This window comes from Prolixibacter sp. NT017 (assembly GCF_009617875.1).
Classification (GTDB): Bacteria; Bacteroidota; Bacteroidia; order Bacteroidales; family Prolixibacteraceae; genus Prolixibacter.
In genome coordinates this window covers 3,575,637-3,690,979 of record NZ_BLAV01000001.1, presented here as the reverse complement: position 1 = coordinate 3,690,979, position 115,343 = coordinate 3,575,637, and the positions used below count along the sequence as shown (strand labels likewise).

104 protein-coding genes, 3 tRNA genes and 1 riboswitch (2 of these 108 cut by a window edge) are annotated in these 115,343 nt (G+C 45.6%); of the genes, 51 read left to right on the top strand and 56 right to left on the bottom strand.

Going from position 1 to position 115,343, the window contains the following annotated elements:
* Nucleotides 1–102, top strand: partial view of a glucosaminidase domain-containing protein gene (locus GJU87_RS15415; protein ID WP_228492015.1) — the 3' end only. 897 nt of this gene lie to the left of the window's left edge; only the last 102 of its 999 coding nucleotides appear in the window; its start codon lies beyond the left edge, outside the window; the stop codon is at nucleotides 100–102.
* 9 nt (nucleotides 103–111) lie between these two features.
* Here the strand turns inward: GJU87_RS15415 and fmt are convergent, their stop codons facing one another.
* The 7 genes from fmt to GJU87_RS15380 all read right to left on the bottom strand — a co-directional run bounded on the left by fmt (nucleotide 112) and on the right by GJU87_RS15380 (nucleotide 7,268).
* Nucleotides 112–1,086 carry a methionyl-tRNA formyltransferase gene (fmt, locus tag GJU87_RS15410; protein WP_153640306.1) on the bottom strand — a complete coding sequence of 325 codons (975 nt, stop codon included), beginning with the start codon at nucleotides 1,084–1,086 and terminating at the stop codon, nucleotides 112–114.
* Between the two features lie 62 nt (nucleotides 1,087–1,148).
* On the bottom strand, nucleotides 1,149–1,337 hold the full coding sequence (locus GJU87_RS15405; RefSeq protein WP_228492014.1) for a DUF5522 domain-containing protein: 189 nt from the start codon (nucleotides 1,335–1,337) through the stop codon (nucleotides 1,149–1,151).
* A 298-nt stretch (nucleotides 1,338–1,635) separates the two neighbouring features.
* Nucleotides 1,636–2,874: a bifunctional 3,4-dihydroxy-2-butanone-4-phosphate synthase/GTP cyclohydrolase II gene (locus GJU87_RS15400; RefSeq protein ID WP_153640305.1), complete on the bottom strand. Its 1,239-nt coding sequence runs from the start codon at nucleotides 2,872–2,874 to the stop codon at nucleotides 1,636–1,638.
* A 43-nt stretch (nucleotides 2,875–2,917) separates the two neighbouring features.
* The gene (locus GJU87_RS15395) at nucleotides 2,918–4,138 is read right to left on the bottom strand and encodes a glycosyltransferase family 2 protein (protein ID WP_153640304.1); all 1,221 of its coding nucleotides are present in this window, start codon (nucleotides 4,136–4,138) and stop codon (nucleotides 2,918–2,920) included.
* A complete protein-coding gene (locus GJU87_RS15390; RefSeq protein WP_153640303.1) occupies nucleotides 4,131–5,366 on the bottom strand; it encodes a glycosyltransferase family 4 protein in 1,236 nt (411 codons plus the stop codon). The genes GJU87_RS15395 and GJU87_RS15390 overlap by 8 nt, the downstream gene beginning before the upstream one ends.
* Nucleotides 5,317–6,828, bottom strand: a complete 1,512-nt coding sequence (locus GJU87_RS15385; protein WP_153640302.1) for an LptF/LptG family permease — start codon at nucleotides 6,826–6,828, stop codon at nucleotides 5,317–5,319. The genes GJU87_RS15390 and GJU87_RS15385 overlap by 50 nt, the downstream gene beginning before the upstream one ends.
* A 68-nt stretch (nucleotides 6,829–6,896) precedes the next feature.
* Nucleotides 6,897–7,268: an START-like domain-containing protein gene (locus tag GJU87_RS15380; RefSeq protein WP_106540413.1), complete on the bottom strand. Its 372-nt coding sequence runs from the start codon at nucleotides 7,266–7,268 to the stop codon at nucleotides 6,897–6,899.
* Nucleotides 7,269–7,453: 185 nt separating this feature from the next.
* Here GJU87_RS15380 and GJU87_RS15375 point away from each other — a divergent pair.
* Together GJU87_RS15375 and GJU87_RS15370 are read left to right on the top strand one after the other, a co-directional pair.
* Nucleotides 7,454–7,527: transfer RNA gene (locus GJU87_RS15375), tRNA-Met, on the top strand.
* Nucleotides 7,528–7,667: 140 nt separating this feature from the next.
* Nucleotides 7,668–9,125 (top strand): carbon starvation protein A, encoded by a 1,458-nt coding sequence (locus GJU87_RS15370; protein ID WP_153640301.1) that lies wholly within the window; start codon nucleotides 7,668–7,670, stop codon nucleotides 9,123–9,125.
* A 54-nt stretch (nucleotides 9,126–9,179) separates the two neighbouring features.
* Here GJU87_RS15370 and GJU87_RS15365 read toward each other — a convergent pair whose 3' ends face one another.
* Nucleotides 9,180–9,551, bottom strand: coding sequence for a hypothetical protein (locus GJU87_RS15365; RefSeq protein WP_153640300.1), 372 nt, complete (start codon nucleotides 9,549–9,551; stop codon nucleotides 9,180–9,182).
* A gap of 246 nt (nucleotides 9,552–9,797) precedes the next feature.
* Between GJU87_RS15365 and GJU87_RS15360 the strand changes: the two genes are divergently transcribed.
* From GJU87_RS15360 to GJU87_RS15345, 4 genes are all read left to right on the top strand, one after another.
* Nucleotides 9,798–12,011, top strand: coding sequence for a pyruvate formate lyase family protein (locus tag GJU87_RS15360; protein ID WP_153640299.1), 2,214 nt, complete (start codon nucleotides 9,798–9,800; stop codon nucleotides 12,009–12,011).
* Nucleotides 12,012–12,089: 78 nt separating this feature from the next.
* Nucleotides 12,090–12,716, top strand: a complete 627-nt coding sequence (gene recR / locus GJU87_RS15355) for a recombination mediator RecR (RefSeq protein ID WP_106540409.1) — start codon at nucleotides 12,090–12,092, stop codon at nucleotides 12,714–12,716.
* 58 nt (nucleotides 12,717–12,774) lie between these two features.
* Nucleotides 12,775–14,796 (top strand): glycosyltransferase, encoded by a 2,022-nt coding sequence (locus tag GJU87_RS15350; protein WP_153640298.1) that lies wholly within the window; start codon nucleotides 12,775–12,777, stop codon nucleotides 14,794–14,796.
* Entirely contained in the window at nucleotides 14,735–15,268 is a 534-nt protein-coding gene (locus tag GJU87_RS15345; protein WP_153640297.1) for a GNAT family N-acetyltransferase, read from the top strand. Before GJU87_RS15350 ends, GJU87_RS15345 begins: the two co-directional genes overlap by 62 nt.
* Here the strand turns inward: GJU87_RS15345 and GJU87_RS15340 are convergent.
* Nucleotides 15,265–15,711 (bottom strand): type I restriction enzyme HsdR N-terminal domain-containing protein, encoded by a 447-nt coding sequence (locus tag GJU87_RS15340; protein WP_228492013.1) that lies wholly within the window; start codon nucleotides 15,709–15,711, stop codon nucleotides 15,265–15,267. The genes GJU87_RS15345 and GJU87_RS15340 overlap by 4 nt on opposite strands.
* Nucleotides 15,712–15,808: 97 nt before the next feature.
* On the opposite strand from GJU87_RS15340, the gene GJU87_RS15335 reads away from it, so the two are divergent.
* From GJU87_RS15335 to GJU87_RS15315, 5 genes are read left to right on the top strand one after another with little or no spacing between them, the layout of a single operon-like run.
* Entirely contained in the window at nucleotides 15,809–16,582 is a 774-nt protein-coding gene (locus GJU87_RS15335) for an AMP nucleosidase (RefSeq protein ID WP_106540405.1), read from the top strand.
* 2 nt (nucleotides 16,583–16,584) lie between these two features.
* Nucleotides 16,585–17,586, top strand: a complete 1,002-nt coding sequence (holA, locus tag GJU87_RS15330) for a DNA polymerase III subunit delta (protein WP_153640295.1) — start codon at nucleotides 16,585–16,587, stop codon at nucleotides 17,584–17,586.
* A 10-nt stretch (nucleotides 17,587–17,596) separates the two neighbouring features.
* Nucleotides 17,597–18,196 (top strand): rhomboid family intramembrane serine protease, encoded by a 600-nt coding sequence (locus tag GJU87_RS15325; RefSeq protein WP_153640294.1) that lies wholly within the window; start codon nucleotides 17,597–17,599, stop codon nucleotides 18,194–18,196.
* Nucleotides 18,197–18,706, top strand: coding sequence for an HAD-IIIA family hydrolase (locus GJU87_RS15320; protein WP_106540402.1), 510 nt, complete (start codon nucleotides 18,197–18,199; stop codon nucleotides 18,704–18,706).
* Nucleotides 18,707–18,730: 24 nt separating this feature from the next.
* Nucleotides 18,731–19,588, top strand: coding sequence for an aminotransferase class IV (locus tag GJU87_RS15315; protein WP_153640293.1), 858 nt, complete (start codon nucleotides 18,731–18,733; stop codon nucleotides 19,586–19,588).
* A gap of 18 nt (nucleotides 19,589–19,606) precedes the next feature.
* Here GJU87_RS15315 and GJU87_RS15310 read toward each other — a convergent pair whose 3' ends face one another.
* The 3 genes from GJU87_RS15310 to pruA all read right to left on the bottom strand — a co-directional run bounded on the left by GJU87_RS15310 (nucleotide 19,607) and on the right by pruA (nucleotide 22,367).
* A complete protein-coding gene (locus GJU87_RS15310) occupies nucleotides 19,607–20,185 on the bottom strand; it encodes a YqgE/AlgH family protein (protein WP_106540400.1) in 579 nt (192 codons plus the stop codon).
* 139 nt (nucleotides 20,186–20,324) lie between these two features.
* Nucleotides 20,325–20,624: a septum formation initiator family protein gene (locus tag GJU87_RS15305; protein WP_211297715.1), complete on the bottom strand. Its 300-nt coding sequence runs from the start codon at nucleotides 20,622–20,624 to the stop codon at nucleotides 20,325–20,327.
* A gap of 105 nt (nucleotides 20,625–20,729) precedes the next feature.
* Complete coding sequence (pruA, locus tag GJU87_RS15300; protein ID WP_153640292.1) at nucleotides 20,730–22,367, bottom strand: L-glutamate gamma-semialdehyde dehydrogenase; 1,638 nt, start codon at nucleotides 22,365–22,367, stop codon at nucleotides 20,730–20,732.
* A 230-nt stretch (nucleotides 22,368–22,597) separates the two neighbouring features.
* On the opposite strand from pruA, the gene GJU87_RS15295 reads away from it, so the two are divergent.
* Nucleotides 22,598–24,691, top strand: coding sequence for a PAS domain-containing protein (locus GJU87_RS15295; protein ID WP_153640291.1), 2,094 nt, complete (start codon nucleotides 22,598–22,600; stop codon nucleotides 24,689–24,691).
* Between the two features lie 32 nt (nucleotides 24,692–24,723).
* On the opposite strand, the gene GJU87_RS15290 is transcribed toward GJU87_RS15295, so the two are convergent.
* The gene (locus GJU87_RS15290) at nucleotides 24,724–26,553 is read right to left on the bottom strand and encodes an LTA synthase family protein (RefSeq protein ID WP_153640290.1); all 1,830 of its coding nucleotides are present in this window, start codon (nucleotides 26,551–26,553) and stop codon (nucleotides 24,724–24,726) included.
* A 125-nt stretch (nucleotides 26,554–26,678) separates the two neighbouring features.
* On the bottom strand, nucleotides 26,679–27,992 hold the full coding sequence (locus tag GJU87_RS15285) for a DUF5103 domain-containing protein (protein WP_153640289.1): 1,314 nt from the start codon (nucleotides 27,990–27,992) through the stop codon (nucleotides 26,679–26,681).
* 203 nt (nucleotides 27,993–28,195) lie between these two features.
* Here GJU87_RS15285 and GJU87_RS15280 point away from each other — a divergent pair, with 203 nt between their 5' ends.
* From GJU87_RS15280 to GJU87_RS15250, 7 genes are all read left to right on the top strand, one after another.
* Entirely contained in the window at nucleotides 28,196–29,548 is a 1,353-nt protein-coding gene (locus GJU87_RS15280) for a Na(+)-translocating NADH-quinone reductase subunit A (protein WP_153640288.1), read from the top strand.
* Nucleotides 29,549–29,587: 39 nt separating this feature from the next.
* Nucleotides 29,588–30,742 (top strand): NADH:ubiquinone reductase (Na(+)-transporting) subunit B, encoded by a 1,155-nt coding sequence (locus GJU87_RS15275; protein ID WP_106540394.1) that lies wholly within the window; start codon nucleotides 29,588–29,590, stop codon nucleotides 30,740–30,742.
* Between the two features lie 11 nt (nucleotides 30,743–30,753).
* The gene (gene nqrC / locus GJU87_RS15270) at nucleotides 30,754–31,458 is read left to right on the top strand and encodes an NADH:ubiquinone reductase (Na(+)-transporting) subunit C (protein WP_153640287.1); all 705 of its coding nucleotides are present in this window, start codon (nucleotides 30,754–30,756) and stop codon (nucleotides 31,456–31,458) included.
* Between the two features lies 1 nt (nucleotide 31,459).
* Nucleotides 31,460–32,110, top strand: coding sequence for an NADH:ubiquinone reductase (Na(+)-transporting) subunit D (locus tag GJU87_RS15265; protein WP_106540392.1), 651 nt, complete (start codon nucleotides 31,460–31,462; stop codon nucleotides 32,108–32,110).
* Between the two features lie 28 nt (nucleotides 32,111–32,138).
* Entirely contained in the window at nucleotides 32,139–32,756 is a 618-nt protein-coding gene (gene nqrE, locus GJU87_RS15260) for an NADH:ubiquinone reductase (Na(+)-transporting) subunit E (protein WP_106540391.1), read from the top strand.
* Nucleotides 32,757–32,800: 44 nt separating this feature from the next.
* Nucleotides 32,801–34,063, top strand: coding sequence for an NADH:ubiquinone reductase (Na(+)-transporting) subunit F (gene nqrF / locus GJU87_RS15255; protein WP_153640286.1), 1,263 nt, complete (start codon nucleotides 32,801–32,803; stop codon nucleotides 34,061–34,063).
* Between the two features lie 151 nt (nucleotides 34,064–34,214).
* Nucleotides 34,215–35,012, top strand: coding sequence for a toxin-antitoxin system YwqK family antitoxin (locus tag GJU87_RS15250; RefSeq protein WP_153640285.1), 798 nt, complete (start codon nucleotides 34,215–34,217; stop codon nucleotides 35,010–35,012).
* On the opposite strand, the gene GJU87_RS15245 is transcribed toward GJU87_RS15250, so the two are convergent.
* The gene (locus tag GJU87_RS15245; protein ID WP_228492012.1) at nucleotides 35,009–36,097 is read right to left on the bottom strand and encodes a DUF3810 domain-containing protein; all 1,089 of its coding nucleotides are present in this window, start codon (nucleotides 36,095–36,097) and stop codon (nucleotides 35,009–35,011) included. The genes GJU87_RS15250 and GJU87_RS15245 overlap by 4 nt on opposite strands.
* A 123-nt stretch (nucleotides 36,098–36,220) precedes the next feature.
* On the opposite strand from GJU87_RS15245, the gene GJU87_RS15240 reads away from it, so the two are divergent.
* From GJU87_RS15240 to GJU87_RS15225, 4 genes are all read left to right on the top strand, one after another.
* Nucleotides 36,221–37,864: a S8 family serine peptidase gene (locus tag GJU87_RS15240; protein ID WP_153640283.1), complete on the top strand. Its 1,644-nt coding sequence runs from the start codon at nucleotides 36,221–36,223 to the stop codon at nucleotides 37,862–37,864.
* A 7-nt stretch (nucleotides 37,865–37,871) separates the two neighbouring features.
* Complete coding sequence (gene xseA, locus GJU87_RS15235) at nucleotides 37,872–39,341, top strand: exodeoxyribonuclease VII large subunit (protein ID WP_153640282.1); 1,470 nt, start codon at nucleotides 37,872–37,874, stop codon at nucleotides 39,339–39,341.
* 7 nt (nucleotides 39,342–39,348) lie between these two features.
* On the top strand, nucleotides 39,349–39,552 hold the full coding sequence (gene xseB / locus GJU87_RS15230) for an exodeoxyribonuclease VII small subunit (protein ID WP_153640281.1): 204 nt from the start codon (nucleotides 39,349–39,351) through the stop codon (nucleotides 39,550–39,552).
* A gap of 268 nt (nucleotides 39,553–39,820) precedes the next feature.
* Nucleotides 39,821–40,348, top strand: a complete 528-nt coding sequence (locus tag GJU87_RS15225) for a hypothetical protein (RefSeq protein ID WP_153640280.1) — start codon at nucleotides 39,821–39,823, stop codon at nucleotides 40,346–40,348.
* A gap of 54 nt (nucleotides 40,349–40,402) precedes the next feature.
* On the opposite strand, the gene GJU87_RS15220 is transcribed toward GJU87_RS15225, so the two are convergent.
* From GJU87_RS15220 to GJU87_RS15150, 15 genes are all read right to left on the bottom strand, one after another.
* Entirely contained in the window at nucleotides 40,403–42,805 is a 2,403-nt protein-coding gene (locus GJU87_RS15220) for a TonB-dependent receptor (RefSeq protein WP_153640279.1), read from the bottom strand.
* 34 nt (nucleotides 42,806–42,839) lie between these two features.
* A riboswitch (TPP riboswitch) is annotated at nucleotides 42,840–42,935 on the bottom strand.
* Nucleotides 42,936–43,345: 410 nt separating this feature from the next.
* Nucleotides 43,346–44,980, bottom strand: coding sequence for a lytic transglycosylase domain-containing protein (locus GJU87_RS15215; RefSeq protein ID WP_153640278.1), 1,635 nt, complete (start codon nucleotides 44,978–44,980; stop codon nucleotides 43,346–43,348).
* 8 nt (nucleotides 44,981–44,988) lie between these two features.
* Nucleotides 44,989–45,624 (bottom strand): DUF5683 domain-containing protein, encoded by a 636-nt coding sequence (locus GJU87_RS15210; protein WP_153640277.1) that lies wholly within the window; start codon nucleotides 45,622–45,624, stop codon nucleotides 44,989–44,991.
* 29 nt (nucleotides 45,625–45,653) lie between these two features.
* Nucleotides 45,654–46,529: a ParB/RepB/Spo0J family partition protein gene (locus GJU87_RS15205; RefSeq protein ID WP_106540380.1), complete on the bottom strand. Its 876-nt coding sequence runs from the start codon at nucleotides 46,527–46,529 to the stop codon at nucleotides 45,654–45,656.
* A gap of 33 nt (nucleotides 46,530–46,562) precedes the next feature.
* Nucleotides 46,563–47,363, bottom strand: coding sequence for a ParA family protein (locus GJU87_RS15200; protein WP_153640276.1), 801 nt, complete (start codon nucleotides 47,361–47,363; stop codon nucleotides 46,563–46,565).
* Between the two features lie 268 nt (nucleotides 47,364–47,631).
* Nucleotides 47,632–50,124: a primosomal protein N' gene (gene priA / locus GJU87_RS15195; protein ID WP_153640275.1), complete on the bottom strand. Its 2,493-nt coding sequence runs from the start codon at nucleotides 50,122–50,124 to the stop codon at nucleotides 47,632–47,634.
* A gap of 104 nt (nucleotides 50,125–50,228) precedes the next feature.
* Nucleotides 50,229–51,254 carry a 6-phosphofructokinase gene (gene pfkA / locus GJU87_RS15190; RefSeq protein ID WP_228492011.1) on the bottom strand — a complete coding sequence of 342 codons (1,026 nt, stop codon included), beginning with the start codon at nucleotides 51,252–51,254 and terminating at the stop codon, nucleotides 50,229–50,231.
* An 89-nt stretch (nucleotides 51,255–51,343) separates the two neighbouring features.
* Entirely contained in the window at nucleotides 51,344–52,198 is an 855-nt protein-coding gene (locus tag GJU87_RS15185; RefSeq protein WP_153640274.1) for a 4-hydroxy-3-methylbut-2-enyl diphosphate reductase, read from the bottom strand.
* Nucleotides 52,188–52,895, bottom strand: a complete 708-nt coding sequence (gene cmk / locus GJU87_RS15180) for a (d)CMP kinase (RefSeq protein WP_153640273.1) — start codon at nucleotides 52,893–52,895, stop codon at nucleotides 52,188–52,190. Before cmk ends, GJU87_RS15185 begins: the two co-directional genes overlap by 11 nt.
* A gap of 67 nt (nucleotides 52,896–52,962) precedes the next feature.
* Entirely contained in the window at nucleotides 52,963–53,991 is a 1,029-nt protein-coding gene (gene porQ, locus GJU87_RS15175) for a type IX secretion system protein PorQ (protein ID WP_153640272.1), read from the bottom strand.
* A gap of 95 nt (nucleotides 53,992–54,086) precedes the next feature.
* A complete protein-coding gene (locus GJU87_RS15170; protein ID WP_106540374.1) occupies nucleotides 54,087–54,587 on the bottom strand; it encodes a YkgJ family cysteine cluster protein in 501 nt (166 codons plus the stop codon).
* A complete protein-coding gene (locus tag GJU87_RS15165; RefSeq protein WP_194831549.1) occupies nucleotides 54,532–55,488 on the bottom strand; it encodes a DMT family transporter in 957 nt (318 codons plus the stop codon). Before GJU87_RS15165 ends, GJU87_RS15170 begins: the two co-directional genes overlap by 56 nt.
* Nucleotides 55,489–55,600: 112 nt before the next feature.
* On the bottom strand, nucleotides 55,601–56,245 hold the full coding sequence (locus GJU87_RS15160) for a hypothetical protein (RefSeq protein WP_153640270.1): 645 nt from the start codon (nucleotides 56,243–56,245) through the stop codon (nucleotides 55,601–55,603).
* Between the two features lie 160 nt (nucleotides 56,246–56,405).
* A complete protein-coding gene (locus GJU87_RS21855; RefSeq protein ID WP_153640269.1) occupies nucleotides 56,406–56,588 on the bottom strand; it encodes a T9SS type A sorting domain-containing protein in 183 nt (60 codons plus the stop codon).
* Between the two features lie 288 nt (nucleotides 56,589–56,876).
* Nucleotides 56,877–56,952, bottom strand: a tRNA-His gene (locus GJU87_RS15150).
* Nucleotides 56,953–57,180: 228 nt separating this feature from the next.
* Here GJU87_RS15150 and GJU87_RS15145 point away from each other — a divergent pair.
* The 9 genes from GJU87_RS15145 to GJU87_RS15105 all read left to right on the top strand — a co-directional run bounded on the left by GJU87_RS15145 (nucleotide 57,181) and on the right by GJU87_RS15105 (nucleotide 68,230).
* Complete coding sequence (locus tag GJU87_RS15145) at nucleotides 57,181–58,494, top strand: polysaccharide biosynthesis C-terminal domain-containing protein (protein ID WP_153640268.1); 1,314 nt, start codon at nucleotides 57,181–57,183, stop codon at nucleotides 58,492–58,494.
* A 4-nt stretch (nucleotides 58,495–58,498) separates the two neighbouring features.
* Nucleotides 58,499–59,209: a DNA alkylation repair protein gene (locus GJU87_RS15140; protein WP_153640267.1), complete on the top strand. Its 711-nt coding sequence runs from the start codon at nucleotides 58,499–58,501 to the stop codon at nucleotides 59,207–59,209.
* Nucleotides 59,210–59,303: 94 nt separating this feature from the next.
* Nucleotides 59,304–60,539 (top strand): GNAT family N-acetyltransferase, encoded by a 1,236-nt coding sequence (locus GJU87_RS15135; protein ID WP_153640266.1) that lies wholly within the window; start codon nucleotides 59,304–59,306, stop codon nucleotides 60,537–60,539.
* Between the two features lie 134 nt (nucleotides 60,540–60,673).
* Nucleotides 60,674–60,937 carry a type B 50S ribosomal protein L31 gene (locus tag GJU87_RS15130; RefSeq protein ID WP_153640265.1) on the top strand — a complete coding sequence of 88 codons (264 nt, stop codon included), beginning with the start codon at nucleotides 60,674–60,676 and terminating at the stop codon, nucleotides 60,935–60,937.
* 177 nt (nucleotides 60,938–61,114) lie between these two features.
* Nucleotides 61,115–63,586, top strand: a complete 2,472-nt coding sequence (gene lon, locus GJU87_RS15125; RefSeq protein WP_228492010.1) for an endopeptidase La — start codon at nucleotides 61,115–61,117, stop codon at nucleotides 63,584–63,586.
* 204 nt (nucleotides 63,587–63,790) lie between these two features.
* Nucleotides 63,791–64,903 carry an AI-2E family transporter gene (locus GJU87_RS15120; protein WP_153640264.1) on the top strand — a complete coding sequence of 371 codons (1,113 nt, stop codon included), beginning with the start codon at nucleotides 63,791–63,793 and terminating at the stop codon, nucleotides 64,901–64,903.
* A 384-nt stretch (nucleotides 64,904–65,287) separates the two neighbouring features.
* Nucleotides 65,288–65,500, top strand: a complete 213-nt coding sequence (locus GJU87_RS15115) for a DUF4492 domain-containing protein (protein ID WP_153640263.1) — start codon at nucleotides 65,288–65,290, stop codon at nucleotides 65,498–65,500.
* A 25-nt stretch (nucleotides 65,501–65,525) separates the two neighbouring features.
* On the top strand, nucleotides 65,526–67,091 hold the full coding sequence (locus GJU87_RS15110; RefSeq protein WP_153640262.1) for a cytochrome ubiquinol oxidase subunit I: 1,566 nt from the start codon (nucleotides 65,526–65,528) through the stop codon (nucleotides 67,089–67,091).
* Nucleotides 67,092–67,105: 14 nt separating this feature from the next.
* Nucleotides 67,106–68,230, top strand: coding sequence for a cytochrome d ubiquinol oxidase subunit II (locus GJU87_RS15105; protein WP_228492009.1), 1,125 nt, complete (start codon nucleotides 67,106–67,108; stop codon nucleotides 68,228–68,230).
* Between the two features lie 315 nt (nucleotides 68,231–68,545).
* On the opposite strand, the gene pssA is transcribed toward GJU87_RS15105, so the two are convergent.
* The 7 genes from pssA to rsfS are packed head-to-tail and all read right to left on the bottom strand — an operon-like array spanning nucleotide 68,546 to nucleotide 74,184.
* Entirely contained in the window at nucleotides 68,546–69,280 is a 735-nt protein-coding gene (pssA, locus tag GJU87_RS15100; protein WP_153640260.1) for a CDP-diacylglycerol--serine O-phosphatidyltransferase, read from the bottom strand.
* 23 nt (nucleotides 69,281–69,303) lie between these two features.
* Nucleotides 69,304–69,957, bottom strand: a complete 654-nt coding sequence (locus GJU87_RS15095; protein ID WP_153640259.1) for a phosphatidylserine decarboxylase family protein — start codon at nucleotides 69,955–69,957, stop codon at nucleotides 69,304–69,306.
* A 42-nt stretch (nucleotides 69,958–69,999) separates the two neighbouring features.
* A complete protein-coding gene (locus GJU87_RS15090) occupies nucleotides 70,000–70,824 on the bottom strand; it encodes a phosphatidate cytidylyltransferase (RefSeq protein WP_194831548.1) in 825 nt (274 codons plus the stop codon).
* Nucleotides 70,821–71,036 carry a putative signal transducing protein gene (locus GJU87_RS15085; protein WP_153640257.1) on the bottom strand — a complete coding sequence of 72 codons (216 nt, stop codon included), beginning with the start codon at nucleotides 71,034–71,036 and terminating at the stop codon, nucleotides 70,821–70,823. Before GJU87_RS15085 ends, GJU87_RS15090 begins: the two co-directional genes overlap by 4 nt.
* Nucleotides 71,037–71,053: 17 nt before the next feature.
* Entirely contained in the window at nucleotides 71,054–71,707 is a 654-nt protein-coding gene (locus GJU87_RS15080) for a lactate utilization protein (protein ID WP_153640256.1), read from the bottom strand.
* Nucleotide 71,708: 1 nt separating this feature from the next.
* Nucleotides 71,709–73,823, bottom strand: a complete 2,115-nt coding sequence (gene ftsH, locus GJU87_RS15075; RefSeq protein ID WP_228492008.1) for an ATP-dependent zinc metalloprotease FtsH — start codon at nucleotides 73,821–73,823, stop codon at nucleotides 71,709–71,711.
* Nucleotides 73,807–74,184, bottom strand: coding sequence for a ribosome silencing factor (gene rsfS, locus GJU87_RS15070; protein ID WP_153640254.1), 378 nt, complete (start codon nucleotides 74,182–74,184; stop codon nucleotides 73,807–73,809). The genes ftsH and rsfS overlap by 17 nt, the downstream gene beginning before the upstream one ends.
* Before the next feature lie 116 nt (nucleotides 74,185–74,300).
* On the opposite strand from rsfS, the gene GJU87_RS15065 reads away from it, so the two are divergent.
* Nucleotides 74,301–75,047 carry a biotin--[acetyl-CoA-carboxylase] ligase gene (locus GJU87_RS15065; protein WP_153640253.1) on the top strand — a complete coding sequence of 249 codons (747 nt, stop codon included), beginning with the start codon at nucleotides 74,301–74,303 and terminating at the stop codon, nucleotides 75,045–75,047.
* Here GJU87_RS15065 and GJU87_RS15060 read toward each other — a convergent pair whose 3' ends face one another.
* The 4 genes from GJU87_RS15060 to coaD all read right to left on the bottom strand — a co-directional run bounded on the left by GJU87_RS15060 (nucleotide 75,048) and on the right by coaD (nucleotide 78,300).
* Complete coding sequence (locus tag GJU87_RS15060; protein ID WP_153640252.1) at nucleotides 75,048–75,539, bottom strand: SRPBCC domain-containing protein; 492 nt, start codon at nucleotides 75,537–75,539, stop codon at nucleotides 75,048–75,050.
* Between the two features lie 78 nt (nucleotides 75,540–75,617).
* On the bottom strand, nucleotides 75,618–76,250 hold the full coding sequence (gene pyrE, locus GJU87_RS15055; protein ID WP_106540353.1) for an orotate phosphoribosyltransferase: 633 nt from the start codon (nucleotides 76,248–76,250) through the stop codon (nucleotides 75,618–75,620).
* A gap of 120 nt (nucleotides 76,251–76,370) precedes the next feature.
* A complete protein-coding gene (locus GJU87_RS15050; RefSeq protein ID WP_194831547.1) occupies nucleotides 76,371–77,807 on the bottom strand; it encodes a TlpA disulfide reductase family protein in 1,437 nt (478 codons plus the stop codon).
* A 4-nt stretch (nucleotides 77,808–77,811) separates the two neighbouring features.
* Nucleotides 77,812–78,300: a pantetheine-phosphate adenylyltransferase gene (coaD, locus tag GJU87_RS15045; protein ID WP_153640250.1), complete on the bottom strand. Its 489-nt coding sequence runs from the start codon at nucleotides 78,298–78,300 to the stop codon at nucleotides 77,812–77,814.
* A 170-nt stretch (nucleotides 78,301–78,470) separates the two neighbouring features.
* Between coaD and GJU87_RS15040 the strand changes: the two genes are divergently transcribed.
* The gene (locus GJU87_RS15040; protein WP_153640249.1) at nucleotides 78,471–79,715 is read left to right on the top strand and encodes a GTPase; all 1,245 of its coding nucleotides are present in this window, start codon (nucleotides 78,471–78,473) and stop codon (nucleotides 79,713–79,715) included.
* 53 nt (nucleotides 79,716–79,768) lie between these two features.
* Here the strand turns inward: GJU87_RS15040 and GJU87_RS15035 are convergent, their stop codons facing one another.
* Nucleotides 79,769–81,991, bottom strand: coding sequence for an amino acid permease (locus GJU87_RS15035; protein WP_153640248.1), 2,223 nt, complete (start codon nucleotides 81,989–81,991; stop codon nucleotides 79,769–79,771).
* 153 nt (nucleotides 81,992–82,144) lie between these two features.
* Between GJU87_RS15035 and GJU87_RS15030 the strand changes: the two genes are divergently transcribed.
* Nucleotides 82,145–83,080, top strand: coding sequence for a diacylglycerol kinase family protein (locus GJU87_RS15030; protein ID WP_153640247.1), 936 nt, complete (start codon nucleotides 82,145–82,147; stop codon nucleotides 83,078–83,080).
* Nucleotides 83,081–83,089: 9 nt separating this feature from the next.
* On the opposite strand, the gene GJU87_RS15025 is transcribed toward GJU87_RS15030, so the two are convergent.
* The 9 genes from GJU87_RS15025 to GJU87_RS14985 form a co-directional block, all read right to left on the bottom strand.
* Nucleotides 83,090–83,728 carry a SagB/ThcOx family dehydrogenase gene (locus GJU87_RS15025; protein WP_153640246.1) on the bottom strand — a complete coding sequence of 213 codons (639 nt, stop codon included), beginning with the start codon at nucleotides 83,726–83,728 and terminating at the stop codon, nucleotides 83,090–83,092.
* A 59-nt stretch (nucleotides 83,729–83,787) separates the two neighbouring features.
* Nucleotides 83,788–84,945 (bottom strand): sigma-54 dependent transcriptional regulator, encoded by a 1,158-nt coding sequence (locus GJU87_RS15020; RefSeq protein ID WP_153640245.1) that lies wholly within the window; start codon nucleotides 84,943–84,945, stop codon nucleotides 83,788–83,790.
* 7 nt (nucleotides 84,946–84,952) lie between these two features.
* Entirely contained in the window at nucleotides 84,953–85,885 is a 933-nt protein-coding gene (locus GJU87_RS15015) for a phosphatase (RefSeq protein ID WP_153640244.1), read from the bottom strand.
* Between the two features lie 209 nt (nucleotides 85,886–86,094).
* Complete coding sequence (gene cysK / locus GJU87_RS15010; protein WP_153640243.1) at nucleotides 86,095–87,006, bottom strand: cysteine synthase A; 912 nt, start codon at nucleotides 87,004–87,006, stop codon at nucleotides 86,095–86,097.
* A gap of 270 nt (nucleotides 87,007–87,276) precedes the next feature.
* Nucleotides 87,277–88,611, bottom strand: a complete 1,335-nt coding sequence (locus tag GJU87_RS15005) for an ABC transporter permease (RefSeq protein WP_153640242.1) — start codon at nucleotides 88,609–88,611, stop codon at nucleotides 87,277–87,279.
* A gap of 53 nt (nucleotides 88,612–88,664) precedes the next feature.
* Nucleotides 88,665–89,588 carry an ABC transporter ATP-binding protein gene (locus GJU87_RS15000; protein ID WP_153640241.1) on the bottom strand — a complete coding sequence of 308 codons (924 nt, stop codon included), beginning with the start codon at nucleotides 89,586–89,588 and terminating at the stop codon, nucleotides 88,665–88,667.
* 10 nt (nucleotides 89,589–89,598) lie between these two features.
* Nucleotides 89,599–90,636 carry a CPBP family intramembrane glutamic endopeptidase gene (locus GJU87_RS14995; RefSeq protein ID WP_153640240.1) on the bottom strand — a complete coding sequence of 346 codons (1,038 nt, stop codon included), beginning with the start codon at nucleotides 90,634–90,636 and terminating at the stop codon, nucleotides 89,599–89,601.
* Nucleotides 90,637–90,732: 96 nt separating this feature from the next.
* Nucleotides 90,733–91,761, bottom strand: a complete 1,029-nt coding sequence (locus tag GJU87_RS14990; protein WP_153640239.1) for a metallophosphoesterase — start codon at nucleotides 91,759–91,761, stop codon at nucleotides 90,733–90,735.
* 103 nt (nucleotides 91,762–91,864) lie between these two features.
* On the bottom strand, nucleotides 91,865–92,863 hold the full coding sequence (locus tag GJU87_RS14985; RefSeq protein WP_153640238.1) for a hypothetical protein: 999 nt from the start codon (nucleotides 92,861–92,863) through the stop codon (nucleotides 91,865–91,867).
* Nucleotides 92,864–93,394: 531 nt separating this feature from the next.
* On the opposite strand from GJU87_RS14985, the gene GJU87_RS14980 reads away from it, so the two are divergent.
* Nucleotides 93,395–94,402 carry a polysaccharide deacetylase gene (locus GJU87_RS14980; protein WP_153640237.1) on the top strand — a complete coding sequence of 336 codons (1,008 nt, stop codon included), beginning with the start codon at nucleotides 93,395–93,397 and terminating at the stop codon, nucleotides 94,400–94,402.
* 59 nt (nucleotides 94,403–94,461) lie between these two features.
* Here GJU87_RS14980 and GJU87_RS14975 read toward each other — a convergent pair whose 3' ends face one another.
* Nucleotides 94,462–94,695 carry a hypothetical protein gene (locus tag GJU87_RS14975; RefSeq protein ID WP_153640236.1) on the bottom strand — a complete coding sequence of 78 codons (234 nt, stop codon included), beginning with the start codon at nucleotides 94,693–94,695 and terminating at the stop codon, nucleotides 94,462–94,464.
* 421 nt (nucleotides 94,696–95,116) lie between these two features.
* Here GJU87_RS14975 and tnpA point away from each other — a divergent pair, with 421 nt between their 5' ends.
* Nucleotides 95,117–95,584, top strand: coding sequence for an IS200/IS605 family transposase (tnpA, locus tag GJU87_RS14970; protein WP_153640235.1), 468 nt, complete (start codon nucleotides 95,117–95,119; stop codon nucleotides 95,582–95,584).
* A 157-nt stretch (nucleotides 95,585–95,741) separates the two neighbouring features.
* On the opposite strand, the gene carB is transcribed toward tnpA, so the two are convergent.
* Together carB and carA are read right to left on the bottom strand one after the other, a co-directional pair.
* The gene (gene carB / locus GJU87_RS14965; RefSeq protein ID WP_153640234.1) at nucleotides 95,742–98,972 is read right to left on the bottom strand and encodes a carbamoyl-phosphate synthase (glutamine-hydrolyzing) large subunit; all 3,231 of its coding nucleotides are present in this window, start codon (nucleotides 98,970–98,972) and stop codon (nucleotides 95,742–95,744) included.
* 59 nt (nucleotides 98,973–99,031) lie between these two features.
* Entirely contained in the window at nucleotides 99,032–100,117 is a 1,086-nt protein-coding gene (gene carA / locus GJU87_RS14960; RefSeq protein WP_153640233.1) for a glutamine-hydrolyzing carbamoyl-phosphate synthase small subunit, read from the bottom strand.
* Between the two features lie 313 nt (nucleotides 100,118–100,430).
* On the opposite strand from carA, the gene GJU87_RS14955 reads away from it, so the two are divergent.
* From GJU87_RS14955 to GJU87_RS14900, 12 genes are all read left to right on the top strand, one after another.
* Nucleotides 100,431–100,919: an arginine repressor gene (locus GJU87_RS14955; protein ID WP_153640232.1), complete on the top strand. Its 489-nt coding sequence runs from the start codon at nucleotides 100,431–100,433 to the stop codon at nucleotides 100,917–100,919.
* Nucleotides 100,920–100,930: 11 nt separating this feature from the next.
* Nucleotides 100,931–101,614 (top strand): GNAT family N-acetyltransferase, encoded by a 684-nt coding sequence (locus GJU87_RS14950; RefSeq protein ID WP_153640231.1) that lies wholly within the window; start codon nucleotides 100,931–100,933, stop codon nucleotides 101,612–101,614.
* Between the two features lie 38 nt (nucleotides 101,615–101,652).
* Nucleotides 101,653–102,843 (top strand): argininosuccinate synthase, encoded by a 1,191-nt coding sequence (locus GJU87_RS14945; RefSeq protein ID WP_153640230.1) that lies wholly within the window; start codon nucleotides 101,653–101,655, stop codon nucleotides 102,841–102,843.
* A gap of 9 nt (nucleotides 102,844–102,852) precedes the next feature.
* Complete coding sequence (gene argC, locus GJU87_RS14940; RefSeq protein WP_153640229.1) at nucleotides 102,853–103,824, top strand: N-acetyl-gamma-glutamyl-phosphate reductase; 972 nt, start codon at nucleotides 102,853–102,855, stop codon at nucleotides 103,822–103,824.
* A gap of 24 nt (nucleotides 103,825–103,848) precedes the next feature.
* Nucleotides 103,849–104,973, top strand: a complete 1,125-nt coding sequence (locus GJU87_RS14935; protein WP_153640228.1) for an aspartate aminotransferase family protein — start codon at nucleotides 103,849–103,851, stop codon at nucleotides 104,971–104,973.
* Between the two features lie 103 nt (nucleotides 104,974–105,076).
* Complete coding sequence (proC, locus tag GJU87_RS14930) at nucleotides 105,077–105,871, top strand: pyrroline-5-carboxylate reductase (RefSeq protein ID WP_153640227.1); 795 nt, start codon at nucleotides 105,077–105,079, stop codon at nucleotides 105,869–105,871.
* Between the two features lie 72 nt (nucleotides 105,872–105,943).
* Nucleotides 105,944–107,029, top strand: coding sequence for a glutamate 5-kinase (proB, locus tag GJU87_RS14925; protein WP_153640226.1), 1,086 nt, complete (start codon nucleotides 105,944–105,946; stop codon nucleotides 107,027–107,029).
* 495 nt (nucleotides 107,030–107,524) lie between these two features.
* The gene (locus GJU87_RS14920) at nucleotides 107,525–108,775 is read left to right on the top strand and encodes a glutamate-5-semialdehyde dehydrogenase (protein ID WP_153640225.1); all 1,251 of its coding nucleotides are present in this window, start codon (nucleotides 107,525–107,527) and stop codon (nucleotides 108,773–108,775) included.
* Between the two features lie 46 nt (nucleotides 108,776–108,821).
* Nucleotides 108,822–109,772: an N-acetylornithine carbamoyltransferase gene (locus GJU87_RS14915; protein ID WP_153640224.1), complete on the top strand. Its 951-nt coding sequence runs from the start codon at nucleotides 108,822–108,824 to the stop codon at nucleotides 109,770–109,772.
* A complete protein-coding gene (gene argB / locus GJU87_RS14910) occupies nucleotides 109,769–110,566 on the top strand; it encodes an acetylglutamate kinase (protein WP_153640223.1) in 798 nt (265 codons plus the stop codon). The genes GJU87_RS14915 and argB overlap by 4 nt, the downstream gene beginning before the upstream one ends.
* Nucleotides 110,567–110,623: 57 nt before the next feature.
* The gene (locus GJU87_RS14905; protein ID WP_153640222.1) at nucleotides 110,624–111,697 is read left to right on the top strand and encodes a M20 family metallo-hydrolase; all 1,074 of its coding nucleotides are present in this window, start codon (nucleotides 110,624–110,626) and stop codon (nucleotides 111,695–111,697) included.
* A 78-nt stretch (nucleotides 111,698–111,775) separates the two neighbouring features.
* The gene (locus GJU87_RS14900) at nucleotides 111,776–112,360 is read left to right on the top strand and encodes a thioredoxin family protein (protein ID WP_153640221.1); all 585 of its coding nucleotides are present in this window, start codon (nucleotides 111,776–111,778) and stop codon (nucleotides 112,358–112,360) included.
* 5 nt (nucleotides 112,361–112,365) lie between these two features.
* On the opposite strand, the gene GJU87_RS14895 is transcribed toward GJU87_RS14900, so the two are convergent.
* Entirely contained in the window at nucleotides 112,366–113,463 is a 1,098-nt protein-coding gene (locus GJU87_RS14895) for an FAD-binding oxidoreductase (RefSeq protein WP_153640220.1), read from the bottom strand.
* Nucleotides 113,464–113,582: 119 nt separating this feature from the next.
* On the opposite strand from GJU87_RS14895, the gene GJU87_RS14890 reads away from it, so the two are divergent.
* Nucleotides 113,583–113,655, top strand: a tRNA-Lys gene (locus GJU87_RS14890).
* Between the two features lie 95 nt (nucleotides 113,656–113,750).
* On the opposite strand, the gene GJU87_RS14885 is transcribed toward GJU87_RS14890, so the two are convergent.
* Nucleotides 113,751–115,343: the 3' portion of a glycoside hydrolase family 3 N-terminal domain-containing protein gene (locus tag GJU87_RS14885; RefSeq protein ID WP_153640219.1), read on the bottom strand. The gene runs 729 nt beyond the window's last position; only the last 1,593 of its 2,322 coding nucleotides appear in the window; its start codon lies off the right edge, out of view; its stop codon occupies nucleotides 113,751–113,753.

Sequence of the window (115,343 nt, the reverse complement as noted above, 5' to 3'; positions counted from 1 at the left end):
CGCCTGAAATCGTTGTATCGCAAAAACAGGATGAAACAGGGTGATGAGCCGCGTCCCGGACAGCAAATCTGGCTGAGGAAGAAGAAACCCCGCAGGCGTTAAGTGTCTGCGTTAAATGGCCCGAAATTGTTCAACATTCTGAAAACCGCGGAGAAAATCTTCCACGTTCATGCGTTTTTTCCCAGCCATTTGCAGCTCATAAATACTGACAAATCCATCGGGGCAAGCAATTTTTAGTTCCTTTTTGTTGGGCGAAATCACTGTTCCCGGAGTTGTGTCATGATTTTCTTTCCCGAAATGGGCACGGTAAATTTTGACAGAAATTTCCTTATTCCCTTCTTTTTCCTGGAAAACGGTCCACGATGCAGGATAAGGACTGAGTCCACGGATAAGATTATGAATCTGTGCTCCCGGTTGTTTCCAATCGATCCGACAATCGTCTTTAAAGATTTTGGGTGCGGGTTTTACATTGACACCGCGAGCAATCAACACATCCTGCGAAATGCCTTTGGCAGTTCCTTCTGCTAATGCATCAACGGTTGTCAAAACCAACTTTGCACCAACACTCATTAGTTTGTCATGCAATTCGCCAACGGCTTCGTCGGGACCGATTGAAACTTTTTCCTGGAAAAGAATATTACCGGTGTCAATTTCATGTTTAAGTAAGAAGGTTGAAACGCCACTTTCGGTCTCCCCATTAATAACAGCCCAGTTCAACGGAGCAGCTCCGCGGTATTGGGGCAGGAGAGAGGCATGCAGATTGAAGGTGCCCATCGGTGGCATGCTCCAGACAATTTCGGGGAGCATCCGGAAGGCAACCACGACTTGTAAATCTGCCTTCCAGGTTGCAAGCTCTTCAATAAACGTCGGATCTTTTAGTTTTTCGGGTTGTAGCACGGGTAAATTCTGCGACATGGCGTATTGCTTTACAGCGGACGTATGCACTTTCTGCCCGCGGCCGGCGGGTTTGTCAGGCGTAGTAATAACGCCAACCACGTTGTAACCGTTTTCCACGAGTGCTTTTAAACTCTCAACAGCAAAATCGGGTGTGCCCATAAAAACAATACGGATGTCTTTGCCTTGCATAATTCTTCAGTTTATATGTTTTATTTTCTTCTTCGGTTCTTTTTGGGGAAACAGGAACAGAGCTATTCCCGTAAGTTACGGTTCCCTTTTTGTGCTTTCGGGAAATAAGGACAATGCCTGCAGCCATTGCCGCAACAGTAGCCGCGTTCCCGCAGGTATTTCTCCGTCATAACCCGGTACCCCTCTTTCGTCAGGTAAAAGTCTTCGCCCTCTTCTAAATTATCGCTGTATTCTATATCATCCCACATCATGTCACTATATCAAAAAAAGGTTTCCCTGAAAGATGGAAGAAAATTTTCAGGGAAACCTTAAAAACAGAAAAATTAGGTCTAAACCAAAACTAAACCTAAACCAACCTAAATCCTCGTTAATAAAGTTACCCCAATATTTTCCCTTGTCAAATATTATATCGGACAAACAATTGTCAAAAGATACGTTGGGTATCCCATTCGTCCCTGTTTTGGCTAATTTCAACAATATGTTTATTGAAATCCAAAAGAACGGACAAAAGATAAAAAAAGGAGGATGAACCTCCTTTTTTACATATCATTATTCTTTGGTGCGGTCACCGTAATTGAATTGTTCAAGCGAATGCCCCATGCGGTCTCGTTTGGTCTTCATGTAAAACTCGTTGAACTGATTCGGTTTTACTTCAATCGGGACTGTTCCCACGACTTTCAAACCATATCCTTCCAGTCCGACGCGCTTTACAGGATTGTTGGTCATCAGCTTCATTTTTTCGATTCCCAGGCTGCGAATAATTTGCGCGCCAACGCCGTAATCACGTTCGTCCGGATCAAAACCTAAATGAACGTTGGCATCAACGGTATCGAGGCCTTCCTCCTGCAGCTTGTAAGCTTTGATTTTGTTCATCAAACCAATGCCACGGCCTTCCTGCTGGATGTAAACAATCGCTCCCTGACCTTCCTTTTCGATTAGCTCCATCGATTTGTGCAGCTGGTCACCGCATTCACAACGAAGCGAACCAAAAATATCGCCGGTGGCACAGGAAGAGTGAACCCTTACCAAAACAGGTTCTCCGGGTTTCCATTTTCCTTTGATCAGCGCCATATGCTCTACTCCGTTCGATTTCTGCCGGAAAGGAATGAGTCGAAAATCACCGTAAGAAGTCGGCAAATGTACTTCTTCGCCCCGCTCAATAAGACTTTCGGTCTGTAAGCGATATGCAATCAAATCGGCTATACTGATGATTTTCAATTCGAATTTGGCTGCGATTTCCACCAGTTGAGGCATGCGCGCCATGGTACCGTCTTCGTTCATGATTTCAACCAGCACTCCGGCAGGTTGCAGACCTGACATACGGGCCAAGTCAACAGCCGCTTCGGTGTGTCCGGAACGGCGCAATACACCACGGTTTTTCGCTTTTAGCGGGAAGATGTGTCCCGGACGGCCCAAATCTTCGGGACGAGCCTTCGGATCAGCCAGCAAGCGAATCGTCGCAGCGCGGTCGTGAGCAGAAATTCCGGTTGTAATACCTGGGCCTACCGCATCGACTGAAACGGTAAAGGGAGTTTCGTGCAGTGAGGTATTTTTCCCAACCATCATCTCCAGTTCCAACTCATTGCACCGCTCTTCGGTGATAGGTGCACAAATCAGTCCTCGCCCTTCTTTGGCCATGAAGTTGACCATTTCGGGGGTTATTTTCTCGGCGGCTGCAATAAAGTCACCTTCATTTTCACGGTCCTCATCGTCTACCACAATCACGAATTTCCCGTTACGGATATCATGTATTGCTTCGTCGATGGTATTGAGTTTAAAGTCTGTCATTTTTTTATTTTTTCGAAAGCCAGAAATACTTTCGAGCGCAAAATTAAGAAAATCCTTCGTGGAATGAGTCTGAACGTTGAGCCTTTTCCCACAATACCGTCTGCTTACCCAGTGAATACCTGATAAAACCGGGAAAACTGGCGTAATTCATCAGCGTGAAATAGTAGGGAGCGAAGAACCAGCCTGACCGTACGTTTTTTCGTTGCAACAGAAATCCAGCCAGTGCGATAAGGTAAAATAGTACTTGCAAAGCGGTGATTGACTGAAAAATGATTACACCGGGAATAGCTGTCTGAAATGAAAGGTATATTCCTGAAATCAGCAGAATAAGCAATGAGAGCGGAGCGAGTGTCCAGCGAAGAACTTTGTGCGAAACATATTGGAAAGTGAGTTTTCCGTATTGGAATGGATTCAGAAGTTCCGATAGTCGGACCATTGACTGGAAAGCTCCGGCGGCAATTCTGACTTTGCGTTTCATCTCCTCGCTCGGATTGGAAGAGGCAAATTCTGTGGCCCACGCGTCTTTTGCGTAAGCAATCCTGTATCCCTTCTTGGCAATTCGCATGGAGAGAATGAAATCATCCAGCAAGGTATCTTCTTCCAGTTCGGAATACAGCTCTGTCCGTATGGCGAAAATTTCGCCAGCTGCGCCGATGGTGCTGTAGAATCGGCTGTCGATTTTTTTCAACCATGATTCAATTCGCCAGTAGAATCCTTCTCCGGAAGCGACGGGCCCGGAAGAATTATTTTCGGCAATTCGTTTTTCTCCTGCCACGCAACCGATTTTGGGGTCTTCGAATTCCCGAATGATGGCTCGGAGCGTCCCTTTCGACAAAAGCGTGTTACTATCAGTGAAGACAACCAAAGGCGCCTTAACGAATGCCATTCCCCGGTTGAGGGCGTGAGCTTTCCCCCTGCGTTCGGGTTCGTGAAATACCTGAACCTGTGGATAGGTGGATGCGATGTCCGGTGTGTCATCGGTAGAACCGTCGGTCACCCAAATTAACTGAAGTTTCTCCTTCGGATAATCGAGCGCTAACGAATTTTCGATTTTTTGGCGCACATGAGCGCTTTCGTTATAAGCAGTGACGAAAAGACAAATGTTAGGTTCGGTAGCTATTTTCCCTTTCGGGGAAGAGGAAGCTTCTTTTTTGAAAAGGCCTCGTAATTTCAGCATGATCCAGAGAAAGAGTCCGTATCCTCCGAAAGAATAAAAGATGATGAAAACGCAGAGCCAAAACACAAAAACAGCCGCATCAAGCATGGCGCACCTCCTCTTCTTTTTCGAGAAATTGGAGGAACGGAATGACGGCTTTATCGTAACGGTAGTGTTCTGAAGCTAACCGAAAAGCTTCGTGACCCAATTGCTGAATGCGATCGGGATTGTTGATTAGTTGAATTACAGCTTTCGCAAATGCTTCCGGCGCATCGGCGACAATCAGCTCTTTGCCTGACTGTACCGGGATACCTTCTGCTCCGATGCTGGTGGTTACGATGGCTTTTCCCATTGTCAGACCTTCCAGAATTTTCACCCGGACACCACTTCCCGAAAGAAGCGGAACAATGAGAATGCTTCGGGAGGAGATGAAATCGTGCGCATCTTCAATTTCGCCTAAGAAAACTATTCCAGGCTTTTTCAGGAATTCAACAAGATCTTCGGGAGCATTTCTTCCGGCTACCAAAAATTGGATATCCGGATGTGCCGAATGGATTTGAGGCCAGCAATTTTCCACAAACCATTTTAAGCCGATTTGATTGGGAATCCAATCGAGCGCACCCAGAAAACCAATTGACAAAGGACCTGTGAGCTCACTTGCCGGTTTCGTTTCGATGGCAAAGCCAGGTTGCATAACGATTGCCGGTTGCCGGTTGCCTAACCGATTGAGCTTTTCCTTGTCTCTGTCGGTTACGGTAGAAAGAATGTCGTACTGGTTCAGAAAACCAATTTCGGCTTTCCGCAACCGCTTCGCCATATTTTTCAGGTAAAACCGCTTAAAACCTTTTTCAACCTCCGCCGTTCGCTCCCAAATTTCGTGTTCCACATTGTGTTCGCGAAGGATTATCCGGGCATCCGAATTTTGGCGGATACTGGGAATATACGGGCAGAGATAGAGTCCCTCCAATTGCACAAAATCGAAAGATTCTCCCTGTAAAAGTTTAATCAACTGTTTTTCAAAAGGTGGCGAAACGAAGCGCTCGAGGATGTATGCTTTTAACGAAAAAGCCCAGTTAACAAGTAAGGAAAGTACTTTGATATTGGTATTCACATCAACCAGCAGGAACCTGATTTTCGACGTGAGATCAGTTGGCAGCTCATTCTCCCGGATATGATGTTTGGGCGTATTCATGGCCAGCAGGGTAACCTGATGCCCATTGTCGGCATAGCCTTCCAGAATATTTAATATGCCGATGGCGCCGCCATCTTTTCTAGGAAAAGGTACTTTATTCGCCAGTGAAAGGATTTTCATTTTGTTTAGGCTGTTCCTCTTCATTCCTCTTTTTTTTCTTTTTGAAAGGATTCAGCTTACGGAAAAATTCGGCGTATGCGTCCATATTGAGAATGACAGAGTCGTTGGCTGCTTTGTAGGTTAGGAAAATACCGGCCGGCAAAAACAACAGGGATGAGAACCACATCCCTTCCCAGATATGCCCAACACCTTCACGCGACATTTTTTCGCCGGTCATGGAAATAATGTAATAGAAGATGAAAAGCACAATGGAAATGACAAGTGGCATTCCCAGTCCACCTTTCCGGATAATTGCTCCCAAAGGTGCTCCAATGAAGAAAAAGATGAGACATGCCAGCGAAAGCGTGAATTTTCGGTGCCACTCGACCCAAAATTTATTTAGCCATTTGGTTCGAAGCTCCAAATCGTCTTTTGCCTGCTGAAGCGAACGCTTATTGGAACGGGCATTCCGGAGTGCCTGGTTAATGATGTCCATTTTTACATTTTGGTTCATATTGCTCAGCATGCTATCGACATTGACATACTCATCCATCTTTAATTTGGACTTGGCGGCACTGTCAGTCCTGGCATATGAAACAACTTCGCGCGTAAGCGGTGACAAATAATTGAGTTTGACAGCAAAATCGGTCCTTCGTTTGTCCAGTTCTTTTGCCATGGAATCGGCGCTGGATGACAGCTGCTTCAGACTAAGGGCTTTGTAAAAGTTGCCAACAGTGCTTTCATCCTTCCGCTTGAAGTCCATCCCTTTTATCGGGGTTATCAAAACTTCTTTGTCAAATTTATCGTTGCGGAAAGGATATTCTTTATTATTGCGCCTACGCGGATTGGATTCGACGTCAGTGTAAGCCTGACCGGCAAAAAGCGTCAGGACCATATATTTTTTGTCCTCACTCATTTTCATGGTCCCGGAATCAGCCACGGTAACAGAGACGTTTCCCTCATTCTTCGTGTGATCGTAGATCATGATGTTGTAAAGCTTATCGGACTTTTTAGACTTTCTACCTACTTTGATGGAGTATCCGTCCACTTCGTTTGAGAAAACGCCCTCTTTTACTATCAACTCGGGTTTCTGGTATCGAATACTGAGCAAAAGGGCAGCAAATTTCCGGTTGGTAACCGGCATAACATCGTTAGCGAAATAGAAGGCAAACACACTAACGAAAACACTCAGGAAAATCAGCGGTCTCATGATGCGCGTCAGTGATATTCCGGCAGCTTTCATGGCGAGCAACTCGTTGTTTTCACCCAAATCCCCGAAGGTCATAATTGAAGCGAGGAGCATGGAGAGAGGTAAAGCCAGCGGAATGAGGCTGGAGATGGCATAGAGCATCAACTCGGCAATAACCTCTCCATCCAAACCTTTACCCACAAATTCGTCCAGATACTTCCACAAAAACTGCATCAGAAGGACGAAAACCGTGATGAAAAAAGTCATGAAAAACGGTCCAATGAACCGGTTAATCATATATTTATATAGTTGCTTCATGAAAGTTGTAAGTCAAATCTCAAACCTCCACAAAGCTAATGTATTTTTGGGATTTTGAACAAACGGGATTAGGAGCCTAGGGTGTGTTTCAGCTCTGCGATTTGGGAGTCCCAAAGATCCGTGGCATCGTCAATTTCGTCTTCTTCAACAAAATCAGTAATTACCAACGAAACATCACCGGTTAGTTCATCACGGGCCACTTTGAATTCAAAATAGCAATCTTCATCACAATCTGTCCAGCGGAAACGCACCATATCATTTGGGCGACTCCCTAGCATTTCGGCTTCTTGTTCTGTGCTGTCCCAGATAAATGTGTAATTCTTTCCCCGAACAATCACATTATCGGCAAACCATTCTGATAATCCGGAGGCAGTACTTAATCGGCTAAATAATACGGAAGGAGATGATTTGAAATTATATTCGAGCTGAAGTTTCTTCATCGCGGTCTTATTGAACGTAAGTTAAGTTAAAATGAGGGTTAACATTTTACTGCAAAATAGTAAATTATTCCAGTTTGGCAAGCATGAGCATTATCAGAAGGCTGAAAAAAACTCCAAAAATTTGAGCAAAGCTGTTGACAGGTGACGGAAACATATTATATTTGCACCCGCAATCGCGAAAAAATGGCGAGGTAGCTCAGCTGGTTAGAGCGCATGATTCATAATCATGAGGTCGCCGGTTCAAGCCCGGCTCTCGCTACAGAAGGTCTGCAAGGTTTTACCTGCAGGCCTTTTTTCTTTTTAGGCATGTTGGTTGGCGTGTTGAATAATAGCTTCACGGATTGGTTTTAAAACCAGAATATTTTGCATTTTTCGCTGCTGAAACCAACCGTCAAACCGATGATTACATTTCTTGCCTCACTGACCTTTCTTCTGTTAGGATACCATTTTTACGGTCGTTTTGTGGAGCGAATGGCCGGAGCCGATCCCAGGCGGAAAACGCCGGCCGTAACAATGAACGATGGAGTGGATTACCTTCCGCTTCCTTGGTGGAAAATTTTCCTGATTCAGTTTCTGAATATCGCCGGACTGGGACCTATTTTCGGTGCAGTTGCCGGCGCGATGTGGGGACCTGTGGCCTTTCTGTGGATTGTGTTGGGAGCTGTTTTCGGTGGAGCTGTGCACGACTATTTCTCGGGAATGCTGTCCATTCGGCACAATGGTTTGAGTATTTCCGAAATAACCGGAATTTATCTTGGGAACGGTATGAAGCAGTTTATGCGGGCTTTCACGGTTTTCCTGATGGTGATTGTTGGAGCGGTTTTCATTATGGGACCCGCCAAAATTCTGAGCGACATGACTTCCGGTTTTGGAGGTGTTGCGTTTTGGGTGACACTCGTGTTTGTGTACTATCTGGCAGCCACTATGTTGCCTATCGATAAGCTGATTGGCAAACTGTATCCGATTTTCGGATTCTCTCTGTTGTTCATGGCCGTTGGATTGATGGTTGCCATTCTGGTAAAAGGAATTCCAATACCGGAACTAACGTTCGATTCATTCAGGAATCTGCATCACGCCTCCGAACAGTTTCCGGTTTTCCCAATGTTGTTTATCACCATTGCCTGTGGAGCCATTTCCGGCTTTCATGCTACACAATCTCCACTGATGGCCCGTTGTATTACCAATGAAAAATATGGTCGCCGGGTGTTTTACGGTGCCATGATTTCGGAAGCTGTTGTTGCCATGATTTGGGCGGCGATTAGTATGAGTTTCTTCGGAGGAGTGGGTAAGTTGAACGACGTAATGATTGCTCAGCAGGGAAACGCCGCATTTGTCGTAAATGAGATATCTAATTCACTATTGGGTAAAGTTGGTGGCCTGCTTGCTTTGTTGGGCGTTGTTGCTGCCCCTATCACGTCCGGTGATACCGCTTTTCGTAGTGCGCGGTTAATTGTGTCCGACTTTTTGAAATTCCCGCAAGGCCCTATCCGGAATCGATTGTTAGTGAGTATCCCCATTTTTACTGTCGGGTTTTTATTGACTCAAATCAATTTCGGTGTGATCTGGCGTTATTTTGCGTGGTCGAATCAGACATTGGCAACTATTGTGTTATGGGCTGTGACGGTTTATTTTATGCAGGAAAATAAGATGTATCAGATAACTCTGTTGCCTGCACTGTTCATGACGACAGTAATTACCACTTATCTTTTCTTTGCCCCCGAAGGCTTCAGTATGCCATGGGTAGCATCATTGACCATCGGTCTGACAGCGTCAATGTTGTTGTATATTTTGTTTGAGCGCTACCGGCGAAAATACCGCAAGCTGGAAGTGAACTTACAATATGAAGCGGGGGATTGAGATTAACTACCTGTAATAGAAAAATAAAACCCCGGAAGTTATCCGGGGACTATTTTATCTTCTCATGCCTCTTCGTTGCTGCATCATTTCCTGCTGGTGTTTCTGGTATTTCTCGAACTGCTCCTTGGTAAAAAGTTGCTTGAGTTCTTTATTTTTTTGTTCCCTTATCGACATCATTTCATCGCGCATGGCTTCGCGATCGGAGCTTCGGTCGGCGAAAGCCTCTTTCATTTTTTCAGCATATTTCAGATTAATCTGGTATAACTTTTCTGAGGTCGCCTTATTCAGGTTCAGTGCTTCAGTTGTTTGAGAAGTCTGACGTTTGGCGATGTCTTCTGCAGACATATTGCCGCGACGTGGCTGCGCATTTACCATGGTGATTCCCATGAACATACTTAGCAGGACAAATAAGAGTTTTGTTTTCATCTGAGAAAGATTAATGATTACTTCCGTAAGATAAGAATGATAAACGAAGGTTTAATTGAAATTCTCAATATGTAATTAATTAACATATTTTAACGTGTTGTTTGGCAGTCGTTTTCGAAAATGGTGAAGCATCGCTTGTATTTTTAATTAAATTGGCATGAAGTTGTCGTTAGCAGACAGATAACGTAACGGATATAATTTGGAAACGGAAAGCTACATTTATCAGGTAAACGAAACTAGTTTGATATGAAAAGTCTCCGCAGGAAGATTTGCATAATGGAGAAGTTTACCCGGGTTTACCAGGAATTTCAAACAGCGGAACCCTCGGTTAGAGAGTTGAATTGTTTGGAGGTATTATTTCCGGCTACAATGCAACCTGTCGGTAAAAGAGATCGGTTCGTCGGAAGGGTAGAACCATTGCCGATAGGAATTTCCATTTACGAAGGTTATTTGGGCTACTTCTATGATGAGGGAAGGATGCAAAAAATGTTAGAGCATCCGCAGTTGACCTTTAAACAAGAGCTACGCCTGCGAACGCTGGAAGCTTTTTGGCGGGGCGAAAATTCGGTTGCTAAAATCAGATCGGCTCAGCGACAGGCCGAGGAAAAATTCACTCCTGATAAGATGAGGCGTTTCAGAAACCATGGTGTTTTTGAGCCTTATTATCGTATTTCCGGAATCAATCCCGATTACGCTAAGCTGGTGCAAGTAGGAATACCCGGACTTCGTGCCGAACTACAATCTATTGCTCAGGAAGATGAAGACGATAAAAAACGGGCCATGATAACTTCCATGCTGGGAGTGTTGGATATTCTGGTTCGTGTGATTAATCAATATGCAGTTTATGCCCGCGATTTAAGTGACGAATGCGTCCATGAAGAAAGCAAAGCGGAATTGCTGCACATGGCTTCGGCCCTGGAGACCATTTCCGATTCGAAACCGACAACTTTCCGGGAAGCGGTTCAGTTGATTCATCTGTTTTCACTTCTTTCGGGAACCGGGAATTACGGTCGCCTCGATGTTGCACTCGGTGATTTTTTGAAAAACGATATCGAAAGTGAAGAGCTCACCGAAGAGCTGGCACTTCAGTTGATGGAATCGTTCTGGCGCCTGATCAATGCGCGGCAGTTAGGTGTTGAAGGACGATTGGTTATTGGTGGAAAAGGACGGTCCAACGAGGAAGCGGCGGACCAATTTGCTCAATTTGCATTGCGGACCAGTGCATCGGTAAAAGAGGCTTTGCCACAAATTTGTCTGCGGTATTACGACGGGCAGGATGAATCACTTTTTACCCAGGCGGCGGGCTTGCTGTCGGCGGGAAATATCAATCCCTTACTTTTCAATGATTCTGTGCTCATTCCGTACATCAATCAAATTTACGGTGTATCGGAAGAAGAAGCTGAACAATATATTCCGAACGGAAATGGCGGCTTTGTCATTTGGCATCGAAGCATTGGTGGTCCGGCTGGTGCGGTGAACCTTCTAAAGATACTTGAGTTATCGATGAACGGCGGACGTGATTTTATTTCAGGAGTGGAAGTCGGTCCCGACTTTGGAAAATTCGCCAAATTTCATAACTTGGATGGCATATGGGATGCCTTTTCCCGGGAGGTAGAATATTTCGTAGAAGCCCTGGCCATCCAGGAGGAAATACTTTATACCGTTATGAACCGGGAGGCATCCTTTATTTTTGCGTCCCTCCTCCACGACCAATGTATTTCTGACGGACATTCCATTTTAGATGATGATATTCCATTTTTGGGAAGTGGAGTGGAAGTGGCCGGTATCAAAAATGTTGGCGATAGTCTGGCTGCGATTGAGTCGGTTGTTTTTCAGGATAAACTGCTCTACCCGGTTAAACTAAGTTACATTATTGGTGAAGATTACGAAGGGTTTGAAAACGAGAGGGAGTTGCTGTCCAAATCGCTTTACCGAAGAAATATAAAGAATCGTTCCGACGGTTTTATTCACAGAATTGAGCAACTATTATCCTATGTCGGCGTCAGAGATGCCAAAAAATCAGGCATGCACCATTTTGCTCATTGTCCGGCAAACGGAAAAATAAATATGGCTTTTGGCCGAAAAACAGCTGCCAGTGCAGACGGGCGAAAAGCGAAGACGTTATTGGATTGCTCCCTGAATCATCGAATTATTTTACAACAATATCCCGAAAAAATAGTTTTTCCGGATACTGAAATCCTGCAGCGAAACGGGATGCATCTTTTTCAGGTAAGTAAAAATCTCAACGAAGGACAACAAATCACCATTCTCGAGGCGCTAAGGCAACTGGGAGTCGGGCAGATGGTGATCAGTGTGTTGGACCGGAATACGTTGGAAGCTGCCCGTCGCGACCCGGAAAATTATCGCGATGTGATGGTGCGCCTGGGTTCCGGTACTGTACGTTTTGTCGAATTGGATCCCGATACACAGGAACAGATTATCATTCAGCTCGATGATTGAGGCCATTCCGGGTTTCCTGCAAACGCTTTTCTTTTTCAGGCATGCTTCTTACCTTTGGGCACACTGAATTCGTGAAACATGACCCAGGATACTTTCCCATCAAAATTATTGGAAAATGCTGTAACCGAATTTGCCAAGCTTCCGGGAATTGGAAAAAAAACTGCGTTACGGCTGGTGCTGCATTTGTTGAAGCAGGACAAAGAGGATGTGCATCGTTTCAGTAATTCCATTACCCGCTTACGCGATGAAATCCGTCACTGCAAAGTTTGTCGCAATATCTCGGATACCGAGGTTTGCAACATCTGCAGTAACGAATCCCGCGACCATGGCACGATTTGCGTTGTCGAGAACATAAGGGACGTGATGTCGATTGAAAATACGCAGCAGTATCACGGCGTTTTTCATGTGTTGGGCGGAATTATTTCGCCGATGGACGGAATCGGGCCGGCTGATCTCGAAATTGATTCGTTGATTAAGCGCGTCGGAGAAGGCGATGTGAAGGAAATAATTCTGGCACTGAGTACCACGATGGAAGGAGATAGTACGAACTTCTATATATTTAAGAAATTAAAAGAATCCGGGGTGAAAGTTTCCATGCTGGCACGCGGCGTGTCCATTGGTGATGAATTGGAATACATTGACGAAGTAACGTTAGGACGTTCCATCATCAACCGGCAGTTGTTCGAACAATCGCTCGGGCAATAAGGAACCGACGGTTCCCGGACTTTTAGTAACCTGACTAAAACGAATAAACCGTTCATCCATGAAATTATCAGTCGTTATTGTTAATTATAACGTCAGATTCTTCCTATCCCAATGTTTGGCTTCAGTGCAAAAAGCGGCCAAAGGATTGGATGTGGAAGTATTTGTTGTGGATAATAATTCGACTGATGGTTCGTACGCGATGCTGAGGGATTCCTTCCCGTGGGTGAAACTAATCGTCAATCATGAGAACGTAGGTTTTTCCAAAGCGAACAACCAGGCTATCCGGCAGGCAGAAGGAGAATATATTCTGCTGCTGAATCCTGATACAATTGTCCAGGAAGATAGCTTCCGGAAGGTAATTGCTTTCATGGATGAGCATCCCAAAGCCGGTGGACTTGGTGTTCGAATGATTGACGGAAGCGGTAAGTTTTTGCCGGAATCGAAACGGGGATTTCCCACGCCGATGGCTTCGTTTTACAAAATTTTCGGATTTACGCGCCTTTTCCCGCGTTCTTCGGTTTTCGCTCGTTATTATTTGGGGCATCTTCCGGAAGATAAAACCAATCGAATCGATGTGCTAGCCGGTGCTTTCATGTTACTTCGGAAGGAAACTCTGGATCAAATTGGTTTGCTGGATGAAACCTTTTTTATGTACGGCGAAGACATCGATCTTTCCTATCGGATTCAGCAAGCCGGATACGAGAATTACTACTTCCCGGAAACAACCATTATCCATTACAAAGGAGAAAGTACACGTAAGGGAAGTTTCAATTATGTGCGGCTGTTCTACAAGGCCATGCTCATTTTCGTGCGGAAGCATTATGCGACTTCCGGTGCCTGGCTATTCAGCCTAATGATTCGTCTGGCTATTTTTTTTAGGGCTTCTCTTAGTTTGCTGAAGCGAAGTTTGCAATGGCTGTGGAAGCCTTTAGTCGACGCTGTCTTGATGTTTGCCGGGTTTAGCTGGCTGGTTCCTGCCTGGGAGCAAATTGCACACGAGCCGGGTTACTATCCCCGGGATTTATTGCATACGGTTATCCCGATATATGTGCTGTTATTTGTCGTCACCCTCTTGCTTTCGGGGGCATATAACCGGCATTGGCGCATTCGCGGATTTTTGCGAAGCTGGTTCACGGCCGCCTTGGTTTTACTGGTTACCTACTCACTGATGGGGGAAACGTTTCGATTTTCGCGGGCCATAATGATTCTTGCTGCTGGTTGGGGTTTGATTTCGTTGTTACCGGCGAGGCTGGTTATGGCAAAGCTGGGTTGGCTCAATTATCCTGTCGGGAAGGGAAAAAACAACCGCATTGTTTCGGTCGGAGCACACGCGCAAATTCAAAAAGTGAAAGAGGTTTTAGTTTCGCAGGGCAACCGCTTTCAATGGTTGGGTGGGGTTGTGTTGGACGAGAAGGATGAAACCGGAGACACGCTTGGAACATTAGCTCAGCTTCAGGAAATTGTCCGCATTAACCATGTTGACGAGATTGTCTACTGTGCGGAAGATGTTTCGGCGGGCGAAATGATTCGCTCGATGGTTCAGGCAAGCAGTCAGTCGGTCCGTTTCAGGATATTTAATTCCGAAGGAGGTTTTTTCATTGCCAGTCATTCGGCTAACGATGTCGGCGATTTGATCTTGTTTGATATCAATGCCATCAGTTTGCCTGAAAACAGAAGGCGGAAGCGGGCGCTGGATGTGATAGTTTCCCTTCTTGGATTTATTCTGTCTCCATTTATTGTGCCTTTTGTTCACTCAAAAAAATTCTACTTTTCTAACATATTTAAAGTGTTGAAGGGAAATAAAACTTGGGTAGGTTATTCGTCGGAAGAGACTGAAACTGATATTGAACTGCCAGATTTGCTCCCTGGCGTGTTATCATGCGCCGATGCTCCGACACAATGGAAGAGCCACGTGGATGTGAAAAAAATTAATACATTGTATGCTAAAGATTACCGGATTTTAAACGATCTGGAAATAATTCGACGAAATATATCCAAACTGGGAAATACTAAATCGTATGACACAATACCTGAAGAGCGAGAAAATCACGTTGAGGGCGATAGAGCCCGAAGATATTGAGTTGCTGTACCGCTGGGAAAACAACAGCGAAGTTTGGGAAGTCAGCGACACATTGGCGCCTTTTTCGAAGTATTTAATTGCGCTTTATATCAAGAATTCAGATAAAGATATTTACGAGAGTAAACAGCTTCGCCTGATGATCGAGAACGCAGAAGGAAGAGCTGTTGGCTCGATTGATCTTTTCGATTTTGAGCCACACCATTCCCGTGCGGGTATTGGGATTCTGATTGCTGAAAAGGAAGACCGCCAAAACGGTTACGCATCTGAAGCACTGAAACTTGTTTTGGAATACTGCTTCAGCCGTTTGAACCTTCATGCGGTTTATGCCAATATCGATGCGAACAATGAAGCCAGTATCGGGTTATTTAAAAAATTCGGATTTGAGTTGGCGGGAACCCGGAAAGATTGGATTCGCGATGCCAGAGGCTGGAAGGATGAGCATCTCTTTCAGTTGATCAATCCGGAAGATTAGAGAGATTGAAAATCCGGAATAGCCGGCAAAAACTCGTAGCTGTTGGTGTCGGGTAAAAAACGGCAGCAGTAATGCTCCATTCCGTTGGTCACCACCAGGTATTTTACCTGAAGCTGCATGTTGTAACGGGCAATCTGATCGAATGCCTGTTGAGTAATTTTCACCTGGGGCGCCTTGCACTCCACCGCGAGTAGCGGTGCTGCCTGTGAACCGAAAACAACAATGTCGCTGCGGAATGCATTGCGATTAATACGCAAGGACATTTCCACCGCGATTAACGAGAGAGGGTATTGCTTTTCTTCGTTTAGGTAACGGATAAACAATTGTCTGACCCGCTCTTCCGGCGTTAGCGGCACCCATTTTTTTCGACAGGGATCAAAGACACTCTTTTTTCCGTCAGCCAGGCGAACACGCAGGTTGTATTTCGGCAAATTTAAGTTCATCACATATTGTTCTGTTCAGGCAAAACTAATTGTTTAATTTATGATTGATGAGCGGTCCGAAAAGGAAAAAGCTGATAATTTTGCATAAAATTGACAGATGAAGACAAAAGAAGAAATTGTAAAAAACTGGCTGCCACGTTATACCGGGCGTAGTTTAGATGATTTTGGAAATTATATTCTGCTGGTAAATTTCCAGAAATATGTCGAGATGTTTGCAGAGAAATTCAATGTGCCCATTGTGGGGGAAGACAAAGCGATGCCGAATGCCAGTGCCAATGGCATTACCATCATCAACTTCGGTATCGGCAGTCCCAATGCAGCATTGATAATGGATTTGCTCAGCGCGATTGATCCTCACGGTGTTCTCTTCCTGGGAAAATGCGGAGGAATCAAGAAGAAGAATGAGTTGGGCGATTTGATTTTACCGATAGCCGCCATTCGGAGCGATGGTACATCGAACGACTATTTACCTCCTGAAGTTCCTGCACTTCCGGCATTTAGTTTGCAGCGAGCTATTTCATCCACTATTCGGGATCACAAACGTGATTATTGGACCGGTACGGTATTCACCACTAACAAACGAGTTTGGGAGTATGATGAGCGTTTCAAACGCTACCTGCAAAAAACCCGCGCTATGGCAGTCGATATGGAAACGGCCACCATCTTCACTGTAGGTTTTTATAACCAGATTCCGAGTGGAGCGCTGTTGCTGGTTTCCGATCAACCCATGATTTCTACCGGAGTGAAAACCGAAGCCAGCGACAAGGAAGTAACCCGCAGGTATGTGGATGAACATCTGGAAATCGGTATTGAATCGCTACTCGAGTTGAATAATAACGGAAAATCCGTCAAACACCTGAGATTCGATTAATTATGGATTTTAATGCCATTTTATCTGACATAGAAAACAAGCATTACCAACCCGTTTATTTTTTAGAAGGGGAGGAAACCTATTTTATCGATCGAATCAGTGAAGAGATAACCAGTAATGTATTAACCGACGCGGAAAAAGGCTTCAATCAGACCATCCTTTACGGGAAGGACGCCGATGTGGATACCATCATTACGGCAGCCCGCCGCTTTCCTATGATGGCTTCGCACCAGGTGGTGGTGGTCAGGGAAGCACAGAATATCAGAAATATAGAAGATTTGGCTCCGTATATCGAGCATCCGCAACCTTCGACATTGCTGGTCATCAACTATAAATACAAAAATGTAGATAAGCGCAAGCGGCTTTATAAAGCCCTGCAAAAAAATGGAGTTTATTTCGAAGCAAAACCCATCTACGAAAGTAAAATACCGGCTTGGATCACAAAATATCTGCGGGTAAAAGGCTACGGGGTCGAGCCTCGTGCAGCCCAGTTGATCGCCGATCACATTGGTAACGATTTGAAGCGGATAGTCAGTGAGCTGGAGAAGGTGATTATTTCGTTGCCTCCGGGCATGAGTGTCACGCCGGATGAGGTAGAACGTAATATCGGTATTAGCAAAGACTACAATGCGTTTGAGTTGCAAAAGGCAATTGGAAAGCGTGATGTTCTGAAGGCGAATCGTATTGTCAACTACTTTGCCGACAACCAAAAGATGCATCCGTTTCCGATTGTCATCGGGATATTGCATTCTTACTTTCGTAAGATTCTGGCCTATCATTTTTTGGAGAATAAAACCAACGAAAAAGCTGCAGCTGGAGCTATCGGGGTTAATCCGTTCTTCATGCGCGACTATGTTGATGCAGCCCGGAATTATAATATTAAACGTTCGGTGAACGCTGTTGCGCTGTTGCGTGAATACGATATGCGCTCAAAAGGTGCCCGCGGGGGCTCAACCGACAGTGGTGAATTGCTTCGTGAGTTGATTTATAAAATTTTACATTAAGAAATCAGGTATGACAATTATTATCATCATTATCACCTCACTTGTTTCAATTCTGGCTTTTTCGCAGCAGGATGTGATGGGACGTCTGCAGTTCAACGCCTATCAGGTTGTTCACCGGAAGGAGTATTTCCGGATCTTCACTCATGCGTTTTTGCATGCGAACTGGGAACACCTGCTCATCAATATGATTGTGCTCTGGTCGTTCGGTACGGCGGTTGAACATTATTATTACCTGAATTTCGGTTCACGCGGAACCTACCTGTATCTGGTACTGTATTTTGGAGCTATTCTCTTCTCCAGCCTGGGAGGTTTAATCAAGCAAAAGAACAATTATTACTATAATGCAGTCGGGGCATCAGGAGCGGTTTCGGCCGTTGTTTTTTCTGCCATCTTCTTTGCCCCCTGGAATAAAATCTACTTCTTCGGATTGCTGCCCATTCCGGGAGTTGTTTTCGCAGTCCTGTACCTGGTTTATTCTTACCAGATGAGCAAGCGGAATGTGGATAATGTGGGTCACGATGCTCATTTCCTTGGGGCGATATTTGGGTTTATACTGCCCATCATTATTCGTCCTTCGTTGTTTATCGAGTTCATCAATAACCTGTTTTAGATGGGAAACAATCAAGCAGTTTTTATCGATCGTGATGGAACGATTAACGATAAAACGCCGGCATATTACATTTATACCACAGCCAATTTCAAGTTAATTGAAGGCGTTGGTGCCAACCTGAAGAGATTGCAGGATGCAGGTTACCTGTTGATTGTGATTACCAATCAGGGAGGGATTGACAAGGGTGAATACACCCACAAAGATGTGGCGCGGGTGCATCGGTATATGCGGGAATTGCTTGAAGCCGAAGGAGTGCAGTTGACGGATATTTTTTATTGCCCGCACCATTCCGATATTCAGGAATGCGAATGCCGCAAACCCGGGACTTTGCTGATTGATGAAGCGATTGAAATGTATGAGATCGATCGCGAACACTCGTGGTTTATCGGAGACTCGGATATCGATATGGAAGCTGCTGAGCGAGCCGGATTGCAACGAATTCGGGTGGAAACTAACAAGCCTTGGGGTGATGCCATTCAACCCATTCTGGACGACGTGTATAAGCCTTAACTTTCTAAAAGATTACAAAATTCAGTGAAAGGTGGTTTTGTTCTATATAACGGCAAATTTTTTCGTGCCGACGAAAAGTTGTTTGCAGGAAATGAGTTATTTCGTCTCGAGGCCGGCATCAAAGTCTGGTTTCGAACCGAGGACAACGAAATCCTGTTTCACGAGGAAAACTATGCTTATTTATGTTCTGCCACCAGAGCGGTGAATCTGGCTCTCCCTGAAGATTTCGATTTGGCAGGTGCCCGTCTGCGCCGCGATGTTTCCCGCTTACTGAACAAGAACAAGTTTTACCTGGCTGGGAGAGTAGTGGTTTATCTTTTCCCCGGCTTCAAAGGCACCGATGTGCTCCTGACAGCGGAAGAAATTCCCCGCGGTTTTTTCCCGATGAACGAAAACGGTTTGCTGATTGACATCTTTAACGAAGGGAAAAAATCGGACACGGTGATGAATCCGTACGAAACCGGAAGTCGGTTTTTATGGATGATTGCGGCTGCAAAGGCCCAGTCGTTGCGCCGTCAGAACATGATTTTGCTGAATCATGCTGGATTCTGCTGTGAAGGAATTGGTACATCGTTCGGATTCATCCAGGAGAATGTTCTTTATGTGCCTTCCGAAAAAAGTGAAGGGTACAAAGTGGTGCTGACCGAGATGGTTAGCGAAGCGGCCCGTCAGGCCGGTTTTATGACCGTTGAAAATGACAGGATTACTCCTGCTCAACTGGAAAAAGCAGAAGAAGTCTTTCTGATTGACAATGCTTTGGGAATTCAGTGGGTAATGGGGATTGGAAACCGACGATACTACAATACCAAAACTTTCGAAATCGTGAAAAAACTGCAGCTGATGGCGCAAAATAAAAAAGCCTTTCGCGGTGCAAAAGGCTGATGTTATATCGATAATTGATTAATTCCAGTTCGGGTCTTCCGGGAAATTTTGCCACATGCTGTAACGACCTCCGACTTGCTTGACGCTTTCGAGCCAGAAATTCTGGTCACTTCCCATGATGCTTTTTACGTTGGTCTCGGCTACCAGCCACGAATTTTCTTTGATTTCTGCTTCAAGTTGTCCTTCGCTCCATCCGGAATATCCGAGGAAGAAACGAACCTGATTCGGATTAACAACTCCGGAGGATATCAACGTTTTCAGGTGATCGAAATCGCCGCCCCAATAGAGATCGTCCATCACCTTTACACTTCCGGGAACCAAATTCCCCAAGGTATGAATGAAGTAAATCATATTGGTGCTCACGGGCCCACCAATGAAAACCTGCGTTTCGAAATTGGTGAACTCATTCATAAACTCGTGTACCGGAAAATCGACCGGTTTGTTGAGGATGAATCCAACCGCCCCCTCTGTTGAATGCTCCACAAGAAGAACTGCCGACCGGTTGAAATAATTTCCCGGTAGGAAAGGTTCCGAAATAATGATTCGACCTTGTTTCGGAGCAATCTGGCTTTCTATTTTGAAGAAATCGAATTGCATAATCGGTTGTTCTTCTTAAGTAAATTAGAAATTAATCCTGATTTATCAAATACCTAAAGCCCGCAGCCATGCCTTTTCAGGTCTGGTTCTGCCATGCAAATACGTGAAAAACAAAAACTATGCCTGTTTAAAAAACGAATTATTTTTCTTCGATAATGAAGATGTCTTCGTTTTTCTTTTTCATCAGGTATTGCTCGCGGGCAAACTTTTCAAGGTTTTGAGAATCTGTCTGTAACTCTTTTAATTTCCTGCGGTCCGATTCAATTTTATGCTCATAATAAGCTTTGTCGGCTTTTAACTTATGGAGCTTCTGCTGGTCCTGAAAAAGCGAAATAAAATTGTGATCGTCCAGAAAAGTCATCCACACGAAGAATATTACAAAAGCCAGCAAATATTTATTGGCTACAATTCTGAGCAATATCCGTGGGATTTTCGGCATGGTGACTTTCTGATTTTTATTCAAATTAAAACAATCCTTTTTAAAAGAAAAAGAGGAACCTTGCAAAAAGGTTCCTCTTGAACTATGAAAGTATGCTTGACTATCCTAATCCTTATCGGGAAGGAAGTTTGGATACATGTAGTTGTGCGGCGGAACAAAGTTCTCTTTAACTGCCCGCATCGATACCCAACGAATAAAGTTGAAAACTGAACCGGCTTTGTCGTTGGTCCCCGAACCACGGGCACCACCGAATGGTTGCTGTCCAACAACTGCTCCGGTCGGTTTATCGTTGATGTAGAAGTTACCGGCTGCATTTTCCAGTCGATCCATAATCTTCTCGATGCTGTAACGGTCCTGAGAGAAAACAGCTCCGGTCAACGCATACATCGAGGTATTATCCAGGATGGTCAGCGTTTCATCAAGCTTGTCGTCTTCGTAGACATAAACTGTTACTACAGGTCCAAACAGTTCTTCCTGCATGGTGATGTAATCAGGCTTATGAGCCAGAATAACAGTAGGCTCAATAAAGTAACCTTTGCTCTTGTCGCATTTTCCTCCGAAGATTACTTCAGCGTCTGCATCTTTTTGAGCGTTGTCGATAAAACCTTTCAGTTTATCGAAAGAAGATTCGTCGATAACCGCATTAACGAAATTGGTGAAATCTTCCGGTCCACCCATTTTAACGGTTTTCAGCTGAGCTTCTATAGCTGCCCAAGCCTTTGGCCAGATACTCTTCGGAATGTAAATACGGGAAGCTGCTGAACATTTTTGTCCCTGGTATTCGAAAGCACCACGAACGAATGCAGTAGCCAGTGCATCGATGTCGGCTGTATTGTCGGCGAAAATGAAGTCTTTACCGCCGGTTTCGCCAACGATGCGTGGGTAAGTTTTGTATTTATGAATATTCTCACCAATGGTTTTCCAAATGTTTTGGAAAACTCCGGTAGAACCGGTGAAGTGAATTCCGGCAAAATCAGGATGACTGAATACAACATCTGCTGCAGTCGGTCCTGAAACATGAACAAGGTTGATGACTCCATCCGGAACGCCTGCTTCGCGCAATACTTCCATGATAACAGCTGCAGAATAAACAGCGGTTTTCGATGGTTTCCAAACAACGGTATTACCCATCAGTGCCGGAGCAACCGGAAGGTTACCGGCGATAGATGTGAAGTTGAAAGGAGTCAGCGCGAAAACGAAACCTTCGAGCGGACGGTAAGCCGCGTAGTTCCATATTCCTTTTGACGATTCTGGTTGCATTTCGTAGATGTCAACCATGCATTTCACACCGTAGCGGTAGAAATCTGCCAACTCGCAGGCTGCGTCAATCTCAGACTGGAAAGCATTTTTTGACTGCCCCAGCATGGTCGCAGCGTTGATTTTTGAACGATACGGACCTGAGAGCAAGTCGGCTGCTTTTAGGAAGATGGCGGCACGGTGCTGCCATGACATTTTGGACCACTTTTCGCGGGCCTCAAGAGCAGCGTCGATTGCCTGGCTTACATGCGAAGCATCACCCTGGTAATAGTGTCCCAATAGGTGACCCAGATCATGCGGCGGGCGCATTTCAATCTTCTTATCGGTTGTTACTTCTCTTCCTCCAATAATCATTGGAAGGCTAACTGTCATCGAGCGCAGTTCTTTGATTTTTTCCTGTAATTCCTTACGTTCCGGTGTGCCTGGAGCATAGCTCTTTACCGGCTCATTTTTTACTTCAGGAATATTAAAGAATCCTTTGGGCATGATTTTCTGGATTTTTGCGTTATTATATATGTTTAGGATAAAATTTTTTATTCCTTTTGCAACAAATCTATGGATTTAGATGTAGAGATTTGCTAATAAAAATCAGCTTTAGAGCTGTTCCCTTTATTCATGCGGGTAGGAAGAGAGACGGAAAAAAGACGAAATTGTGAGAGGAAGAAAAATTACTATTTTTAATTGCTTAAAATTGCAAAACTAACCCTGGGGATTAGATGTTTGAAAAATTGTTCAGTTTTATTGGGAAGGCATATCCTGCAGCAAGTCACGGAGACCTGAGAAAGATCCGGACACTTTTCTTCTTTTATCTGGCCGCCATTGTTCTCACATCAGGGTGGATCATCTTTGATTCATTCAGCTTTCCGACCCGTAATAATTACCAGGGAGAGTTAAGCCTTTTCGGGATTGCCATTCTGGGTTATTATTTTGTTAGTAAAGGTCAGCGCAGTGCTGCGGTTGGTCTCATTCATCTTCTTCCAATCCCGGTTTATTTTCTGTTTATTTCTTCGGAATATGCCATGCTGCCACCTGAGCAGTCTATTCCACTTACGATAAGTGCGCTGATTTTTGGGTTGTTCTTTCTGCTCATCTTCGCCGAAAGGCAGATACAATTTCTCATTTATTTCGTCATATCGTTTACCACGCTATTTCTTCATACATGGTGGGTAAAAGATCATGGATATATTTTGTCTGTTTTCTGGCCCGACCATAATCCTTATATCAATCCACTGCTCATTTACCTGGTGGTTTGGTTCCTTTCCTACATTATTTTTTCGTTTAATCGGAGAGCATTAGAGGAAACGGCCGATCGACTTGTTATGCAGCAACGGCGAGTCGGTAGTATTCTGCTTCAGATTCCTGACGGAATACTGCACATGTCGTACATTCGGGATGAGCAGGGACAGAAAACGGGGTTGCGGATGTTACGGGTCAATCCGGCATTTGAGGAAATGTTCGGTGTGAAGAATAGCGAAGTTCGGGGCCGTCCGGCATCATCTGTTTTTCAAAAGATATTTAGGGACAAAGTCGATTGGCAGGCGATTTTCCTTAGCGGGAAGAAAAGCAAACACGAAATTTATGTCCCGCATATGGAGAAGCAGTACGAAATTTCCATCCTCCATCTCGAATCCGAAGAGTTAATCGGAATGTTCAGCGATGTGACGGCGGCGAAAAAAACATTAGATGATTTGTCTGCCAGCCGGCATAGGTATAAATTATTGTTGGAAACCATCCCTGATATCTTCTTCGTCATCGACAAGGATGGAACTTACATTGACTACGTAGCCAAGGAAGAGGAGGGAATCGATATTGCGCCTGACGAGATTATTGGCAGCTCCATTTTTGAAGTGGGATTTACCGAGCGAATGGTGAGACAGGTTTTTCATTCGATACAGACGGTCATTAAATTCGATGCGATTGAAACCATCGAGTATGCACTCGAGATTCCCGGTAGGGGAACCTGTTTGTTTGAAATGCGGATGGTGAAATTGTCAGACGTTGCAGTGATGGCCGTATCGCGCGATATTACCAAGCGAAAACTGGCTGAGCAACGACTGGAAGAAGCCAAGAAAAAGGCCGAAGAAGCCGATCGACTCAAATCAGCATTCCTGCAGAATATTTCGCATGAGGTGCGTACCCCGATGAACGCTATTCTCGGTTTCTCGAACATGCTGATTGCAGAAGAAGTTCCCAAAGCCGAACGTGACAAATACCTTCAGCTCATCACGAAGAACGGACAAACACTGCTGCATCTGATAAACGATATGATTAAACTGGCCCGGATTGAAAGTGGCCAGATCGAAGTCAAAAAGCAATTCTTCTCCGTCAATAACCTGATGGTCGATTTGCACAGGCAGTTCCTTTACGAAAAAGAGCAGCGCGGAAGAAAACATCTGCTACTGAATATTTCAACCGGTAACGATAATCCGCAGTTTTCCATTTACTCCGATGGCAATAAAATCAGGGATATCATGGAGAACCTGCTCGACAATGCCGTGAAGTTTACACATGAGGGCGAAATTGAATTTGGTTATCGTTTGCTGGAGCAGAATAACATTGAATTTTTTGTTCGCGATACCGGCATTGGAATTCCGGTTGAAATGCATAAAGACATATTCCGGCGCTTTCATCAGCTCGATAACAGCCTGACCCGCGAATATGGCGGAACAGGAATTGGACTATCGGTTGCTCAGGATTTTGTCGATAAATTGGGATCGCGGTTAGAGGTGTCCTCCGAATCGGGAAAAGGTTCCAAATTCTTTTTTGTGATTCCTATCGAAGCGGGCAACGGATTCCTCCGTGTTGTTTAATTGCCTGAGATTTTCCCTGAATTGACCTTGTCTTATTTATTCAAAAAGTCGTTCCACATTACCTGCAAATAAGCCTTTCCAAAAGCGTCGTTCTCTTTCGTCGAATCCTTTAATGTGACGTATTCTTTTGCAGTGTTGTCAAAAACACGAGTAGCCGAATCGCTCAGAAATCCGAAACCATTGTTGAACGCAAAAAAGGAAAAACTTTTTGTGCTGTCGGCCAGTAAGTCTTTGCTGTAACGAAATTGGTTCGCGTTCAGGCTCAACTGGTGTAGCAACGTAGCGGCGATGTCGGTTTGACTTCCATAGGTATGAACAACGGTGTCGGTAACCGCCAAAGCTCCGCCAGTGAATAGTAGCGGGATGTGGTATTTGAGCGGATCGGTCGGCAACGAATTCCCTGGCTGCGGATGTCCATGGTCGGCTACCATAACGATTAATGTGTTGTTCCACCAGCTACTTTTCCGGGCCGAATCGAGGAACGCTCCCAGGCACTTGTCGGTGTAATAAGCCGAGTTCATGAACTTCGATGCTTCATCGTTTCCTTTGATAACTGTCTTCATGGGAACATCAAACGGTTCGTGGGAACTCAGCGTGAACAGCATTTTGAAAAATGGTCCCTTGCTTTTTGAGATATCGTCGTACAGTCGCTTGAACATGATGTGGTCGTGCACTCCCCATTTGGAATTGCAGTCTTTTTCCGGAAAATCTTTCTTCGAAACTATGGTATCGAATCCGGCAAGGGTAATATAGCTACGCATGTTCGCAAAATCGACATTCCCTCCGTAGTAGTAACTGCAATTGTAGCCTACGGTTTTCATTTCACGACTGATGAACGGAAGCAGTTGTGTTTTCTGCGGAAGCTTGATAATGGACGCTGTTGGTTGTGCCGGAAAACCACTCACTACGGCCACAATTCCCTTTGCTGAGCGGTCGCCCGAGGCATATATATGGTCAAATAAAATTCCGTTGTGACACCAGCGATTCAGGTTCGGAGTTATTCCGGGAACACCGCCGAGCGGTTCAATCATTTTTGCAGTGAAACTTTCCAACAGGATCAAGACAACATTGGGGTGCTCTGTTTTCAGAAGGTGTTTTGTACTGCCTTGATGGGCGTAGAGGTTATGAAATAATGAATCTGCTTTTTCATTGGGCATGAAACGGTACGGTGGATCCATCTTGCGCAGTTTTTTCAGACTGTACAAAAAGTTCCAGACCGAGTTGACTGCTACGTGGTTCGGGTACAAATCCTTACTAAAATAAACCGAGCCGGTGTTGATGGGAGCAATTCCCAGACTTCCCCTGACGGGAAGAATCATTGCGCCGGTGAGCAACAGCATCGGGAGCGCATAGGTATACCTGACGGCATTTGAGAAATTGACTTTGGGAGATACGAATTTCTTGAAAAGGTACAGCCATAATCCCGCAAAGGAAAAGATTAAGGCAAAGAGCAGGACCCACCTTCCGGCAGAGGTCGATGCCAACATCTCTTTGGGAGTGTTGAGGTACATCAGCGGAGTGCTGTCGAGGTGACTGCCCCAGTTACGGTAAATTTCGGCATCGCCTACAATGACCAGCGCGAAGAGTGCAATAAAAAAACGATTGATTCCGAGAATGATTTTCCGGAAGACATTCGCTCCACCAATGATAGACAGCGTTAGGATCAATCCGTTTAGCATCAGAAAATAGCCCGTGGCCGACAGATCGAGGCGGGAACCGTGTAGAAAAGCGAGCAGGATTTCACTAAAAGCATATTTCCGCGTAAGCGAAACTTCGTAAACGGTAAAAAATATTCGGGCACTAATAAAATAGGAAAACCAGAAAATGAAGAGTCTCAGAAAAGCAGTTAATCTTTCGCGCATGATCTTTTTGTCGATAAAAATTTGCGCCGCGAAAGTAATACAAAAATGTTACACGAAAGAATTACCTCTTCTGTGTCTGACGGTTTCCGAGGTGTTAGAAATGTCTTTCGGCCTGTGCACAGAACCTACTGATTGGCCGAATTGATAACCTGGTAGCCGATTAACTGGTCGTAGCGCGAACTGATGCCGCGGTAGTAAACAAAAATCTGGTAATTATTTTCGGTTTCCACGTGGCTGCCTTCCAACAGCGAAGTATCGATCTTGCCATCATCATTCCGGACATAAGCATATTCGTAGTCGTAAAATCCTTGCTTCAGCAGCAGGGCCAATTCGTATTGTTTGCGTTCGATGCTGTAGGCCATCTGGTTGGACGGATTACGCTGCCAGCCCGAAAGTTCACCGAACACATAAATGTTTCCTTCGGTAAGCGGTGCCTGAATGTCGAGTGAAAAATGGACCATCGCGTAGTCGGCTTCTACATCACTGTCAGTCACATTGTCCTGTTTCACGAGATAATGCCCGTCCAAATCGTTTTCAAAGTGGTAATCCTGTCCGTGGCGGTCCTTGTCAGGGTACAAAGTAACATGGAAAAGCGGTGACAGATATTGGATTCCGGCAATGCCTTTCCCATTTACCCTCAGGCTTTTCATGTCGAAATTCCGGAATTCATTTCCTCCCTTGAATACGTTTTCTTCGCTGTAGTCGTAAACCAACGAGTTTTCGCGGATAAACTGCGGAAGCAAATCCGTTTTTGCATTATCCCAGCGCCCGTTTTGCATCAGCAAAACTTTCACTTCGTCGCGCGGATTCTGTATGGAAAAATCGGGGTGTTGTATAGCAAAATCAACTTCCTGATTCGGTCCCCTGTAGCTGTCGTAAGTGGCTGGTTTTACTTTTCCGGTTACGCTCACTTTTTGGTCAACCACAAAAAAACGCCGGGTGAGCACTGGTTTTGTGTGATCGTAATTGTTCCAGACAGTTAAAACGTAATTGCCCGAAATTTTCGGTTTGACATCGTCGTTCGGAATTCGGAGCAGGTAATTGACGTACGGAATCGTTGTATTCACCGAATATTCATAATCATCAATGGTATTTTCAAAGAAGCCATCAAGGTATTCCGACTCAATCAAACTGGAAGGAGTCCAGTCGGCAGAGCAGTGTTTGATGGTGTAACTGTAGGTCTGCGCTTCACCGGAAAGGTCATCGAATTTAAGAACCAAATGTTGGTCGGAGCCCAAAACAAGAACAGGCTGCGAAAATTCCCATCCTTCCCTGTAAAATTGAACAGTATGAATATTATCGCTATAAACCTGATTCGTCAGGAGGTTTTCGTTATCGGGATTGTCTTTTTGCGGTAAATTTTTTGCTGATAATCTGGTCCCAAAGAGGAGGGAAGCCGTGAGGATGAAAATAATACGTATGGTGGATTTATGATGCATGGCATAAAATTAACGAAAAACTAAATTAACTATCAAGGTCCTAAAACATACATATATTCAGACATTTGCAAGATTCACTTTTAGAAATTGAATAGCGTTGGGAATGAATATTTTAGAATGTGCTTATAAATTAGAGCAAAGATTGTGAAAAAGTACCTAAATATTTACTTTTGTGCATCAAATTAATCATTCAAATCACTACAATGTCAAACGTTATAAAGCTCAAGAGAGGTTTAGATATTCAGCTTAAGGGTAGGGCAGAGAAGATCCTGGAACAAATGGATCGCCCCGACACTTTCGCCATTAAACCTACCGACTTTCATGGGCTTACCCCGAAACTTGCAGCAAAAGAGGGAGACAAGGTAAAAGCCGGATCTCCGCTGTTTTTTGACAAGTATCAGCCGGAAGTAAAGTATGTTTCTCCGGTGAGCGGCGAGGTGGTTGCCGTCAACAGGGGTGAGCGTCGCAAGATTTTAGAGGTGGTTGTGAAGGCAGATGGTGAGAACCTGTCTGAGGAATTCCGGAAAGCTAATCCGGCTGATTTAAGCCGCGATGAAGTACGTGAGGAATTGCTCCGCTCGGGTTTGTGGCCGGCGTTTAAAATGCGACCTTACGGAATCGTGGCGCGCCCGGACGAAAATCCCAGGGATATCTTCATTTCGTGTTTCGACAGTGCCCCTCTGGCTCCTGATTATGATTACATTCTTAGCGGTGAAGAGAGCGCCTGGCAGACAGGTTTGGATGCCCTCAGTAAACTGACCGATGGTAAAATCTATCTGGGTCTTCCGGCTGAAGGTGCCAACAAAGTATTTGCCAATTCAAAAGGCGTTGAAATCAAACGTTTCCAGGGACCACATCCGGCAGGGAATGTAGGCATTCAATTGCATACCGTTGCTCCTCTTGCGAAGAATGAAGTCGTATGGACGATTCAGCCGCAGGATGTTGTTGCCATAGGTAAACTGTTTGAGAAAGGCATTTACGACCCGTCCCGAATTATTGCTTTTGCGGGCTCCGAGGTGAAAGAACCACGCTATTACCGTACGTGGGTTGGTGCTAACCTGGCAGGTTTGTTCAACGGCCGGTTGACCAACGATCATGTTCGTTTTATCAGTGGAAACGTACTAACCGGTACCCGTATCGAATCAGATGGATTCTTAGGATTTTACGATTCGATGGTTTCGGTTATCCCGGAAGGCGATTATTACGAAGCCTTCGGGTGGGCCCTCCCCGGATTGAATAAGTTTAGTCCGTCTCATACCTTCTTCTCATGGCTCGGTTCGAAGAAGAAGAAATACCGTCTGGATACCAATATGCACGGTGAAGAACGTGCGTTTGTTGTTTCGGGTGAATACGAAAAAGTATTACCGATGGACATTCTTCCTGTGTACTTGTTGAAAGCCATTTTGGCCAATGATATCGACAAGATGGAGAAATTGGGTATCTATGATGTTGTGGAAGAAGATATGGCGCTTTGCGAGTATGTTTGTACCTCAAAAATTCAGGTACAGAGCATCTTGAGAAAAGGCATTGACTCCATGATCAAAGAGTTAGGCTAACGGACTGTCTTTTTAGTTGAAAATAATTCAAATATATCGATGAAAGCAATTAGAAATTTGTTCGATAAAGCAAAGCCCCATTTTGAAAAGGGTGGTAAATTTCACATGTTCAAATCGGTCTTTGGCGGATTCGAGACATTCTTGTTCGTCCCGAATCATACCAATAAGAACGGAACACACATCCGTGACTATGTTGACCTGAAGAGAACAATGGTGATTGTTGTCGTTTCCCTGATTCCCGCTTTGCTTTTCGGCATGTACAACATAGGTTATCAACACAATTTGGCTGTGGGAGAAACTGCTGATTTCTGGCAGACTTTCTTTTATGGTTTCATTCGTGTTTTACCAATCGTAGTCGTTTCGTATGTTACCGGATTGGGAATTGAGTTTGCCACGGCGCAGATGCGCGGGCACGAGATTAACGAAGGATTTCTCGTATCAGGTATGCTGATTCCGCTGGTTATGCCAATCAACACTCCACTGTGGATGATTGCAGTAGCCACCGCTTTTGCCGTCATTTTCGGTAAAGAGGTATTCGGTGGAACCGGTATGAACATACTGAACCCGGCACTTACGGCACGTGCGTTTCTCTTCTTTGCCTATCCGTCTTTCATGTCAGGCGATTCAGTCTGGACGCGAATCGGAGCTGGTAACCATGCAGTCGATGGTTTTTCAGGTGCGACCGCAATGGCGCAAGCAGCACAGGGACATCCCATCACGTATTCCGTTTCCGATATGTTCTTCGGATTTATTCCAGGCTCCATAGGTGAAACATCAACGCTGGCCATTCTGATTGGTGCAGCCATCTTGCTTTGGACCGGAGTTGGAAGCTGGAAAATCATGCTTTCAGCTGTATTGGGTGGAACCGTTATGGGACTTCTGCTGAATATTTTTGCTGTGAATGCTTATATGGCCGTTCCGTTCTGGGAGCATTTCATCATGGGTGGATTTGCCTTCGGTGTCGTATTTATGGCTACTGACCCGGTTTCGGCTGCACAAACACCGAAAGGAAAATGGATTTATGGTTTCCTCATCGGATTCCTGGCTATCCTGATTCGGGTTATCAACCCGGCTTATCCTGAAGGTGTGATGCTGGCCATCCTGCTGATGAACGTATTTGCTCCGCTGATTGACCACTATGTGGTAGAGAGCAACATTAAACGAAGAATGAAACGCGCAACTGTTAAAGCCTAAATATTTAAGAAATGGATAAGAACGGAAACGCTTACACATTTATATATGCTTCGGTAATGGTTGTTTTGGTAGCGGCGGTTCTGTCGTTTGCTGCCATGAAGCTGAAAGCACCGCAGCAGGAGAATGTGAAGATTGAGAAACAACAAAGCATACTGAAGTCGTTAAATATCGAAGTCAGCGCGGATAAGGCAGAGCAAGTCTACAAAAAGACGATTACCGACTCATACGTTGTTAACACCAAAGGCGAGCAAATCAAAGGTGATGCCTTTACCGTTAACCTGAAAGAGGAACATGCCAAGCCGGCTGATGAACAGAAATTACCTGTGTATGTTGCCGATTTGGGCGATCAAGGTAAGAAATACATCATTCCCGTAAGGGGAACCGGTTTGTGGGGACCTATTTGGGGATATCTTGCTTTTGACAGCGATGGAAGCACCATTTTTGGCGCAACCTTCGACGACGAAGGAGAGACACCCGGACTGGGAGCACAAATTGCCACCGAAGGATTTCAAAAGCAATTCACCGGCAAATCGATTTTCAATTCTGAAGGAAAATTTGTTTCCATTTTTGTGGCCAAATCAAGTGAGAAAGGTAAAGCTAATCCGAAACACAGTGTGGATGCCATTTCGGGTGGTACCATTACCAGTAAAGGATTGCAGAAGATGCTTCAGGTTGATTTGAGCAAATACACTGAATTCTTTAAAAAAATAAGATAAAATGAGCGACAAGGAACCTTTATTCTCAAAAAAGAACCTGAGATTGCTGACCGACCCGCTGAACAGCAAAAACCCGATTACCGTTCAGGTATTAGGTATTTGCTCGGCACTGGCAGTAACCGCTCAGTTGAAACCGGCTGTGGTAATGTCGCTGGCTGTAATCGTGGTTACGGCATTTTCCAATTTAATTATATCAATGCTTCGTAATACCATTCCGAATCGGATCCGTATCATCGTTCAGTTGGTTGTTATTGCTGCATTGGTGATTCTGGTCGACCAGATTCTGAAGGCATATGTTTACGATGTAAGTAAGCAGTTGTCGGTATTCGTTGGTCTGATTATTACCAACTGTATCATTATGGGACGTCTGGAGGCATTTGCATTGGGTAATAAACCGATTCCGGCATTTCTCGATGGAATCGGTAACGGTGCAGGTTACGGCCTCATCCTGGTGATTGTTGCATTCTTCCGTGAGCTTCTGGGTTCGGGAACTCTCTGGGGATACCATGTGATTCCGGCCAGCTGGTACATCGATAACGGAGGATGGTATTCCAATAACGGTATGATGATTCTGCCTCCGATGGCATTGGTTACTGTAGGTGTCATCATCTGGGTACAGCGTGCCAAAAACCGTGAATTGATAGAGGACTAATCGGAAACAGAAAAAACGAACAAGCGATATGGAAAATTATATTAACCTGTTTGTCAAGTCCATCTTTGTCGACAACATGGTATTCGCCTACTTCCTGGGAATGTGTTCCTACCTGGCGGTATCAAAATCGGTTAAAACGGCTACCGGACTCGGGCTTGCAGTCATATTTGTATTGGGAATCACCGTACCGGTGGATTACCTGCTTGAGAACTATGTATTGAAAGAAGGTGCGTTAACCTGGTTGAGTAAAGACTTTGCCAACGTTGATTTGGACTTCCTTAGCTTCATCATGTTCATCGCTGTTATCGCATCGATGGTACAGTTGGTGGAGATGGTCGTTGAAAAATATGCACCGGCTCTGTATACCAACCTGGGGATTTTTCTTCCCCTGATTGCAGTAAACTGTGCAATCCTCGGTGGTTCATTGTTCATGCAGCAGCGTGAATTTGTGGACATCGGCGAAGCAACAGCTTATGGTTTAGGCTCCGGCGTTGGCTGGTTCCTGGCGATTGTAGCTATTGCGGCCATCCGTGAAAAGATTCAGTACTCGAATGTACCGGCTCCGCTTCGTGGACTGGGTATTACATTCATCATTACTGGACTGATGGGGATTGCATTTATGGGCTTTATGGGAATTAAGTTTTAATCTCCGAAAGGGTTAAGAGTTAAATGATAAAATCAATTGAAATCATGATAATTCTGGCAACACAAACAGCAGTTATCGTCACCAGCGTAGTGGTATTCCTTCTGGTCATCCTGCTGCTGGTTGGTATTTTGCTGTATGCGAAAAAGAAGTTAACCCCATCGGGGTCAGTCGTTGTAAACATCAACGATGGTGAAAAAACGATTGAAACGGAGCCCGGTTCTACGTTACTTTCAACACTAGGAAATAATAAAATCTTCCTGCCGTCAGCGTGCGGTGGTGGTGGTACCTGTGGTATGTGCCGTTGCCAGGTCGATTCGGGAGCCGGAAGTATTCTTCCGACTGAAACCGGATTCTTCACCCGGAAAGAGCAGCAGAACAACTGGCGTCTTTCATGTCAGGTGAAAGTGAAAGAAGATATCGAAATGCGCGTCCCGCAGGAGGTGATGGGTATCAAGAAGTGGGAGTGTACAGTTGTTTCGAACAAGAACGTGGCTACCTTCATTAAGGAATTTGTGGTAAAACTGCCCGAAGGCGAAAACCTCGACTTCAAATCAGGTGGTTATATCCAGATTGATGTACCGAAAACTGAAGTGGACTTCAAGGATTTCGAGATCGACGAAAAATTCCGTGGTGATTGGGAGAAATTCGGTTTGTTCGATCTGAAGATGAAAAATCCGGAACCGACTTACCGTGCTTACTCTATGGCCAACCACCCGGCAGAGGGCAACATTGTGATGCTGAACATCCGTATTGCAACGCCTCCGTTCGACCGGGTTAACGGTGGATTCCAGAAAGTGAATCCGGGAATCTGTTCCTCTTACATCTACTCGCTGAAGCCGGGTGATAAGGTGACTATTTCAGGACCTTACGGTGAATTCTTCCTGAAGGATAACGATAACGAAATGATGTTCATTGGCGGTGGAGCCGGAATGGCACCGATGCGTTCGCACCTGTTCCACCTGTTCCACACGGTGAAAGAATCGAATAAGAAAGTAACTTTCTGGTACGGTGCCCGTTCCTGGAAAGAAGTTTTCTACTACGATCAGTTCCGTGACATCGAGAAGAACTTCCCGAATTTCGAATTCCATCTGGCTTTGTCGGAACCGCTTCCGGAAGATAACTGGGATGGCCCGACAGGTTTCATTCACCAGGTGATTTATGACAATTACCTGAGCAAGCACGAGGAACCCGAAGAGATTGACTACTATCTCTGCGGACCGCCGATGATGAATGACGCGGTAACCAAAATGCTTTACGAATTGGGCGTTCCGGATGAGAACGTACTGTTCGACGACTTTGGAGGTTAATAAACCCAAGGATAATTCAAAAAGACCGTTTTCTGTTCAGAAGACGGTCTTTTTATTTTATATTAGTCGGGAAATTGTCCTGACCTGGAATGCCAAAGACTGTTTGCTTTTCTTGTTGAAAAGAGATTTTGGGTAATTAAAAACAACGCATGTGAGACTATTCATTGTGTTTACTATGCTCATTGGATTTATGAGCTTCGGATTTGCTCAGGAGCCGGTGAATCAAACTGATTCCAACGGTTTAAAGCAAGGTCATTGGATTGGCCACTATCCCAATGGTAATATTCAGTACGAAGGAACATTTGTCGACGGTGAGCCGGTTGGTGAAATGAAACGGTATTATCCCAACGGTCAGTTGCAGGCCCGGATGCACTATGTGCCCGGTTCGGACAGTATCATTGCCGAGATTTATAATAAGGAAGGTAAAAGAACAGCTAAGGGGGTTTTCCTGGGAAAGAAAAAATCGGGTACCTGGACCTACTTCGATGGCGATCGCATCGTATCATGTGAGCACTACCTCGATGGATTGCACATGGGAACCGATACCATCTGGTTTAAGAGCGGAAAGCCGGCCCGGACCAGTGAGTGGGAAGCAGGCAAAATGAACGGAGTTGTGCGCGAATATTATCCCGATGGCAAGCTTAAGTTCGAGATGGTTTACGTCAACGGAAAAAGAGATGGATTGACGGTTGCATACTTCGAGAACGGCGACCCCGAGATTGAAGGAAATTACGTTAATAATCTGCGCAATGGCGACTGGAAATTTTACAACCAGGACGGAACTTTAAAATATACCCTGAAATACGATAAGGGTGTTTTGCTGAATTCCGATGTACTGAACAAAGCTCAGCAGAAAGAATTCAACGAGATGGAGAAAAACCGGGAAGTGTTGAAAGACCCGGAAAAGTATCGCAATGATCCGTCCGGATATATGGCACCCCGACGTTAATGTTTCTCCTTTTGCTCATACCAGCGAAGAACCAGCTCAACTACCTGGTTGTAGTTTAGAGTTCCCTGCTTAATGTTGTTGCTTTTCAGGTAGGCGTCGTTGGCAGCCGTTTGTATTCGGTCCAGCTTCTCATTTCGCAACGCTCGCCAGTATTTTTGTTCGGCTCGTATGTCAGCAACCACTTCGGGCCTTAGTTTCTTCACGTAATCGCGATAGTTTTTCAGCGGAAGCGCATCGACCAAAAAATATTGTATAAGGTTAAAATTGGCTGAGTACCGCAAATATGGATTTGAGGACGTGCTGCAAACCACATAAGCGCAGAAGTTGGCTTCCGATTCCCGTGCCATTCCAAACTGATGTGCTTTTTCGTGCGCCAGCACAAACGGATATTCGGTGGGCAACAATTTCCCGTTGATATGAACTTCGTTGAAAAACGGCCCGAAATAACCACTCACGCCTGATTTGGCAAATAACCCTGAATAGAGCATCGTTTTCGGCCGACGGTAACCGTTAGGATAAGTAATTTGTAAAAAGTCAGCGTTGGCCTTATAGGAAGCTTCAATAGCAGTATTCATGTCGGCTTTCTTCAGGCTGTCCATTTCCATCCACGATGCATTGGTTTGGGCGATTAAAGTATCCAGTGTTTTGATGAAGAGACTATCCGGCAATTTCCCGGAAGGGAAATGAAGACGGTTCTCGATAGAAGGCCGGAAATAGTTGAAGCCCCAAACGAGGTAGAAGTAGCTGTAAAGAATGACCAGAAACTGCAAGGTCTTCCGTAGTGTCGTAGTGAACCTGATTTTCCGGAATATCAGTAAAAGAATAACAACAATGGCAGCGAGCACAAATGCTGTCCAGAAGATGTCCCAAAGCGAAAAAGGTACAAAACGACTGAAGAACGAAAGGACGGTGGCAATAACCGGATAGAGTCTGTGGGAATACCAATCATCAGTCAATTGCGGAAAGCGAATTGCCAACCGCGTTATCAGGAAAACGACAGCTGCCACCCAAAATACTAAATAACGGGTTGGAAACAGAAATCCACGCACTTTTCGCCAGTAACTCATCACAACACTTTTCCTCAAAAATATAAAATTGGAGGTTGGTAAAGTCGATTTAGCAAGGATGTTTTAACTGCAAGCAAAGAAGAATGAACGAAAATTCTGTTTCATTGTCCGGAAAAATTAATTTTACTGAAAAGCTCCTGAATGAAACTAGCCTGGCTAATCATATTATTGTATTTCCCTTTGTTGGTTCATGCGCAAAGTACCGGTGCAAGGTATCGCATCGAATTTACCGATAAAGTTGGCTCGGCTTATGATTTGTCGCATCCGGAGAACTTTTTGTCAGAACGGGCGCTTTCGCGTCGCACCCGATACCATATTCCGTTAGAAGAAAAAGATTTGCCGGTCTCTGCTGTTTATCTCGATAGTTTGAAGAAGCATGGATTTAAAGTTTTGTACACTTCCCGCTGGTTCAATTTTGCAACAGTTGCGGTTGTGTCTCCGGAAGATACTGCCGGCGTTTCGGAATGGAATTTTGTTCGTTCGATAAGACTAACCAGACCGGAAAATGTGTTGAAAAGTGCTGAAAGTAAGTGGGTTGATATTAAAGTGCCTGCGACAAAAAGTGCACAAAGCGAACCTGACGACACTTATGGCTATTCCAGCGAGCAGGTAGCGCAGTTGAACGGGAAAATTCTGCACGAAAATGGTTTTAAAGGACAAGGCATGCTGATCGCAATTCTTGATGCCGGTTTCCGTGCTGCGAATCAGCTGACTGTATTCGACTCACTTTTCTTTCAAAACAGAATGCTGGGAACCCGTGATTTTGTCAATCCCCAATCCGATGTTTTCCAGGAATATCAGCATGGCATGAATGTTCTTTCGCTTATGGCGGCGAATTCGCCCGGCACATTGATTGGAACAGCACCGGATGCGAGTTATTATCTCATTCGGACAGAAGATGAGAATTCGGAATACCCGGTTGAGATGGACAACTATATTGCTGGTTTGGAACTGGGGGACAGCATCGGAGCCGACGTTATCAATGCTTCGCTGGGCTACTTTATTTTCGATGATCCGGCGGATAACCTAAGCTATGATGAGCTTGACGGAAAAACATTGATGATTACGCGGGCTGTGGAACTGGCCGAAAAGAAAGGAATGATTGTTTGCGTCAGTGCCGGAAATGAAGGAGATAATGCATGGCAGCACATCATTGCGCCGGCCGATGCAAACGAAATTTTGAGCATGGCGGCGGTCAATATAGCAGGGGAGAGGGCAAGATTCAGCTCCATCGGTCCTTCGGCTGACGGTCGCATTAAGCCGGAAGTGGCTGCCTGCGGATGGGATGCATGGATTCAGAAATATCCAAATGAGATCGGCACGTCAAACGGAACCTCATTTGCTTCTCCGCTTGTCGCCGGCCTGACTACCTGTTTGTGGCAGAAATATCCGGAAAAAACATCGGCAGAAATAATCGATGCCGTTATCCAAAGTGCCAGTCAGTACGATTTGCCGGATAATTACCTGGGATATGGTATTCCCGATTTCGAGAAGGCGTCGTTACTTTTGCAGGAGACGGTAACTAAAGATAAATCAGAAAAGCAATGGAAAGTATCTCCCAATCCCTTTGTGAACAACATACGGTTGGAGTACCAGGGGCCGGGGCTATTGGATGATACTTCGGCTACCTGTATATTGCTTAACGGCACAGGAACAATTTTGAAAGAAGAACGTTTGTCAGGCAGAATCCAATGGTTAAATCCGGGTTCACTGCCGTCAGGTTTGTACTTTCTGCAGGTGATTACAAAAGGAGTAACGGAGAACCATAAACTCATAAAGAAGTAAGGTGTACATGGCTTCATCAATTGAAAATAAATTACGACTATCTGAACTAAATAATCGGGTAAAAGGAGTTCTTCAGGACGCTTTCCCGACAGCAGTCTGGGTAATTGCAGAGATATCCGAGATGAAAGTCAATCGGAGCGGACACTGCTACATGGTGCTCGTTGAAAAGGATGAAGATTCTGATGAAGTTCTGGCACAGGCCCGTGGAACCATTTGGTCGTATACATTCCGGATGCTTCGGCCCTTCTTTGAGACAACGGCGGGACAACCACTTTCGGAAGGAATGAAGGTACTGGTGAATGCCACCGTTGAGTTTCATCCGCTGTATGGTTTCAGCCTGAATATTCGGGATATTGACCCAACTTATACACTGGGCGACATGGCCCGGAAACGGCTTGAAGTAGTCAACCGGTTGAAGGACGAGGGCGTATTTGAGATGAACAAAGAGCTGGAATTACCCATGGTTCCGCAGAAAATTGCGGTCATTTCTTCATCGACGGCGGCGGGTTATCAGGATTTTCAGAATCAATTGAATAACAATGCTTACGGTTACCGTTTTTACACGCATCTTTTTCCGGCCCTGATGCAGGGGAACCAGGCCAAAGAGTCAATTATTGCTGCACTGGAGCATATTTACCTGTACGAAGACTTCTTCGACGTCGTGGTGATCATTCGCGGGGGAGGTTCACAGCTCGACTTAAGTTGTTTCGACGATTACGAACTGGCCTTTCATATCACGCAGTTTCCCCTTCCGGTGATAACCGGTATAGGGCATGAAAAGGATGATACCATCAGCGATATGGTAGCGCATACGCGCATGAAAACACCGACAGCTGTAGCCGAATTTCTGATTGCCGGAGTCATGCAGTTTGATGTCCACCTGGATGAATTGCAACAGGAGTTTGTCAATTCCGTGGAGAATATTTTGGCAGAATCTCGGCAGCGGCTCGATAGTGCTGTTAAAACCCTGAAGCCTGTGGTTCAGCAGTTGTTGTTTAACCGGCAAAAGAAGCTAAGCCGTTATGGCTGGCAGCTGGAAAGTTCTGTCAGTGAGGTTTTGCGGAATAACGAATACCGGTTATCCCGGAAAAAAGATGAGATAAAGGAATTATCCGGACGGTTCATACATGATAACCGGAACAAATTGGATGAGTACCTTCATTATATCAGTCGGGCTTCAGCACATCAGATGGAGGAAGGAAGATCGCGAATGAATGCCATGTTGGAAAAGCTTAAGAGACAATCGAAAAATCGTTTTTCTGCTGAAAAGAACCATTTGTTACTTGCAGAAAAGAGAAAGGAGTTGTTGAATCCTTTGAATATTCTGAAGCGAGGCTATTCGATTACTTATCATAACGGAAAAGCGTTGAAAGAAACAGCGCAATTACAAGAAGGCGACGAAGTTCGTACGTTGTTGAAAGACGGCACATTTACCAGTCGTGTTTTAAATAAAGAAAATAAATCATCAAAAAAATAAATCAGTCATGACAAAGAAAAAGATCTCATACAAAGAGGCTGTCAATGAGATAGAAGAGATACTCGAGCAGATGGAAAGTGAAGAACTTGATGTGGATGAGCTTTCCGATAAGGTAAAAAGAGTATCCTATCTGATTAAGGTGTGCAAAGATCGGTTACACCAGACGGAGGAAGAAGTAGAAAACATCCTGAACCAAATGGAGGATAACTAGTGCCTGAGTTATAGAAAATAGCTGCCTTTTGACGCTTTTGTGGCTATGTATGCGTTGAGTAAAGAGGAAGGTCCTTGGTATTTGTTATTGGTTTTCAATCTTATATTCGATTTGAACAAGCATGCTTTAAAATATGTTATAAATGCTATTATAATCGAACATTGAAAATAAATTGCTTGCAACATAGCTATAAGTGTTGTAATTTTGGCTCGATAGTATTCTGAATACTATCACATTTCTGATAGCAGCATATTTAAAATTCTAAAAAATGGCCGACTCAAAAATTGAATTAACATTAGGTTCATTCCGTTTCTCGTGCGAGGGTGAAAAGGAATGGGTGGAAGTACAATTAGGACGTATTCTCGATCGCGCTCCTGGATTATTAAGTTTAGGAGGCGAGGTTGCAGCAGCTTCTGCAGGGGAAGAAGTTGGAGAAGTGGCAGCCGAAGAGGCTCGTCCTGTTGCACGTCGTGGTCGCAAACCGCGTGAAGTGAAGGCGAAAAAACCTGTATCAAGTGATCCGTTATTGGATTACCTGAAAGAGAAAAAAGCCGATAACAATCAGGTGCGGAAATTTTTGGCGACTGCAGTCTATCTGCACTCACAGGGAACCCAGAAATTCTCTACACCGATGATCTCCAAGAAATTGAAAGCAGCCGGAATTCCAAAGCTTTCTAATGCCAGCGACTGTCTGAACAAGAATGTGAAGAAAGGTTTCTGCATTAAGGAAGACAAAGAGTTTGTATTGACAAACGAAGGTATTCAGGCTGTCATTGGTGACGGCAATCAAGACTAAAAAATAAAAACCCGCCTTGAGCGGGTTTTTTTATTTCCTTTTTTACCTCAGATTCTAGAATCTGGCTCGAATTCCGACCAGGTAATTAATACCTGCCTGCGGATAATATCCATCCATCTTCTTTCTTACACCATTTTCGTAATAGGAGTAAACCCACGCGTTGCTTGAGTACATCGCGTTAAAGATGTTGTTCACCATAACCGATAAGGTTAACTCTTTGAAAAGGCTCGTCGGGATGTGATAGTCAGCTTTCAGGTTACTGAAAAAGTAAGCATCCAGTTTCCGGTTTTCAGACGAAGTGTTGTCGATGTATTGTTTCCCAACATAGTGGGACGAGAAGTTCACCGAAAGCGGCTTTGTTGGTTGCCAGCTGATTTTACTTCCCGCTACGACATCCGGAGAAAAAGCAATGTCGGTTGTTCCGAGGTAGTTGGAAATCTGCTGGGGATAGTTGTCTGCATCATCAACATATTCGGTAAAATTTTTAATCTTATTCCGGCTAAAAGTAGCATTGGCATCCCACCTGAGCGACTTGCAAATTCGCCAACCTCCGGTTAATTCAATTCCCGCACGGTAACTGCTCGGAGCATTGGTCATAATCGCTGAGCCAACATCGTTAATTTCGCCAGTCAGGATAAGCTGATTGACATAGTCCATGAAGTAGAAGTTGACACCGAAAGCGAAATTCGTGGAGCGGTAATTATAGCCGACTTCGTAATCGTTCAGGTTTTCCGATGTAGGCATGGGACCATTCGGAGCGGCATCGACGTAGTTACTGCGGTTTGGCTCGCGATGAGCTTTTGCAAACGACGCGTACATCTTATTCTGGTCATTTGGCGAATAGTAAATCCCCACTTTGGGATTGAAGAAGTCAAAAGAGTGACTCTGGGTAATATCCCTCAAGTCGTCGTCTTTCCCGTCGATTTTGTAACCGATATGCCGGTATTGCAAATCGAAATAGGCATTGAGCCTCGAGGAGAACTGGTGGTTCAACTTGCCATATACGTTGTAATCGGTCTTAAGTCCGGTAGAATAGTACCACTGATGGTTAATCGGATTTTCACCATAATACTGAGCCCAGATTACTTTTCCGAAGTGCCGGCCGTCGTATTGGTTCCAGGCACCTCCAAGTGTCATACTATTTTTACCCTTGTCATAGTTCAACGAGAAAGTTGTTCCGTAAAAATCATTATCCAGCCATTTCCGGCGCACTAAATCGGTCGACTGTACCTGTGTGCCACCAATGGTCGGAGGCGTCATCAGGTAATCTACGAAACTTTGGTCGGGCTTGTATTCCTCGTAATATCCGCGACCGTACGTGTAATGCAGTGCCGCATTCATATTAAGATGCTCATTGAAGCGATGGGAGTACAGCAACTGGTAGTTGTCCTGCCAGTAATTGTCGGTTTCGTTGTTGTAATAGTGCGCTTTCCCCTGAGCATCGGTGTACTCACCGGCCGGATTATACCGGCGGTTGGTCGCCAGCATATCGGAAGGAATTCCATACCAGGCCTGATATGTTTTTTCGATACCGGAGAAGATGTTGACTTTCAGAATTGATTTGGTTGTGTAATATCCCCCTGAGAGGTAGTACGATTTTAAATCGGACCAACCGCGGTCGACGTAACCGTCCGAAGTAATTTTGGAAAGTCGGGCGTCGAAAGAGAATTTTCCATTCAATAAACCGGTCCCGGCCGACACTGTATTTTTAAACGTGTTGAACGAGCCGGCAGAAGAGTTCACTTCCGCGTAAGCGTCTTTGTTCAGATTGTTCGTTTGCATATTGATGGTTGCACCAAATGCGCCGGCTCCGTTCGTCGATGTTCCCACTCCGCGCTGAACCTGCACATTTTGGAGCGATGAAGCCAGGTCGGGCAAGTCTACCCAGTATACACCGTGCGATTCTGCGTCGTTTACCGGAATACCATTAACAGTCACGTTAATACGGTTGGCATCGGTTCCCCGAATACGGAAACCTGTGTAGCCGATTCCCGTTCCCGCATCCGATGTTGTCACCAACGAAGGTGTCATGCTCAGCAAATAGGGAATATCTTGTCCCATATTTTGTTCTTCGATGCTCTTTTTCGACACATCGGAATAGGCAACAGGCGTTTTGTCTCCGGCACGTGTTGCCGAAACAATTACTTCATCAGCCAGTACCGCTGAAGATTTCATGGTAATGGCAAGTTTTCCTTTTACCGGTACGGTAATTTTTCGGGAAACCGGCTGGTATCCCAGGTAAGAAACTTTTAGCACGTAGTTTCCTGTTTTTAAATTTTCAAAACGAAACTCTCCGTTTGGGTCGGTTGGCATCCCGACAAATGTGTTCTCGATAACAACATTGGCACCGATGAGCGGTTGGCCTTTTTCATTTTCCACACGTCCGTTCAACGTGTTCTGCGCATTCGCTGAAAGGAAGATCAGCTGCAGCAGCCATAAAGCAAGAATTTTTTTCATTTTAAATCGGTTTTTAGATGAATAAAAACCAATGGGAGTAGAGTAACACATGTTCCCTACCCGGAATTACCCGGACAGGTTCAAAGGGTATGTTCTCAGCCTGTTATTTAAGGCACCCCATTGTTTGAAAGCGGTACAAAGGTATAGAAATATTTAGAACCCGTATGAATATGGGCGGGAAACGGACTTACTGTCATTTTTCCGAAGCAGGAGTCACCATGAAATCAGGAAAATAGAGTAAGTAAAAAATTGTAAATAGAGGAATGAAAGTGGAGTTGAAAAGGAAATAAAGAATGCAGGATGCTGACAGTTCTTAATGGGAATGGTGATGGGAAGAAAAGGAGTTATGACTCTGAAAATTAAGTCGAAAATTTGTATGTATGGACATAAAAAGTTATTATTGCACATACTCCTTTTTATTCTAATTGCCTTTTTACCTCGCCGGAGTTCGAGTGCTCCAAAATTACTCCGGTGCAAAATGAATTAGAAAAAAGAAAAGGGCTGGTGTTCGCCAGCCCTTGTTCTTTATTTCATTTTACTTTATGCATTCGTTGGAATTTTAATCCGTTGGCCTGGTTTCAGGCTTTTCGCATCTTTGATTCCATTCATCTTCATGATATCAAAATTGGAAACTCCCGGATATTTCCGTGCAATCGTCCAGAGATTGTCTCCCCTGCGCACTGTGTAAATAGTATACGGGCCATCAGTATCTACTGTTGACTGAACTGCTCTGTTGGCAGGTACTTTACCCGATTGCTTTTGTGCGAAGGTCATTGAGTTGTACTGCTTGTAATGTGCTCCTTTTCCTTTGGGAACATAAATGACCAGTTTCTGTCCAACGCGAATCAGGTTTCGGTGAATATTATTCCAGTACCTTACCTGGGAAGCTCTCACATGAAACCATTCTGCAATAAAGCCCACGTTGTCTCCCCGTTTCACAGTATAGTAAACTTTGTCTTTGCCTGCCACATCACCCGGAGTGAAGTAGGAATAATGGCGACTGGGAACAACAATTTTGTTGTTGGGGAAGAACTTATCGCGGTTGTAAGCGAATACAAACGATTCCTTATCGATGAAATCCGAGGTTTTATTGGCCGGAATCTTCAGCGTGTATGCCTTCTTCGCTGTCGCTGGAATAATGTCTCTGCGATATTGCGGGTTTAAATCACGAAGCTCTTCCACCGGAATATTCAGCACCGCTGAAACCTGTTGGAAGTTGAGATAATTGTGAACTTGGATGGTATCAGTTACAATATCAAACGAAGGTTGAGTGGGGGCCAGATGGTGCTCTTTTGCATAGTTCATAACATACGCAGCAGCAATGAATGCCGGCACATAACCACGGGTTTCGCGCGGAAGATGATAGTAGATTTTCCAGTAATTTTTGGTGCCTCCCGAACGGCGAATCGCTTTATTTACGTTGCCCGGGCCACAGTTGTATGCCGCAATCACCAGGTGCCAGTCACCATAAATGTTGTACAGATCTTGGAGATATTTGGCCGCAGCTTCGGTTGATTTCACCGGGTCGCGACGTTCGTCAACAAATGAATTGATTTCCAGTCCTAACATTTTACCCGTTCCATACATAAACTGCCACAGACCGCAAGCTCCAGCCCGGGAGAAAGCTCTCGGGTTCAATGCCGATTCAATGATGGCCATGTATTTCAGTTCCAGCGGCAGATTATATTTATCGAGAATCTGTTCGAATATCGGGAAGTAATAATTGGCGAGCCCCAGCATCACTTTTACCTGGTCGCGACGTTTGATGGTATAGAGCGTGATAAAATTCTTGACGGTATTGTTGAAAGACAGATCGATGTACGAATTAATATCCTGAAGTCTGTTGATGTAAACAGAATCCGGAAGTGCTTTCTTCAATGAGTCGGGTAGAGTATTATAACTGAGACTATCAAATTCGAAGGCATTCTGGACATACCAGGTGTTGACCATCGAATCGAGTTTCTGTGCTTCAAGTTCGCTTAAATCTTCATTCGGGAGGGTATAGGTCTTGTCGTAACCATTGTCGACGGTGTCGAGTTTGGTAACGGCAATAAACCTTGCCTTCTTTAAATCGTAATCCCGGCTGGTCTTGGAATCATCCTTGGCAACCAGTGTCGCCGGGATTAATCCCGCAAAAGCCACGAGCAATGTAATTTTCTTCCACTTTCCCATCATATCGTTCTCTAAAATTTGATGTTGACCTTAACGCCAACTGTTTGCCTGCCGTAATAATTCATTGGAGCAGGTGCGATCCGCATACTCAAATCATCACTGATGTCATAATCGAAAAAGTTTGCGTCAACGCTTGCATCAATGATATTTAGCACATGCAATGCAAACATACCAATAATTGTTAAATCCCTGTTTCTCCGATAGAAATCTTTACCACTTTGCAATTGCTTGGTCACATAATTGAAATGAGTGGAGTTGGTAAGATCAATCGAGGGATTATTGATAAACTTGTCGAGGTATGCCTTGTCCTGTGCCGTTAATTGGCTTGGGCTACTGTACTGCGATATGGTCCGGTACGCTTCAAAATAGTCGTTATACAAATTATTGTTCCAACTAAATCCGTATATCAAACCTGCAAAGCCTCCATAGATGATTGGAAGCTTCCAGTATTTTTTATTGTATATCTGCCCAAGACCTGGAAACAGGGCCGAATATATTGACGCTTTTTTCGGCGAATGCTTTTTGTGATAGAGACTTTCAGAAATCTTCACACTGTCCTTCACCGCTTTCCGCACCTGTGCCTGGCTCGCTATGCTATTCCCTAGCAGGCCTATGATGATGAGTAGCCCCGTTAAAAATTTTTTCAAAATGTCGATTCTTTATTTTCGACACAAATTTAGGAATTCAGTCTGTCAAAAATGCCAATGATCCGTTCTAATTCCTTTGGATCGGTAAAAGGAATCACAATTTTCCCTTTTCCTTTGTCATTTATTTTGAAATCGACACTGGTATTGAAGTATTTCGACAAGTGAGTTTTCAATTCTCCGTACTCTTCGGGGAAACTTTGCGTCTTCTTGGGTTTGGCACTGCCTTCACCATCATCGGAGTTGATTTTCCGTACGATCTCTTCCACTTTCCGGACTGAAAAATCATACTTGACAATCTGCTTGAAGATCATCACCTGTGTCTCCGGCTCGGCAATGTTGACCAATGCCCGGGCGTGTCCCATACTGATTTCCTGCTCGCGAATGCCTTTTTGAATAACGGCAGGCAGACGAAGCAAGCGCAGATAGTTCGACACCGTTGAACGCTTTTTCCCAACACGCTCACTCAGGCTTTCCTGGGTGAGATCGCACTCTTCAATCAGTCGTTGATAACTGAGGGCTACCTCGATCGCATCCAGGTCTTCACGCTGAATGTTCTCGACAAGAGCCAACTCCAGCATCTCTTCATCACCAGCTTCCCTGACAAATGCGGGAACTTTGTCCAGACCGGCAATTTTTGCCGCCCTAAAACGTCTTTCTCCGGCAATGATTTGATACTGCTCATCATTTAATTTCCGAAGTGTTAACGGCTGGATGATACCAATTTCGCGGATAGAAGTTGCCAGTTCTTCCAGTGCTTCTTCGTCAAAAGTGGTCCTGGGCTGAAATGGATTCGCCTGAATTTTCGACAATTCAACTTCATTGGAAACCGAGGTAGCTTCTCTTACCTGATCGGCATCATCAATCAACGCGCCCAGTCCTCTTCCCAGAGCATTTCGTTTGGCCATAATTCAGAAATTAAAAAATGATTAGTGTTCGAGTTATTGTTCTACAGCTTGTTTGCTGTTGAGTTTTGTCATTTCGTTGTTTTGCAATAATTCACGGGCCAGGTTCAGGTAGCTGACAGCACCTTTTGAGCTGGCGTCATATGAAATAGCCGGTACACCGTAGCTCGGAGCTTCCGACAACTTGATGTTCCGGGCAATAATGGTTTCAAAAACCATATCCTGGAAATGCCTTTTTACCTCTTCGTAAACCTGGTTCGACAGGTTGAGACGGGCATCGTACATCGTCAGAAGGAAACCTTCAATTTCGAGTTTCTGGTTCAGCCGGTTTTGAATGATCTTAATGGTGTTGAGCAGTTTCCCCAAGCCTTCGAGTGCGAAATATTCACACTGAACAGGGATAATTACAGAATCCGCAGCTGTTAAAGCGTTGACAGTAATAAGTCCAAGAGAGGGAGAACAGTCAATCAAAATAAAATCATAATCATCGCGGACTTTCTCCAAAACATTTTTCATCACCATCTCCCGATTTGGGCGGTTGAGCATTTCGATTTCTGCTCCAACTAAATCGATGTGTGATGGAAGAAGTTCAAGATTTTCTGTTTCGGTTTTCAGAATCGTCTTGTGCGGATCGACGTCATCCACGATACATTCGTAAATACTTGTGGTAACGTTGCGAACGTCGAATCCTACGCCCGACGTAGCGTTGGCCTGGGGGTCGGCATCGATAATAAGTACCTTCTGCTCCAGTACAGCAAGGCTTGCCGCAAGGTTGATAGCCGTGGTTGTTTTACCCACGCCACCCTTTTGGTTCGCTAATGCAATAATCTTTCCCATTACGTTTGTTTTGGATTAAGAATGTTTGTCAAAATTAAAAATTTACATGTAAACAGATAAATGTAGAACGGAATCGGGGGGCATAGATTGTTAATAACGCTCCGTTTATCAACAATTTTTTGCTTATATCCTAAGCAAAATAGCAGTAATAAACAGACATTCAGTAAGTACACGATTTTAATTTAGGCGTGGAACGTTGATAACATTTTTTGCGTGGAACATTAGTTGCTCAGACTGTAAATAATTATCATAATTATGAATAGAACGCTTACATCGGATCCACATCGATGTTGATCTGAACACCCGAGTTGCCCGGTTGAATTTTGGCTTCATCCAGGATTTCCTGTAGTTTTTTCTTGGCGCTGACGATGGAAATATCGCGCTCTATCTTCAGCCAGAATTGTTTGATGTACCAGGTTTGTATCCGGTTAATGACCGGATCTTCGGGGCCCAGCACACGGTTACGGAATGAACGTCGCAGCATGCCGCCCAGTTGATTGGCAATGCGCTCCAGTTCACGCTTGTCGCGATGCTTTAAAACGAGACCAATCAGGCGGTAATAAGGTGGATACTTGAAGTGCTTTCGTTCGGCCAGCTGTCCTTTGTACATGCCGGTATAGTCGTTTTCGATCACTTGCTGAATGATGTGGTGGTCGGGCTCCGATGTCTGGATAATAACTTTTCCCTGCCGGTGTTTCCTGCCAGCCCGGCCGCTCACCTGTGCCATGAGTTGGTAGCTGCGTTCGTATGCTCTGAAATCGGGATAATTGAGCAGATTGTCTGCATTGAGAATACCAACGACACTCACGTTTTGGAAATCGAGGCCTTTGGTCACCATTTGCGTGCCAATCAGTATATCGATTTTTCCGGAATCATAGTCATGAATGATCTTCTCAAACGACTTTCGTGCCCGGGTGGTGTCCAGGTCCATTCGGGCTATCCGGGCATTCGGGAAAATAAGCGAAACTTCGTCTTCAATCTTCTCGGTACCAAATCCCTTGGTGGTAATTTCAGCACTTCCGCATGCCTGGCAATTAGACGGATGATGCAGTGTGTAGCCGCAATAATGACAAACCAGTGAGTTGTTGTGTTTGTGGTAGGTCAGGCTTACATCGCAATGCTTGCATTTGGGCACCCAGCCGCAGGTTTTGCATTCGATAAATGGAGCAAAACCACGACGGTTCTGAAATAAAATTACCTGTTCTTTTGCTTCCAGTGCTTTTTCAATTTCCTCGAAGAGCAGAGGCGTGAAATGTCCGCGCATCTGTTTGCGTTTATATGCATCCCGCAGATCGGCAGTGAGGATTTTCGGCAATTCAATTTGCTGAAAACGCTCGGAAAGCTCTACCAGGCCGTATTTTCCCGTTAGGGCATTGTAATACGACTCGATGGCTGGTGTAGCAGTTCCCAACAGAACTTTTGCGCCTGTCAGATGGCTCAACACGATGGCTGCGTCTCTGGCATGGTAGCGCGGTGCCGGGTCGAACTGTTTGTATGAATTCTCGTGCTCTTCGTCTACGATGATCAATCCAGGAAACCGAAAAGGAAGAAAAACCGACGAACGTGCCCCGATGATAACCTGGTACTGGTTTTCGTCCGATTCCGGATCGAAGTTTAGCACTTTGTTCCAAATTTCTACTCGCTCGGCATCGTTGAAGCGACTATGGTAAATTCCGGCTTTGTCGCCAAACACCTGCTTCAATCGTTGCACAATTTGAGTCGTCAGGGCGATTTCGGGCAACAGGTACAAAACCTGATTCTTTTCCTGAATATATTTTTCAATGAGACGGATATAAACCTCTGTCTTGCCGCTGGAAGTGACGCCGTGGAGCAGGGTGACCTGTTTATCTTCGAGGTGTTGCTCGATTTCGGCGTAAGCCTTTTCCTGTGCCAAGCTCAGCTCAAATCCATCACGGATATTCCCCGCATACTGACTGATGCGATCGACGCGTCTTTCAACCGGTTTAAAAATTCCTTTTTGGATGAGTGTATTGAGTGTGGCAGTCGTGGTTCCGACCTTTTTCAGCAGAAGTTTCTTGTTGTATTCTTCCAATGCTTCCGCACTACCAAAACGCGTGTATTCCAGAAACCGCATCAATAGTTCCTGTTGTTTTGGTGCACGCGACAAGTCATCTACCAACTCTGTCAACTGGCTTTCGCCGGAATATTCTTCGGCCAGGCGGACGTATGTCTCTGTCCTTGGTTTGTAACCGGGGCGAAGCGATTCTTCTACCGAAATGGCACCCCGGTTCAACAGCGATTTGATGACTGAATAGGCGTTGCCTTTCTGGTCGGCACGGTTCAAATCGGAAACTGACGATATTTTTCGGTTACGGAGAAAAGTCAACAGAAGGTTTTCCCGGGAAGACAGTTCATCTTTGTCAGTCTCGTATTCCGGGTTGAAAATCACCCGGGTTTCGCTTTCCAGTTTTAGTCCGGATGGGAGAGCTGCTTTCATCACTTCGCCCAGTGAGCAGTGGTAGTACGAGGCAATCCACTCCCAAAATTCAAACAACTCGGGATGAACGACGGGTTGCTTATCCAGTATCGTTTCTACGGACTTGATTTCGTACCCGGTGGGCTCATCGTTGTGGATTCGGTGAACCAATGCTGAATAGAACTTTTTCTTTCCAAACTGCACAATGACCCGCACGCCCGGCTGCAATTCTCCATTCATCTCTTCCGGCACCGAATAGGTAAATTTTCCCGGCAACGGAAGTGGCAGAATAACATCGACAAAGCGCTGTGGGTGGTGTATCATTGATGTAAAAACAGTTTCAAGCAAAACTAATTGATTTCCCTAAAGAACAAAAAAGCCGGAGAAAACTCCGGCTAACGTGCAAATATTTTCGGTTTCTGACAGAATTATATTGACAGCATGCGCAGTACTCTTAACAAGTGTTGATTGACCGCTTTCTCATTTTTGATGGCTTTGTTGAACGGTACGTGCACAATTTCATCGAACTCGATTCCTACCATCACACTCTTTTGGTCATCCAGCAATGCCTCTACCGCAGCAACCCCTAAACGACCTGCCAAAATCCGGTCGGATGCAGTTGGCGAACCACCACGTTGTACGTGTCCCAATACGGTTACCCGAACGTCGTATTGTGGGTATTCTTTTTCAATTTTGGAAGCAATGTTAAAAGCGCCGCCGGCTTTATCGCCTTCAGCCACCAAAACGATAGATGACTTTTTATTTTTTCGGTATCCCGTTTCGATGTAAGTTTCGAGTGTTCCTATATCCGTATCGAACTCAGGAATCAGAACCGCTTCGGAGCCGGCTGCAATTCCACCGTTCAACGCCAGGAAACCGGCATCGCGGCCCATTACTTCGATGAAGAACAGACGCTCGTGAGCCGTTGCGGTATCACGAATCTTGTCAACAGCCTGGACAATGGTATTGAGAGCGGTATCGTAACCAACGGTAAAGTCGGTTCCAAACAAATCGTTATCGATGGTTCCCGGAACACCGACGATGGGGAAATTAAATTCCTGGGCAAAAATACGTGCACCGGTAAAAGTTCCGTCACCGCCAATGACCACCAAAGCATCAATGTTTTCTTCCTTCAGGTTTTGATATGCTTTCTCACGGCCTTCTTTCGTCATGAACTCCTTGCTCCGGGCAGATTTTAAAATCGTTCCGCCCGACTGGATGATATTACTGACATCACCGGATTTCATGGTCTGGAAGTTTTTGTTGATCATTCCTTTGTAGCCGTAGTAAATTCCGACCACTTCCCGGCCAAAGTAAATAGCCGTTCTGGTAACGGCCCGAATGGCTGCATTCATGCCGGGCGCATCACCTCCCGATGTTAAAACGGCTATTTTTTTAATGCGACAGTCGCTGTACACATTGGGATCAGGCATGTTAAGAACATTCTCCTTCATTTTCTGAAAAATTTGAATCCGGGTCAAAAGTAGCGCCGATGTTTTCTTAACAACAACCACTACCGTTAATTAATTATAAAATTATTTGATTATTTCGTCAGTATTCTGACCTTCTCAGCCACGTCTTCCATCAAATGCCAGGGAGTGGAGGTTGCTCCGCAAATACCGACTTTTTGAATATTTTCAAGCCATTCCGCTTCGACTTCATCCGGTGAGGAGATGAATTTGGAGTTGGGATTGGTTTCCTTGCTGATTCCAAACAACATTTTTCCGTTAGAGCTTTTTTTCCCGCTAACGAACAGCACCAAATCAAAACGACGGGCAAACTCCCTGATACGAGGAACGCGGTTGGAAACCTGCCGGCAAAGTGTATCATGAATGATAACCTCGGTACCACGCTGTTTTATCGCTTCGGCCAGCTGATAGAAGCCTTCCATGTCTTTCGTCGTCTGAGAAAACAGTTCCACCGGCCGGTCGAAATCGATTTGCTCCAAATCATCTGGTGATTGGATGACAATCGCTTTGTCGTTAGTTTGACCGACCAAACCATTTACTTCGGCATGGCCTTTTTTCCCGTAAATAACGACTTGTCCGTTACGCGCTTCCTGTTGGCTCTGACCTTTACGAACTCTCTCCTGAAGTTTCAGAACCACAGGGCAGGTGGCGTCGAGTAGTGTGATGTTGTTTTTACGGGCATGCTCATATGTGGAAGGTGGTTCGCCGTGAGCGCGTAGTAGTACGGTGCAGTCTTTCAGCTGAAAGAACTGTTTATGATCGATGGTTTTTAGCCCTTTTCGGGACAGACGTTCCACTTCGGTATTGTTGTGAACAATATCTCCCAGGCAATAAAGACTGTCCTCAGTTTCGAGCGTTTTTTCAGCCTTCTGAATCGCGTTCACTACGCCGAAGCAAAATCCCGATTTGCTGTCAATCTCAATTTCCATTGCGATTTAATCTTTCCATAACTTTTTTGTTAGCCCACGCTAACTGTTCTTCAGGAGTGAGGTGACTATTGTCGAGAACAATGGCGTCATCTGCTTTTCGGAGTGGACTCTCGTCGCGGTTCTCATCGATGTAATCCCGCTCCACAACGTTGGCTTTGATTTCTTCAAAAGAAACATCGTCCCCTTTGGCTTTCAGCTCGTCATAGCGGCGCTGAGCTCTTACTTCCGGCGAAGCCGTCATGTATATCTTTAATTCCGCGTCCGGAAAAACCACTGTTCCAATGTCTCTTCCGTCCATCACAATACCCTTGTCTTTTCCCATTTCCTGCTGAAGCGCCACCAAATGTTTCCGCACTTCACCGATAGTTGCCACCGGACTGACATTCCGGGAAACCGGCAACTGCCTGATTTCTTCTTCTACGTTTTCATCGTTGAGGTACGTTTCACTTTTCGAGATTGTCTCGTTATATCGAAATGTAATTTTAATCTGATTGAGTTGAGCGATTAAACCGGTTTCGTCAACCTTGCTGTCATTGATCAATCCATTCCGCAGGGCGTAAAGGGTCACAGCACGGTACATCGCGCCGGTGTCGATATAAGCGTAGTTTAAAAGGGATGCCAGCGCTTTGGCCAGCGTACTTTTTCCACAGGAGGAGTGGCCATCGACAGCGATGACTATTTTTTTATTTTCAGACATGTTATTCTCAGTTTGCAGGGCAAAGATAAGTTTCTTACTGAAGAAAAGGAATGGAATATCCGCTGAATCAGGGGAGGAATTGGGAAAGGTTCGTGCTGATAGAGAAATGATGTGATGCACCGGCAATATGATAAGATGCGAGTCCGTAGCTCAGGTTGAACCTGGAAATACGAACGCCAAAACCAGCAGAGAAGCCAACCATTCCCGGACGGGATTCGACCGATAGCTCTTTCCTGCGTTGATGATTATAGCCCACCCGAATCGTGAAATTCTTACTGGGTAGTAATTCTACACCGAAAATGAGATGCCGCATCGCTTTGGAAAAACCACTTTCGGATGTCATTCCTGTTAGTGTCGAAGTCATTGTTCCGGAGGTCGTTTCGTTATAGGCTAAGTCCCAATTGGTAAGATGATGAGCGGTAACCATGAGTCGGAGTGGTGCGTGTTCCAGTCGCTTGGAAAAACCGAATTGCAAATCGAACGGCAGTTTTTCGTAATCGCCATTCTGGTAGTAAGTGGTAATTTGTGTGCCAATATTTTTTGCCACGAGCGCGATAGTGGATTGGTTGTCGCGTCCCGAAAGAATAAGACCGGCATCCACGGCCAATCCAAACGAGTGATATGTTTCGAGAACAGAGTAAATGGGTTTGATGTTGACTCCTCCGCGTAAGCGAGGCGTTATCTGTTTGGCCCAGTAAATGTTCAAAGCGTATTCGGCTGCCCGGAAAGTGCCGGTAATCGTGCCGTCTTCGCGTGCTTCGATAAATTTTCCGTAATCGATAAAATGAATACCCGTGGCAACCGTCCCTATTTTATCGAGGCGCCAGGCGTAAGAAGCATAACCAAATTTGATATCGGAAAAATAATCGACGTAATTCAGCACAAGCTGATTGCGCATCGTGTCACGCAGCAAAGCCGGATTGTGAAAAACAAGATCCAAATCGTTATCATCCAACGCTACCTGGTTGCCACCTAATGCGGCCACGCGTGCCGAGGTGGTCAGATCGAGGAACCGGTACGTTCCTTCACCGCCAACCTGACCGAATGCCATTTGAGATACTAGAAGCGATAATGCAATGATTAGTCTGGTTTTCACGTAAGCCTGAATTATTCGTGCCTTTTGTTCCCTTCCGGGAAACCGCAATGATTATGCTAAGATATGTTTTTTGCTGAATAGTGTAGAAACGTGGTTTACCAGTTTTCCTCTTTCAGGTTCTCTACGATTTTATAGACGATGGGGCAGGCTTCGCGGTTTTTTTGTGTCAGGTTCAGAATCTGAACGAACTTGCGGCGGTTGGTATGCGGATATTCTCGGCAAGCTTTTGGCCGATTTTCATACACCATGCAATAGTTATCCGGCATCAAAAAAGGACAAGGCGTTTGGTTGAAAACGTAATCACCTTCGTTATCAACATGCAAATATTGGTCAATGAAAGCCGGCGGTTTCATCTTCATATGTTTCGCCAGCCGGTCGATGTCCTTTTCGGTGATAATCGGGCTGAAGTTGCTGCAGCAGTTGGCACAATCGAGGCAGTCGAATTCCTGAAAAGCCTCGTCGTGCAAACGGGCGACAACACTATCGAGTTGTTTGGGTTTCTTTTTCTTTAACTGAGCGAAGAATTTGCGGGTTTCGTCTTCATTGCGCTGAGATAGTTCCCGGACGTTCTTCGCATTCACTTCGATGTACTTCATCCTGAGTATTATTGAGGGCTTTTTTTCTGATTCTCATCTGCGCCAGGAATAGTCCGGCAATTACAATCGAGATTCCGGTTAATTTCTGGAGCGAAAGTGTTTCTCCCAAAATCAGCCAGGCAAAAATGGCTGTAAATACTGGAATGCTATTCATGAAAATATTGGCTTTGTTAATGCCCAATTTACCTACACTGTATGTGAAAAACAGGAAAGCAAATCCGGAAGCGAAGATGGCTAGTTTTAAAATTGCGACAAGCGAATCGACATTGACCGGCGTATGGATAAAGCTGTTCATCTCAAATGTCATCCAAAACGGCAGGAAGTAAAAAATGCCGATGAAGCTTTGATAGGCAACAATGCTGGTCGTATTATATTTTTTTGTCAAACCTTTCAGAACAACGGTATAACCAACGGTGGCGGCCACGGCGACAAACTCCAGTGTAATTCCCAATATCGAAGCAGACAGGTTTTCGGAAGTATCCAGAACAACCACGGTTACCCCGACAAACGAGAGAATGATTCCTAAAATGGTTCGGGGCGATACTTTTTCTCCGTGAAAACGGGATGCAGCTAGTGGCGAAAAAAGAGGAATGGTAGCCACAATGACTGCTGCTACGGTGCTTGAAGCATATTTCAGACTGAAGCTTTCGCCCATGAAATAGAGAAAAGGTTCGAAAAAGGCCAGCAGGATAAATGCTTTCCAGTCTTTCCGATCCGGTTTCATCAGTCTGCCCGTGATTTTTGTGTATGCAAACAACAGTATGGTGGCTATTACCAGCCTGAAAAATACGGTGGTTAGCGGACCATAGGCCTGGTACACAATTTTGACCCATACAAATGAGATGGCCCAAAAAGCCATTGCCATGGTAACGGCCAGATATACTGATATTTTGTTTTTCACAGTTCTTGCGTTTTGAACCGCAAATGTATCCATATTTTTAGATGCGAACCAAGACGAGGATCAGTTTATTGAAGATTGGAGAGTTAGAGGGACCAAACCGAAGTCGTTTCTATTAAAACCGGCCGAATTTGAAATTGAGATAAGCGGTCCAGGTTTGGAGTACATCGGGCGCGAAATTACTCGACTTGATTTTGTTGGTGAACCGATAAGTTCCGCCCAGATCGAGTCTGAAGAATCGGGAGACGTTGAATTCGATTTCTAATCCGGGTTCTACAACAAAAAAAGGACTTAAATCGTGGTAATTGGCCGGAACAACTGAGGCGCTTCCCGATAGGGTATCATAGCCTTCCCAGTAATTAATCGCTCCGGCTCCGACAATCACGGGGAAAGATAAATGAACGGGTGACCGCGGCATTAAAATGGGTTCCAGCAAAAGTCCGCCATATCCGCCGGCGAGGTAACGGTTTAGTTCAGGAATATTGCTCAACGAGTTCTTTTGAGAGATAAAAGCATTTCCGGCTAAGCCGAGGGTAAACGAATGTCCCATCACCCAGCCACCACGAAGACCAAAAATAACCGAATTGCGCTCATCGATGGGCGAGTATCCCAGGTTAAAAGCGGCGTACCAGCCGTCCAAACGGTCGCGGGCAACAATAGTTCTCACTTTATTCGAAAGCACTCTACTCTCTTGCTCCTGCGCCGGAGAGATGAGGGGCAGCGTGATGAACAACAAAACCAGGAAGGTCACTTTTTTCATCGGATAGCAGGTTGTGGGTTAGTTTTTGTCCGGGTGGACATCCAAATCATATGTAGATGAAATTTAGGACTTTTTCAGGAGAAATCCACGAATTGGGGAAATACTGGCAAAAGAAAGGAGATAAAAAAACCGGGCTACTGCCCGGCTCTGGTGGAAAGTTTTAACTGATTACGACTTTTTTTGTGAATTGACTGGTCTCAAAGTCGTAATGAAGAAAATAGATGCCTTTTTTGAGGTTTTTCATTTTATTATCTTCCGGGGAGCGACGCCTTTCCAAATTCCTTGTGGAAATCTTTTTCAGGAATAGAACTTCACCATCGATATTAAACATTTTGACTTTCATAGATGAACGGTTTTATGTGGTTGATTAATAGCTTTGGGTAACTGTTAGTGATAAATTAAAACTATTGTACTCAAATGAACAACTTTTTTTGACGAACGGTCGATTTTGAGTGGTGAACGTTCAATTTTGAGTGGTGAACGGAAAATTGACAATTTGCTTATTGTAGAAAATACAATAGAGAAAAATGTTAAATTCGGAATGAAAAGAAGGAGAAATGGAGGTTGGAAAAAAGGAGAAGTATTAAAACAAAAAAACCGGCTTCTGAATTTTCAGAAACCGGTCGAAGTAGGGTGGAAGATGGGATTTGAACCCACGACCCCTGGAACCACAATCCAGTGCTCTAACCAACTGAGCTACATCCACCATTTTTCGCGATTGCGGATGCAAATATAGATAATGTTTTTTGATTGCTACAAATCATCGGACAAAAAATATTGGAAAAAATCTCATCTTTCGATTTCATTGCATGGTCAAATAATCCAAGGCCGGCAGGATGATTTTGTGACAGAATGAAGTAGGACGGAAATGATAATTTTTCATCCGGCAGAGAATCATTAAGTTTGGTCTTTCGGGTAAACAATAAAATTAAAATTTGATACGAAAAGAGAGTTGGAATAGCGGAAAATCGTTGCAGGTTTTTCAATTGCTCCGCTTCGGGATGCTTGTTTCGATTGGTGTTTTGCTGACCCACTCCAAACTAAGTGTCGGCAACATTGGTCAATACGAGTCTTTCCTCTTTTGGGCCGGATTGGCCAGTTTTTTCTGGGTGAACGGCTTGATACAAGGAGCGCTGCCCATGGCCGGAGCCGAAGTGTCAAATGGCGGACGAGAAAAATCACCATTTCTCTTTACCGCATTTTTTGTGCTCCTGGTATTTTCGACGGCAACCGCCCTGGTATTTACCATTCTTTACAAAGCCGGACTGCTGGCATTTCTTTCGGGGCACGCCTGGTACTGGTTTCTTCTTTTCGTGGTTTTCGGGATACCAGCTAACCTGACGGTGTATATTTATTTAATTAAGAACCGTTCGGTGGAGTTGCTCCTTTACGGTGCCGGTACAGTTGGACTTCAGTTTTTTCTTATTCTGTTTGCATTGCTTTATGGCGGAAGTATTGAAACAATCTTGAAGATACTCGGACTGGTTGCTTTGCTCCGGTTCGTTTGGCTGGTAAAGTTGATTTTCCGACATTCATCGGTTGTTTTCTCACGAGAACTGGCGCGGAAATTATTGTTGCGTTCGTGGCCCCTCATTTTGGCGACGTTGCTTAGCGGCTCTGCACAATACATCGACGGCTGGCTGGTAACTATTCGTTTCGATTCAGCGGCATTTGCCATTTTCCGGTTCGGTGCCCGCGAGCTACCTTTTGTTGTTCTCATTGCAAATGCATTCAGTAATTCCATGTTGCCTAAGTTTGGAAAATCTTCGGGCTTTGAAGATCATTTGAAGGAAATCCGGGAACGGTCGGCCAAAATGATGAACTGGATGTTTCCGCTCACCGCTGTATTGATGATTTCCTCGCCCTGGTTTTTCCCTGTTATTTTTAACCAGGCTTTCGCCGAATCGGCTTCTATCTTCAATATTTATTTGCTGCTCATTATTCCCCGACTCGTTTTTCCACAAACCATTCTGAACGGAATAGGGCAGACAAAGCTCATCAGCCAAGCTTCGTTTTACGAGATTCTCATCAATGTCGGATTGAGCGTACTGCTTTCCTTCCCGCTTGGTTTGGAAGGCATTGCTGTTGCGACCGTTATCGCCTATCTGTTCGAAAAATACTATCTTGCTTACAGGCTTTACCGACGCGAAGGCGTATCGTTGACCGATTACCTCGATGGGAAAAGGCACCTGTTGTTTTCTGCAGGAATATTAACTTTGTTTGTTCTGATAGAAACCGTCATTTATTGAAATAATGGAATACCTGCTTGATAATCCGAAAATCGAAAATACTTACCAGGAAATCATCCGGAAACTCCGCCCTATCCAAAATGGCGCTGTTGCAGAAATGATGACTAAGCGTGGACTGGAATATAAAGTCAACCTGGGAGCATCGGTGGTTTCGTTGCGGCAATTGGCGTCGGTTTACGACAGGAATCATTTACTGGCGCTGAAACTGTGGAACAAACAGTGGCGGGAAACAATGATACTGGCTACGCTGCTCGATGAACCTGAGCAGGTAACTGAGGAACAACTGGATTACTGGGTAAAGAGTTTTCCGAATATTGAGATGGCGGAGCAGGCGTCGATGAACTTGTTTGTCTATACACCTTTCGCTTTTCAGAAGGCAAAAGAGTGGTGTCTGGAAAAGAAAAACCTGGTGAAAATGACCGGTTTACTGATGATGGGACGGCTGGCCATGACAGATAAAACAACCGCTGATGAGGAATTCGAATCATTCTTCGAGGTGTTGCCGCCTTTGTCGAAAGATCCGGAGCTATCGAGCATCTTCATTCGGTCGTTTACGCATCTCGGACGAAGAAATAAAAACCTAAACAAGCTGGCCATTATGCTCGCTCGCACACTGCAAACCATCGATTCGCCTGTGTCACAAATGGTGGCGGAAGAAATTATTGATGAACTGGAATCTGAATATGTTCAGGAAATGCTGAACGATAAAGGATGAGTCATTCAGAGAGCTATTCAGCTAATCAAAATATTGATACTGTCAATTTCAATTTTTACTCTAATTTAGCGGAGAAAATACCAAGTCAAGGAATATGCAAGTCAGGGAAGTAAAGGATAAACAAACACGCAAGCTTTTTCACCAGGTAGCACACGAAGTGTATCGTGGCGATGAAAACTGGGCGCCACCATTGGAGGTGATGATTGATAACACCTTCGATCCGGAGAAAAATGCCTTTTATAAAAATGGCGATGGCACCCGGTGGGTTCTGACAGATGACGACGGCAGATTACTCGGCCGGGTAGGAGCTTTCATCAACGGAAACAAAGCGTACACTTTTCAGCAACCCACCGGTGGAATGGGATACTTTGAGTGTGTCGAGGACCAGGAGGCCGCGTTTTTGTTATTCGAAACAGCTAAAAACTGGTTGAAGGAACGCGGAATGGAAGCCATGGACGGACCGGTTAATTTTGGCGAAAACCTGATGAACTGGGGATTGCTGGTTGACGGATTTAAGCCGCAGGCGTTCGGTATGCCTTACCACAAGCCTTACTACCGTGATTTTTTCGAAGCTTATGGCTTTAAGGTTTACTTCGAACAATACAGCTATCACCTCAATCATAAAGATCCGTTCCCCGAAAGGTTTTGGAAAATTGCCGGCTGGGTAGCTCAGAAACCAAACTTTCATTTCGAGCATGTCCGGTTCAGCAAGATTGAGAAATACATCCAGGATTTTGTAAAAATATACGATCAGGCCTGGGCGCATCACGATAATCACCAGTCGGTTGATTTGGATGATATCCGCGGAATGGTCAGGTTGGCGAAGTTCATCGCCGATGAAGAATTTCTTTGGTTTGCTTACCACAACGACGAACCCGTTGCTTTCTTCGGTATGATTCCGGACTGGAACCAGATTCTCGCTAAGCTAGACGGCAAAGTCAACTTGAAGAATGTGCTGAAATTCTGGTACTATAAAAAGAAGAAAACGATTACCCGTACCCGGATTCTCATTATGGGAGTAGTTCCGAAATTCCAGGGTTCCGGTTTGGAGTCGGCCATCTTCTGGCACCTCGACAAAGTGATGAAGCGGAAGCATTGGTACAACGAAATTGAGATGTCGTGGGTTGGTGATTTCAATCCGAAGATGGTGGCCATGTATAAATCGGTGGGAGGAGTACATGCGAAGACCCATTACACGATGCGTTACCTGTTCGATCCGAATCAACCGTTTGAGCGTGCACCTAAATTGATGAAAGATGTGCGCCTTTTGAGGGAGGAACGCAAAAACAAAGAGAAAAGTAATACTGCTGAAACCGAAACGGAAGATTGATTTCAGTTCAGTTTCAGTATATTATTTAGACAAATCTTTTATTAGATTCTTTTGCAGATTTCTGAACTATATATATCTTTGCAAACCGTTTGGGAAAGTAAGAAATTCAGAATAAGATATTAAACGAGGAAAAAATGAAAAAGGGAATACATCCGGAAAATTATCGAATGGTGGTCTTCAAGGATATGTCTAACGGACATACATTCATCACCAAATCGGCTGCCCCTTCACGGGAAAATATTGAAGTTGACGGTGTAGAGTATCCATTGATCAAACTGGAAATCTCTAGTACCTCTCACCCTTTCTATACTGGTAAAATGAAATTGGTCGACACCGCTGGACGTGTTGATAAGTTCATGAACCGTTACCAGAAGCACATGGATAAGAGAAAAAAGTAATCTACTTTTAGTATATGAAGGAAGCCTCGTAAATCATTACGAGGCTTTTTTTGTTGTAATAATCACTTTCCCACTGTAATTCGGCTGGAGAAATCGGCAGCGAAGCAAAATACGGGGGGTTGGCATAGGAATTGACCTGTTAACCCACAGCTTGTGAAAACGAAAAACAACGACAAAATGTCATTAGAGAGATCATACATGAAACGAAATAATCAAAAACATAAATTCGTATTTAGCAGTTTGATGGAGGACCAGGGAGAATTCATACCAATTATTGCCGATGGTGACGAGTCAGACTTTAAATCGGTAGAGGTGCCGGAAAGTCTGCCAATATTGCCGCTTCGGAATGCCGTTTTGTTTCCGGGCGTAGTGATGCCCATCACCGTTGGACGCCAGAAGTCGCTGAAACTCATCCGCGATGTGTATTCCGGCGATAAATTGCTGGGAACGGTTACCCAGAAAGATGGCAAGGTAGAAGAGCCGCAGACGGAAGATTTGTATCCGGTAGGTACCATGGCGGAAATTCTGAAAATTCTGGAGATGCCCGATGGTACTACTTCCATTATCATTCAGGGAAAGAGACGAATTAAGGTCGCCGGTGTTACAGAGCAACTGCCGTACCTGAAAGCACTGGTTCATCCTCACGATGAATATGAACTGGAAAGTGATGACTCTGAATTCGCGGTGGTGCTCGAATCGCTGAAGGACTTGTCACTCAAATTGATGAAATATACCGGCAATGTGCCGCCGGAAGCGCAGTTTGCCATCAAAAATATCGAAAGTCCGACCTTTCTGATCAACTTCATTTGTAACAATGTTGAGCTGGAGGCGCACGAAAAGCAGGATCTCCTGGAAGAAAATGACATTCGCAGTCGTGGAAATCAATTGATGGGGCTGTTGGTTCGTGAGGTTCAGGTGATGGAGTTGAAGAAGGATATTCAACGTAAAGTAAAAGTTGATTTGGATCAACAGCAGCGGGAGTATCTGCTTCATCAGCAAATAAAGACCATCCAGGATGAGCTAGGCGGCAATCCCATTGAAAAAGAGATTGAGGAGTTGAAGAAACGGGGCGCCGAGATGAAGTGGGATGAAGAAATGGCAGGCTTCTTCGAAAAAGAGGTAGAGAAACTGAACCGGATGAATCCGGCCGCCGGAGAATATTCCATCCAGGTTGGTTACCTCGAAACATTGCTCGACCTTCCCTGGAACGAATACACCGAAGACAACTTCGACTTACAGCACGCTGAGAAAGTCCTGGATGAAGATCACTATGGTCTGGAGAAAGTGAAGGAACGTATTCTGGAGCATCTCGCTGTTCTTAAATTGAAGGGTGACATGAAATCGCCTATCGTTTGTCTTTACGGCCCTCCCGGCGTCGGAAAAACGTCGTTGGGTAAGTCTATCGCTCGTTCGCTGGGGCGGAAATACATCCGGATGAGTTTAGGAGGTCTTCATGATGAAGCAGAAATCCGTGGTCACCGGAAAACATACATCGGCGCTATGCCGGGCCGTATTATTCAGAATCTGAAGAAAGCTGGTTCCGCAAATCCTGTTTTTATTCTTGATGAGATTGACAAAGTCTCGCAGGATTTTCACGGCGATCCGGCTTCGGCATTGCTGGAAGTTTTGGACCCGGAACAGAATTCTGAGTTTCACGATAACTACCTGGACGTTGACTTCGACCTTTCGCGTGTGATGTTTATTGCTACCGCGAATACGCTCAGCACCATTCAGCCCGCACTTCGCGACCGGATGGAGTTGATTGATGTGAGCGGTTACCTGGTTGAGGAAAAGACCGAAATTGCCAAAAGGCACCTTGTTCCGCGTCAGCTGAAAAATCATGGAATGAAAAAGGGAAGCCTGACGTTTCCGAAAGAAGTGTTGGCGAAGGTGATTGAAAATTATACCCGCGAGTCTGGTGTTCGCGAGCTCGATAAGCAGTTGGCAAAAATTGTTCGCCGCATAGCGCGGAAAGAAGCTTTTGGTGAAAAATATAACAAGAAACTCAAAGTTGAGGATGTTCGCGAATATCTCGGAGTTCCGATTTATACCCGCGAAACATACGAAGGAAATGAGTTTGCAGGAGTCGTCACCGGCTTGGCCTGGACGGCGGTCGGCGGTGAAATTCTTTACGTCGAAACAAGCTTAAGTAAAGGAAAAGGTCGCTTCACGTTAACCGGAAACCTCGGTGAAGTGATGAAGGAATCGGCTACTATTGCGCTGGAATATCTTCGTTCGCATGCACCTGAATTGGATATGACATCGCAGGCTTTCGAAAAGTGGGACGTTCATGTCCACGTTCCGGAAGGCGCAATTCCCAAGGATGGTCCGTCGGCCGGAGTTACCATGGCTACGTCGCTGGCATCAGCTTTTACGCAGCGGAAGGTAAAACGAAACCTGGCCATGACAGGCGAGATTACTTTGCGTGGAAAAGTATTGCCGGTAGGCGGTATTAAAGAAAAAATACTGGCCGCGAAAAGGGCCGGTATAAAGGAAATCATCTTGTCGAGGCAGAACGAGAAGGATCTGGAAGAGATCAAGCCCATTTACATTAAGGGATTGAAGTTCCATTTTGTCGATACCGTACTGGATGTTCTGGATATCGCATTATTAAAACAAAAAGTGAATAATCCACTAAGAATTAGATAGTGAAAGCGGGAAGCGATTCCTGTAAATTCTTTGTTCGATTGAAAAGAAAAGGAACTGTCCGTTTGGGGCAGTTCTTTTTTTTGGTGTTAGGTGGTTGGTGTCCGCGCGGTATCCGGAATGATAACAGCGAATTGGGATAAATTGAATTACTGATGTAAAACGAGCAACTAATTTGTATTTTTGTTTATCCGAAATGCTAAATATATGAACCAGCGAACCCGCAATGTCATCCTGTTTGTCGGGATTAGTATCCTGATTTTTCTGTTATTCTATTTTAGAAATATTGTAGCCTACATCCTGATTGCAGCTGTGCTTTCGCTCATCGGAAGACCTTTAATGCGGGCTATCCAGCGTATCTCAATTAAGAAGAAGCATCTCGGAAAAACGAGTAGCGCACTGATCACACTTCTGCTCATGTTGGCAGCTACCATTGGTTTTTTGGCGGCGTTAATTCCGTTGGTTGCAATGGAGATAAAGGATTTGTCAGCTATCGATGTCACTTCGGTGATGGATTACCTCGATGTGGCTTTTACTCATCTTTCAAACAAACTTCCACATTTTATCGCTTACAGCGGAGCCGATTCGGGAATGCAGGAATACATACAGGAACAACTGGCAAACATGTTGAACCTGGGACAGGTCACGAATTTGTTCTCCTCGGTTGCCGGCACTTTGGGTAACCTGTTTCTCATGTTTTTTTCGGTCTCTTTCATACTGTTTTTCTTTTTGAAGGAAGAACAGTTGTTCAGCCACATTATTCTGGTTTTTGTTTCCAGCAAATATGAAACGAAAGCCAAGCACGTAATGACTTCTATCAATCACCTTCTGAAGCGGTATTTCATTGGTATTATATTCGAAGTGTTAGGAGTTATGATATTGGATACCATCGGATTTTCGGTCATCGGTTTGGGCTTTAATCACGGATTGGTCGTGGCGGTTTTTGCCGGTGTCATGAATGTTATCCCATACATTGGCCCATGGATCGGCGGAGCCTTTGGTGTATTGGTGGCTATTGCAACTCACCTTGGCGACAGTTTCCCGGATGTGACTTTACCGCTCATATTGCTGGTATTGTTGGTGGTTGTTATTGTTCAGGTAGTTGATAACGTGGTATTTCAGCCGGTTATCTATTCCAACAGTGTCAGGGCGCATCCGCTTGAGATCTTCCTGGTTATTCTTATGGCAGGAAGTTTTGCCGGAATTGCCGGAATGATATTGGCTATACCGGTTTATACCGTTCTTCGCGTCATTGCCCGCGAGTTCCTTTCGCAGTTCCGGTTGGTACGGGAACTTACCTCCAAAATGACAGATGATTAGTCTTTTCGGTGTAAAAGCTAATTTTTGTCATGATTTTCATTCTTGATATGTAGACTTTCTTCTCTCAGAAACAGAGTCGATTAGGGCTTTGTGTGTCATGTAAAGCTGTCGTAAAACATGATCGCTGGAGAATGGATATTATTCCGATGATTTTATCTTGAGCTCCAATTAGTGAATGTTGGCGGACATTACTGTACCTAAATGAAATACAGCATTACATAATATTAAAATTTGCCATTCAGATGCTTAACATGAACCTCCATACATTTTAATGATGAAGGAGTTCATTGTAGGCACGCTTATTCAGAATGAAACTAAGTAAACAACTCCGAATTTCTTTTGTTAAGTGGTTTAGTTGTTTAATGCACATAATGTTTACACGGAATGAGAATATTGAAGAAAATCGTCCACTTCTATTATGAAGGCTTCCGACAGATGACGTGGGGAAAAGGTCTCTGGGTAATCATTTTAGTGAAACTGTTTGTGATGTTCTTTGTGCTCAAACTGTTTTTCTTTCCCGATTTGCTAAAGCAGAATTTTAAGACCGATAAGGAAAGGGGAGAGCACGTCATCGAGAATCTGACCAATATCAAATAATCAATTAATCAAATAATCGTAAAACATGAATGAATTACTTGATCTATCCTTGGTAGACTGGTCGAGGGCTCAATTTGCACTCACCGCGATGTACCATTGGTTATTCGTCCCACTGACACTTGGGATTACGTTTATTCTGGCAATCATGGAGACTATCTATGTGAAGACCGGAAATCCTGAGTGGAAAAAAATTACCAAGTTCTGGATGAAAGTGTTCGGGATTAATTTCGCCATTGGTGTGGCTACCGGAATTATTCTGGAATTTGAATTTGGAACCAACTGGTCTAACTATTCCTGGTTTGTAGGTGACATCTTTGGTGCACCGCTGGCCATCGAAGGTATTATGGCTTTCTTTATGGAGTCGACCTTCATTGCCGTGATGTTCTTTGGATGGGGGAAGGTGAGCAAGCGCTTTCACCTGGCATCCACGTGGCTGACAGCGCTGGGAGCAAACCTCTCGGCATTGTGGATATTGGTGGCCAACGGCTGGATGCAATTCCCGGTAGGAATGCAGTTTAATCCGGATACGGCCAGGAATGAAATGGTTAATTTCTGGGATGTATTTCTCTCGCCGGTGGCGACCAGTAAGTTCCTCCACACGATTTTCTCAGGATTTGAGTTAGCGGCCATCTTCGTGATTGGTATTTCGGCCTGGTATCTTCTGAAAAAGCGGGAGATTGTTTTTGCCCGGAAAAGTATCCTGGTTTCAGCCGTTTTTGGTCTGATTAGCTCGATTTTTGTTATCGGCTTCGGTCACGCATCAACGCAGCAGGTGGCTTACCACCAGCCAATGAAACTTGCTGCCATGGAAGGCCTTTACGAAGGTCAGAATGGACCGGGTTTGATAGCCATGGGCGTACTTTCTACCAAACAATCCGATCCGGAGTATAAACAATTAAAGAATTTCCTTTTCAGGGTCGAAATTCCCAAAGGTTTGTCTGTGCTGGCTTATCTGAATACAACCCAGTTTATGCCCGGGATAAAAGATATGCTGAATGGAAACAGTGAGCACAACATTCTGTCGGCTCCGGAGAAGATTGCCCGGGGTAAAGAGGCCATTCAACTATTGAAAGATTACAAGACGGCCAAGGATGACGGAAACACAGACGAAGCTGCTACCTTGCGTGCCAAGTTCATGTCTGATAGTTTCCAGAAAGATTATTTCAAGTATTTCGGATATGGGTACATTAAGAATCCGACCGATTTGATACCCGATATACCTCTTGTATTTTATAGCTTCCGTATTATGGTTATGCTCGGAACCTATTTCGTGTTCTTCTTCTTCTTCGCTCTTCTTTGGGTTACCAGAGGCACGATGGAAAAGAAAAAATGGTTCCTGCGATTGGCAATTATTACCATGCCACTGGCTTACGTTGCCTCGATGTCAGGTTGGACATTGGCCGAAGTTGGCCGTCAGCCCTGGGTGATTCAGGATCTGTTGCCAACAGTGGCAGCCGTATCGCACATCGATGCGAGTGCTGTTCAGGTAACTTTCTGGATGTTTGCCTTCATCTTCACCCTGCTGTTGATTGCCGAGGTGAAAATCATGACGAAACAAGTTAAAATCGGACCTAAAGACGGAGGACACTAACCATGTTTGGATCAATGAGTCATTTAACCCTCCAACACTATTGGTGGGCCATCATATCACTTTTAGCAGCGTTACTTGTTTTCCTGATGTTTGTTCAGGGAGGTCAGACGCTGATTTACCGACTGGGAAAAACCAGTAACGAGCGCACCATGATTGTCAATGCACTTGGTCGCAAGTGGGAATTTACCTTTACCACGCTGGTAACTTTTGGTGGAGCATTTTTCGCTTCTTTCCCGCTTTTCTATTCCACCAGCTTTGGTGGAGCCTACTGGGCCTGGATGGCCTTGTTGTTTGCCTTTATTATTCAGGCCGTTTCGTACGAATATCGCAGCCGGCCGAGTAATTTCCTGGGCAAGCGCACTTTCGACGCGTTCCTTTTTGTCAACGGATTGTTGGGAACAGTTCTTCTTGGCGTTGTGGTTGGAACATTTTTCAACGGCGCGAACTTTTCCGTTAGCAACATGAACCTTTCGCAGTGGGAAAATCCGGCACACGGATTAGAAGCTGTTTTGACATTCAGTAACGTAGCGATGGGCCTGGCGATTTTTTTCCTGGCCCGAGTTCTGGCGTTATTGTATTTCATGAACAGCATCGATCACGAACCCATTTTTAAGAATGCCAAGAAACAGTTGCTGTATAATACCATTCCGTTCCTGGTATTCTTCCTCTATTTCGTGATTCGTCTGTTGCTTATCAAAGGATTTGCTTACGATCCGAAAACTCTCGAGGTATCGATGGAACCTTATAAGTACTTGCACAACTTCCTGCAAATGCCGCTGGTATTGATCATCTTCCTGGTTGGTGTTGTTGGCGTTCTTTGGGGAATCATCAGTTCGCTGTTGAAAGACAAAACCAACGGAATTTGGTATGCCGGAATCGGAACGGTACTCACCGTATTTGCCCTGATGCTGGTTGCCGGTTACAATAACACCTGCTACTATCCCTCGAATTTCGATTTGCAGTCGTCGCTGAACATCGTGAATAGTTCGTCGTCGAAATTTACCTTGACAGTGATGAGTTACGTTTCGTTGATGGTACCGTTCGTACTGGCTTATATCTGGTATGCGTGGAAATCCATTAACCGCGAGAAAATCACCGAATCGGAAATTAGCGGTGAGGGTGAAGGTCACGTTTATTAAACCGAAAAAACTTTAGTTATGTATTTGGAATCGATATTATGGTTGTTAAGCTGGCCGATACTTATCTATATCAGCTTAAAAGCAGTGCAGTATGCGCTCAAAAAATACGAACACAAACTGGAAGAAGAATAATCCGTTTGTTTGAAACGAATCGAGGGCTGTCTTTTGAAAGGCGGCCCTTTTTTATCGATGAATATTGTATTGAGAAACTGTGCGTTGCGTTTTATCGTTTTCGCGGAGAAGGCGTCATCAAAGTTTTTCGGTAAAAGTAACGCTTAATCCTCTTACCGAAATCAATTGCAGATGAAGAGAAGCTTAAACCGTCTTTTTTAGGCTTAATGTGAAAGAGATAAGAATATAAAGCAAGATGGAAAGCGTGATGCCGTAAAAGCTGAAGAAATAGATGAGCACAAGCGTTGTCAAGAGAAACAGGTAGCGTACCTGGTTGCCACGCCATTTCAGGTGTTTAATTTTCAGCGAGAACATTGGAATCTCAGAAACCAGCAGCAGTGACATCACTATCGTGAAAAAGAGCAGGCTGTAAGGATTGAGTAGAATCGTGTCCAGTGCCGGCATATTCCCGTTTTCGGCAATTAGCGCCAGCGATGCGAAGAAGATGGCGTTGGCAGGAGTGGGTAACCCGATAAAGGAAGTAGCCTGCCGTTCATCGATGTTGAATTTAGCTAACCGCAATCCGGACATCACCGGAATAAAGAAAGCGCTTAGGAGGAATACCCAGGTGAGCCATCCACCGGTGGAACCTACCAATGAGCGAACATCGCCGAAAAGAGCATATTTTTGAAGTGTCAGTACAATCATTCCCGGAGCTAATCCGAATGAAATCATATCTGCCAGCGAATCCAGCTCTTTCCCGATAGGAGAGTACGCTTTTAGCAAACGAGCACTCATCCCGTCGAAAAAATCAAATAGAGACGCTAAAAACATCGTTAACACCGCCAGGTTAATATGACCTTCGAGAGCAAAGGTGACAGAAAGACTACCACTGACAATATTGAGTGATGTAAGGAAATTCGGAATGTGTTTGCGCATGATTGCCTAAGCTTTTTGATGCTTTATTTCAGTCGGGCCAGGATAGTTTGTCGTCCGGTAACGGCTTCGCACATGTCGGCTGTTACTTCAGTACCAACCGGAAGGAATACGTCTACGCGGGAACCGAATTTGATGAAGCCTAGTTCACCGCCTTGTTCCATTGTGTCTCCTTCGTTGGCGTACGTAACCACGCGTTTAGCCATTGCACCCGCAATTTGCCGTACCAGAATTTCGGTACCATCTTCCATTTCGACAACGGTTGTAGTCCGTTCGTTATCGGTGGATGATTTTGGCAGGTAAGCCGACATATATCGTCCGTTGTGGTGTTTTACGTATTTGATTTTCCCGGCAACGGGTAACCAGTTAACATGCACATTGAACAGCGACATAAAAACGGAAACCTGCAATCTGCGATCCTGGAAATATTCCGTTTCGGTTGTCTCTTCGATGGTAACAATTTGTCCGTCAGCCGGTGCCAGAATTGTTTTGTCACCGGAATTGATTTCTCTTTCGGGGTACCGGAAAAAACGAATGGTTAATGCCAGTACCGGTGTTGAAATCAGCAGCATGAACACGAAGAAATACGGTTCACGGGTTTCCCACACCAGTCCGTTCAGTAGTGCCCAAATCAGTATGGCAACTGCAATAATGGCATAGCCTTCTTTGTGTATTCTCATTGTTGGTCTTAAAAATGCTGGGCAAATTTACGTAAATAATGTTCAGCGAAGAAATACAAGGATAAAATATACCATCGGAATAGCGACGAGAATGCTATCAAAGCGGTCGAGTAGTCCGCCGTGTCCTGGCATAAAGTTTCCTGAATCTTTTACTCCCAGACTCCTTTTAAACATGGATTCAATCAGGTCGCCGAAGGTTCCTGCAATCACGGTAATGGCAGCAATAATGGCCAGCGGCGCAAAGCTGTATTGTTCCCAGAATTGAGCCAGGATTGCAGCCACGATGATGGCTGCAGCCAGTCCGCCGAAGAAACCTTCCCACGATTTTTTGGGTGAAATACGTTCGAACAGCCGGTGTTTCCCGAACTTCGAACCAATCAGGTATGCACCCGAATCGCTGGCCCAAATGAAAAACAGCAGACTGAGTAATATTTTAGGTTCATACGTATATCCTAACTCTCTGGGATAGACAAAAAAGTTGAGCAGTGCGAAAGGAACCGAAATATAAATAACACCAATCGTGGTGTAAGCGATATTCCGGAATGGCATTTCCAGTGTTTTATTGCGATAGAGTTCGGCAACAAACAGGGAAAGCATCAATGGAATGAGCGTCAGAAGCCAGGCTTCCGACAAGGCTCCCCGGGCGATAAAAAAGGATACCAGAAAAAGAACAATCCCGGCAAATATTCCCAGTTTTTGCTGAGGAACCGCACCCGATTTCGTTAGCAAATCGTAAAATTCTTTCAGCGTAAAGCTACTGATGAAGACAAATAACAGGGAAAAGGTATAGGGGCTTATCCAGGTGGCCCCGATAAGCACAGCTACAAACAAAGTTCCCCAAAGAGTACGGATTTTCAGATCGTTCAATTTTCCCCGCTTTTCAGATTTTTTAATATGTCCAGCGCTTTTTCCTCTACTTCTTCGCGGACATAAACTTCTATGTCGCCAAAAGTAGTAAAAGTTGAATCTTTATGATTCATGATAAGGGCTTCGATTCCGTTCTCTTCAAGCAAGTCTTTGGCCATCTGTGCCTTAAAGTCTTGTCCGGTCATGAAAATTTGTTTCCAACCTTTTTCCATAACATTCCCTTTCTTATTTATTCATATTCTGTTAGAAAAACGTGCAGCGCCTTGGGACCGTGAGCTCCCATTACCAGTGTTTTCTCAATGTCAGCTGTCCGGCTGGGGCCTGCAATGTGTGTGATTTGTGAAGGAAGATCATCACGATATTTCTCTTCCAGCCTGACAAGTGCTTCTTCCAGTGTTCTGACCAGATGATTGGAACTGGCTACAACCATGTGCACTTCCGGGAAAAAGTGGAGCTTTCGCCCGCTAGTGCTAGCAGAGTGAACCAGTACTCCTCCGGTTTCGGCAATTAGCCATTCACAACCGGTTAAAGTTGCTTTCGTTTCCGGAAAACGCTGCATATCGGAAGATACTTCTAAACCGGCATCTTTCAAAATTTCCTGGAGGCCTTTATCACGGCAAAAAACAAACGGCCACTCGTATTCATCCTGAAGCCCTTTTAGTTGGGCAAGCAGTTCGTCACGGCTTTTTGCCAGATGAAAATGGCCTTGTATTTTTTCCAGTTCCTGCTGGAACTGCTCCGATAAATGCAGTTCAGAAACGGGAAAAACCGGAGAGGGCCCTTCCTGCACCTTTCCGGTTATTCCGTTTTGTTTGCTTTTCTGCCTGAAGGCAGAATTTTTTATCCGGTCGAGTATTTGTTCCCTGGCACCGGGATTTTTCATGTTATGCTGATTCTTTGTTATCCTTTGGCGAATCTTTCGGCGAAGTAGTTGGAGGCGAAGTCAGCGGCTTATTTTCGCTGTTGTCTGCCATAGGAACTTCGATCTTTTTTTCCGGTCCCTTCTGCGGGTCCCACGGGCGGGGTCCAAAAATCGCTTCCAAATCTTCCGAAAAGATAACCTCACGTTCCAGTAATTTTTCAGCTAGTTGCTTATGTCCTTCAGCGTTGTCGGCTAGAATCTTCCGCGCTCGCTGATATTGAACATCGATCAGATCTTTTATCTCATGATCAATCAGTTCTGCAGTATGTTCGCTATAAGGTTTGTTGAAACTGTAATCCGATTGACCTGTAGAGTCATAGAAGCTTACATTTCCTACTGCATCACTCATTCCGAAATAGCAGACCATGGCGTACGTCGTTTTGTAGACTTTCTCCAGGTCATTTTGTGCACCGGAGGAGATAGTACCAAATACGTTTTCTTCTGCAGCCCGGCCACCTAGTGTCGCACAAACTTCGTCCAGCATCTGTTCGCGGGTCGTAATTTGTCTTTCTTCTGGGAGATACCATGCTGCACCTAATGCTTTTCCACGGGGTACAATGGTTACTTTCACGAGCGGATGCGCGTGTTCCAGTAACCAACTAACGGTAGCGTGTCCCGCTTCGTGGTATGCAATCGTTGCCTTTTCGCTGGGCGATATAATTTTATTCTTTTTCTCCAGTCCTCCGATAATCCGGTCAACGGCATCGAGGAAATCTTGTTTCTGTACGGTCTCCTTCTTACGGCGTGCTGCAATCAAAGCAGCCTCGTTACACACGTTGGCGATATCGGCACCCGAGAATCCGGGTGTTTGCTTGGCGAGGAAGCTAACGTCCACATCTTCGCCTTTTCGTAATGGTTTCAGGTGTACCTGGAAGATTTCACCCCGTTCGTTGATATCCGGCAATTCTACATGAATCTGGCGGTCAAAACGTCCGGCACGCATCAAAGCACGGTCGAGAATATCGGCGCGGTTGGTCGCTGCCAGAATGATAACTCCGGAGTTGGTGTCAAAACCATCCATTTCAGTCAACAACTGGTTCAGCGTATTTTCGCGTTCATCGTTGGAGCCCATATTAGGATTCCGTCCACGGGCACGTCCTATTGCGTCAATCTCATCGATGAAGACAATACATGGAGCTTTTTCTTTTGCTTGTTTGAAGAGGTCACGCACACGCGATGCACCAACACCGACAAACATTTCGACAAAGTCGGAACCTGACATGGAGAAGAACGGCACATTGGCCTCGCCTGCTACGGCGCGGGCCAGCAATGTTTTACCAGTTCCGGGAGGTCCGACAAGCAAAGCACCTTTCGGTATTTTTCCTCCTAATTTGGTGTAGCGTCCGGGATTTTTCAGGAACTCTACAATTTCTTCGATTTCCTGTTTCGCTTCAGACAATCCGGCCACATCTTTAAAAGTTGTGCTAACGCGGGAGTCCTTATCGAAAACTTTCGCCTGCGACTTTCCAACATTGAAGATATTGGCTCCTCCGCCGCCACCGGCACCACGGCTCATCCGGCGGAAAATCCACCACCAGATACCCACCAGCAATAAAATAGGCAGTATCCAGCTGAGAACTTCCATGAAAATATCCCGTCTTGTTTCGTATGTGAGGATTACCTGATTTTTTTCGGGAACATCAGACTGTGCTTGTTTCAGATTTTGCTCGAACGTGTCGACGGAACCGATGATAAAATAAAATTGTGGTCCGGCTTTCGATGGCGTACCAAATCCCTGATCGAATTTCGATTTATATTTTGCGTAAGCACTGTCTTTCAAAAATATTTCCGCACGCTCGCGGTTGACAACCACGATTTTCTTGATGTCACCATTTTTCAGCATGGTGTTTTTTACTTCGCGCCAGTTGGTTTCGACGGGTGAGCCGCCTGAGCCAAAATACTGAAGAGCGATAAAGATCAAGATGATAATCCCATAAACATAAATGGGATTAAACTTGGGATTAAAGCGACCTTTATTGCCGTTGCCCTGAGGCTTTTTATTGTTATTAGGCATGCCCGATCCGTTATTATTTTTGATGTTATTATCAGCCATATAGAGTTCAACTTTCTGATTCAATTTGTATAATTTGGGCATCGGCCCATAGTTCTTCCAGGTCGTAAAACCTTCTGTACTGCTCCTGGAAAACATGCACCATTACTTCGCCATAATCGAGGAGTATCCATTGAGCATTTTGATATCCGTCCTTATGCCAAACCCTGGTATTTTCAATTTCCTCGACGGTTTCTTCAACTGAGTGGGCAATCGAATCGGTGTGGGTATTGGAATTACCGTGGCAAATAATGAAATTGTCACATTCCGTATTACCCAATTTTTTCATGTCAATATTTATGATATCGAGGCCTTTCTTGCGGCGTATTCCTTCAACAATTGCCTCGATAAGATGTTCGGAATCGCTGTTCCGGGTCTTATTCACCATGTATTGAATTTAAAATTACAAAGATAATTTTTTTAACCAGATCGCTGTAAAATTGCGATTTTGTTAAGTTATTGAAAAATTGGTTGCCATCTTTACACTCAAAATGTAATTACGATATGCGCACAATCATTGGCAACCAGATGGAACATCTGAGCCGGACAGACTCGACCAATAACTATGCCAGCAGACAACTCATGACAAAACGTCTGCCGGAAGGAATTGTTTACTCAACTTCAGTTCAGGAGAAGGGAAGGGGACAGGTAAATCAGCACTGGGAAAGCGAGCCTGGAAAAAACATTACCATGAGTGTTGTGCTTTACCCGGATTTTGTCCCCATCCTTAGCCAGTTTCTCATCTCAAAAGCCGTTGCGCTCGCTGTTTCCGATTTTGTGAGCGCTTACGTATCCGATGTGCACATTAAATGGCCCAACGATATTTACGTAGGGAAAAAGAAAATTGCCGGAATTCTGATCGAAAATTCATTGCGCGAAGGAACTATCGCTTCGAGCATTGTAGGCATCGGGTTAAACATTAACCAGTGGGAGTTTCTCAGCGATGCGCCTAATCCGGTTTCCTTATCATTGTTGACAGATAAAGAATTTTTATTGGATGAATGTCTGGAAGAACTCTGCGATCGGTTGGACGACTGGTATATGCAGTTGAAGATTGGTGAGGTACAGAAAATCAACAGAGCGTATGAGGAGCGGTTATTCCGGATGAACGAGTGGGCGCCTTACCATGCCGGAGACGAAGAGTTCGAAGGTAGAATTACCGGTGTAGACGAAATCGGGCGTTTGGTTGTTGAAAGACGCGACGGGACCAAACAACAATTCCACCTGAAGGAGGTGGAATTTATCATTTGATTACGATTCGATTTCGCCCGACGAGTCTCCGTTCAAATCAAACGGTATGCGGCTGATAGCTTCCGCCATTTTATCGATGCCGTCTTTTAGATGTTTGTTCACCATCATCTTAATCATCGGGTTCAGATCGGCATGGAGCGTAAGACGTAGTTTACACGAGCTATCATCGACCGCGACAAGTTGAATCCAGAAATAAAACTGGAAAGGAACGGTTCCGTCTCCCGTTAGTTTGATGGTCTTTTCCGGTTCGCGCTCGACAATTTTCATTCCCACTTTCCCGATAGGACTGATTTTAAAAGAACAATTATCGGGGGTTGCCTCAAAATCCTCGATGTTAATTTCCGGAGCATTGGGTATCTGCTCGCGTACTTTTTCAATGTTTTCAGGTTTTAGCAGTGGTTTCAGATTCTCCAGATTCGAGAGTTTCTGGTAAACAACTCCTTGCTCATACGCAACGGTTTTTACCTCGCTCACATATTTTTCTGTTCCCATGGTATTTGTCTTGGTTAAATAAAAAGCCGGGCATTGATAACGAGTGCCCGGCTGCAAAAATAGAATTATATCGTTTGATTATCGTCCCCAGTGAGCCGGATCTTGTCTCCAGCGGTTCAGATTTTCCAGTTGACTGTCGGTAATTTCGCCCGATTCGTGTGCTACTTTCAGCAGCAGGTTGTAATTGCTGAGCGGAGTCAGTTCAACGTTGGCTTCTTTGAATTTATCAGCGGCAATCGAGAAGTTGTATGAAAAGATGGACAGCATTCCCAGCACGTCGGCGCCATAGTTGCGCAAAGCGGCTACGGCATTCAGGGAACTTAATCCAGTGGAAACCAAATCCTCGATGACAATAACTTTCTTGCTTGGCTGCAGATCGCCTTCGATGAGGTTTTCCAGACCGTGGTCTTTCGGCTTCGAGCGAACATAAACAAATGGCAAGCCCAACTCTTCGGCAACCAACGCTCCGTGAGCAATAGCTCCCGTAGCCACACCGGCGACTACTTCAGCTTCGGGATATTTCTCTTTAATGAGTTTGGCAAATTGCTGATAAATAAATTTGCGGGTTTCCGGGTACGACAACACCTTGCGGTTGTCACAATAAATCGGTGCTTTCCAGCCCGATGCCCATGTGAAAGGTGTTTCCGGAGATATTTTAATGGTGTTTATTGCGAGTAATCGTTTGGCGACCTCGATTTGTAGAGCTTCCATAGCGGTAGTTGATTTTTGTTTTCATGCAAAATTAACAAGATTTTTTAAGTAGACCGATTAAAAGTGCTGGACGAATTCAACTTAAGAAAACGATCATCTTGCATAAGTGTTTCCCTAACGCTACTTACTGGAAGGGGAAGAAGCAGCTCTTTTTCGCTGATTCTCTGTGCTCCGGAAAACTCTGACAAAAGCGGCCTGAAAACCTCTGGATACCGCCGGTGCCGGCGACAACAGTAATTTTCCATCGGGACCTACCAGGTAAAAGGTTGGGACGTCTTTTACGCGATAAGCGTCAGCAAGCTTTTGGTTGCCTGAGGCATCCAACAAAGGCCAGGTGTAACCATTCTTTTCCCACAACTGTTTGGCGGTGTCGAAATTGTCGCCCATGGAAACCGAAACTACCGTGAGGACCTGATGAAAACGCTGCTGAACATTTTTCAGCAATTTCAGATCCTGCAGGCTTTCGTTGTTATCGGTGCTGAAGAAGTTAAGGTACACATACCTACCGTGAAAAGAACTCAACGCGGTTTCCTTTCCAGTATTATTTTTTAGGTTAAACGAAGGAGCTTCACTTCCGGTCATCGTTTCCGTCAGGTGTTTCGTGATGCCTTTGGCCAGGTTCCGGTATTCGGCAGTCGTCGCTTCCGTTTCAGCGTGTTTCAACGTTAGTAAAATACCTTCCTTTTCGAAAAACGAAGAATAAAAACCGTCGTTCAGGCCTTTCAGAATCGCTAGTTCAGCAAACGATGTATGGTATCCTTTTCCTGTAAAGAAATCCACCAGACCTTTCCAATTGCCGCTGTCTACCAAAGGTGTTACTTTTTCAAAATCGACCGATTGAGCTTTCTTTTTCAGGAAGTTGGTAAACATCGTCTGGAACAGTTCCTGGTATTTGGCATTTCCCAATTGCACCGGTCGGGTGGCAAAATATTTCATGACGACTGCATCCGGATTCCTTTGGCTGGCATCATATTCGAGTCCGGCGTAGTAGTACTCTTTCGTTACATTGAAATAAGAAGATTTCGTATCCGGAAAAGCCTTTTCGAGTTTGGCGATTATTTCGCCGGCAACCCGTTGCGAGCCGTTGTGATAAATGTCGTTTACATTTTGGTTGATTTCGTGGGTGAGTTCTTCCACAAATTCCCGTATCCTGAAATTAATATCGGTTTTCGGACGATTTTTCAGGCCCAACCAATAAGGAATGGGTTTAAAATACGGGCTTTTCTTTTGCGAATCAGTCAGAGGAACATATTTGGGAAGAATGATCTGATAGTCCTGGCCGGGTTCCGCTACTAGAACTCCCTGGTATTTGTCGAGGTTGCAATAGACCTGCCGTGTTTGGGAAAGGGAGAACGAAAGTGAAAAGCTCCCGTCTTCTTTAATCGTAGTGGAAGCCAATGGAACATCCTGGTACAAAACCGGCTCGGGATGATAGTAAAAGGTGATCTTCTTTCCGGCATAATCCGGGGCAACCCCGTTGATATCTACTTCCGATGCATTGGCTTGCAAGGCCAGATTTAGTCCGGCCAGAACGATAAAAAACAATCTTTTCATCATCAACTCACGATTCTTCCTGTTCGGTGTAAAATTCCTGAATATCCAATTGTTTGGGAAGGAACATGCTGGCGTCTCCACCATGGCGGAGAATATCGCGTACAATGGTCGAAGTGATTGGTGTGTGCTCCGGTGTGGTTAAGAGGAAAACGGTTTCAATTTCCGGATGCATCTTCTTGTTGACCTGTGCAATGGCACGTTCGTACTCAAAGTCAGCAGCGGTACGTAAGCCACGCAAAATGTACTGAGCATGAACTTTCCGGCAGTAATCAACAGTCAGGCCTTCGAATTTTCCAACACTGACTTTCGGCTCATTTTCAAAAACCTTCTTGATCCACTCTTTACGCTTGGTCAGCGGATAAAACGGTTTTTTATTCGAGTTATAACCAATCATGATAATGATTTGATCGAAAAGAGGAATGGCACGTCTGACGATGGATTCGTGCCCAATGGTGAAAGGGTCGAAAGAGCCCGGGAAAATTGCGATTCTTTCCATTGATTGCTGTTTGAGTATTACAAAACTAAAAAGAATTTCGGGAAAGCCTCCATTTTATGGGAAAGGTGGCTTATTTCAGTTTTCCTGCCCGTTTTCCTAAATCACAAGAAAAAAGTTTCCTAAATTGGCGGGAAGAGAAAATAATCGTAACCAAATAGAAATCAATAACCATGCTTGTCGAACGCGATCACATTGGCATTTTCGGTAAGATGAATTCGGGGAAAAGTACCCTGATGAACCTGTTGACGCAGCAGGAAACCTCGATTGTCGATTCAACACCGGGAACTACAGCCGATACCAAAATAACGTTACAGGAAATTCACGGAATGGGGCCGGTAAAACTCTTCGATACGGCCGGTTTGGATGAGGGAACCGGACTTGGCGAAAAGAAAAAGAAGAAAGTTTTATCCACGCTAAAGGAATGTGACCTGGTCCTTTTGATCATCGATCCATCTACCGATGAATTTGAAACAGAGGCCCTGGTGTTGGAAGAAGCACGCCAGCTGGACAAACAGCTGTTGGTCATTTACAACCTGTTTCAGGCGGTCGATGAAGAGAAAATTGCCAACGTGGAGAGGGAATTACCCTACATTCAGTTTCATCATAAACTAAGAATAACAGCCAACAATCCGGCATTCCGCCAACCGTTGCTGGAGTTTATTCTTGGTAATTTCGAATCGAAGAATCAGCAACTGGAGCTTCTTCCTTTTGTGGAAAAAGACCAGTTTTATATCCTGAATATTCCGATGGACGAGGAAACCCCGCCGGGACGGTATTTGCGTCCGCAGGCGATGGCCGAAGAATACATCACAAGGCACTGGGCCTTTCCGGTTTCCTTCCGGATGGATTTGGGGAAAGCGCGAAGCGGCGATCCTTCTGAGCGAAAACGCTGGGATGATTTCCTGGCCAGTTTGCAACGTCGTCCAAAAGCCATTGTCACCGATTCACAGGCAATGGACATCATGAAGGATTGGGCACCAGATGACATGCTGCTGACCACTTTCTCCATCATGATGATTAATTATGTTAGTCGGGGCAAACTAAATGGATTCCATGAAGGAATTAATGCGCTGGAGCACATCAAGGCCGGCGACCGGATATTGATCGCCGAGGCCTGTAATCACTCCCGGATTAAAGAGGACATCGGGATTGTTCAAATTCCAAGATACATTCAGCAACATTTTCCGGGAGTAGAAGTCGAACATAACTTCGGCCGGGAGTTCCAGGAAAACAAAGAGCTGGAGAAATATAGTCTGGTTATTCATTGTGGAGGTTGCATGATTAGTGGCCAAAAAATGCAGGCACGCATCCGCGATTTGGAAGCCATCGGTATTCCGTTCACCAACTACGGAATTTTCCTTTCCTATATTCAGGGACGGAAAAGTCTGGACCGCGTGATGGTTCCCTGGAGATAATTGCAGATATCGAAAACATGGTAGAGCAGGAGCAAGCAATTTCTCCTGCTTTTTTATTCAATGCTTTTGTGTTGGTTAGATGATACGAACAAAATATTGCCTAAATCGCCGTACCCATCAAACAACTCGATGCCATTTTTCAGTTTTTCAGTTTTAAAGCCGATAATGGTCAGGTCAGCGTCAACTGAGAAACGGGAAATGATCTCTTTCCGGTCTTCACCCTCTTCCAGCGATATCATTTCAACGTTCGACTGGCTGATGGGGATTCTGCCTTGTTTGATAAGACGAATTAGCCGGTTTCGTTCCTCCTGCATTTCAGCGTGAGGAGCAATGGCAAATATCTTGATAAAACCACGCTTCCATTCCGGGTGTCCCAATGTGATGTATCCCAGAAGAATCATAAGATTCGCATTCTTATAATCTTCCGGTTTAATCCAGATATGGATTTCTTTTTTGTAACCAAATCCGCGGTAGCCGGTATTCAGGATACAAATGTCAAACCCGGCGGACTCAAGCATCGGATAATTCTGGATGGCGTCGGTAATAGAATGCGGATCGGTTCGGGAGAATTCGAAAAGAATCAAATTATTTCCCCGTCCTGAGATACCGGAAAGCTGCACAACCTGCGCAATAGCGGAGGTGTAAGACGGCGATATGATGGTGTCGAGATATACCCGGTTCGGGAAGCTAGCTGCCAGTTTTAGTAAGCGCTCGAGAGCTATCTTCGATTCGGCGGTTGTTGAACGGTTCAACATTCCTTTGATGAAATGGATGTATGTTCCGAAACCATAGCGGTGCGAAATCCAGCGCATAAAATCGAATGCAGACTTCCGTTTGAAGGTGTCGCAAGAGATGCAAATAGCAAAAGGCCTCCAACTCAATTCGCGGTCTTCCCGGTCTGCCCGTTGGGCAAATATCTGTAGTTCGCGGCTCAATTGGAAAATAACGCCACGGAATAACTTACTGAATCCACGCCTTTCATGCTTGCTCTTCGTAATAAAGACATAGAGAAGTGTCATTATCAGCAGTGAAAATGCGGCATAAGGCATGTTCATTTTAAACATCACCCAGAAAGAGGCCAGTGTTCCTACCAATGAAATACTCCAGTGCGAACGGAAGGTCGGGCGATAAGCCGGATCGGCGGCAAAATGTTCGAGCAATGAAATCAAACAGATAGCTCCGTAAGTAATCATGAAAAACATGGAGATGATTTGTGCCACGAAGTTGACATCCCCGACCAAGACAAAAACAAAAGCAATAATAATTGTGATGGTCGATGCATTTATGGGCTCATTGTCGGCCTTTTTACCTCTTGCTAACCACTGGTTGAGTTTAAACTGCGGGAAAATATCGTCGGCACCGATGGCCTGTAGAGTTCGCGGTGCAATCATAATCGAACCCAGCGCTGATGAGAGTGAAGCGGCGGCCAAACCAACCGGGATGATGGGACCCCAGGCGGCAATACGTTGCATAATTAGCTGGTCACCAACCAAATCTTCGGGAGAGGCAGAAACTGCAAATTTGTACGCGGCCAGAAAATAGACAATTAAGCCTGCTAACGTAGCCCATATAGTGCCTCTCGGAATAGATGTTTCGGGATGCTTCAGATCGCCCGAAAGGCCTAAGCCAGCGGCTAATCCGGTGAAAGCCGGGAATATAATGGTGAACACATAGAAGAAGCTATTGCCATTCGGAATCCGGCTGCTCAGGTTAATGACTTCCGGTTTGATGGGGGAATCGCCGAAAAAGAAAAAGCCGAGTGAGGTGAGCAAAATGGCTACCACCCAGTAAAGCGCTTTTACGCCCATATTGGCACCGCGCACCAGCATCAATACCGAAAGGATAAGCATTAACGGTACGGTGATGATTCGTCGGTCGGCGAGGACAATGCCGTAGTTTACCCTAATCCAGTCGAAAACCGGTTCAAAAGCCTCGCCAAATGCAATCACATAAAAAGCCACACTAATGGCCTGTGAGAGATAAAGCGCCAAACCAACGGCAGCACCAATGTTCAGGCCGAAGGACCGGGAGATGATGAAATAGGCTCCTCCTCCCTGCACCCGCTGGTTGGTAGCAATTTCGGCGACAGCCATAGCCGTAGGAATGGTCACTAAATGACCGATGATGATGATGCCGATGACACCATAAAAGCCGACCTGACCGACAGCCCATCCGAAACGAAGAAACAAGATGGCTCCGAGGATGGTGGATAATGCCGTCAGGAAAACCGGCATGGTTCCGAAACTGGCTTTGGGATTGACGAGACCGTTAGACATATAATCTGGTTAAATTAGCTAGATAAAAATAAGATTTGGCGGCTGAAAAGCAATACGAACTGCCCAACGACACAAAATAAATCGGAAAGAAATGAAAGGCACGCGGTCTGCCGGAAAAACGAAAAGGTTACTTTTGTCCCTGAAAAGAAGTGTATGACCGGGAATCTAACATATCGTTATCTATTTATAATCAATCCTGTGGCTGGTATTAGCGGGAAGAAGCATTTCCCGGAAATGATAAAACGCGTATTTGGTGAAATAGCTGTTGCTGTTGAGACCTGTTTTACAACCGGAAAAGGAAATGCGTTGCACCTGGTCAGGGAAAATTGGGACCGGTTTGATGTTTTTGTAGCGGTTGGAGGAGACGGAACAGTCAACGAGGTTATCTCGGCGGTAGCGGGAAGTGAGAAGTTTTTCAGTTTGATACCAGCGGGGTCGGGCAATGCACTTGGCCGTGAGTTGGGACTGTCGATGTGGCCTGCCCGGGCACTAAAAGAGATGGTGACCAGTCAGCCGAAGGTAATCGATACCGGAACGGTTAACGGTCGCCGATTCGTGAATGTCTGCGGCGTCGGATTTGATGCCCACATTGCCGGCCGTTTTGCGAAAAGCAAATTACGCGGGCCACTTCCCTACGTAGCTCATGTTCTGCGCGATTTTGTGACATACCAGCCGCATTGGTACCGGATTACCATCGATGGAAAGACATTCCGCCGGAAAGCTTTCGTGGTAACATTGGCTAATACTTCGCAGTTCGGGAACAACGCGTTTATTGCACCGCGAGCCAAAGTCGACGACGGTTTGCTTGATATCTGTATACTCAAACCTTTCCCTGTAGGCATGGCACCCGATTTAGCCCTGCGCTTGTTTAACCGTCAGCTCGATGGTTCGAAGTACTGCGAATATTTCCAGGGAAAAGATATTCAGATTGAAGGCGAAACATTGGGATACCAGGTGGACGGCGAACCTTTCGTTAATAATGAACCTCTTCACCTTTCGGTCGAAAACAAATCATTGAACATACTGGTCCCGGAGCCAACCGAAAGCTTGCTGGCCCGACTTTCACTGGATAAATTGATGAAATTCTAAAGGATAAAGCTACTCTTCTTCAGCTCCCGGATAACCGATGGTCTGCCCCAACAGTATTTTTTGGTGCGGCCTCAGTTTCATTTTCTTTCCCAACGATTCTTTATCGATGGAGCTGCGGACCACGCATCCCAGTCCTTTCGATGCACAGAAGAGATAAACATTCTGAGCGATAAATCCACAATTGGCATACGTGTCCGACGGCGCATCATCGAAATTCTCGATTAGTTGCAGCCTGTCGAGGTCGGCAACGTAAATGAGGTTAAGGGGAGCTGTTGCGACGTAGGGCTGCAAACCACACAATGCTCTGATGTCGCCGCTCAGCACTTTCTTTAACCGATTGTTCGTTGCATTGTAAAGGTAAAGCGCCTCGGGGGTCGCCACATAAACATCAATTTCCTGCCGGTTCATGGCAGAGGGAGCGGTTCGTTTGCCGTTTCTGCGGTTGATTCCCCACGCAGCCCACAGCAGGTCTGACATCGTCTGTGGCTGAATGGTGTCATTGGTGAATTCGCGGGTAGAGTGTCGGTTGGCGAGCGCTTCCATTAAAGGCATGCCGCCGGTTTTGTCGGGCTCGGGAAGCTGAATGTCCTGGCTAAACAGGTTAGACGTTCCGGCCAATAGGACGATGGCGAAAAGCATTCGTTTCATAAGTCAATTGATTATTAGGTTTGTTATGAACTTCTAATCAATTGAATTTAACGAAAAAATCAATTCCCTCCGTACATGCGAACATCTTCGTCGGTAATAACCTTATCGCAAAGGATGATCAACCGTTCGATGACATTCCGGAATTCCCGTATGTTACCAGTCCACTTCTTATTTTTCAGTTCCTTGATAGCTTCTTCGGTAATCTCTTTGGGCTGTTGACCGTACTCAGTGCAAATCTGTTTGTTGAAATGTTCAGCCAGTAACGGGATGTCCTCTTTTCGCTCTTCCAGCGCCGGAACATGAATGAGAATAACGCTGATACGGTGGTACAAGTCTTCACGGAAGTTGCCTTTCTCAATTTCTTTCTGCAGATTTTTGTTCGTCGCAGCCACTACGCGGACGTCCACCTTAATCTGTTTGTCGCCGCCTACTCGGGAAATAATATTTTCCTGCAAAGCACGCAAAACTTTTGCTTGCGCTGAAAGACTCATGTCGCCAATCTCGTCGAGGAAAAGTGTGCCACCGTTGGCCTGCTCAAATTTTCCTTTTCGCTGTTTGTTAGCCGAAGTAAAGGCTCCTTTTTCATGTCCGAACAATTCACTCTCAATCAGCTCTGATGGAATTGCCGCACAGTTTACTTCCACAAATGGTCCCTGCGCACGAGCAGAATTCTCGTGCAAACGACGGGCAACCAATTCTTTTCCGGTTCCGTTGCTTCCGGTAATCAACACGCGGGCTTCAGTAGGAGCAACCCGGTCGGTCATGTCGATAACCCGGGAAATAGCTTCCGATTCGCCAACAATCTCGTACTGTTTATCGACTTTCTGTTTCAGGACTTTGGTTTCCTGAACAAGGTTGGTTTTGTCGCTGGCGTTACGAATCGTAATCAGCAGGCGGTTCAGATCGAGCGGCTTTTCGATGAAATCGTAAGCGCCTTTTTTGATAGAATCGACGGCGGTGTCGATGTTGCCGTGTCCTGAAATCATGACTACCGTAGCATCCGACCGCATCTCCATGATGCGTTGCAACACTTCAATACCGTCCATTTCGGGCATTTTAATGTCGCAGAAAATGGTGTCGTACTCATTGATTTTTACCAGTTCGAGACCTTCCGGACCATTTTCAGCTAAATCAACAGTGTATCCTTCGAAGCCGAGGATATCTTTCATGGTATTGCGGATGCTTCGTTCGTCGTCGATGACCAGGATTTTAGACATAATATTTTCAGGATTCAGATTTGTTGGACATAATTTCATGCATCGCGCCTTCCTTCAGCGCGAAATGCGACTGGTACATCTGCCCGATGTCCAGTTTGCGCAGCACAAAGTTAACGAATACAGAAGCAACCACAATCATTTCAACCCGCATTGGGTCCATTCCTTTCATTTTCTGGCGTTCCTGTAAGGTTGAACCTTTGAGTGTATCATGAATTTTTTGAAACGCGCCCACTGGTAAAAGTGAAGCGGTTCGGTAGTTGCTTTCCGGCTCTACTTCTTCGTACAAATCGGTGAATGTGTCGAAAGCACCCGAACAACCTACCAGGATTCCGGGACGGTGGTTTTCGCATATCTTCCAGAGCATTTCGAGCTCATCTTCGAACCACTGTTCCATTTTGAGAATTTCATCCGGGTGCAGCGGGTCTGAAGGTTGGAAGATTTCCAACACCCGGGCCATCCCGATATTAAAACTTTGCTTCCAGATAATGTTGTCGCCCTGCGAAAGGATAAACTCGTTGCTTCCGCCACCGATGTCGAGAATCAGAACGGTTTGACCGTTTACCGGAAGCGAAAGGTTGACTCCCTTGAAGATGAGCTCTGCCTCGCGGGCACCGTCAATGATTTCGATTTCCCACCCCAGATTCGTTCGTACAGCATCCAGAAAATTATCGCGGTTTTCCGCTCCGCGCAATGCCGATGTGGCAAATATTCGTACCTCTTCCACCTGGTGTTCGTCGATGGTGCGGGCATGTTTGTGCAGCGCGTTCAATCCCCGCTCGATGGCATCGTTCAGCAGCAGCTGTTTATGAATTCCTCCCAAACCGAGCTTAACAGCTTCCTTGCCTTCGTACAACGTGATAAACTCACCGTTGGCGAGTGACTCTGCTATTAAAAGGTTGCAGGTATTGGTGCCTAAATCGATAATGGCTTTGCGGCTCATTGTGGTTGTCTTTTGCTTGGCTGTTAATTACAGAAAATCTATTCATCTGCCGGTTCATCCGGTTACGGGAGGGAAAGATAACTGAAAATTCGCAATGTTGTTATCGGGGGGATTGGTGAAAACGAAATGCAATTCGAGTAGGAGTGAAGAGCAAATAAAAAGAGGACAGCGTTTTGCCATCCTCTTCTTCGATATGAAATCATCATGAATTAAAACAATCCGTCTATCGACAGGTAACGTTCTCCGGTATCGTAGGAGAAAGTCAGAATACGGCTACCTTTCGGGAGCTCTTTGATTTTTTTGTCCACTGCAGCCAGCGATGCACCGGATGAAATTCCGACCAGCAAACCTTCTTCAGCGGCTGCTTTCTGAGCAAATTCAAATGCCTCATCTTTCGATACCTGTATGGTTCCGTCCAACGTTTCCGTTTTCAGGTTCTCCGGGATAAAACCGGCACCAATTCCCTGAATCGGGTGAGGTCCAGGGGCTCCGCCACCAATCACTGGTGAAGTTTCCGGTTCAACGGCAAATGTTTTCATATCCGGGAAGCGTTTTTTCAACTCCATCGAAACACCGGAGATGTGCCCGCCGGTTCCCACGCCGGTAATCAGGTAATCGATTCCTTCCGGGAAATCGGCCAGAATTTCTTTTGCCGTAAATTCAGCATGTGCCTGGATGTTGGCCGGATTATCGAACTGGGAGGGAATAAATGAACCAGGATTTTGTTCGGCCAGCTCCTTTGCACGATTGATGGCTCCTTTCATTCCCTGTTCTTTTGGGGTCAGTTCGAGTTGGGCACCGTACGCCTTTAAAATACGGCGGCGCTCAACGGACATTGACTCGGGCATCACGAGGATGAGTTTGTACTTTTTCACGGCGGCGACCAATGCCAGCCCGATACCGGTATTCCCGGAAGTTGGTTCGATGATAATACTATCGGGATTTAGTAATCCTCTTTCTTCCGCATCATTAATCATTTGCAGTGCAATACGATCTTTGATACTGCCTCCCGGATTGGTTTTTTCCACTTTGACATATACTTCGTAGTCGTCGGGATAAAGGTGGTTAATACGTACATGCGGCGTATTACCAATGGTTTCCAGAATAGTTTTAACTTTCATAATTCGTTTGATAATTGGTTATGATGTAACTGTATAATTGAACAAAAAAAAACCTTCCCGGTTCGGGAAGGTTTTTCTATGGAACTAAAAAATCAGAATCAGCTTGCGCATAGAATATCCTTCCTGATAGCGGTATAACAGGTACAACAATTGCACATATGGCTTTTGGGGATATTCATGCTATGACAAATATACAATATTTCGGATAGAATTGTCCGAATGAATCAAGTCAATTTTATATTAATTATTATGAGAATTTGTCTCTCCTGTTTAACTTCGGTAGGTGAGCCATTTACCCAGCTCTTTCCATGTCGGTTTTTTGCCATACATGAGAATCCCGGTGCGGTAAATCTTACCAGCTACCCAAACAGTTCCGATAAATGTGGCGACCAGTAAAACCATCGATAGGATGAGTTCCCAGACGGGGACACCAAACGGTATTCGCACCATCATCACAACCGGAGAAGTAAACGGTATCAGACTAAACCAGAAGGCAATCGGTCCTTCCGGGTTGGTAATGGCGTTCATCATGACAATGATGGCGATGATGAGCGGAATGGTGACCGGTAAAGTAAACTGCTGAGCATCTTCTTCGGCATCGATGGCGGAACCAACCGCTCCAAACAGCGAACTGTAAAGCAGATAGCCGCCGATGAAGAAGAAAAAGAAACAACCAATAATCAGCGGGAAGTTGATGCTACTCATCATGGAAAAGATTTCCTGCACCTGGCTGCTTTGGGCAACACTTTCCATCTGGCCGCTCATCTGGCTTTGTGCCATGAGGTTTTGTGCCTGGTCAGGAGACATTTCGGGAATGAAGCCTTTGGCTACCTGGAAAATTCCAATAAATAACGTCACCCAAATGGCAAACTGTGTGAGTCCGACCAAAGCGATACCAACGATTTTTCCCATCATTAGCTCGAAGGGTTTCACGCTGGAGACAATCACTTCGACGATTCGGTTTTGCTTCTCTTCCATCACGCCACGCATGACCATGGTGCCGTAGATGAAGATGAAAATGTAAATTACGAAGCCGAAAATGTATCCCAGTATCATGGCAATTTCGGTGGAGCTTTTGTGCTCTTCACCCTTATCGCCTACACGGATGGTATTCACGTGGATATTAGTCCGGGCGGCTTCCAGCTTCTGCTCCAAGTCGGGTACGGCTGCTTCTTTCAACAAGGCCGATCGTTTATCTTTTTCCAGGATACTGGAAAGGTTGTTGTCAATTTTATTCTTCAAGTCGAAGGGAACGTTCTTCTCTGAAAAGAGCTCGACGTTATTCGTGGTAACGACATTCGGCGGAATAGACAGAAGTGCGTAATACTTCGAATCTTTCAGATTGTCGCGCAATTTGTCGTAATCTTCTTTCGGAATGAAATGGAACTTGGTGTATTCGGTACTTTCGAGCCTTCCGAGGAAAATGCCGGAACCGTCGTAAACGGCTACGGTGCGTTCTTCCGTATCGTTCATGGTAGCCAGGTAGGTTGGCAAAATGGTAACGGCGGCAAAAAGGACCGGCATCAGCAGGGTTAGAATAATGAATGATTTCTTTTTAACCCGCGTGTTGTATTCTCTTTTTATGATGATACCAACTTTTTTCATAGTCAATGTTTTTCTGTGATTGAAATTTGTGGAACGTTTTACAGGCACCTGAATCAGTTTTGCTTATTCTCGGTGACGACTTTAATGAAGACATCGTTCATGCTGGGAATAATCTCGTTAAACGAAACGATTTCCACATGTTCGAGCAAGCCACGGAGCAATTCATTGGGTGTACTGCCATTGACGAACTGGACTGCTAATTTTTGGGCCGTTTCCGACGATTCGTTAGAAAGAATCTGGTAATCATTGCCCAAATTCCTGGTCAGTTTGTCGTAATCGCCCCGGTATTCCACTTCAAAAATGTTTGACTTGTATTGCTGGCGTATTTCCTGGGTCGGTCCGTCCAGTATTTTTTTCGATTTGTCGATCAAGGCAATGTGATCGCACAGCTCTTCAACCGAAGCCATGTTGTGTGTGGAGAAAATAATAGTGGCTCCTTTATCGCGCAATTGCAAGATTTCATTCTTCAGCAAATCGGCATTGATGGGGTCGAAGCCGCTGAATGGTTCATCGAAAATGAGCAGCTCGGGCTGGTGCAGCACTGTGCAAATAAACTGCACCTTCTGTTGCATCCCTTTGGAGAGCTCCATCACTTTTTTGTCCCACCAGGGAGTAATCTCGAATTTCCCGAACCAGTATTTGAGCTGCTTCATGGCATCGCGACGGCTCATGCCTTTCAGCTGGGCCAGGTAGAGCGCTTGTTCGCCTACTTTCATTTTCTTATACAGACCGCGTTCTTCCGGCAGGTAACCAATCCGGAAAACGTCATCCGCCTTGAGCGGGCGTCCTTTGAATTCCAGCTTGCCGCTATCGGGCGCAGTAATCTGGTTGATAATGCGTATCAGTGTTGTTTTTCCGGCTCCGTTGGGGCCCAGTAACCCGAAGATGCTTCCTTCGGTTACCGAAATGCTCACCTCCGACAGAGCCCGGAACTTGTTGTAGTTTTTTACAACATTTTGCGCTGAAAATAATTCCATGGTTTTAAGGTTAATAAGATGAATTGTCAATTGATCTGGCCGGCTGAATTTCAGGTTCGGCTATGATTTCGTTTTGATTATATTCAGTTAAAGGTAAATGAATTCTTTTAAAGAGAAGTGAAAAATTTCCCCATCGGAACCGCTTTGCGGCGAGCCAGATGAAAAACAGCGAAATGGCTACAAGCGCCAGAATATCGAACGATGGGTTGTATTTCGTTATCGTGAAAAAGGCCTTGGTAGGAATGGCGCTTGCTTCCTGCGTGACGAACAGCGTACCGAAAATATTATTGATGGCGTGGGCACCCCAGGCCAGTTCAATTCCGTCATCCATGATGGTGCAAATGCCAAAGAATAATCCGAACCACAAGTACTGCGGCATCACCATCCACGCGCCGTATTCCTGTACTTCCGGATTGGCAAAGTGAAGACTTCCGAATATCATGGTCGTCACGATCAGCGGAACCCAGCGGGTGAGGGTTAACCGGGCAAATCCCTGCATCAGGTAGCCGCGGAAAAGCACTTCCTCGAAACCGGTTTGAAGCGGGATAATGAAGATAGCCACGAGAACGAGGCCGATAAAGCCATTGGGATCGAAACTCCAGTGAAAAGTCTCAATTCCAGTTAGTTGAGCTACCAGCGAATAGACTGCCAGCAGAACGAGCCAAACCGATGCAGCCCAGAAGAAACGTTTCCAGCGAAAGCGGCGTGCACCCGTCAGCAGCGTTTTGAAAGGCCGCTGATGAACGGGTTTCATGAAAATCACAAAAGCCACAAAGCCTAAAACAAACGGCATCATCGCCAGCATGATTCCAACGCTCGGGGGAATTCCCATGCCGGTCAGGTCCATCGGGTTACTGGCAGAGTAGTGTAAATCGACACCGCGCGTTGCCTGAATAGCCATGACCGCTATAAACGGGAGAGAACCCAACACCTCCGCGAAAATAAACAGCAGCAAAAACATGAGCAGCCAGTAGCGGAATTTGGTTTTTCCCTGGAAAGCGTAACTAAAAAACTCCACGTTCATTAAGTTTAGTGAATGCAACTTCATTTACATTGGTTCATTCACCTTCCGAATAGTTACAGATCTAACGTGGAATTTTACTGAAAAAATGAAATTATTTTCCGAATTCTGTACAACGTGAAGTTATTTTTCCTGTTTTTCCCATGTAAATTGGCGATTCGAAATCTCCGGAGTTACCGGCGATCCGTTGAGGTTGTACGGAACACCCAGGTTGGCAGGCTCGGGCGGAATGAAGCTTGTCTGTTTACCGGTTAACGTCAGTTTTCCAGGCGTAATTTTCACGATACCATACAACGGATCTTTATAAGGAAGCGTAAACTTCGCCAGCGGGAAATTATGATCGATAGCGGCAGGGTAGTGTTTATCGCTCTGGTAATCTTCGCCCACCCAACGGTACGACAAGCTGTTGATACGAATGTAATGAATGCCATTGATGGTTTTTTCAACATCCGTACCGTCGTGTCCGCTGAAACAAGCTACCACCTTTTTGTATCCGGCCTCTTTGTTGGCTTCTTCCAGAATCTTTCGCACATCGGCACCATTGGCGCAATCTTTGGGATTTTCCAGGCTTTGGTGCGAGAAAATAATGGTGGTTAAATTCGATCGTTTCAGCTCTTTCTTCAGCCAATCCAGTTCTTTCGGGGAAACGTAATTTACGCCTTTTTTTACCTCGTCGTAAAAGTTGCCATGGTCATAATCGATGTATTCGTTCCGGAAAAAAAGGTAGTTGGTATCGAGCACGATGAAATGGACATTCCCTTTCTTGAACGCGTAATAGTTCGATGGCATATCGGTGAAGCGGAGGAAATCATTCTTGGACGCTTCATCCAGATCATGTTCCCCGAGGACCTGGTACCTATCGCCGTCAAAACTATTCCAGATGTTGATAAATTCTTTGTATTCCGGCTTGGGCGGGCAAAAGGCACCCAGTGAGATAATGAAGTCTACGTTATTCTTCTCTGCAGCTTTAACGAAATCTTTCAGCCTTCTGGCTGCATCCGGAATGACATCGGCATTGACATCCGAGCATACGGCAAATGAAACATGCTCGGGCCGACGGCCTGAACTGCACGACTGCATCGATGGAACGATGGTCAGTAGCCCGATTACAAGGGCTGAGGTTTTGAGGAAATTACGTCTGTTGAATGCCATAACCTGTACTTTTTATCAAAAAACTATATTGGAGCGGCATTTTCAGAAACCGCTCCGATGTTAGGTTGTAGCCGGAAAAGTCAGGTTTTTCAAATATAACAATCTACTGAAGATTTTTCTTTAGGAATAAAATGGCATCTTCTTTCATTTGGTCGGTCACCTTATGGGCCACACCGTCGTAGGTTTCATAAGTGGCATTGATGCTGTCTGCCTTATAGAGCTTCTCTGCTTCGGTCCAGCGTTGCTGCATATCTTTCCCGAAAAGGTTATAAATCAACTCCTGGTCGGCCTTGTCGTAACCATCGTCATACGGCACCGAGTCATTCGTGTCGTCACTGCCAATGAAAAAGAACATGGGGATTTGCCGGAATGCCTGTAAATTAAACGGCTTGCCGGTCAATTCCTTGAAATCGCCTGTTCCGACGGGGTAGCGCAAGGTTCGTCCTTCCCATTCTCCTTGCGGGGCAATGGGCCAGCCTCCGGGCGAGCCCACCACGGATGCTTTTACCATTTCGGGGTGCAGAGCTGTGAAGCGGTTGGCAAACATACCGGCAGCCGAGAAGCCCATGACGGCAATCTTTGGGTCGGTTTCGATGCCCCAGCGCTCTTTCAGTATCTCTTTAATTTCGTTGAAGGCTTCGATGGCCTGCAAATCCAGTCGTGCCAGCGCTTTGTGCGAGGTAGTCATCACGTCGCGGTCGAGTGCATGCGTATAGATTCTCCATTGCTCGTATTGCAGCGGGCGCGGAAAAATCGACGTTACAAAAATCACCGGCAGTTGTTCGGTCAGCTCCGGAGCCATGGCCCGGGCATCCTTGATGGCCTGCCTGGCTTCCCAATCGAAATTGTCGGTGGCTTTTCCTGTGTTGTTTGGGACAAATAAAATAACAGGTGTTTCGTGCTTAATGCGCTCTTCCGAGGGGGTGTAAACCAGGAATGGCCAGTCTCTTACTTTCGTTGTGTCTGCTTCCAGTTTCGTCAGTTGACCGTAAGGCTTGTCGATGGTTTGCAACGACGGGATATGCTTCAGCTTGTTTGATTTTTTATGGCTACAGGCCGAAAAGAGAATCAATATAGCGAATAAGGAATACCAGATCTTCATAGATACATGTTTTTTCGGTTCAGTATTTTATTCCCGTCACAGTCATTTGTTTGTCCGACAGGTTAGTTTTGCCTGCAATTTTAGGAAAATTAACCCGGATGTTCAATAATTGGGCCGGACATATTATCGATTGTTTTACATATTTAAATCCAATGGCCCGCCTTTCTACCTGAGCGACCACTAAAACGCAACCGCATCGATTGATGTTCTCCTGCCGGGAAAAAGTAGAAATAAAAATGGGTATTCCGACCATATCAATTACCCCTAAATCCCCTAAAGGGGACTTAAAGCCTCCCCTTTAGGAGGTTTGGTGGGGTGAACTACATATTTTATCACGGATACTCGCTGTACCACTCCCAAAGTCAACCTGTTCTTTGGCCCATTAATTTGTATCTGCCGAACGTCCTGTTAAAAAAAGTTGGCGAAGAATTTCCGATCGGCTAATTCACTATATTTAGCCACCCGCAGCGAGCCTTATAGCGCCCGGGAGATAAATCAACCAGGAAACAGACAGGTCTTTCAGGACAACAGATGAAACAAGGCTTTTACAGAAAATCCAGGTCCTTCCTTTTCGCGGGAGTGATGGTGATGATGGTGTTTGTGTATGGCAATGGCAGCGCAGCAGTTCAATCCAAAATCAGCAACTACAAGGTTTGGTTTGGCACAGGCGATTACCTGCAAAAACAGGTGCTGATCATCCGGAGATACGATGAGTCGGGAGTGCTGTTTTATATTGGGGTTGATCCGAACAGCCTCCAGACAATGATCATTCCGGCACGGCATATCGTGGTCAGGCCGCTCACCTGGGCGCAGATACGGGCCAATTACAAAAACACGCCTTACATCAAGGCGATTCAAACCGCGGAGAGACGATCGTTTGCCTTGCAGGATGCCGGTATTGTGCACGGTTTTCCGAATGAAAAGGGAATCACGCTAACCGTCGATTTGTGTCCGTCGCACCGCCCACTCGACCGGGTTATTTTTACCTCACTAATTTCGGAATTTGGCAAAACAGAGAAACCGGTCCCGGTGGCTTTGTCGATTACCGGGCGGTTTATGTTGACGCACCCAGCGGACATTGCCTGGTTAAAGGGGCTGAATGCAGAGGGCAAGATTGCCGTCACGTGGATTAACCATACCTACAATCATCACTACAATCCGCACGTGCCACTCAACCGGAACTTCCTGTTGGAGCCCAACACCAACCTCAATTTCGAAGTGTTGCAAACCGAAATCGCGATGCTGCAAAAGGGATTGCTCTTTTCTGTGTTTTTCCGGTTTCCCGGATTGGTGTCGGGGCACCGGGTGGTGGACAATGTCCTCGGCTACGGCCTGATTCCCATTGGCAGCGATGCGTGGCTGGCCAAGGGACAACCGGCGGAGGCCGGAAGCATTGTGCTCATTCACGGCAATGGCAACGAACCGGTGGGGGTGAAGGACTTCCTGAAACTCCTGCAGGCCGACCGCACTGCCGTGATGAAAAAGCAATGGCTGCTGTACGACCTCCGCGAAACGGTGAAGGACGAATTCCACGAGTAATTTTTTCCGGTGGCGCTGTTAACAAACGTGCAAGCCTCCACTTTTTCTCAGCGAAGCCATTAACAAATGCGCAAAGCTTCACTTTTCGCCAGGGAAGCCGTTCGAGCATTCGAAAAGCCCCACTTTTTCGTTAGGGAAGCCGTTCGAGTAATCGAAAAGCCCCACTTTTCGTCAGGGAAGCCATTCGAGTAATCGAAAAGCCCCACTTTTTCGTTAGAGAAGCCATTCGAGTAATCGAAAAGCCCCACTTTTCGCCAGGGAAGCCGTTCGAGTAATCGAAAAGGTCCAATCATTCCCGCCAAAGCCATTCACAAACGTGAAAAGGCTCACTCGCCGCCGCCCGGGCTTTTCACAAACCTCCAAAGAGTGAAATTTAGGTTATGATGAAAAATTGCTAATTTAAATGGCATGAGAATCGATAGATGCCAGGGCTACGCCCCTAAATTATCACTTAATCAACGGTACTACGAAGATTAAAGGGCTAACGCCCCTTGGATGAAAAACATAAGCCTTTGTTTCATTTATAAGAGTTGTGTTTTACTTGTCAGCAAGCAAATAATAGACTACCTTTTAGTTGATGAAAACAATTTCCGTTGAGTAGCAATCTGTTCCTTCTTATAGGAAAAGGGGGCGCTAGCCCTCAAATCTTCTTAGAAAAATGAATCGAAATAAAACAGGAGGGGCGTAGCCCTGAAATCTCAAACAATTAGAGACATGGCAAATACATACACGCAGCTATATATCCAATATGTATTCTCGGTAAGAGGCAGGGGAAGTTTTATAAAAGAAAAATTCAGGGAGGAACTGGAAAAAGTGATGTGTGGCATTATTACCAACCACCATTGTAAAACCTATGCGATATATTGTAACCCCGATCATTCTCATGTCTTTGTAGGAATGCATCCCACAATATCGCCGTCCAAATTAATGGAACAGGTAAAATCAGGTTCGTCAAATTGGTTAAAAGATAGAAATCTTATTCCAGGAAAATTTGCGTGGCAAGACGGTTATGGGGCATTTACCTATTCCAGATCTCATATCGATAGGGTTGTAAAATATGTGCTAAACCAGCCTGAACATCACAGAAAACAATCATTTCAGGAAGAATATTTATCGTTTTTAAAAAAATTTGATGTTGACTATGACCCAAAATATCTATTTGAATGGTACGACAATAGATAGATGTCAGGGCTACACCCCTAAATTATCATTGAACCAACGATGCTACGAAGATTAAAGGGCTAACGCCCCTTGAATGAATTATAAATAAACAACAAGGCTGCCCCAATTGTGCGACGCACGTTTGAGACAGCCTCTGTTTATTCTATGGAGTTGTGCTTTACTTGTATTCGTTCCACGATTTAATGATAATATCCTCCTCACTCATTTTGGTGATGGCGTAGATGTAAGCACTGGCTACGCGCGCGTTGGTCAGGAGCGGAATATTGAAATCGACTGCGTTTCTCCGGATCTGGTAGCCGTTCGACAGCTCGCGTTTGGTGTGGTTTTTCGGAATGTTGATAACCATTTCCACTTTCTTATCGCGAATCAGTTCCAGGGTGTTCGGGCTCTGGTCTTCCTCATCGGGCCAGTACGCCAGTTCTGTCTGAATGCCGTTGTCGAGGAAGAACTTGTGCGTTCCACCGGTTGCGTAAATCGTGAAGCCGCGTTCCTTCAGCATGCGGGCGCTGTTCAGCAACTCCACTTTTCCGCGGGTCGGTCCCGACGAAATCAGGATGCTCTTCTTCGGAATGCGGTAACCCACCGAGAGCATCGACTTCAGCAGCGCTTCGTAGAAGTTTTCACCAATACAGGCCACCTCACCAGTCGAAGCCATGTCGACACCCAGAACCGGGTCGGCATTCAGCAAACGGTGGAAAGAGAACTGTGGCGCTTTCACACCCACGTAATCGAGTTCAAACGCCGATTTGTCCGGCTTCTCGAAGGGAACATCCAGCATCGCCTTCGTGGCGATTTCAATCAGGTTTGTCTTCAATACTTTGGAAACAAACGGGAAGGAGCGGGAAGCCCTCAGGTTACACTCGATAACCTTGATGTCGTTGTCCTTGGCCAGGAACTGCATGTTAAAGGGACCGGTAATTTCCAGTGCCTGGGCAACCTGCCGCGAAATCTTCTTGATGCGGCGGATGGTCTCCACATACAACTTTTGCGGCGGGAAAACGATGGTCGCATCGCCGGAGTGCACACCGGCAAACTCTACGTGTTCCGAAATCGCGTAAGCCACCACTTCGCCATTCTTGGCTACCGCGTCAATCTCAATCTCCTTGGCATTTTCGATGAATTCGGAAACCACCACCGGATGCTCTTTGGAAACGTGAGCGGCCAGTTCGAGGAAATGTTGCAACTGGTCGCGGTTCGAAACCACATTCATGGCTGCTCCCGACAGAACATACGAAGGACGAATCAAAACCGGGAAACCGACTTCATCCACAAATTTGTATATGTCCTCAATGGTCGTCAGCTGGCTCCAGCGCGGCTGGTCGACTCCCAGACGGTCGAGCATGGCCGAGAACTTATTCCGGTCTTCGGCGTTGTCAATCTTCTCGGCCGAGGTTCCCAGAATCGGGACGTGTTGACGGTGCAGGCGCATGGCGAGGTTGTTCGGAATCTGACCACCCGTGGAAAGAATCGTTCCTTTGGGCTGTTCCAAATCCACGATGTCCATCACGCGCTCGAAGGTGAGCTCGTCGAAGTAGAGCCGGTCGCAGGTATCGTAGTCGGTCGAAACCGTTTCCGGATTGTAGTTGATCATGATGGCGCGATACTTCTCCTGCCGGATGGTGTTGACTGCATTCACCGAACACCAGTCAAATTCAACGGAAGAACCAATCCGGTAAGCACCCGAGCCCAGCACAATCACCGACTGGTCGTCGTGCTGGAATTCGATATCATGCTCCGAACCGTTGTAGGTCATGTAGAGGTAATTGGTCTGTGCCGGATATTCGCCAGCCAGCGTATCGATTTGCTTCACGTAAGGCAAAATGCCCAGTTTCTTCCGGTATTCACGCACCTTAATCAGGTCGCCGTTGATTTTTTCATCGGCACTTTTGAGAACGAGACGCGCAATCTGGAAATCGGAATAACCTTGCTTCTTCGCGAGCAGGAGCATCTCGTACGGGATGTCTTCCAGTTTACTGAGTTTCTCCAGCTCGTTACGCAGAATATAAATATTGTTCAGCTTTTGCAGGAACCACTTGTCGATGCGGGTCATTTCCCACACTTTTTCTACCGAATGGCCGTGATGGAAGGCTTCCGCGATGGCGAAAATACGACGGTCGGTTGGCTTCTGAAGCTCTTCTTCCACATCGTCGATTTTTGCTTGCCCGCTGTTGGCTACAAATCCGTGCATGCCCAGTCCAACCATCCGGATACCTTTCTGGATGGCTTCCTCGAACGAGCGGCCGATGGCCATAATCTCACCCACCGATTTCATGCTCGAGCCGAGGTTCTTCGAAACACCAGTAAATTTAGTGAGGTCCCAGCGTGGAATCTTCACCACCACGTAATCGAGCGCCGGCTCAAAAGCGGCAGTGGTTACTTTGGTCACTGCATTTTTCAGCTCGTGCAAACCGTAGCCGAGTCCCAGTTTAGCGGCCACAAAAGCCAGCGGATAACCGGTAGCCTTGGAAGCCAGCGCTGACGAGCGAGACAGACGGGCGTTCACCTCAATCACCCGGTAATCTTCAGAATTCGGGTCGAGGGCGAACTGCACATTACATTCCCCTACCACACCGATTTTGCGGATGATTTTGATGGAGAGTTCCCGCAGCTTGTGGTACTCGGCATTGGAAAGGGTTTGCGACGGAGCCACCACAATCGACTCCCCAGTGTGTATACCCAGCGGGTCGAAGTTTTCCATATTACACACCGTGATACAGTTGTCGAAGCGGTCGCGCACCACTTCGTACTCTACCTCTTTCCAGCCTTTCAGCGATTCTTCCACCAGAATCTGAGGTGAGTAGGAGAAGGCGTTATCGGCCAGTTTGTTCAGCTCGTCCATGTTGGAGCTAAAGCCGGAACCCATACCTCCTAAGGTATAGGCGGCACGAATGATGAGCGGGAAGCCCAGTTTTTCGGCAGCTGCCCTCGCTTCCTCGATGGAAGAACAGGCGATGCTTCGCGGCGTTCGCACATTGATTTCGCCCAAAATGCCAGCAAAAATCTCCCGGTCTTCGGTATTAATGATGGACTGTACCGGAGTACCCACCACCTGCACATTATATTTTTCGAGAATACCGCCACGGTACAAATCGACGCCGCAGTTGAGGGCTGTCTGACCACCAAAGGCCAGCAGAATGCCGTCCGGCTGCTCTTTCTTAATCACTTCTTCCACAAATTTTGCCGTCACCGGAAGGAAATACACCTTGTCGGCAATGTTCTCCGATGTCTGGATGGTAGCAATATTCGGGTTAATCAGAACGGTTTCGACGCCTTCCTCTTTCAGCGCTTTGAGTGCCTGCGAACCGGAATAGTCAAATTCGCCGGCTTCTCCGATTTTCAGTGCCCCCGAACCGAGGACAATTACTTTCTTGATATCTTTATTGAGCATAGTTTCAATCGTTTTGCATGATGAATGAACAGTTGTGTTGCCTGTTTCATTCGGCCGGTTCATTGCTTTTTGTACTTCTTGATGTTGGTGATGAAATCATCAAAGAGGAACTCCGTATCCACCGGACCCGATGAGGCCTCGGGGTGGAACTGGGTAGAGAAGAAAGGCTTGGTTTTGTGACGAATTCCTTCGTTGGTCTGGTCGTTCACATTCACGAACATCGGTTCCCAATCTTCAGGCAGTGTTTTGTCGTCGATGGCAAACCCGTGGTTCTGCGAGGTGATGTAACATTTGTCCGTTCCGGTCAGGAGAACAGGTTGGTTGTGACTCCGGTGTCCGTACTTTAATTTGTAAGTGTCACCGCCTGCAGCACGTCCGAGCAGCTGGTTTCCAAGACAGATACCCATGATGGGCTTCACATCATCCAACGCTTTACCGACATTCTCCACGGTTTCCTGTACCATCGCCGGGTCGCCCGGTCCGTTGGAGAGGAAAATCCCGTCACACTCAATTGTATTAAAATCATAGTTCCACGGCACGCGGATGACGGTCGTGTTTCGTCTCAATAAACACCGGATAATGTTGTTTTTCACTCCACAGTCGACCAGCACCACTTTGTGGTCGCCGTTTCCGTATGTTTTTACTTCGTCGATGCTCACACGGGAGACCAAATTTTCTTCATTCGGGTCATAAAAATCGACCTCGTTTCCTTCGAAAACGATTTTTCCCAACATCGAACCTTTTTCCCTGAGGATTTTGGTCAGGGCGCGGGTGTCGATATCAAACAGACCGGGAACTTCATTTTCCTTCAGCCAGTCTCCCAGGCTTTGCATCGCGTTCCAGTGACTGTACTCGAATGAATAATCAGATATAATGAGTGCGCTCACATGAATTTTGTCCGACTCAAAGTACCTGAAAATACCATTTTCTTCCACGTCGTTGGGAACACCGTAATTACCAATCATCGGGTAAGTCGATACCAGGATTTGCCCGGTGTAGGAAGGATCGGTGAGGCTTTCGGGGTAACCCGTCATTGCCGTGTAAAACACCACTTCTCCGGCTATCGACTTCTCGTATCCGAAAGATTTCCCTTCGAATACGGTCCCGTCCTCAAGAATCAATTTTGCTTTCTGCACGTTTTGCATTTCCGGTTGATTTTATTGCTGATTTTATATGATTTTTCGAAACGTGTGGACAAAAAAAATGCGTTCCCACTGCCTTGTACTCGGCAGCAAAAACGCATTTCTCAGCGTGTCTGTCTAATATTCTAAAGACATGTTGCACGGCACAAAAATAGGTTATTTCCTGCTTGATGTCCAAAATTTCAATGTAAAATAATTAATAATTATTCACCTCGCTTTTGAGAATGGGTCAAAATTATGAATAATTTTACATTTAAATGCATAATTATTCGATTTTAATGCATAAAATTGCAATCAGTATAAATAAATATTCATAATGAAGAATCGGACACAACGCTTGTTGGCCATCAAAAAAATTATCTCAGGTGACCGAATCAGCAGCCAGGATGAGCTGCTGAATCTGTTGAATAAAGAGGGATACGAGGTGACGCAGGCGACGCTTTCGCGAGATTTGAAATCGCTTCAAGTGATGAAAATCAGCGATTCACAACATGGATATATATACCGTTTGCGTGAAAATCTGGCGAATACTGATGAGTCTGTGCCGGATATTTCGCATGCCAACTTTTTGGCCGACGGTTTTTTAAAAGTAGAATTTTCAGGAAATCTGGGGGTTGTGACAACGCTTCCGGGGTATGCCAGCAGCATTGCATCGGTAATTGACAAAGCAAATTTATTTGAAATATTAGGAACAGTGGCAGGTGACGATACCATTCTGCTCATTGTCAGAGAGGGAGTTGGCCGTAATGATGTCATCAACGCGTTAATCATGACCATGCCCAAACTGGAAGGTAAAATTGATTAATAAAGGAAAACATGTTTCCGTTAAAGAAGAATAACAAAGACGAAAAAGCTGCCATCAAGGTCGTAGTGGCCGGAGAGGAACACATCAAGTATGTGGACGAGGTGAACGATGCCATCGACCTGGCTTCGAAGGAGCGCGGTACAGGTATTGCGCGCCGTACGCATGAATACATTGAATCGAAAATAAAAGAAGGCAAAGCCATTATTGCCATCGACGGCGATAAGTTTGCTGGCTTTTGTTACATCGAAACATTTGGCACTAACAAGTTTGTAGCCAACTCGGGACTGATTGTTCCCCGAGAATATCGTGGCCATGGTTTGGCCCGCCGCATCAAGCAGCGCGCGTTCGAACTGTCACGCAGCAAATTCCCCGAAGCTAAAATCTTCGGTCTGACGACCGGATTAGCGGTGATGAAAATCAACTCCGATTTGGGGTACAAGCCTGTCACTTTCTCGGAATTGACCGATGATGAGCAATTCTGGAAAGGCTGTCAAAGCTGTGTGAACTACGACATTCTGCAGCGAACTGGTCGGAGCAAATGCCTGTGTACTGGAATGCTTTACGATCCGGCCTGGAAAAATGGCAACGGGAAAAAAGGAAAAACTCCGTTTCAGGTATTTCGCGAATGGGTCGATAAACGGAAAGCGGAAAAACAGGCACTGGCCGAAAACAAAAACGGAAAAAAAACAGAGTAATCATCTTATCCGGTTAACGGAAAAAAGCATAAACAGTTATGAGTGAAAAAGTAGTTCTGGCATTTAGCGGAGGTTTGGATACATCGTATTGTGCCATCTATCTGTCGAAAGAAAAGGACTTGGAAGTTCATACGGCGATAGCCAATACAGGAGGATTTTCTCCTGAAGAACTGACCGATATTGAAAAACGTGCGTACGCGCTGGGAGTGAAGAGTCACAAAACCCTCGACGTAACGGAAGAGTATTACCAGAAAGGTATTAAATACATGGTGTATGGTAATGTATTGCGAAATAATACCTATCCCATTTCTGTCAGTTCGGAGCGTATTTTTCAAGCCATCGCCATCATTGAGTATGCGAAAAAAATTGGCGCCAAATATGTGGCTCACGGTAGTACCGGTGCCGGAAACGACCAGATTCGTTTTGATTTGGCTTTTCAGGTTTTGGCACCGGAAATCGAAATTATTACGCCTACGCGTGACATGGAGCTGACCCGTGAGTTTGAGATCAACTACCTGAAAGATCACGGTGTACAGGCCGATTATACGAAGATGGCTTACTCCATTAATGCCGGACTCTGGGGAACCAGTATCGGAGGTAAGGAGACGCTGACCAGTAATCAGACATTACCGGAAGAGGCGTATCCAAGCCAGCTGAAGAAGGAAGGTGAGGAGACATTGACCCTCGATTTTGTGAAAGGTCAGTTGAAAGGGGTGAATGGCAACAAGCATTTCAGCACCATCGATGCTATCCGTCAGGTGGAAGAAATTGGTTCTGTATGGGCTGTTGGCCGCGACATGCACATCGGCGATACCATCATCGGTATCAAAGGCCGGGTAGGATTCGAAGCAGCTGCTCCGATGCTTATTATCAAAGCACACCAGATGCTGGAAAAACATACGCTGACCAAATGGCAGCAGTACTGGAAAGATCAGTTGGGCAACTGGTATGGAATGTTTCTTCACGAAGCGATGTACCTCGAGCCGGTGATGCGCGATATCGAAAAATTCCTGGAAAGTACACAAGAGAATGTTACCGGAAAGGTGATTGTCAAACTGCGTCCGTACACCTTCCAGTTAGTAGGAATTGAATCGGAGCACGATTTGATGAAGTCGGAATTCGGTGAATACGGCGAGATGAATAAGGGCTGGACTGCAGATGATGCCAAAGGATTTACCAAAATTCTGGGCAACCAGTTGAAGATTTTCTATTCAGTCAACAAGAAATAAACACATTCAATGGCTACAGTAAGCACGGGGATCGTTGGCGGTGCGGGTTATACGGCGGGTGAGCTTTTGCGCATCCTGTTAAATCATCCGGCTGCCGATGTTTCCTGTATACAAAGTTCCAGCAACGACGGGCAACCGGTTACTTCGGTGCACAAAGATTTAATCGGGGAGACCGATTTGGTGTTTTCTGATATTGACTTTGATGCTGTTGACGTGATATTTCTCTGTATGGGACATGGAAAGTCAGCCGAATATCTTGAAAAGAACGACGTTCCGCAGCGTGTAAAAATTATCGATCTGAGTCATGATTTCCGCTTAAAGCGGGAAGGAAACGATTTCGTATACGGTTTACCCGAATTGAACCGCGAAGAGATTCGCACCGCGAAACGCATTGCCAATCCAGGATGTTTTGCTACCGGTATTCAGTTGACTTTGCTGCCATTGGCGGCAGCTGGTTTGCTCACAAACGAAGTGCATGTACATGCCATTACAGGCTCAACCGGGGCGGGTCAGTCTCCTTCCGGGACTTCGCATTTTAGCTGGCGCAACAGCAATGTGTCGGTGTACAAAGCTTTTCAGCACCAGCATCTGGGAGAAATCCGTCAAAGCTTAGCACAGCTGCAAGGGCAGTTTGAGCAACCGTTGAATTTCATTCCCGTAAGGGGAAATCATGCGCGCGGTATTTTTGCTTCGGTTTACACCGATTTCGAAGGAACAGTGGAAGAAGCCCGCGAACTGTATCAGCGCTATTACGAAGGGCATCCGTTTGTGCATTTGTCACCGGAAAATCCGGACCTGAAGCAGGTGGTGAATACCAATAAAGCACTGCTTTACCTGGAAAAACATGATGGCAAACTGCTTATTCTCTCCTGCACCGATAACCTTTTGAAAGGTGCGTCAGGGCAGGCTGTACAGAACATGAACCTGATGTTCGGATTGAAGGAAACCGCCGGGCTCAACCTGAAGCCGGTCGCATTTTAATCCCAAAAATAAATTCGAAAAAACATGGAACTTTTCGATGTATATCCGCTGTTCGATGTAGAACCGGTGGCGGCCAAAGGGTGTACCATCACCGATAAAAATGGCGTCGAATACCTCGATTTATACGGCGGACACGCCGTGATTTCTGTTGGGCATTCGCATCCTTATTATGTTCAAATGTTGAGCGAACAGCTGAAGAAAATGGGATTCTATTCCAACTCAGTCCAGAATCCATTACAGCGCGAACTCGCTCATAAGCTGGGAGCACTTTCCGGTTACGAAGATTATTCTCTTTTCCTGTGCAACTCGGGTGCCGAAGCCAACGAAAATGCATTGAAGCTGGCTTCCTTTCATACAGAAAGAGCCCGCATTGTTTCTTTCGAGAAGTCGTTTCATGGCCGTACTTCTGCAGCCGTAGCTGTAACCGATAACCCTTCCATTGTGTCACCTTTGAACGATACCGTGGAGCGGACTTTTCTTCCATTGAATGATGTAGAAGCCTTAGAAAGCGAACTAATGGAAGGCGATGTGGCGGCGGTCATAGTGGAAGGCATTCAGGGCATTGGGGGTTGCCGTGTGCCGGAACCTTCTTTCCTGGAAGAAGCCGGAAAACTTTGTCATCGGTACGGAACTGTCCTGATTCTGGATGAAATCCAATCGGGTTACGGGCGAAGCGGAAAATTCTTTGCGCATCAATATGCCAATGTGAAGCCCGATCTCATCACCATAGCGAAAGGAATGGGAAACGGTTTCCCGGTAGGAGGCGTTTTGATTAGTCCGGAGTTTGAAGCCCGCAAAGGAATGCTGGGAACAACTTTTGGTGGCAATTATCTTGCCTGTGCTGCCAGCATTGCTGTGTTAGACATTATGCAGAATGAGCAGTTAATCGAAAACGCTGAAGTTGTAGGCAACTACCTGATGGCGTCGCTGACTGGCATTGACAAAATCAAGGAAGTCCGTGGCCGCGGTCTGATGCTCGGATTGGAGTTCGATGAGCCTATTGCAGAAATCCGAAAGAAGCTGCTCTTCGAAGAAAAGATATTTACCGGTGTAACCGGAACTCACACCATCCGTTTGTTGCCACCTTTAGCTGTTACCCGTGAACAAGCCGAGCGGTTTTTATTATCGCTGAAAAGGGTATTGGGTTAATAATTGGTTAAAAATACCGGCAAAATGTATTAAATTGATTGTCTTATTTGTGTTCTGCTTTAGGTTTGTGGTAACGCAGAATAGGACAAAAATGAGAAAAGCTATGAAGAACCTGAATATTTGCATCATTGGAGGAGGAAACCTGGGACGGGCCATGGCCGAGGGCTTTTTGAAAGCCGGTTTACCTGCGAAGCAACTGGTGATTACCCGTCGGCGACCGCATTTGCTCGACGACCTGGCAAAGCAAGGTGTTCGTGTTACTGCAGACAACGCCGCTGCGGTGAAAGGAGCCGATTTGGTTATTGTGGCGGTGAAACCTTACCAGGCCGAAGGTGTCCTTCAGGGAATTAGTAGCGCGCTTGTTACCGGGCAGATGGTGGCTTCACTGATGACGGGTGTGAGCATTGAGAGCTTGAAATCGTGGTTGCCAGACAATGTTATTCCATTCCGGGTGATGCCAAACACAGCCATTGCACTGCAGGAGTCGATGACCTGTATTTCGGCACCCGATTGCAATGACGAGCAAAAAGAGGTGATTCAGGAGCTTTTCGAAACGCTTGGAAAAGTTATCTACATCAATGAAGAGCTGATGGCAGCCGCTACTGTCTTGGGAGCCTGTGGGATTGCGTTTGCTCTTCGATTCATTCGTGCGGCTACGCAAGGTGGGATTGAGATTGGCTTTGGCGCAGAAGTAGCGCAGGAAATTGTTGCTCAGACGGTGAAGGGTGCTACCGAACTCATTCTGCAAACTGGTCATCATCCCGAAAGGGAAATCGACAAGGTAACCACACCGAAAGGAATTACCATCTCAGGATTGAACGCGATGGAACATCAGGGATTTTCGTCGGCTTTAATTCAGGGATTACTGGTATCATACAATAAAATTAACAACGGTTAAGTATCCGTCTCCGGAAATGTAAAACCCCCATTCGCCTGAAATTTACTTTTCAGGAAAAAAGGCATTTATCTCATGGCAAACCGCTACTCCAGCATTGTGGTGAAAATTGGAAGCAATCTGCTTACCCGCGAAGACGGTATGCTGAATGTTGCGCGTATGGCGCACTTTGTCGATCAGATTGCTGCGTTGCAGAAAAAAGGTGTCAGGGTGATTCTCGTTTCATCGGGTGCGGTAGCTGCAGGTCGGGCTGAGGTGGAGCCCCAGAAAAAGCACGATACGGTTTCAAGGAGGCAGTTGTGGTCCGCCGTAGGGCAGGTAAAGCTCATCAACCGGTATGCCGACCTGTTCAGGGAGCACGGACTGACGTGTGCCCAGGTTTTAACCACCAAGGAGAACTTCAGCGACCGGCAACATTACCTGAACATGCGTAATTGCATCAACACGTTGCTCGAAAGTGGCGTCGTGCCGGTTATCAATGAGAACGATGCCATTTCGGTTACGGAATTGATGTTTACCGATAACGACGAACTTTCCGGCCTCATTGCTTCCATGATGGATGTGGAGGCGCTGTTTTTGCTGACCAATGTGGATGGAGTATACCGTGGAAACCCGGGCGAACCGGACAGTGAATTGATTCGGCATATTGCTGTTGGCGAAACGGTTTCTGAAGAATTAATTTCTACTCAGAAGTCGAATTTCGGCCGGGGAGGCATGTTAACCAAAAGTTCTATCGCCTCGAAGTTGGCAGGGCAGGGCGTAGCCGTTCATATTGCGAACGGTGTTCATTTGAATATTCTGACTGATTTGATGGATCCGAACTCGGATATACCACATACCTGGTTCGAACCGGAAAAACGGAAATCGAATACAGTGAAGAAGTGGCTGGCACACTCAGACGATTTTGCCCGCGGCGAAGTGTTTGTGAATGACGGCGCCCGCGATGCGTTGCTTTCCCACCGGGCAACCAGCTTGCTCACTATCGGAATTACCGGGGTGCAGGGGCAGTTTAAAACCGGCGACATCGTGCGGGTGAAAGATGCCGGTGGAAAGTTGCTGGGATTGGGGAAAGCGGGCTTCTCCTCCAAAATTGTGGAACGGGAAATGGGCGCTAAATACGACAAACCATTTATTCACTACGATTACCTTTACCTGGGGTAGCGCCTGGTTTTAACGGAGGTGTTTCTCCCTGGAGATGTTGGAAAATTTGGGGAGTCAAATGAATTGTCTATAAGAAATTTCAGAAGAATTAAGATATTCTGGCAAAATGGCAATAAATGTTTAAAAGACACCAATAGATTTTTATAAATATTAAATGGATTCAACTATATGATTAAAAATATTGTGGGTGTTTAATAAAAAGATTTATAAAAAACAAAGTAATTAATAAGTCGCTCTAGTTAATTCCGGTGATTATCTAAGACGGTGTGGTGGTCATCTAAGACGATGTGGTGGTCATCTAAGACGGTGTGGTGGGTATCTAGCGCGATTTAAGAAGTATCTAAAACGGTTTGAGAAGCATCCAATATAGTTTGATTAATAGCAGAAAAATTTAGAGGGGTCGCAAATCGTTTAAAGAATATTGTTCTCCAGTGTTGGGGAAGAATAACAGGACCCACCTATTGAAACAACAGAAACTGAAAAAAACGACCGGACATGCAGTATCGAGAAAAATTTGAGCAGGCGCTTCAGGCGAGTCGGAAACTGAATCTGGTGACGGAAGAGACCATCAATCAGGTGTTGATGGCTGTTGCTGACGAAGCCGTAAAGGAAACGAATTTTATCCTGAAGGAGAACGAGAAAGATCTGCAAAGGATGGCGCCATTCGATCCGAAGTATGACCGACTGAAGCTGACCGCGGAACGAATCGAAGGAATTGCATCCGACATGCGAAGTGTAGCTTCCATGGCTTCGCCGTTGGGAAAAGTATTGTCGGAAACAACCCGACCGAATGGATTGCAAATCAAACGAGTCAGTGTGCCGTTTGGTGTCATCGGCATTATTTACGAAGCCCGTCCGAATGTAACCTTCGACGTTTTCTCGCTATGCCTGAAATCAGGAAATGTTTGTGTGTTGAAAGGCGGAAGCGATGCAGCGGATTCCAATGAAGCTATCGTGTCCATTATTCACCGGGTATTGAAATCGTTCAACATCGATGCCCATGTACTGACTTTACTTCCTCCCGGGAGGGAAGCGACAGGCGAGTTGCTCAATGCACAGGGCTATGTCGACTTGCTGATTCCCCGCGGAAGTCAGGGACTCATCAATTACGTCCGCGAAAATGCAACCATTCCGGTCATCGAAACGGGTGCGGGAATTTGCCATACGTATTTCGATGAGTTCGGTGATGAAGAGAAAGGGCGCGAGATCATCAACAATGCGAAAACGCGTCGTCCGAGTGTTTGTAACGCGCTCGATTGCCTAGTCATTCATGAGTCGCGTCTGAGCGATTTGCCTTACCTGGCGGAATTGCTGCCGGAAAGTCAGGTGGAAATTTTTGCCGACGAACAGGCAATGGAAGCATTGGAAGAGCATTATCCGGAAGATTTATTGAAGCCGGCGACCGAAGAATCCTTCGGAACCGAGTTTCTCGATTATAAAATGGCCATCAAAACCGTAGCGTCTTTCGAAGAGGCGCTCGATCACATTGCCGAATACAGTTCCAAGCACAGCGAAGCCATCATTTCCGAAAATCAGGAGCATCTCGATCTGTTCCGCAAACTGGTCGATGCTTCATCAGTGTATACAAACGCCAGCACTGCTTTCACTGACGGAGCGCAATTTGGTTTGGGCGCCGAAATCGGCATTAGCACACAAAAGCTGCATGCCCGCGGCCCGATGGCGTTGGAAGAACTCACCAGCTACAAGTGGCTGATAGAAGGCGACGGACAAATCCGTCCGAAATAATCTCATCAACTTATTAAGAATACATAACGAGCTGAAAAAATAGATCATGAGGCATTTTACATCCGTACACGATTTACCCGACCTGGACGAAGCGCTGAAAATCGCTTTCGAAATGAAAAAGAATCCGTTTGCCTATCAGCATCTGGGCAAAAACAAAACCATGGTGCTGATTTTCTTCAACTCGAGTTTGCGTACGCGCCTCAGTACTCAAAAGGCGGCGATGAATCTGGGCATGAACACGATGGTGTTGAACGTGAATCAGGATGGTTGGCAGCTCGAATCGGAGCTGGGGATCATCATGGATGGAGACAAACCCGAACATTTGCGGGAAGCAATTCCGGTCATTGGTTCATACTGTGATATTATTGGAGTGCGGTCGTTCGCGCAGTTCAAGAGCAAAGAAGATGATTACCAGGAAAAAATCATCAACCAGTTTATCGATTACTCCGGCGTTCCCGTCGTCAGCATGGAAGCCGCCACACGGCATCCGCTGCAGTCATTTGCCGATCATGTGACCATTGAGGAGTTTAAAACGAAAGAGCGGCCTAAAGTGGTGCTGACCTGGGCTCCACATCCAAAAGCATTACCGCAGGCTGTTCCCAATTCGTTTGTGGAATGGATGCGTCAAACCGATTACGAACTGGTGGTTACCCATCCCGAAGGATATGAATTAGCGCCTGAATTTATGGGCGATGTGAAGGTTGAATACGATCAGAAGAAAGCTTTTTCCAATGCCGATTTTATTTATGCAAAAAATTGGGCATCTTACAGTAGTTATGGACAGGTCCTTTCCCGTGACCGAAAATGGACGGTCGACGAGGAAAAAATGGCTCTGACCAATCAGGCAAAATTCATGCATTGCCTGCCGGTTCGCCGGAATATGGTTGTTTCCGATGGTGTAATTGATAGTCCCGATTCCATCGTCATTCAGGAGGCTGCCAACCGCGAAGTATCGGCACAGGCGGTGTTAAAAATGATACTGGAGGAACTAAAATGATCGAACATCTGACCATCATCAAAGTGGGCGGAAAGGTAGTGGAGGAAGAAGAATCGCTTCAAAACCTGCTTCGTGATTTTTCGCGCATCGCCGGAAATAAGATTCTGGTACATGGTGGAGGCACCAAGGCGACAGCCATTGGCGAAAAGTTGGGCGTTAAACCGAAAATGGTGGAAGGTCGCCGCGTTACGGATGAAGGAACCCTGGAGGTGGTTACCATGGTATATGCCGGCCTGGTCAATAAAAACCTGGTTGCGAAGCTACAGGCTTTGGGAACCAACGCTCTTGGATTGACTGGTGCCGATTTGGATGTTGTCCGTGCCAAAAAACGTCCCGTTGCCGAGGTTGATTACGGCTTTGTGGGCGATGTGGTCAATGTGAATAATCGCATGCTCCGCGAATTGCTCGAGAATGGTGCGGTTCCGGTGGTAGCGCCTATCACGCACGACGGCGATGGTCAATTATTCAATACCAATGCCGACACCATTGCTTCGGAACTGGCCATTGCGTTAAGCTCCAGTTATCGGGTCACGCTAATTTATTGCTTCGATAAACGCGGCGTGCTGATGGACGAATCGGATGAAGATTCGGTGATTGATGAAATTACCATGGCCGAATTCGAAGAGATGAAATCGACCGGAACAGTAAATGGTGGCATGATTCCGAAACTGACGACCGGTTTCAATGCGATGAAACAGGGAGTTAACGCGGTGGTCGTGACCAACGCATCGGCCCTTTCCGGTTCCAAAGGCGGAACCCGCCTGGCACTTTTCCACGAAGAAGAGGAAGAATAATTGAATACACTCATTTGATGCTGCTTTCCGTCCGGGAAGCAGCTGTTTACTTATGCTATGAATCTTTCGATTGAAAAACTTCACAGCGACGCCTATCGTCTGCTGCAGGATATGATTGGCATTCCGTCGTTAAGTCGCGATGAGGATGCGGTTGCTACGTTTCTGGAAAATCAGGCAAAGGAGTGGGGATTTTCTCCTTTCCGTCAGGGAAATAATCTTTGGCTGAAGAACAGGAACTGGCAGGATGGGAAGCCCGTTGTGTTGTTCAATTCACACATCGATACGGTGAAGCCGGCCAATGGTTGGACGAATGATCCCTTTACGCCGGTGGTGGAAAATGGCAAACTGACCGGTCTGGGCAGCAATGATGCCGGCGCCTCAGTGGTTGCCCAACTGGCCGCTTTCCGCTATTTCGACGAGTTATCGGAATTGCCGTTCAACCTGATTTGGAGTGCTACCGCCGAAGAAGAGATTTCCGGGACCAATGGCGTCGCCTCCATTTTAGACGAACTGGGACCGATTGATTTGGGGCTAGTGGGCGAACCTACCGGGATGAATCTGGCCATCGCCGAAAAAGGGTTGCTGGTTATTGACGCCGAAGCGGTTGGCAAAACCGGACATGCGGCCCGTAACGAAGGAGTCAATGCCATCTACAAAGCACTTGACGATATTCAACATCTTTTGGATTTTAAATTTCCGGAAGAATCGCCCGTTTTGGGACCGGTGAAGACGACCGTAACCCAAATCGAAGCCGGTCATCAGCACAACGTTGTTCCCGATAGTTGTAAGTTCGTCATCGATGTGCGGACCAACGAATGTTACTCCAATGAAGAAGTTTTCGATAAGCTTTCCGGTCTGCTCGAAAGCAAACTGACCGCTCGTTCGTATCGACTCAATTCATCAGGCATTCCGCTTGACCACCCACTGGTGAAGCGTGGTGTTGAGCTGGGACTGGAAACCTACGGTTCTCCAACGACGTCTGATCAGGCAGTTATTCCATACACTACCGTGAAAGTCGGTCCCGGTGATTCGGCACGCTCGCACACGCCCGATGAATACATTTTGGAAGAAGAGATTCGGAACGGAATCGATATTTATATTCGGTTACTGGAAGATTTGCAGTTAAAATAAGTCCGACTTTCTTCTTTTTTTCGTAAACCATGATCGATTCTTTTCGTTAAACCGAATGAACGAAAGAAGAAGATCATTATGTCACTTACTTTTTCAAGAATGTTTCCGCTGGGCGGGAAAGCGCCGGCATTTGAGTTGCCTGATACCGTTTCGGGTAAGAATATTTCACTCGACGAAATCCAATCTGATATAGCTACGGTTGTGATGTTTATTTGCAATCACTGTCCCTATGTGAAGCATGTAAACCACGAGATCACGGCCATTGCCAACGAATATGGAGCAAAGGGAATGAGCTTTGTTGGCATCAGCTCCAATGATGTCGATAATTATCCCGATGATGCGCCGAAGCTGATGAAGGAGACAGCCGCGAAAGAGGGGTATCCATTCCCGTATCTGTACGATGAATCGCAGGATGTGGCAAAAGCATACATGGCAGCTTGCACGCCCGATTTTTACGTGTTCGACAAGGATTTGAAGTGCGTCTATCGCGGACAGATGGACGAAGCCCGACCGAAGAATGACGTGCCTGTAACCGGAAAAGATTTGCGGGCAGCGCTCGATGCAGTTCTTAATGGAAAGCCGGTTCCGGAAGAGCAGAAGCCTTCTGCCGGGTGCGGCATTAAATGGAAAAAGCCGCCGACGCTGTTTCAGACCGGTTCGTAAGCCGGTTATTTTTTTCGGTAATACCTTAGAAGATTAACTTCCGGATGGATGGTATCAGATTCTCCGCAAAGAAGACGTGCAAATTCGCGCGCGAAAAAGGGGGCCAGCATGGCTCCTTTTGAGCCCAATCCATTAAAAATGCCGATTTCCGGGTAGTCAGGATGTAAACCAACCACAGGCCGTCGGTCGTGTGTTGTTGGCCGAATGCCGGCTCTTTTTCCGGTTATGGAATAAGGAACTTTGACAATCTTCTCCATTTTCCCGGTTAATTCAGCTGTCGCTTCGTCGTCGGGATTTGTATCTTGAAAATCCCAGCGGTAAGTAGCACCTGCACGAAAACGATTTTCACCCAGCGGCAGTACAAACATTCCCTTATTGACCATGTTGGTAATTTCCAGATCGGGAATATTCAAATCCAACACCTGGCCTTTTGTGTGTTTGAATTTGACAGGTTGGAAGAATGGATTGTCGCTGGCGCGGAATCCCTGGCAAAAGATGATTTTTTGTGCCGTGATGTTTTTCCATTGTACTTTTCCGGTTTTCCGAATGATATCACCGGTGTCCAGTTTTTCACTGATAAAGCGATTCTCCTGAATCAGAAATTCCCGGAAGCGGTCGATTAAGAATGGCAAATCGGCCCGGAAGGCGTTAAAGACCTTGCCAATTCCATAAGGAGCTTCTATGCCGCCTTTATGAAAAGTGGTATCTGGTTCGGAATGAATGTATGATTCCAGTTTGTTTTCCACTGTTTTAGTTCGCCAGAACGAACCTTCTTCCTTGCCTAAAATTTTGTTAATCTTCAGTGTATGCAGTAAATGGCAGGAAAGGAGTTTCTCCAGTTCGTGGTAGGTGTCTTTCAGAACTGGAAAAAGATCATCCACCAACCACGATTTCGTTAGGCGGCGAAAAACAACCGGATTGATGATTCCGGCAGCCACGCGGCTGGCTTTTTCACCGGAAGGTGAATCAACTACCACGAAATTTTTTCCACGCCGGTGTAATTCAAATGCCAACATGGTCCCGGCCAAACCTTGTCCTACAATAAGAAAATCAGTTTCTCTGTTGGCAATATTTTTTTCGGTCACCTTCATCATCCCATACATACCCTGAAAGAGGAAAATTGTTTGCCATGTGAATAAATAATTTGGGCAAAAAGTAGAAATTAAGGACTATCGCCGGTGACAACGACACTGTATTTTTCTATTTTTGTAGTCCAATAAAGCGGTCTGTAGCTCAGTTGGTAGAGCAGCTGACTCTTAATCAGCGGGCCCAGGGTTCGAATCCCTGCAGACCGACACAAAGATGAAAAGCCTGTAAGTCGCAAGATTTACAGGCCTTTCTGTTTTTAGCTATCAAAAATGTTTATGGTTAAGAACAAGTTCGCGGTAGCTTATTTGTATTTGGTTACCCGTTCATCGTTTATAACTCCGCTCCAGTTCATGCCGTAGGCAAAATCGTAGGTGTGACCTTCCGAATCAACATAGCATTCCATATCCCGCGGAATATCCTCTTTTTGTTCTTCAACTGTTTTCATGTTGGCCGGCATTTGGAAAGGCAGCAAAGCTGAAGGCTCGGCTGCTCCGGAGAGAATATCCATGATGGCTTGATCCTGAACACCCATGTGAATGAGGATGGCGTTGGAATTCTTTTCGATTTCGGAGAAGACCATTGGTTTGGAAACTTTTACAACAACCACAACGGGCTTAACACCCATTTTCACTTTGGTGTCGTTCACCATTCCCATGTCGAACTGATTGTGAGTAGTGACCGTTTTTCCTTTGTAAGTTCGATTAGTGAAATCTTCAAAAGGACTGCCGCCTGCAATACTCGGATCGCGGGCAAATTCGGCTTTGTATTTTCCATACTGAAGACTGATGGGGATATAGCCATTTCCGCCATTTTTCAAATCCTCGCGGTCGTAGCCAACTCCGCCATCGGGGCTTTCGATGCCCACCAATGCAAAATCTGCTTCTTCGGGAGTTTCAACTACCTCGAAATATTTTTTGACGATGTCCATATTAAAAGGATAAGCTTTTTTCTCCGGTGTTGGAAAACCAAACCAGTTTTTACCTGCCGGTGTGTAACGAATTGGCACATAAACTTTCAGTTGTTTTTTCACCGGAAGGATGTGATTCTGGTTTTTCAACAGGACAATGGAACGAAGTTGAGCATCATAGCCGACCTTCATGAATTCCGGATTACCCACTATTTCTTCGGTTTCGGCTACATTCAAATACGGATTTTCGAACAAGCCTACCCGGAAGATATTCTTCAGCAGACGAGCGGCTGACTGTTCGAATCGCTTGCGCATGTATTCTTCACCATGCTCGGCCACGCCCATTTTGTAAGCTTCGATAACCGGTCCCATTTCGTTGTTCCCGCCAAACTGGTCAACTCCAGCTTCGATGGCTTTATAGTGACGTTGTGCTTCGCTCAGATTTTCAACGCCCCAACATTTCCCCTGAAACAGGTCGACAGCCTTCGTATCCTTGGTAATCATCCAGTCAGTGCAAACCACTCCATCGTAGCCGTATTTACCACGAAGCAGATCGGTAATCAGGTATTTATTGTAACTATTTCCTACATTTTCTCCATTGACCGTATCCTGATTAAATGAAATAGTGTAGTAAGGCATTACGGCTGACGCCATTTCGGTCGGTCCATTCAGTTTGAAAGCGCCTTCGGTAAAAGGCTTCAAGTGATCTTTCAGGTTGTTTCCCGGATAAACGGCATATTCACCATAGCCAAAATGTGCATCGCGGCCACCTTCTTCCGGACCACCGCCCGGCCAGTGTTTTACCATCGCATTCACGCTCTTGTAACCCCATCCGTTGGCAATTTCATCTTTGCCAGTGGAAGTTTGGAAACCATCGACATAAGCCCGGGCCATATCGGTCGTTAAATCGGGATCTTCGCCCATGGTCCCGTCAAAACGGCTCCAGCGAGGTTCCGTACCTAAATCGATTTGAGGAGAAAGAGCGGT

What these genes read in the sequence shown, in the direction of transcription:
- fmt (WP_153640306.1), bottom strand. Translation starts at nt 1,086, where the DNA reads ATGCAAGGCAAAGACATCCGTATTGTTTTTATGGGCACACCCGATTTT.
- GJU87_RS15405 (WP_228492014.1), bottom strand. Translation starts at nt 1,337, where the DNA reads ATGATGTGGGATGATATAGAATACAGCGATAATTTAGAAGAGGGCGAA.
- GJU87_RS15400 (WP_153640305.1), bottom strand. Translation starts at nt 2,874, where the DNA reads ATGACAGACTTTAAACTCAATACCATCGACGAAGCAATACATGATATC.
- GJU87_RS15395 (WP_153640304.1), bottom strand. Translation starts at nt 4,138, where the DNA reads ATGCTTGATGCGGCTGTTTTTGTGTTTTGGCTCTGCGTTTTCATCATC.
- GJU87_RS15390 (WP_153640303.1), bottom strand. Translation starts at nt 5,366, where the DNA reads ATGAAGAGGAACAGCCTAAACAAAATGAAAATCCTTTCACTGGCGAAT.
- GJU87_RS15385 (WP_153640302.1), bottom strand. Translation starts at nt 6,828, where the DNA reads ATGAAGCAACTATATAAATATATGATTAACCGGTTCATTGGACCGTTT.
- GJU87_RS15380 (WP_106540413.1), bottom strand. Translation starts at nt 7,268, where the DNA reads ATGAAGAAACTTCAGCTCGAATATAATTTCAAATCATCTCCTTCCGTA.
- GJU87_RS15370 (WP_153640301.1), top strand. Translation starts at nt 7,668, where the DNA reads ATGATTACATTTCTTGCCTCACTGACCTTTCTTCTGTTAGGATACCAT.
- GJU87_RS15365 (WP_153640300.1), bottom strand. Translation starts at nt 9,551, where the DNA reads ATGAAAACAAAACTCTTATTTGTCCTGCTAAGTATGTTCATGGGAATC.
- GJU87_RS15360 (WP_153640299.1), top strand. Translation starts at nt 9,798, where the DNA reads ATGAAAAGTCTCCGCAGGAAGATTTGCATAATGGAGAAGTTTACCCGG.
- recR (WP_106540409.1), top strand. Translation starts at nt 12,090, where the DNA reads ATGACCCAGGATACTTTCCCATCAAAATTATTGGAAAATGCTGTAACC.
- GJU87_RS15350 (WP_153640298.1), top strand. Translation starts at nt 12,775, where the DNA reads ATGAAATTATCAGTCGTTATTGTTAATTATAACGTCAGATTCTTCCTA.
- GJU87_RS15345 (WP_153640297.1), top strand. Translation starts at nt 14,735, where the DNA reads ATGACACAATACCTGAAGAGCGAGAAAATCACGTTGAGGGCGATAGAG.
- GJU87_RS15340 (WP_228492013.1), bottom strand. Translation starts at nt 15,711, where the DNA reads ATGAACTTAAATTTGCCGAAATACAACCTGCGTGTTCGCCTGGCTGAC.
- GJU87_RS15335 (WP_106540405.1), top strand. Translation starts at nt 15,809, where the DNA reads ATGAAGACAAAAGAAGAAATTGTAAAAAACTGGCTGCCACGTTATACC.
- holA (WP_153640295.1), top strand. Translation starts at nt 16,585, where the DNA reads ATGGATTTTAATGCCATTTTATCTGACATAGAAAACAAGCATTACCAA.
- GJU87_RS15325 (WP_153640294.1), top strand. Translation starts at nt 17,597, where the DNA reads ATGACAATTATTATCATCATTATCACCTCACTTGTTTCAATTCTGGCT.
- GJU87_RS15320 (WP_106540402.1), top strand. Translation starts at nt 18,197, where the DNA reads ATGGGAAACAATCAAGCAGTTTTTATCGATCGTGATGGAACGATTAAC.
- GJU87_RS15310 (WP_106540400.1), bottom strand. Translation starts at nt 20,185, where the DNA reads ATGCAATTCGATTTCTTCAAAATAGAAAGCCAGATTGCTCCGAAACAA.
- GJU87_RS15305 (WP_211297715.1), bottom strand. Translation starts at nt 20,624, where the DNA reads ATGCCGAAAATCCCACGGATATTGCTCAGAATTGTAGCCAATAAATAT.
- pruA (WP_153640292.1), bottom strand. Translation starts at nt 22,367, where the DNA reads ATGCCCAAAGGATTCTTTAATATTCCTGAAGTAAAAAATGAGCCGGTA.
- GJU87_RS15295 (WP_153640291.1), top strand. Translation starts at nt 22,598, where the DNA reads ATGTTTGAAAAATTGTTCAGTTTTATTGGGAAGGCATATCCTGCAGCA.
- GJU87_RS15290 (WP_153640290.1), bottom strand. Translation starts at nt 26,553, where the DNA reads ATGCGCGAAAGATTAACTGCTTTTCTGAGACTCTTCATTTTCTGGTTT.
- GJU87_RS15285 (WP_153640289.1), bottom strand. Translation starts at nt 27,992, where the DNA reads ATGCATCATAAATCCACCATACGTATTATTTTCATCCTCACGGCTTCC.
- GJU87_RS15280 (WP_153640288.1), top strand. Translation starts at nt 28,196, where the DNA reads ATGTCAAACGTTATAAAGCTCAAGAGAGGTTTAGATATTCAGCTTAAG.
- GJU87_RS15275 (WP_106540394.1), top strand. Translation starts at nt 29,588, where the DNA reads ATGAAAGCAATTAGAAATTTGTTCGATAAAGCAAAGCCCCATTTTGAA.
- nqrC (WP_153640287.1), top strand. Translation starts at nt 30,754, where the DNA reads ATGGATAAGAACGGAAACGCTTACACATTTATATATGCTTCGGTAATG.
- GJU87_RS15265 (WP_106540392.1), top strand. Translation starts at nt 31,460, where the DNA reads ATGAGCGACAAGGAACCTTTATTCTCAAAAAAGAACCTGAGATTGCTG.
- nqrE (WP_106540391.1), top strand. Translation starts at nt 32,139, where the DNA reads ATGGAAAATTATATTAACCTGTTTGTCAAGTCCATCTTTGTCGACAAC.
- nqrF (WP_153640286.1), top strand. Translation starts at nt 32,801, where the DNA reads ATGATAATTCTGGCAACACAAACAGCAGTTATCGTCACCAGCGTAGTG.
- GJU87_RS15240 (WP_153640283.1), top strand. Translation starts at nt 36,221, where the DNA reads ATGAAACTAGCCTGGCTAATCATATTATTGTATTTCCCTTTGTTGGTT.
- xseA (WP_153640282.1), top strand. Translation starts at nt 37,872, where the DNA reads ATGGCTTCATCAATTGAAAATAAATTACGACTATCTGAACTAAATAAT.
- xseB (WP_153640281.1), top strand. Translation starts at nt 39,349, where the DNA reads ATGACAAAGAAAAAGATCTCATACAAAGAGGCTGTCAATGAGATAGAA.
- GJU87_RS15225 (WP_153640280.1), top strand. Translation starts at nt 39,821, where the DNA reads ATGGCCGACTCAAAAATTGAATTAACATTAGGTTCATTCCGTTTCTCG.
- GJU87_RS15220 (WP_153640279.1), bottom strand. Translation starts at nt 42,805, where the DNA reads ATGAAAAAAATTCTTGCTTTATGGCTGCTGCAGCTGATCTTCCTTTCA.
- GJU87_RS15215 (WP_153640278.1), bottom strand. Translation starts at nt 44,980, where the DNA reads ATGATGGGAAAGTGGAAGAAAATTACATTGCTCGTGGCTTTTGCGGGA.
- GJU87_RS15205 (WP_106540380.1), bottom strand. Translation starts at nt 46,529, where the DNA reads ATGGCCAAACGAAATGCTCTGGGAAGAGGACTGGGCGCGTTGATTGAT.
- GJU87_RS15200 (WP_153640276.1), bottom strand. Translation starts at nt 47,363, where the DNA reads ATGGGAAAGATTATTGCATTAGCGAACCAAAAGGGTGGCGTGGGTAAA.
- priA (WP_153640275.1), bottom strand. Translation starts at nt 50,124, where the DNA reads ATGATACACCACCCACAGCGCTTTGTCGATGTTATTCTGCCACTTCCG.
- pfkA (WP_228492011.1), bottom strand. Translation starts at nt 51,254, where the DNA reads ATGAAGGAGAATGTTCTTAACATGCCTGATCCCAATGTGTACAGCGAC.
- GJU87_RS15185 (WP_153640274.1), bottom strand. Translation starts at nt 52,198, where the DNA reads ATGGAAATTGAGATTGACAGCAAATCGGGATTTTGCTTCGGCGTAGTG.
- cmk (WP_153640273.1), bottom strand. Translation starts at nt 52,895, where the DNA reads ATGTCTGAAAATAAAAAAATAGTCATCGCTGTCGATGGCCACTCCTCC.
- GJU87_RS15170 (WP_106540374.1), bottom strand. Translation starts at nt 54,587, where the DNA reads ATGAAGTACATCGAAGTGAATGCGAAGAACGTCCGGGAACTATCTCAG.
- GJU87_RS15160 (WP_153640270.1), bottom strand. Translation starts at nt 56,245, where the DNA reads ATGAAAAAAGTGACCTTCCTGGTTTTGTTGTTCATCACGCTGCCCCTC.
- GJU87_RS21855 (WP_153640269.1), bottom strand. Translation starts at nt 56,588, where the DNA reads ATGAAAGTCAAAATGTTTAATATCGATGGTGAAGTTCTATTCCTGAAA.
- GJU87_RS15140 (WP_153640267.1), top strand. Translation starts at nt 58,499, where the DNA reads ATGGAATACCTGCTTGATAATCCGAAAATCGAAAATACTTACCAGGAA.
- GJU87_RS15135 (WP_153640266.1), top strand. Translation starts at nt 59,304, where the DNA reads ATGCAAGTCAGGGAAGTAAAGGATAAACAAACACGCAAGCTTTTTCAC.
- GJU87_RS15130 (WP_153640265.1), top strand. Translation starts at nt 60,674, where the DNA reads ATGAAAAAGGGAATACATCCGGAAAATTATCGAATGGTGGTCTTCAAG.
- lon (WP_228492010.1), top strand. Translation starts at nt 61,115, where the DNA reads ATGTCATTAGAGAGATCATACATGAAACGAAATAATCAAAAACATAAA.
- GJU87_RS15120 (WP_153640264.1), top strand. Translation starts at nt 63,791, where the DNA reads ATGAACCAGCGAACCCGCAATGTCATCCTGTTTGTCGGGATTAGTATC.
- GJU87_RS15115 (WP_153640263.1), top strand. Translation starts at nt 65,288, where the DNA reads ATGAGAATATTGAAGAAAATCGTCCACTTCTATTATGAAGGCTTCCGA.
- GJU87_RS15110 (WP_153640262.1), top strand. Translation starts at nt 65,526, where the DNA reads ATGAATGAATTACTTGATCTATCCTTGGTAGACTGGTCGAGGGCTCAA.
- GJU87_RS15105 (WP_228492009.1), top strand. Translation starts at nt 67,106, where the DNA reads ATGAGTCATTTAACCCTCCAACACTATTGGTGGGCCATCATATCACTT.
- pssA (WP_153640260.1), bottom strand. Translation starts at nt 69,280, where the DNA reads ATGCGCAAACACATTCCGAATTTCCTTACATCACTCAATATTGTCAGT.
- GJU87_RS15095 (WP_153640259.1), bottom strand. Translation starts at nt 69,957, where the DNA reads ATGAGAATACACAAAGAAGGCTATGCCATTATTGCAGTTGCCATACTG.
- GJU87_RS15085 (WP_153640257.1), bottom strand. Translation starts at nt 71,036, where the DNA reads ATGGAAAAAGGTTGGAAACAAATTTTCATGACCGGACAAGACTTTAAG.
- GJU87_RS15080 (WP_153640256.1), bottom strand. Translation starts at nt 71,707, where the DNA reads ATGAAAAATCCCGGTGCCAGGGAACAAATACTCGACCGGATAAAAAAT.
- rsfS (WP_153640254.1), bottom strand. Translation starts at nt 74,184, where the DNA reads ATGGTGAATAAGACCCGGAACAGCGATTCCGAACATCTTATCGAGGCA.
- GJU87_RS15065 (WP_153640253.1), top strand. Translation starts at nt 74,301, where the DNA reads ATGCGCACAATCATTGGCAACCAGATGGAACATCTGAGCCGGACAGAC.
- GJU87_RS15060 (WP_153640252.1), bottom strand. Translation starts at nt 75,539, where the DNA reads ATGGGAACAGAAAAATATGTGAGCGAGGTAAAAACCGTTGCGTATGAG.
- pyrE (WP_106540353.1), bottom strand. Translation starts at nt 76,250, where the DNA reads ATGGAAGCTCTACAAATCGAGGTCGCCAAACGATTACTCGCAATAAAC.
- GJU87_RS15050 (WP_194831547.1), bottom strand. Translation starts at nt 77,807, where the DNA reads ATGATGAAAAGATTGTTTTTTATCGTTCTGGCCGGACTAAATCTGGCC.
- coaD (WP_153640250.1), bottom strand. Translation starts at nt 78,300, where the DNA reads ATGGAAAGAATCGCAATTTTCCCGGGCTCTTTCGACCCTTTCACCATT.
- GJU87_RS15040 (WP_153640249.1), top strand. Translation starts at nt 78,471, where the DNA reads ATGCTTGTCGAACGCGATCACATTGGCATTTTCGGTAAGATGAATTCG.
- GJU87_RS15035 (WP_153640248.1), bottom strand. Translation starts at nt 81,991, where the DNA reads ATGTCTAACGGTCTCGTCAATCCCAAAGCCAGTTTCGGAACCATGCCG.
- GJU87_RS15030 (WP_153640247.1), top strand. Translation starts at nt 82,145, where the DNA reads ATGACCGGGAATCTAACATATCGTTATCTATTTATAATCAATCCTGTG.
- GJU87_RS15025 (WP_153640246.1), bottom strand. Translation starts at nt 83,728, where the DNA reads ATGAAACGAATGCTTTTCGCCATCGTCCTATTGGCCGGAACGTCTAAC.
- GJU87_RS15020 (WP_153640245.1), bottom strand. Translation starts at nt 84,945, where the DNA reads ATGTCTAAAATCCTGGTCATCGACGACGAACGAAGCATCCGCAATACC.
- GJU87_RS15015 (WP_153640244.1), bottom strand. Translation starts at nt 85,885, where the DNA reads ATGAGCCGCAAAGCCATTATCGATTTAGGCACCAATACCTGCAACCTT.
- cysK (WP_153640243.1), bottom strand. Translation starts at nt 87,006, where the DNA reads ATGAAAGTTAAAACTATTCTGGAAACCATTGGTAATACGCCGCATGTA.
- GJU87_RS15005 (WP_153640242.1), bottom strand. Translation starts at nt 88,611, where the DNA reads ATGAAAAAAGTTGGTATCATCATAAAAAGAGAATACAACACGCGGGTT.
- GJU87_RS15000 (WP_153640241.1), bottom strand. Translation starts at nt 89,588, where the DNA reads ATGGAATTATTTTCAGCGCAAAATGTTGTAAAAAACTACAACAAGTTC.
- GJU87_RS14995 (WP_153640240.1), bottom strand. Translation starts at nt 90,636, where the DNA reads ATGAAGTTGCATTCACTAAACTTAATGAACGTGGAGTTTTTTAGTTAC.
- GJU87_RS14990 (WP_153640239.1), bottom strand. Translation starts at nt 91,761, where the DNA reads ATGGCATTCAACAGACGTAATTTCCTCAAAACCTCAGCCCTTGTAATC.
- GJU87_RS14985 (WP_153640238.1), bottom strand. Translation starts at nt 92,863, where the DNA reads ATGAAGATCTGGTATTCCTTATTCGCTATATTGATTCTCTTTTCGGCC.
- GJU87_RS14980 (WP_153640237.1), top strand. Translation starts at nt 93,395, where the DNA reads ATGAAACAAGGCTTTTACAGAAAATCCAGGTCCTTCCTTTTCGCGGGA.
- GJU87_RS14975 (WP_153640236.1), bottom strand. Translation starts at nt 94,695, where the DNA reads ATGATTGGACCTTTTCGATTACTCGAACGGCTTCCCTGGCGAAAAGTG.
- tnpA (WP_153640235.1), top strand. Translation starts at nt 95,117, where the DNA reads ATGGCAAATACATACACGCAGCTATATATCCAATATGTATTCTCGGTA.
- carB (WP_153640234.1), bottom strand. Translation starts at nt 98,972, where the DNA reads ATGCTCAATAAAGATATCAAGAAAGTAATTGTCCTCGGTTCGGGGGCA.
- carA (WP_153640233.1), bottom strand. Translation starts at nt 100,117, where the DNA reads ATGCAAAACGTGCAGAAAGCAAAATTGATTCTTGAGGACGGGACCGTA.
- GJU87_RS14955 (WP_153640232.1), top strand. Translation starts at nt 100,431, where the DNA reads ATGAAGAATCGGACACAACGCTTGTTGGCCATCAAAAAAATTATCTCA.
- GJU87_RS14950 (WP_153640231.1), top strand. Translation starts at nt 100,931, where the DNA reads ATGTTTCCGTTAAAGAAGAATAACAAAGACGAAAAAGCTGCCATCAAG.
- GJU87_RS14945 (WP_153640230.1), top strand. Translation starts at nt 101,653, where the DNA reads ATGAGTGAAAAAGTAGTTCTGGCATTTAGCGGAGGTTTGGATACATCG.
- argC (WP_153640229.1), top strand. Translation starts at nt 102,853, where the DNA reads ATGGCTACAGTAAGCACGGGGATCGTTGGCGGTGCGGGTTATACGGCG.
- GJU87_RS14935 (WP_153640228.1), top strand. Translation starts at nt 103,849, where the DNA reads ATGGAACTTTTCGATGTATATCCGCTGTTCGATGTAGAACCGGTGGCG.
- proC (WP_153640227.1), top strand. Translation starts at nt 105,077, where the DNA reads ATGAAGAACCTGAATATTTGCATCATTGGAGGAGGAAACCTGGGACGG.
- proB (WP_153640226.1), top strand. Translation starts at nt 105,944, where the DNA reads ATGGCAAACCGCTACTCCAGCATTGTGGTGAAAATTGGAAGCAATCTG.
- GJU87_RS14920 (WP_153640225.1), top strand. Translation starts at nt 107,525, where the DNA reads ATGCAGTATCGAGAAAAATTTGAGCAGGCGCTTCAGGCGAGTCGGAAA.
- GJU87_RS14915 (WP_153640224.1), top strand. Translation starts at nt 108,822, where the DNA reads ATGAGGCATTTTACATCCGTACACGATTTACCCGACCTGGACGAAGCG.
- argB (WP_153640223.1), top strand. Translation starts at nt 109,769, where the DNA reads ATGATCGAACATCTGACCATCATCAAAGTGGGCGGAAAGGTAGTGGAG.
- GJU87_RS14905 (WP_153640222.1), top strand. Translation starts at nt 110,624, where the DNA reads ATGAATCTTTCGATTGAAAAACTTCACAGCGACGCCTATCGTCTGCTG.
- GJU87_RS14900 (WP_153640221.1), top strand. Translation starts at nt 111,776, where the DNA reads ATGTCACTTACTTTTTCAAGAATGTTTCCGCTGGGCGGGAAAGCGCCG.
- GJU87_RS14895 (WP_153640220.1), bottom strand. Translation starts at nt 113,463, where the DNA reads ATGTATGGGATGATGAAGGTGACCGAAAAAAATATTGCCAACAGAGAA.